This window comes from Methylobacterium brachythecii (genome assembly GCF_014196345.1).
Taxonomy (GTDB): domain Bacteria; phylum Pseudomonadota; class Alphaproteobacteria; order Rhizobiales; family Beijerinckiaceae; genus Methylobacterium; species Methylobacterium brachythecii.
Genome location: NZ_JACIDN010000002.1, coordinates 1 through 110,116 on the forward strand (window position 1 = coordinate 1; position 110,116 = coordinate 110,116).

A 110,116-nucleotide genomic window follows, 5' to 3' on the forward strand; every position below is an offset into this window, starting at 1 on the left:
CACCCTCAGTTCAGAACCAGATCAACCGGCCCCGTCCCGAAGTGGAGGCGCCGTTTAAAGCGCCACCGAAACCATGTCAACTGGGAAAATTCGAAAGTTTCGAACCTGCCTAGCTGACGTCTGCATCCAAAAAGAAAACAACAGAAGGCCGACCGGCGTGAACCGGATCGAACTATCCGCGAACTCTCAGAAGATGCGTCAGCGCCCGTTCCGCTCTCGCGGCCGGCGCCGATGAAGAGCCGTATAAGGACCGCCCCAATCGAGGTCAACAGGAAAAACGCGGCCAGGGCAAAGTTTGGGGTTTCTGGGTGGCCGGAGGCTCTTCCAGCGCCCCTTCAGGATGAGGGGCATGGTCCCGAGATCGGCCTCCATCGAGAGGTGGCCGGCATCGCCTCGGCGCCCTCCCTCCGCTGTCAAAGAGGGTGACATCGCCACTCTCGTAGCCGCGCCTGAACGAGCAGGATCAGGGCGACGTCAACGAAAGCCCGCGTCCAGGCATCAACCACCCTCGCGCGGCGATACATCCGATGGCGTGCCGGCCGACCGGGATCGGGCAGCCGCGGAATGTGCAGGAAGAGCGCCGGCCGGTCCTCGGTAAGAGCACGGTAGTAGGTGGCGTTGCAGAGATAGGCCCCGGCATCGCGCGACGGACCGGCATCGAGCCCGTGCCGACGCAAGGCGATCAGCGCGGCCCGCGCCTGCCGGCTGGTTCGCTGCGCAGGGCCGATCCAGTCGAGGGTGAGCTGCGGCGGCAGCCATCCGTCAGCATCGGGAAAGAACAGGTTGGCCCGGTTGCGGGCCCTGGTCTCGACGCGGATCCGCCGGGCCCGCATGGCGACACCGATCATCAGCACCGCATCCGGCGCCTCGGCGAGCGCCGGTTCGAGCTCCGTGCCGATGGCCGCGTAGGCGGTGCGCAGCACGCGGCAATCCGGCCGGGCGCCAAGCAGCAGCTTCAGGCGTGGCGAGTCCGCGATGCGCCGGGCGAGCAGCCCACTCGGATTGATCGGAACCCGAGGAAAGGCGCCGAAGCCGACGACCAGGAGCCGCTCCGCGCTCAAAGACCGATCAGCTCGGAGATCGCCTGAGCGCCGGCCGCTGGTGAATGCTCGCCGCTGGCTACCGATTTCTCTGCTTCGGTCGTCGCCTTGCGCACCTCGGCACTGCCCGTGAGCTTCTGGTGCAGGCGCTCATGAACCAGCGCCCACATCCACTTCACGTCCTGCCGCCTGCGCCGCTCGGCGATCTCGCCGGTCGCGGTCAGCTTGCGACGGTGATCCTCGATCTTCGCCCAGAGGCCGTCGAGCCCTTTGCCGTGCAGTCCCGAGATCGTGACGACGGGCGGCGCCCAGGTCGCGGAGGCCGGCGTCAGGATGTGGAGGGCGGCGCGATAATCCGATGCGGCGGCGCGCGCGCGTCTCTCGCCATCCCCGTCATCGGCCTTGTTGACCGCGATCATGTCGGCGAGTTCGAGAATGCCCTTCTTGATGCCCTGCAACTCGTCGCCCGCGCCCGGCAGCATCAGCACGAGGAAGAAATCGGTGAGGTCGGCCACCGCGGTCTCGGACTGGCCGACGCCCACCGTCTCCACCAGGATGACGTCGAACCCTGCCGCCTCGCAGAGCAGCATGGTCTCGCGGGTCTTCGCCGCAACGCCGCCCAGCGTCCCGGATGAGGGAGAGGGCCGGATGAAGGCGTTCCGATCCTGCGCGAGCTGCGCCATCCGCGTCTTGTCGCCGAGGATCGAGCCGCCCGTTCGGGTCGAGGACGGGTCGACCGCGAGCACCGCGACCTTGTGGCCGGCCTTGGTGAGTTGGCTGCCCAGGGTATCGATCGTGGTCGACTTGCCGACCCCTGGCACGCCGGTGATGCCCACCCGGATCGCCTTTCCGGTCTCCGGCAGAACCGCGTCGATCAGGTCGCGGACCGCCGCGCGGTGATCGGCACGCCGTGACTCCGCCAGCGTGATCGCTCGAGCCAAGGATGCACGGTCTCCGGCGAGGAGCCGCTCGCGGATCGCGTTCATGTCGGGAAGAGAAGGCGCCATCAGGGCTTCATGCCGGGCGAGACGCGGTTCGTCGAGGGGGCATGCGGTTGCGATGTGGCAGGCCGATCACGATGCCGGGCGCCGACCGGGGAAAGCGGCGGATTGCCTCGCCATGGCCAAGATCCTGCGTCAGACGCTGCCAGAGAAGCTGGGCGCAGTCGCGTCTGCCCGGCAGAAGGGGCGTCGTACGATGAGGTGGCAGGGCTCGCGGCCTAAAAACGCGGAGGCGGCCGCGCCGACTCGGCGCTCCATCGTCCAGATCGCCGCGCTGTTCGGTGCCACGGCCGCCGCGCCCGGATTGTCCGGCTGCGTCGCCGATGGCCTCGCCACCGGCACGGTCGGTGGGGGCGCCCGCGAACAATCCGCCCTCGATGTCAGCCCGGTTCTGCTCGTCGCCACGACCCGAAAGGCCGTGGGCGGCGGCCTGAAGTCACCGTATTTCGGCTCCGAGCGCGGCCGCGGCCTCAGCTTCGCGGAAGTCAGGATGTCCGCGCCGGACCGCTCGCTGATCGGCAAGGTCTCGTCGGTGGTCAACGGCGACTGGGGCATCAAGTCGATCCAGCAGGTCGAGACGGGCGCCAACGCCGCATCGGCCTTCTCGCAATCGGCCTTCGGCCGCGACGTGCTGATCTACGTGCACGGCTACCGCGAAAGCTTCGAATCGGCGGCGGTGAGCGCCGCTATGCTATCCGACGGCATCCGCTTCCGCGGCGCTTCGGCCTTGTTCACCTGGCCCTCGGCCGCAGCGACCTTCGATTACGGCTACGACCGCGAGAGCGCGATGTGGTCGCGCGACGGTTTCGAGGATCTGCTCAAGGCGCTGGCGTCATCGCCGTCCGGCGGGCGCATCAACATCGTTGCGCACTCGATGGGCACCCTGCTGACACTCGAGACCCTGCGCATGCTGCGGGCCGAGGCGGGCGAGGCGGCCATGTCACGGATCAATGCCGTCGTGCTCGCCGCGCCCGATATCGACATCGACCTGTTCACGAACGGCGTCGAGCGGATGGGGCCGGACGTGCACAAGATCACCGTGATCTCCTCGACAAACGACCGCGCGCTCGAGCTCTCGGGCGTCCTCGCGGGCGGGACGCGGGCCGGCGCCGCCGACCGTGACCGCCTCGAAGCGCTCGGCGTGCGCGTCGCGGACGCCTCCGATTACGGAGGCGGCCTGATCAATCACGACCTGTTCCTCTCGAACCCCGATGTGCAGGGCGTGGTGAAGCGGGCGATCTCGCGCGGAGGCGCCTGATCCGCCTCGACGCGGGCCGGGCTAGCCTCTACAGGAGCGCTGCATTCCCTCGACAGGATCGGCGCGCGATGTTCACTCTTGAAATCGACGGCAAAGCCATTGCGGTCATCAATGCCGATGAGGAGACCGCACGCGATCTCTTCACCTGCGATGGCTTCAAGGAAGACATCGGGACGATGACGAGCGAGGGCAAGCCGCTCTGGAACGGCACCTCCGAGTTGAAGATCCGGGCTTCGACCGAGGACGAGACCGACGAGTTCGAGCAGGCGCTCTCCGAGGACGATGGCGAGGGCGACTTCGAGGCCGATCCGCACCACGACAACGACAAGACGGAGGCCAAGGCAGCCGGCGAAGCGGATCACGACGACGAAGAGGACGAGGCGGACATCGTCTTCCTCGTCGATCTCGACGACGAGCAGGAACACCTCGACGCCTGAAACGACAACGGCCCCCGATCGGGGCCGTTTTCATATGGACGTCGGCGCCGGGGCTCGTTGAGATCAGAGCACGACGACGCGGGTGCCGACCTGGACACGGCTGAACAGGTCGATCGCATCCTGATTGATCATGCGGATGCAGCCCGACGACACGCTCTTGCCGATCGAATGCGGCTCGGTCGTCCCGTGGATGCGGAACAGCGTGTCCTTGTTGTTCTGCCAGAGATACATGGCGCGCGCGCCGAGCGGGTTGCGCGAGCCGCCCGGAACGCCGACGCCGCTCTGCAGCTTCGAGACCTCGGCCTTCAGGTCCGGCCGGCGCTCGATCATCTCCTTGGGCGGATACCAATCGGGCCAGGCCTGCTTCGAGTTGATCGTCGCGGTGCCGTTCCAGGAGAAGCCCTGCTTGCCGACGCCGACGCCGTAGCGGCGGGCCCGGCCGTTCGGCAACACGAGGTAGAGGTAGTGGGCGCGCGGATCGACGACGATCGTGCCCACCGGCTCGTTCGTGCGGTAATCCACCTCGGCGCGAAGGAAGGCCTTGTTGAAGGTCTTGGTGTTGATCGGCGGCACGTTGAAGGGCTCGCCCTCGACCGGCGCGTAGGCGCGGGCGATGTCGATGGGGCCGTTATCGATCTCGCGCTGCGGAACCGGATAGCCGGCCTGCTTCGGCGCGGGCCGGGCACCGGGCTGGCCTTCGGGCGGCAGATCGCCCGCATTTGCCGGAGACTGCGGGCCAGGCGCTGCTGCCGGCGGCGGTTCGCCGTAGCGCTCGGCGCGGCGGCGGGCATATTCGTCGGCGTCGAGAGCAGCGCTCGGATCATCGACCGGCCGGCCGTTCACGACGGGTCCGCCATACGGAACGTACTCTCCGCCGCGCTTGCGGTAGAGCTTTCCGTATTGATCCTTGTACAGCCGGGCGTCGTCGTAGCCGCCAGCGCCCTGTGCCGAGACCGGACCCGCGAGCCCCATCAGCATGAGGCTCGAGGCGGCGCCGGCCAGGAGCCGGCGTCTATTGGATGATGAGATCGCTTTGAACATCGGATCGCTCGAAACTCAGGACTGCGGTGCCGATGGAGTCGCTGCGATTCCAGCGATGCCCGTCGGCGGGTCGGCCACCACCTCGGCAAGCCGATAGCAAGAATTCATGTTTCCTGCCTGCAACATCATGGCTTTATCGACGCTCGGCCGGCCATCCGCTGGATTGCGACGACATCGATCGAACCCGGGGCCGTGACGACGTGGCGGCAGCTCTCCCGTCGGTCTACGGCAAAAGTGTGGATCGACACCATGAATCGTCATGGGACGTGATTGAAAAACGAACCACTTTCACGACATGAAGCTGGGCCGTTTGCCGACCGGAGTCTCGCTGCCGTGGCCCATCGTGTCCGCCGTCTCCGTGCAACCGGCTTGGCGCTCGCCGCCGGTCTCTGCCTCGCCGTCGCACCGGCAGATGCGGCTGGCCGTGTGACGCAGTCCCATCACGGACGCCCCGCCAAGGCCAAGCCCGTCAAGGCGGTGAAAGCCGAACCCGCGACCGAGGAGAAAGCAACGGAACGGGTGACACCCGCCGGCGTCTGGACGTCCGGCGAGGGAGAACGCGCCTGTTACAAGGGCCGGCGCAAGCTCTGGCAGGACGGGCAAGGCTGGGTGGTCAAGCGAGTCGCCGTCTGCCCCTGACGCCGAAGCCCTCTCTGGTGCGGCCGCATAGGTTGAAGGCAGAGCTGCCCTGAGATCGGGCCGCGCTTCGATCTCGCGCAATCAATAAGCGGCTGCCCGCAAGCCAGCCTGAGGCTCGCAATCGGCAGTCCGTGAGCATGGCCTGCAGCTCATCTGCTCCACAGTCTTCCTGGCACGGGAGCTGCATCACAACATGCAGCCGCCTCGCTTGGCGTGACGGCTTGCTGGGCAACGGCGCCCCGCGGCGGACAACGACACGTCCGGAACTTCGCGCATGAGCGGCGCCCGACACGGCGACCGCGTCCTGATGACGAGCCGAGTGAGCAGCCATGGCCAGCTTCAAGACCGTGATGAAATCCGGTCATCCTCCGACTTTGTTCGCAGCGTTCCTCTATTTCGATTTCTGCTTCGCGATCTGGGTCTTGAACGGCGCGATGGGCCCGTTCATTACTGAGACCTACAAGCTCACTCCGGCCCAGACCGGCTTCATGATCTCCCTGCCGATTTTGGCCGGCGCGGTCATGCGCTTTCCCCTCGGCGTGCTCGCCCAGTACATCGGCCGCAAGAACGCGGCGATCACCGAGATGAGCGTTATCATCCTGGCGATGGCCTTCGGGTTTTTCTTCGTGAACACTTACGACGAAGTGCTCGCCATGGGCGTTCTGCTTGGCATCGCGGGCGCCTCCTTCGGTGTCGCCCTCTCGCTCGGCTCGGGTTGGTTCCCGCCGGAGCACAAGGGACTGGCCATGGGCATCGCCGGCGCCGGCAATTCCGGGACGGTCCTCGCCGTGCTGTTCGCGCCGCCTCTCGCCCAGGCCTATGGCTGGCAGGCTGTCTACGGCTTTGCAGGAGCCGTGATGTTCATCCCGCTCGCGGTCATGATCCTGCTCGCCAAAGAGCCGCCGGATTGTGAGCACCAATCCTTCAAGGAACACGTCTCCTGCCTGTTTACGCGGGACGGCTGGGCCTTCTCGCTGATCTATATCATCACCTTCGGCGGCTTCATCGGGCTTTCGAACTTCCTGCCGACCTTCTTCTACGAGCAGTTCGCCGTCACAAAGGTCGAGGCCGGGCGTCTCACCATGCTCGCCGCCTTCATGGGCTCGGGCATCCGCATCGTCGGCGGCTACTTCGCGGACAGGATCGGAGGTGTCGCAGTGCTGTCGATCGTGCTGCTCGCCGCCGTCGGAGCCTTCCTGGCACTGACCGCGACGCCGTCACTCGCATTGACTACGATCCTGTTCATGTTCTGCTTCGCTGCGCTCGGGGCAGGCAACGGAGCGCTGTTCCAGCTCGTGCCGCTGCGCTGGCCGACCAACACGGCTGTAGCCGGCTCGATGATCGGCGAGATCGGGGCGCTCGGTGGCGCGATCCTGCCGAATGTGATGGGCTTTTCGAAGCAGTATACCGGCGCCTTCGCCAGCGGCTTCGTGGCCTACGCCGTGTTCGCGGCGGTGGTGCTCAGTTGTCTCTTTCTCTGGCAGAAGAAATGGGTCGGCACCTGGGTCGGACCGCGCGGCAAGGTCATCGCTCCCACCCGGGAACAGCTTCAGGCCGCTGGCCGCCTCGAGCCGATGGCGGCCTGACAAGCATGCTCAGGTCGTCTCGGCGGACACCGTCGCGAAGGTCAGGAGATCCACCTGCCTTGCGCCCCCGCGCATCAGGGCGCGAGAGGCCGCGTTACCGGTAGAGCCTGTCGTGGCGACGTCATCGACCAGCAGGACACGGCGTCCCGCGATCCGGGGCTTGGCAGCCTCGGGTACCCGAAACGCGCCCTGCAGATTCTCCGCACGCTGGGCGCGCGTCAGGCCGACCTGAGGGCGCGTGCGCTTCACCCGTGCGAGCGCTCGCACGTCGCAGGGGAGGCTCGACGCCTTGGCCACGCCGCGGGCGAGCAGCGCCGCCTGGTTGAAGCGCCGTCGCCAGAGGCGAAGGGCATGCAACGGCACCGGCACGATGAGATCGGCGTCTGCGATCAACTCGGCGCCGGCCGACGCCATCATCCGCGCCATGGGCCGGCCGAGATCGAGCCGGTCGCCGTATTTCAGGCGATGGACGAGATCCTGGGCCGTGCCGTCGTACAGGGCAACGGCGCGTGCACGCTGGAACACCGGCGGCTCGGCGATGGCACGGGGGCTGAGCAGCGTGCCGACCCCGAGATCGAGGGCGAATGGCGTTCCCAGCCGCTCGCAGAACGGGCGCTCGATCAGCCGGAGACCCGACCAGCAAGGGGGACAGAGCGCATGCGGCTGCGCCGTCGCCTGCCCGCAGGCGATACAGGTCGGCGGATAGACCAACCCGAGCGCAGCGCCGAACGCGGCGCGCAGGCTTGCCTGCAGAGCGCTCAGCGCTGCTCTCGATCAGTGAGAGGTTTGCTGCGGCTGTTGCTGCTGCTCCTTGGCCTTCTTGTTCGCGTAGTGACGCCCGGCGATGCAGCCGCCGGCCGCTCCGAGGACGCCGTGCCCCACGGCATGCCCGGCGAGCCCCCCGACGAGCGCCCCCTTGATGCATCCCTTGGCTTCCGCCGCGGTGCCGGCGCCCGCAATCGCCAGGGCCAGCGCGAAGACGGTGAACATGCGTGACATGGACATCTCCCAATTCGAAAGCGCAGCAGTAACGGCGGTGCGGGCATCCCGTTCCGTGGTCTCGCGATCTTGATGACGCTTATGGATGAACGGTCGCCCTGGCATCGCCGCCGGTTCTGCCCCATCTCCGGCGGCGATGAGTGAGCCCCGTCCCCTGTTCGATACCGCGCTGCTGAGGCAACGCCTCGCTCGCGCACGCCGCGCGGGCTATGCCGACTTTCTGCTCACGCGTGCCGTCGAGGATCTCGACGAACGGCTCGGAGCGGTCCTGCGCCGGTTTCCCCTCGCGCTCGATCTCGCCACGCCGCTGCCGGCGGCTGCCGCGTGGCTGCGCACGAGCGGGCGCGTCGACACCCTCGTCCGCGTCAGCCCGGTTCGAGAGGCCGCCGAGGCGTTCGGTGTCATCGGGGATCCAGAGGCTCTGCCTTTCGGCGGCCAGGCGCAGTTCGACCTCGCAGTGTCGCTGCTGGCGCTTCACACAGTCAACGATCTGCCCGGCTCGCTGGTACAGCTGCGCCGGGCGCTGAAGCCCGACGGGATGTTCGTCGGATGCCTGCTCGGTGGCGCGACGCTGACCGAGCTGCGCCAGGCCTTCCAACACGCCGAGAGCGAGGTCGAGGGCGGGATCAGCCCGCGCGTGGCGCCTTTCGCCGAGGTGCGTGATCTCGGCGGCCTGCTGCAGCGGGCCGGGTTCAGCCTGCCGGTGGCCGATTCCGAGCGCATCACCGTGCGCTACGCCGATCCGTTCGCGCTGATGCGCGACCTGCGCGCCATGGGCCTGACCAACGCCCTGACGGAGCGCCGTCGCACGCCCCTGCGGCGGGCCACCCTGCTGCGGGCAGCCGCGATCTATGCCGAGCGCTTCGCCGATCCGGATGGACGGCTCCGTGCGACCTTCGAGCTGATCTGGCTGTCTGGCTGGGTGCCGCACGAGAGCCAGCAGAGGCCCCTGAAGCCCGGCAGCGCCAAGACGCGCCTCGCCGATGCGCTGGGCACACCCGAACACATCGTCGGCGTGAGAGGAGACCCGTCACCATGAAGCAGCCCGGCCCCGACCATCCGATCACCATCTCCCCTCACGGCAGACGCGTCCGCGTCATCGTCGATGGAGCCGTCATCGCGGACACCACGCGCGCGCTGGCGTTGAAGGAGGCCTCCTATCCGGTGGTCCTCTACATCCCGCGGGAGGACGCGCAGTGGGAGCGTTTCACGCCCAACACCCGCTCGACCCACTGCCCCTACAAGGGCGACGCAAGCTATTTCGACCTCGACGTCGACGGCTCGCCGAGACCGGCCGCCGTCTGGAGCTACGAGAATCCTTTCCCGGCGGTGGCCGAGATCAAGGACCACCTCGCCTTCTATTCCGACAAGGTCGACGCGATCGAAGAAGGCTGACGGTCACCGTTGCGAGAGGTTCGTCTCGACCAGGACCGTCTCCTCGTCGAACTCGGCCGCGTGTTCTACGCCGGGCGGGAAGTGGAACACGGCCCCCGGACCGAACGCTGCCCGGCCCTGGTCGTCTCCAGCGTGCCGGAGCCGGAGATCACCTGGACGAACTGTTCGAAGCTGTGGCTGTGCGGGGGCGCCCTGGTGCCCGCCGGGACGACGAGCCGGGCCAGCCCGAAGCCTTCGCCTTGGATCACGCGCCGCTCGACCCCGGCTGGTGAAAAGGCAGCTTTGGCATGGAGTGGGCCCCTGACGGTGGACGAGTCGCGGAGGTTTGATTGACCGGTCTGCCGGGTCTTCGGAGGATGAAGACCATGGCACGGCACCGTTCCCACAGCGTCGCGTTCAAGCGTCAGGTCGCGCAGGAATACCTGTCCGGCGAGACGCTGCACGGTCTGGCCAAGCGCCACGACCTCTCGCGCAATCTCGTGCGGGTCTGGGTTCAGAAGTACGAGGCCGGCGCGCTCGATGACGATGCCGCAGCGGCCGATACGATCCAGGCTTACGAGGCACGGATTGCCGCGCTCGAACGGCTCGTCGGCCGGCAAGCTCTCGAACTCGATTTTCTAAAGGGGGCGCTGCGAAGCGGACCGCTGCCGAGAAGCGGACCTACATCCGTGATCGTCGGCCCGGCGGTCTCTCCGTCGCCGCGGGGTGCCGGCTGATGGGCCAGTCGCGCTCCACCTACTACGACGTTCCGACCCGGGTCACGGACGACACGGCGCTCGTCGAGGCCATGGCAGCGATCGGCGACACGTTCGAAGCCTATGGCTGGCGCCGCATGCAAGCGGCATTGCGTCACCAGGGCTTCGCGGTGAACCACAAGAAGGTCCGCCGCCTCATGCGCGAGCACGACCTGCAACCGCGCATCCGGCGCCGCTACGTCGCAACGACCGACAGCGATCACGGCGGCCCGATTTTCCCGAACTTGGCAAAGGACCTCGTGCTGGATGGTCCGAACCAGCTTTGGGTCGCCGATCTGACCTATGTCGCGGTGACGGGCGGCTTCGTCTACGTCGCGATCATCCTGGATGCCTGGTCGCGCTGCGTCGTTGGCTATGCGCTCAGCCGCTCCATCGATGCCCGCCTGACCATCGCGGCCCTGCGCGCAGCCATCGAGCAGCGCCGACCGCCGCCCGGGCTGATCCACCACTCGGATCGCGGCAGCCAGTACGCGGCCGAGGGCTATCGTGCGGTACTGGCCGAGCACGGTCTCGTCGGCTCCATGAGCCGGCGCGGCAATCCCTACGACAACGCCAAGGTCGAGAGCTTCATGAAGACGCTCAAGGTCGAGGCTGTGTACCCGATGGCGTTCGAAACCTTCGCCGAGGCCGCGGCCGCGTTGCCGCGCTTCATTGAGGAGACCTACAATACGCGCCGGTTGCATTCGGCACTCAATTATCTCAGCCCCGCTCAGTTCGAGGAGCAACACGCCCGGCAGACGGTCAAAACCGCCGCCTGATCATGCCCACCGTCAGGGGCCCACTCCAGCATCGGACCAACTCTGGCTGTGCTTGGACATGGATGAGCCCCGAGTGAGCCATGATGTGAGCCCGGATAGCTTAGGGGATGACCCGGCCGCCACCAGGCCCAGCTCTCCTCGATCAGGGTCAGAGCAGGTCGACCAGGAAAGGGATCAAGGGCGCATCCGCCGGCGGCATCGGCATGTCGCGCAGGGCGCCAGGGCGGACCCATTTCAGCGCCTGCCCCTCCATCGACCGGGGCATCCCCTCCCAGCGCCGGCAGATGTAGAGCGGCATGAGCAGGTGGAAGTCGGGATAGGGGTGGCTCGCGAAGGTCAGCGGCGCCAAGCAGGGCTCCTCGACGACGATGCCGAGTTCTTCGGCAAGCTCGCGGATCAGCGTGGCCTCGGGCCGCTCGCCTGGCTCGACCTTGCCACCCGGGAATTCCCACAGGCCGGCCAATTGCTTACCCGGTGGCCGCTGCGCAAGGAGGACGCGCCCGTCCGTGTCGACGAGCGCCACCGCGACGACGAGGAGCAGCCGGACGTGCGCCGCCTCGCTCACGGCCTGATCGCGAAGACGGCTTCGACCTCGGCGCTGGTCTCGATCGTTCCGGCCTCGACGGGCACCGCCGCGCGATCCTTGGCGACGGATCGCGCCATCGCCGCATAAGGCGCCGGCCGCGTGTTCTCGGCGCGCGGCGGGGAGGCGATGGAGAGCGCCGGTCCAAGTTTCACACCCGCAGCGTCTGCCAGCCGCTCGGCCTGGGCGCGGGCATCCTTCATCGCCGCGACCTGAACATCGGCCTGCACCTTGCCCGGATCGCGCAAGCCGAAGCTCACGCCGTCGATGCGGTTCGAGCCGGCATCGAGCGCGCGGCGCATCAACTCGCCGAGCCGCGGCATGTCGCCGAGCCGCACGACGACGCGGTTCGAGGCCGCATAGCCGTCGGCCTGCTCGTGGAACGATCCATCGGGCTGGCGGATCTGACGATTCACGGGTTGGAGCGTGACGGAAGAGGTGCCGATGTCGGAATCCGGCACACCGAGTTCCTTTGCGGTGGCGATGATGCCCTTGGCAGCGCTGCTGGCTGCGTCGAGTGCGGCAGCAGGCGTGCCACCCTTCGTCTGCACGCCGATCTCGACGGAGGCGAAGTCCGGTTGCGTCTCGACCTGCGCCCGGCCGATCACACCGATGCGGCCGGCCCTGTCGTCATCACCCGCGAAGGCCGGTCCGCAGAGCACGAGGACGACGGCAAGCAGAGCGGCCGCAGAGGTCCTCACGAACGGTAATCCCCGTTGATGGCGACGTATTCCTTGGTCAGGTCGCAGGTCCAGACCCGCGCCCTCCCCTGCCCGAGCCCGATCTCGGCTTTCACCGTGATCTCCGGCTCGCGCATCACGGCGCTCGCTGCCTCCTCGCTGTAATCCGGATCGCGGGCGCCCTTGTGGGCGACGCGCACGCCGCCGAAGGAGATCGTCAGCAGGTCGCGATCCGCCGGCTCGCCGGCCTTGCCGACGGCCATGACGACGCGGCCCCAATTCGCGTCCTCGCCGGCGACCGCCGTCTTCACCAGCGGCGAATTGGCGATCGACATGGCGATGCGGTGGGCCGAGTCGTCGCTCTCCGCTCCCTCCACCTCGACGGTGACGAGCTTGCGGGCGCCCTCCCCATCGCGCGCTACGAGCTGGGCCAACTCGACGAGCAGGTCGTCGAGGGCAGCCCGAAACCCGGCGAGTCGCGGATCGTCGGCGCTCTCGATCGCCGCGTTGCCGGCCTTGCCCGTCGCAAACAGCAAGAGCGTGTCGGAGGTCGAGGTGTCGCCGTCGATGGTGACGCAGTTGAAGCTCTTGCGCGTCCCGGCCGTCAGCAACTCACCGAGGACTGCCTGCGGCAGAGCAGCATCGGTGAACGCGAAGGACAGCATCGTCGCCATGTCCGGCGCGATCATGCCGGCACCCTTCGCCATACCGTTGATCGTCACCGTCGTGCCGCTGATCTCGGCCGTCCGCGTGGCGAGCTTCGGGAAGGTGTCGGTGGTCATGATGGCACGGGCCGCCGCCTCCCAGGCATCTGAACCGGGTTCGGCGCGGCCGGCGCAGTCGGCGAGCACGCCATCGAACTTGGTCGCGTCAAGCGGCTCGCCGATAACGCCGGTCGACGCGATGAAGACCTCCTCGCGTTCGCACGGTGCGGCCCTCGCGGCGATGTCGGCCGTCAGTCCTACGGCGTCGCGGCCCTTGAGACCGGTAAAGGCATTTGCATTGCCCGAATTGACGACGAGAGCGCGGGCCGTGCCGCTGCCTGCGGCAAGGGCTTCGCGGCACCAGTCGACGGCCGCCGAGGGGCAGCGCGAGCGGGTGAACACGCCGGCGACCGTGGTGCCCTCGTCGAGGGAGACCCACAGCACGTCAGTGCGGCCCTTGTATCGGATACCGGCCTGAGCCGTGGCGAGCCGGACGCCGGCGATTTCCGGAAGCTCCGGCGTGGACCCCGGTGCCAGCGGCGAGACGGGCGTTGCCGTTTGGGAAGCCATCGATTCGCGCCTCGTCGTTGAGAGCCGCGGAAGGGGTCGCGGCGGCGCCCTGTTGCCTCGGCTTCGAGGCGGGCGTCAACCGCGACGTCCGAGATCCGGCTTCGCGCCGGAAACATCATCCGATGCAGTGCAAAATGAGCCGTCTACCGAGCTGGAACTTGAACAATCCAATCTCCCCGTCTAGCCTATTGCAATGCAACCTAATCCGGCGACTGGACGACAGGACGGACTGAGGGACGCCTCGGCTCCGGCGGAGTGCGAGTTTCAAGCCGGCTGCTACGGCGTGCAAGTTCTCGTTGCCGGCCGGCGCAAGCTTTGGCGCGATGAAGTGAGCGCCGAGATCAGACGCGCCGGCTACAATGCGACCTCCGTCGATTCCGGAGTCGATGCGCTCACGGTCCTCGCACTCGGCCTGCCGATGGACGTTCTCGTCACGGATGCCGAGTTGCTCGGCGAGCTGCGCTGCTCGCGGCTCGCGATCGAGGCGCGGGCCCTTCGGCCGAACCTCGCCATCGTGTTCGCGAGCGACCGCGAGGACGTCGTGGATTGCGTGCCCCATGCGCTGATCGTGTCGCCCGATGCCGCCGATGGCGCACTCGCCGGCACCGTTCGCGAGGCTCTTCAGACCAGGGCCTGAGGCCGTCTCGGCGTCGACGGGTCCGGTTCCCAACGCTAAACTGACGGCGTTCGAGAGAGACGGCCATGACCTTGTTGCGTCGCGATTGCCTGGTTCTGCTCGGTGCTTTCGCCGCGACGGGCGCACGAGCGGCCGATGGCATCGGCACGAATGCGCGGGACTTCTCGTTCGCCAAGCCTGGAGGCGGTCTGCTTCCACTCGCTGAATACACCGGCAAGCCGCTGCTCGTCGTGAACACGGCCACGGCCTGCGGCTTCGCGGGCCAACTCACCGGACTGCAGGGCCTGTGGACGCGCTTCGGCGATCGCGGATTTACCGTGATCGCGGTTCCCTCGCCTGACTTCGGCAATCAGGAGCCCCTCGACGGCACGGCCATCGCCGATGCCATCCGCAAGAGCCACGGCGTCACCTTCCCCGTCGTCGACAAGACCCATGTGCGGGGGCCGTCGGCGCATCCGTTCTATCGCTGGGCCGCTGCCGAAAAGCCGGGCCAGACGCCTCAGTGGAACTTCCACAAATACCTCGTCGGCCGCGACGGCAGCCTGCGTGCCGCCTTCGCGACGTCCGTCGAGCCGAGCGATCCGCGGATCATCAGCGCCGTCGTCGCCGAACTCGGCTCCGTCTGAGCGGCAGCCTTCAGCGCGTCACCACGATCAAGCCGAGGATGAGGCCGGCCACGAGCAGGATGGCGTGTAGGCCGAAGCCGCCGATCCAGTCAGCCGTGCTCATCGCGCCGAACCCGCCTGTGGGATGTCGGCCGGTGGGCGCAGCGGTGCGGTTCTCGCTCGCCGGGCATATCGGCCCCGGCCGTGTATTCCCGAACCGTAGACGCGCTCACGCCTGATCCGTGCCGGAGGCGGCTCGGATGGATAGTTGGACGCGAACGGATTCGCGGGCACTCCTGGCGCGTTACGACCGAAGGTACTGCCCGGGAAGCCCTGCGCGAGCGCCGGCGCCGTCGCCGAAATTCCGAGCAGGAACAGGCCGAAGTGAAGCGCGCGCATCAGATCCTTTCCAGTGCCCTCGGGGCCTCCCGGAATGGTAGGGCGGCACACCATATGGCGACAGTCCGGTGCAGAGCCGGACGGGGGCTACTGGATTGGGAGACCGGGAATGGAGCCGCATCGGTTCGAGCATGACGGCAGCAGCTACGAGGTGCTGTTCGAGCGGACGGCGGAAGGATGGGTCGCCCGCATCCGGTGCGAGGGCACCCAGAGCGTTCAGGTCATGGCCTTCCCCGACGGTTTCGGCTTGGATCCGGAGGATCCGCGGGGGTCTCTGATCGCAGGTTGCGAGGCAGCCGTGTCTCGTCGGCCCGGGCCCGCCCCGACACGCCACTGAAGCGGCTTACCGGAACTGCCGAGAGCGGCGAACCGTTCGGTGCTGAGCAGGGCATGGAGTGCAGGATGAGCAACGTCACCTACCACGTCATCGAGCACGACGGCGGCTACGCCTACAAGGTCGGGGACACGATCTCGGAGACCTTCGCGAGCCATGACGAGGCCCTCCGTGCCGCGAGGATCGCGGCGGCGGAGCAACGGGTCCCCGACGAGGACGGGAACATCGAGTACCAGGATGCGCGCGGCGCCCGTCACGTGGAATCCGCGCGTGGCGACGATAGGCCGGATACCGAGGTCGACGGCTGAACTGAGATCCGATTCCCTGCGCTTAGACCGAACTCGGCGTCGTCGACACAGTCGCGCGATGTTGCCACGGCGCATCGACCGGCGACTTCCAACTCGCCGACGCTTGGTGTATGGCGACGCCAAGGCGAATTCACCACGCCGAATCGCTTGCCGTCAGGACGTTCCGCTCGGGAAGATCCCCGGGGTTTGGAACGCTTGGCGGTTTTGCCCGTCGAGCATGGCGATCCGGCAAGGTCCGCAGATCGAACAGACAGAACCCGAAGGATTACGACAGTTGCAGGTACTCGTTCGCGACAACAACGTTGATCAGGCGCTGCGCGTCCTCAAGAAGAAGATGCAGCGCGAGGGCATCTTCCGCGAGATGAAGCAGCGCAAGGCCTACGAGAAGCCCTCCGTCCGCAAGGCTCGTGAGAAGGCCGAGGCCGTCCGCCGGGCTCGCAAGCAGGCTCGCAAGACCGCCATCCGCGAGGGTCTGATCGCCGCTCCGAAGCCGAAGCCCCGTACCGGCGGCCCGCGTCGTCCCGGCGGTTTCCCGTCCGCCGCTCCGTCGGCGAGTGCCGCTCCGGCGACCAACGTCGCTTCGTAAGCCGATCGCGGCCGGATCAGTCCGGCCGGTCAATCTGGATGATGATTACAGGCCCCGTCGCTTGGCGACGCGGGTCTGTTTTCGTTCGTCGGTGCAGCCGGCGAAAACGTTCTCCGGGCTCACGCCGTCTTCGTGTCGATCGAAACGCGATGTGATTCAGGCGACGCGGTTGGCGATCGTCGCCCGGTCCGCCTGAACCAGAACGTCGAGGGCGCGCCAGGGCTTCTGCATGAACACGGCGCGACGCGGCAGCGACACGTTGCGATCGCTGACGCTGCCCGACGTGACCACCATCCGCACCTTCGGCCAGCGCTTTTCGACCGTCCGCGCCAGGGCGAGGCCGTCCATCTTCCCTTCGAGTCCGACATCGGCGAACAGCAGCGCCACGTTCACGTCCGGACGCTCGAGCACCGAGATCGCCGCTTCCGCGCTCGAGCAGGCGATCACGTCGAGATCGGTCTCCTCGAGGACGGCGGAGGCGAGATTGCGGATCGCCGCGTCGTCTTCGACGACGAGTGCGATCGGACAATCGGCGGAGTCGTGCTGAGCCATAGGATCTCCTCGATGATCGGGGCCGATAGGCCGTTCGGGCTAGGGTGTCACAGCGTTGGGGCCTGACGAGGCGGCATCCAATACGCTCGGATACTGGCTCTCGCGGCGATGCCGTCTGGCGAATCGATTGAAACCGCATCGTCGGACGCCCTGTGGCGGGTCGTCAACAGGCAAGCGAAAATTTGAATGCAACGCAGCCCCGACCGTCCGGACCGGCGGCCCACCATCCCAAGCCACCGACGATCATGGTTAACGGTTCGTTCACTGCCAAGATTGGATGATGAAGCTTAGTCGGCAAGAGCGCGGCCATTCGGCCCGCGTCTTGCAGGCCAAGCAGTCAGGATTTCCGCTGGCGGATCGTCGTGCCGCGCAGCAAGGGGCTTCGCGTCAACCATGTGCCGCTTCCTCGCCTATCTCGGTGAGCCGGTCTTCCTCGACGAGCTCGTCTGCGCTCCGACGCATTCGCTCGTGCACCAGTCGCTGCACGCGACGGAAGCGAAGACCGAGACCAACGGCGACGGATTCGGCATCGGTTGGTACGGCGAGCGCCGGGAGCCGGGCGTCTACCGCGACGTCTGCCCGGCGTGGTCCGACGAGAATCTGGTGAACCTCTGCTCGCAGGTGCGCGCCAGCGCGTTCTTCGGTCATGTCCGTGCCTCGACGGGAACGGCAACGACCCGGGCGAACTGCCACCCCTTCGCGCATGGTCGCCACCTGTTCATGCATAACGGCCAGATCGGCGACTATCACCGCATCAAGCGCCGGCTCGAGGCTTTGATCCCGGACGACCTCTACGATCACCGCCGGGGAACGACCGATTCCGAGGCGATCTTCCTATTGGCATTGGCGAACGGTCTCGCCGAGGACCCGATCGGAGCGATGGAAACGACCTTCGCCACCGTCCGCGACCTGATGCAGGCGGCCAAGATCACGGAACCCCTGCGCTTCACCGCGCTGCTTACGGACGGCGTCACGCTCACGGCCTATCGCTGGGCCTGCGACGGCCGGCCGCCCAGCCTATATTTCCGTGAAACCGAGGGCAGCATCGTCGTCGTGTCCGAGCCGATCGACGGCTGCCGCGAGGGTTGGCAGGTCGTGCCGAAGGGCGCAACGCTCCAGGCGCGGCGCGGTCTTCCCGCAATCGTGAAGAAAGGCAGCGAGGCTCGGCGCATCGCCGCCTGATCCGGACTGGAGCCGGCGCCCACGATCCCTATCTGGAGGGCATCGCATCACGATGCTCGAAGGCCCTCCCGCATGAACCACTCCGTTCAGCTCCACATCGCCGGCTCCTGGCGCGATGGCGGCGAGCGCGCGACGCTGCCCAACCTGAACCCCGCCACGGGCGAGACCCTCGGCCAGATCGCCGTCGCGACGCGGACCGATCTCGACGAGGCGCTCGAGGCCGCAGAGCGCGGCTTCGCGGCTTGGCGCAAGGTCTCGGCCTTCGAGCGCGCCAAGGTACTTCGCAAGGCCGCTGCGCTGATGCGCGAGCGTGCCGAGGACATCGCCCGCCTGCTCACCACCGAGCAGGGCAAACCCCTGGCAGAAGCACGCATCGAAACCGTCGTTGCCTCCGACGTGATGGAATGGTTCGCCGAAGAAGGGAGGCGCGCCTATGGCCGTGTGATCCCGGCGCGCGCCGATGGCGTGCTGCAGATCGTGGTGCGCGAGCCGGTCGGCCCGGTCGCTGCCTTCACGCCCTGGAATTTTCCGCTGAACCAGGCGGTTCGCAAGATCTCGGCCGCGCTCTGCACGGGCTGCTCGGTGATCCTCAAGGCTCCGGAAGACACGCCCGCGAGTTGCCGTGAACTCGTCCGCGTCTTCCTCGATGCCGGCGTGCCTGGGGATGCCCTCGGACTGGTCTTCGGAAATCCCGCCGAGATTTCCGAGTACCTGATCCCGCATCCCGTCATCCGGAAGATCTCGTTCACGGGCTCGGTCCCGGTCGGCAAGCAACTCGCCGCCCTGGCCGGTCAGCACATGAAGCGGGCGACGATGGAACTCGGCGGCCACGCCCCCGCGATCGTCTTCGACGACGCCGACGTCGAGAAGGCGGTGACGCTGCTGAGCGCCAACAAATTTCGAAACGCCGGCCAGGTCTGCGTCTCGCCGACCCGCTTCTTCGTGCAAGAGCGCGTCTACGACCGCTTCGTCGACGGCTTCACCGAGGCCGCGCGGAATATTCGCGTCGGCAATGGCTTGGAGGATGGCACCACCATGGGCCCGCTCATCCACGGCCGCCGCCTGGAGGCTGTCGAGGCTCTCGTCGCCGATGCTGAAGCGAAGGGCGCAAAGGTGCGCACCGGCGGCAAGCGCATCGGCAACCGCGGGAACTTCTTCGAGCCGACCGTGCTCACCGAGGTTCCGCTCGACGCCCGCGCCATGAACGAGGAGCCCTTCGGCCCGATCGCGCTGATCAATCGCTTTCGCGACGACGACGAGGCGTTGCGCGAGGCCAACCGTCTGCCCTTCGGACTCGCCTCCTACGCCTATACGCGCTCGTCCGAGCGGGCGACGCGGGTCTCGTCCGGCATCGAAGCGGGGATGGTCTCGATCAACCACCACGGCATTGCGCTGCCTGAGACACCCTTCGGCGGAATACGGGATTCCGGTTATGGCAGCGAAGGAGGCTCCGAGGCCATCGAGGCCTATCTGACGACGAAATTCGTCACCCAGGCGAACTACTAGACCGGGAACGCGGCCAATCCGAAGCCGTCGGTCTGGGATCGTCGACGTCGAAGCCTCCCGACGCTTTCGGGATCCGCGGCCGCCTTGCAATGACGAGGCGACCGAGCCGCCGAGTGCCAACCAAGTCTCTCGAAGACAAACTCGGCCATTCCAAAGCTCGAGCATGAATCAGCCGTAAATTCTGTTTGGTCACCGCATGAACTTTCATTCACGCAACCTTCTGCCGATGCCTCGCGTTGCCGTCCGCAATTTCTAGACGCGAAGGACAGCTTGGTTCGCGAGCTGCTCCAAGGAGTGCTCGCAATGCTTTACCTCATGCATGAGGCGCGTAATCTCATGCTCGCTCCGATGCGGATGGCAGCGGAGGCGACGAAGCTGGCTTGCGAGAACGCCTTCCATCCACTGTCCTACGCGCCGAACCGCAACGTCATCTCGGCTGGCTGCGAGATGTTCGAGCGCACGACCCGATCCTATCCGAAGCCGGCCTTCGACCTGCCTGCGCCGGAGCGCATCGTTTGGGAGAAGCCGTTCTGCCGGGTGCTCGCTTTCGGCGACGACGCGAGCAAGCCGAAGATGCTGCTCGTCGCGCCGATGTCGGGCCACTACGCCACGCTCTTGCGCGGTACTGTCGCCGCCTTCGTCGACACCCATCAGGTCTTCATCACCGATTGGACGAATGCCCGCGAGGTTCCCCTCGCCGAGGGCGCTTTCGGCCTGTCGGATTACATCGATTATTGCATCGAGATCTTCGAGGCGCTCGGCCCGGACCTGAACGTCACCGCGGTGTGCCAGCCCTCTGTCCCGGTCGTGGCGGCCATTGCGCGCATGGAAGAAGACGGCAACCCGCTCGCTCCACGCTCTGCTGTATTGATCGGCGGCCCGATCGACACGCGTTGTTCGCCGACGTCCGTGAACGCGATGGCGCAGGAGAAGGGTATCCGCTGGTTCGAGCAGAACTGTATCCAGAGCGTACCGCACGGCTATCGCGGCGCGAGCCGGTCCGTCTATCCGGGCTTCATGCAGCTCGTCGGCTTCATGAGCATGAACCCCGAGCGCCATTCCGGCTCGCACTGGGACATGTTCGACCACCTCGTCGCGGGCGACGGTGAATCCGCCGAAAAGCATCGCCGGTTCTACGACGAGTATCTCGCGGTGATGGACCTCACCGCCGAGTTCTACCTCGAAACCGTCGAGAAGGTTTTCATCGAGCATGCCCTGCCGAAGGGCGAGCTCATGCATCACGACCGGGTGGTCGACCTCGGCGCCATCCGTGAGTGCCGTCTGATGGCCATCGAAGGCGAGAAAGACGACATCACCGGCATCGGCCAGACTCGCGCGGTGCTCGACCTCGCCGCGAACGTGCCGGCCGATCGTAAAGCCTATCATCTGCAGCCGGACGCCGGGCATTACGGCATCTTCAACGGCTCGCGCTTCCGCGCCGAGATCGTCCCGCAGATCCTTGCCTTCACCGAAACCGATGCCAGCCGCCCGATCGTGGTCGCCGCCCGAGGCGCACACCAGATCATTCCTCAGGAGACCCGGAGCAGCCGATTCCGCGATGCGCAGTCGCATGCGGTGCGAAACGAGCATCGCCCGAGCGAACACCACTGGCATCGCGGCGTCACGGCCAATCGCAGTGCGCGACGCATGAAGGACGGCGGTAGCGGAAAGCGTTCGACGATGGGGAAGGCTGTGCGAGCGAGCTAAGCCGATCAGTCGCCGGCCAAGCTATCTAAGTCGAGCAGGTCTCGCCGGCCTTCCAGCCGCAGCAGGAACTCCTTCGTCTGCAGGCCGCCGGCAAAGCCGGTCAGCTTGCCCGACGCACCGATTACGCGGTGGCATGGGGCTATGATCGAGATCGGATTCTTCCCATTGGCAGCGCCGACGGCTCGCACCGCAGCCGGGCTGCCGATCTGCCGTGCGATCTGGCCGTAGGACCGAGTCTCACCATAGGGGATCGTCAGCAGAGCCTGCCAGACCTGCTGCTGGAACGGGGTGCCTCGGAAGTCGAGCTCGAGAGAGAAAGCGCGACGCCGGCCAGCGAAGTATTCGGTCAGTTGCCGCTTGGCATCGGCCAGCACGGGATGTCCTGGGCTCTCATTGCCACTGCCGAGCCTGACCCGCAGCGGGTCGTCATTTTCCCAAAGCACCGCAGACAGCCCGCGCTCACACGCGACGAGCGTGAGTGCTCCGACGGGAGACGGCATCACCGCATGGACATAGGTCGCCACCGGCGCTTCGAAGGGCTGTGAGGGACTGGTTGCCATCAGCATCGCGCGATCTCCCGAACGCGTCATGTACTCCATCCGCGGGGTCGTTGCGCGATCCGGACCGAGCCATCGCCCGAATCCTCGGTTCTCTCAACACTGCTCTCTCTGACGAGATGATCGACTGCGGCTCTGGTGCTTCAGGCCGCCCGGTTCGCCTGGCGGGCTTTTATGTTGCGCGATCAGCGCCACGGTAGGGCAACCGCGCTGCGAATGACCTGCGGCATGTACCAATGCAAACTCGGCATCTCACGGAAAAGCGCGTTGTTGAGCACGAACACGTCAAGGGCGATAATGACGGTCAGCCCAGATGCAAACCCGAGAGCCATCCCGCTCAATCGATTGGGGTGATCGCGTTTGCGGACCGGCTCTTTATCGCGATCGTACATGTGAAGACTGAACATGATCGCGCTTCTCTCATAACAGCGTCGAGTACGATTGTTTTCGTGGATTTATGTATTTTCTGTTAATTGCTATTATTAATCGACAATTGTATTTGGCAAAAGCGACTACCGCCGCTCGATCGGCGCCCGTCCGATTGCCGACTGCACTGGAAGCCAGTTCGCCGGGCCAAATGCCGCGAGTTCCTAACCGCACCAATCATGCCGGGCGTGGCTCCTGCGAGTAGATGTTTTTCTTTGTACTGAAATGCCATCCATCCCAATCGCTAGGCAGATAGAGATGGATGGATTCGCCGAGACGACAGCAAGCCGCATTTTCGCGCCGAGTCGGAGGACGACCCAAGTAGCGAAGAAACAACGTTCACCCACGACGTCTGCGAAGCGCTCCGCGTAGAGTTTCCAGATGGCAACGTGATCCGGCGCGCCAGAGTGCTCGCATCATGCGAAACAGCTCAGAGTGGGGTGGCCCGAAACAACGAACGGGGGCCAAAAGCTGAAACTGGAACCGCCAATTTCAACTCGCATCTGAAAAAATGATGCCGGTTGCGGGACTTGAGCTCGCGATTCACCGCTGAGTAGGCGAGAGCGCCCACAGGTTCGTATGACCCTGAGCGCATTCCACAAACCCGGTGCTAAGTACTTGAAGTTTCTGGTGCCGCTTGAGGGATTCGAACCCCCGACCCCCTCATTACGAAAAATGGCGTACATACACCCAGGCGTAGCCATAGACGCCATGATCTATTGATATCGCTTGTCTTTTCTACAATACCCTCTCATTATTTTGCCAGAAATGATCGTGGATACACATTCAGTTGCACCCCCACTGCAGCCCCGGCAATCGAGAGAATAACTATGGCGAGGCGCGCTTCCCCAGAGAACGTCATTCGGCTGAACAAGACCGCGGTCGCGAACCTCGGGCTGCATCCCGGGCAATCAGAACGTGTCGTCTGGGACGCAGACCTGCCAGGCTTCGGCATCCGACTTCGTGCCAGTGGGAACCGGAGTTGGGTAATCCGGCCACCGCGCGGGCACGGAAATTCAAAGCTTCACACGATTGGATCGGTCGATCTGATCGATGCCACTACCGCTAGAGAAACCGCGAAGATCAGGCTTGCCGAGGCTGCACTCGGCGGCGACCCCACAACAGCACGCAAGGAGGCGAGAGCAAAGGCAGCGGTCACGATGGGCGGCTTGCTTGATAGGTACGTCGCAGCGAAGATCGACGCGGGACGGAGGCCGAGCACCATCGGGAATATGCGGCACCATCTCAAGGTTCACTGGGCGACACTTCACGACCGTCCGCTCGGTAGCATCACCAGGGCTGAAATCGCCGAGCGTCACAAGGTCGTTGCCGAGAAGTACGGTCGCCAAGCTGCAGATCGCGCCCTTTCCATCTTGGGCACCTTCTTCGGTTGGAGCATGCGCGAGGGCCTTCTTGAGGCCAATCCGGCGGCGAATGTGAACAAGGCGACGGTTGCGACGAAGCGGGAGCGAGTTCTGTCGGAAGCGGAGGTGGCCGCAATCTGGCACGCCTGCCGCGAAGACGATTTTGGACGAATCGTTCGGCTACTGATGCTCACTGGCCAGCGCCGCGAGGAAGTCGCGGCCATGCTCTGGAGCGAACTCAATTTTCAGACAGCGACCTGGTCGATCCCGATCGGCAGGATGAAAAATCGCCGCGCCCATGAAGTCCCTCTTTCTCGGCCAGCGATGGAGATCCTCGCCAACGCTCCGGCGCGGGAAGGCCGCGATTTCGTGTTCGGAGACGGCAAGGGCCCCTTCTCAGGTTACAGCAAAGCGAAAGCTTCGCTGGACAAACGAGCAGGGATTGCGGTCAGCGCGTGGCGGCTTCATGACCTTCGACGTACCGCAACAACTGGCATGAATGAGATCGGCATCCAGCCTCACATCGCTGACGCTGTGTTGAGCCATGTCTCGACGTTCAAGGCCGGCGTGGCAGGTATCTATAATAGAGCCACATACGCAGAGCAGAAGCGCGCCGCCCTCGACAGCTGGGCGGATCATATTCTTGGGGTCACAACTCGGAGTCGAAATCCACAAACCGAGGTCGAGACCTCCTAACTCAGGGTTATAGACCATAACCATGGTTACGTATTACTGTTGCAAAAATGAATTATTCTTTGTCTTGCTTGCTAAGTTCTGCGAATGGACCTCGACCTGCGGCACCAGATGCGCCATTCCGGTGGCAGCATCGCAGTTAGAGGATACGCATGACGCCACTTGCAGACTTGCCGCCGGACGTTGCCCGGAGGCGCATCATCGGCACTCGGGACGCTGCTGCGTTCTGCGGTCTATCGATTCCGACTTTCCGGCGCCTACACGATCGAAAGGCCATCCCCGCAGGAATACGGCTCTCCGAGCGTCGGCTGGGATGGCGCATCGGCGACTTGAGCGACTGGACGGACTGCCGGGCCGCTGGTCGTGAATGGCACGAGTACCGCGCTTCGCTCGCCGGCAACGACAATCTCATCAACAGCCGCTGATCCGCTCAAGGTTCGTTCGCGAGCTCCGTTTCCGGGGGTTGCGCACGGCGGTCTTTGACATCGTGAATCGGAACGGGCGTCGATCTGTCGAGCCAAGCCATTCCGTTGGTCTGAGACCGCCCCACGCGCAATGCACCGCGTACAAGATACGGTCTTGCGGCCAGCAGCAGGAAGATACAGTCGAACGGGGCGCAAGCTCGCGAGTGGCCAACTGGCTGACGCGATGGCAACGCTATCGTCTGTGGAGGCCATTGCTCGCTAGCGCTCCGACTGCTGAGGTGGGAGAGCTGATGTCGTCACAGATGGGGCTCCCTGCATCAATCCTGCATTCGACCTCCTGCGTCGTCTGATAGCCTTCTCCTCCAGCAGCGCTCACCGCGCTCCCAGACAACGTTGTCGTTGGTTAGTTTCCGGAATTCTTTCAGGACTTCCTTCGATATCGCGTGATTCCCTGCTTCGTTTTCATAGTAATGCGGCCTACCAAATAGCCTGACTATTTCGTCTACGACTTCCTCCTGATACAGATATTTTTTTCGGTCAAGCTGATTGACCATGTAGATTGCAACATCGGCAGCGTCAGTAGTCATTTCTTTTCTTCTTCCTTAAAGTACTGCAGGCTATCAGGCTGAAAATTCGCCTTGTTCGCTTTTGATCCAGTAAACCAAGCGCATTCGACGTAGTTGTTGTACAAAGCATTGACAGTCATCTTAGGACCACCAGACTTAAGCTGCACCAGTTCACCGACCTTGAAGTTGTTTGCCACTATAGTCCTCCATTTTTGATAGCGTCTACATATCACAGTAACGCAGGCAAAGATATAAGTGCGACGTGCGCCGAATCAAGCAAGCACGCGTGTGACTATATCCTTCGACTTATCCTTGTCGTTGCCGCCAACCTTTGCTAAAAAGGTGATGGTCCGTGGCCGTCATACGGGGACGAGTCCCGTCAATCATGGTGCAGATGCTGGTTCGGCTGGCATTCGTGCGGGCTCACAGGCGAGAGGCGGCACCGGTTCATCGGTTGCCCCTCTCGGCCGCCGCCGCAGATCTTCGATCCCTTGCGCGGAAACGTTCCCAAGGCGATTGTTATAGTTTGGCCGGAAATCCAACATACGTTGGAGAAAACCTGACTATCTGCGCATATGCCGAGACATCATCGGCTATTCCTTGGCGTCGATGACTGAGAGCGACGCGTGCTCCCGCCGGATGGCCGGAGCTGCAGCGTGGATTATTTCTTTTTCGACATCCACGACGGTATCCACGTCACGGACAGTGTGGGTCAGAGGCTGCCTGATCTTGAGGCAGCGAAGATGGAAGCCGTGCGGATCGCCGGGGCTTTTGCAATGAGGCCCAGCATGATGGGCAGTAGCGGTGGAGCTGTCGTCGTCGTTATCCGCAATACCGCCAATTCGATCGTGATGACGGTTCGAATGGCATTCAACATCGATGCGCCGGAAAATCTCCGCAAGCCGTGAAGCTCTAGGCTGCCCTCTTAGCAATCTTGGCGACCGTCGCCCGGCTGCAGCCCGTGGCACTCTGGATCTGAGACCACGACATGCCGCGAGCGAGCATGTCCGCGATGCCGGCGTTGCGCTTGGCATCCTCCGGCCGGCCCTTGTAACGCCCTTCGGCCTTCGCCTTGGCCTGTCCCTCGGCCTGCCGGCGTCGCCGATCGTCGTAGTCTTTGCGCGCCACGGCCGCGAGCATATCCAGCATCATGGCGTTGATCGCTTCGAACATCCTGGCGGTGAAATCGTCCGGCTTGTCCGTCGCCATCATCCACGACGTTGGGAGATCGAGTGCCACGACGCGCAACCGCCGCGCGGAGATCTCGGCCTTGAGCTTCTCCCAGTCGGCGGCTGACAGGCGAGAGAGGCGGTCCACTTGCTCGACAAGCAGGACGTCGCCAGGACGGGCATCCTTGAGCAACCGGAACAGCTCCGGCCGTGCCAGCGTCGAGCCGGACTCGTTCTCCACGTACCAGGCCGCGACATGCAGGCCCCGCTCGGCCGCGAAAGCCTCCAGTGCATCCCGAGCGCGGGTTGCGTCTTGCTCGGTCGTGGAAGCGCGAAGATAGGCCCGGACGAACATGTGAACCGCCATCGGTCTGGTTTGGATGGTTCATTGATATGTGGTCTGTTTTACATCGTCAAGCGGTATTTATTGAACCGGTCTCGAGCCGGTGCCGGCAAGGCATACCCAAATTGAACTAGCTATCGCGCCCTCTCGCCGGCTCGACGTCGAGATAGCAAGCCAGCGAGCAACCTCGACGTCATGAAACCAAGCAACCTTGATACATCACGACAGGTCGGGCCGTGGGTGCCCGGCCTCGATCCGGCAGAGCTACGGGCGCGCCTTCGATCCCTGAGGGCAATCGCCCGCCTGATCGCCGGGCCGCGCGGAGAGGCACTCGTTGAGCTGCTGCGCCAGGCCGAGTTCGATCCGGCTGTGTTGGTGCCCGCGGCCGATGCACTCGACGCACTTGGCTCGATCGATCGCCGGAAGATCCTGGCGAGCTACGCGGCGCTTGTGCGGCCGGTTTCTCCGGTATGGGGAACTCGCCGATCAGCTCGCCCCTTGATCTGGGCTACCGCGCTACCCGGAGTCCTGCTTGTCCCGCGCCCTCGCCGTCTCGATCGCCCTGGTACTCGCCGGATCTTCCGTCGCGATGGCGCAGGACAGCTCGCTGCGTGACATCGCCAGATCACAGGACCGGCAGGCCGAGAGTCTTCGCCGGCTGGAGACGATCGAACGGGACCGAGCACGTCGAGAGGACAGCGCCCGGCACAACGCGGAGCGTGACAGCCGTTCGATGCGGCGCTTCGACTAGATCTCGCGCACGGGGATCGTCGGCACCGGGCGCATCACCAGCGTGTCCAACAAGACGTAGACCGAGTCGGCAGCGTCCACCGCCACCAGGGCGACGTCATCGAGGCCGGCTTCCCGCGCTCGGCGCGAGAGGCGTTCCATCGCCATGGCGAACTGGCTGATGCGCTCGACCTCGTTGTCATCAGTGAAACCGAGCATGTGTTCAGCCCCTGCACTTCGCAGGACAGCACAGAGCACACTCTGTTGCATGCTGCAACAGCATAAGATGACAGTAAATCGGGTACACGTTTCGACTGTGCTTGAAATCATGCAAGTCTATTTGGGTTTTTTTATAGGAGACTCCCCCACCCCCTTGGGTAGCCCCGACATTTCCGCAATTTGCAAAAGGAATTAATTCGGAACGTCAGCAACATGAATGCGCCGTTCAGCTTCGGCGTGGTACAATCGATCCAACAACAAGAATTCTCGAAAAGAGAACGAGATGTCAGAAACAACGACAGAAGTTAAAGCACTCCTCACGGCCGAAGATAAAGCCTCGGCCGTCGTCAAGAACTACAACAACGAACTCACCAAGCTCGCGAAAATGATCAAGGCGCTCTCGAACGTCAAAATCCCCGACATCACGCCCGCGGCAATCGCCGGCGCCGCCCGTGAGAGCGTGAACGCGATCAAGGCACAGACCACCGCGATCCGCGAGCGCACCAGCGTCGAGAGCCGGGCCGCGAAACAGCGCACGACAGCCGCCTTTCAGGAAGCCCGGGAGAGCCGGGCCGTCTCGATCGCCACCATGCGCGATTTCCGGCAGCGCTTCGCCTTCACCAGGGCGATGGACCGGCAGCGCACGGCCGAGACCTTGGCCGCGGAACGCCAGAGGCGGACCGTCGAGGCCGCGACCATGCGGGACATGCGCCAGCGACTGGCCTTCGCCACCCGTCTGAGCCGGCAGCAGCTCGCCATGGATCGCGAACGCCAGCGTGCTGATGCGCAGGCCGAGCGCGAGACCGCTGCCAGCCTTCGGCGTCGCCAGGCCGGCGATCGGTGGCGCTTTCAGCTTCGTGATCGGATGGACCGGCAGGATCAACGGGACCGGAACCGGGATCGCCGCGAGCTGTCAGGCGGCGCTCGGGACACCTGGCGTCATGGTCGAGACACCTACCGGGACGCAACCCGCACCACGGCCACCGCCGCCCTCGCCGGCACCGCCGCGGCTGGCGTCTCGGCTCGCCGCATCCTCGGGGCGGAATCCTCGATCGACTCCGCCGAGATCAGTGCCCGCATCTACGGCGGTCTGTCACAGGACGCGGCCAGGAAGCTCCGGGACGAATGGGCCTCCCCGCTCGCCGAGGCGCTGGGCACCGGCACCGACAAGCTGCTCACCAGCTACGTCGACGCGCTCAAGCTCGGCATCCCCAACGCCGGGGCGCAGGCATTCTCCGAGTTGGCCACCAAGACCTCGGAAGCCTGGTCCGTGCCTTTCGAGAGCGTCACGGACATCCTCGGCACGGTCAACTCGATCCTCACCAGCCAAGGCGATCCCTTCAACTTCGACAAGCTGAAGAGCGTCGCCAAGACCGTCCAGCACCTGGCCGCGAAGCAGTCGACCACGCCTGAAAAGCTCATCAGCTACCTGCAGCGCGGTGCTGGTGCTGCTCAGGTGCTCGGCATGAGCCAGGAAGCCGGCCTCGCGTTCGGCTCAGCCTCCACGTCGCTCGGCAACCAGGCCGGCCAGTCGGGCCGCATGTTCGATTACGTCGCCTCGCGGCTCATCGAGATGCCCCGCCTCACGCGCAAGCATGGCGAGGAGGGCAAACAGGCCCGCGATCTCGTCCGCGCCCTCGGCTACGGCTCGGCCGGCGAGATGGATCGGCAGCGCCGTGAGAACCCTGACGCCTTCCTCCCTTCCTTCATGGACCGGTTCAACCGCATCCGCGATCCGAAGGCGCAGGACAACGCCATCCGGTTCTTCACCGGCCGGGAATGGTTGGGCGAATTCGGCCGGATGGTGAAGGGCATCGATACCTACCGCGAGGCCGCCAAGCTCGCGAAGGAAGCGAAGGGCCTCGATGCCATCAGCCAGGTCTGGGATCTCCACCGCCTGAAGCTCGGCTTCGTTTTCAAACAATTCCGGGCCGGCTGGCTCAACGTCCTCGGCGAGTTCGGCAAGGTGCTCTCGCCAATGGCGCGCCAGGCGGGGGACTACTTCCTGGCGTGGACCGCGAAGCTTCGCCAGGGCGGCATCGGCGAGCGTTTCAAGGCGGCTCTGCAGGGTCTGATCGAAGGCCTTGGCTTCGCGAACCTGCCGGCCCTACTCGAGGGAATGCTCGGCAAGCCAGGCGAAGGCAACGCCGGCTCGGTGAAAGCATGGGGCGATGCCGCCCGTGGCTTTGGCCAGGGTCTACGCGACGTCGGGACCGCGATCAGCTCCCTGTTCACCGTCTTCACGGGGAACGATGCCACGCCCGAAACCATCGGCCGGTGGACGGCGCGCCTCGGTGCCTTCGCGGTGGCCAGCGTCGCCCTGTCGCCCGCGATCGGCGTGCTGGCCGGCATCGGCATGACGTTGATGTCGTTCGCTGCGGTGGCGGGTACGGCTTGGCGTGCGCTGAAGGCCCTCGGCCTCGGCAAAGGGGCCGGCGGCGCGGCTAGTGGCGTCCTCGGCCGCCTCGGCTTCACCGGGGCCGGCCTCGTTCTGTCCCGCATCTTCTCGCTCGGCCTCGTCGCCGAGATCGGAGCGAACCGCGGTGCAATCGCCACCTGGCTGCTCGACGGGATGAAGGTGATCTTCTCGGCAATCAAGGAAGCTCTCACCACGGGCTGGGATGAGCTCAAAGACTATCTGAGCAAGAATTTCGACCTGAAAAAGATCTTCGCCGCCATTCTGGACGAAATGATCCCGGCACCGCTGAAGCGATTACTTAAACGAGGCACCGACTGGAGCACAGAACCTCTGCCTGAGATTCAGCAGCAGAGCGCCACAGGCGACTGGCATGGGCTGATCCAGCCCGCCAATCTGTCGACCGCTGATCTTCGAAACGATCGTGCCAGAGCGCGCCTTGCCCAGCGCCGGATGGCAAGCCTGCGCATCCTCGATTTCCAGCGCCTGAACGGTGCCGAGGGCGGTTTCATTGGCGGTTCGAATTCGTCGAGCGCCACCGTCCCCGGATCGCCTGGTGATCCCGCTCGACAGTACGGCCAGAGCTTCTTCACGCCGAAGGGGATGGATGCGCCGGGCTGGTACGGGAAGGGCGGCGGTGGTGGTGGCGGCTCGATCGGAGCCGGCAAGACCACGGTCGCCAAGGGCGCGCTCGCAGCCAACCAGATGGAGGCGTTTAAGGCCGCTAAGGCCGAGGGCATGTCCGACACGGCAGCTCGTGCCCTCGTCGCAAACATGACCGGCGAGAGCCTGAGGAACCCACGCGATCATCACTGGGATCGCTCGCATATGTCCCAAGGCATCGTGCAGTGGGATCCGCAGCGGGCCGAGCGGATCAAGAACGAGTTCGGCAAGTATCCGAAGGACATGACCGTCACAGAGCAGACCAAGGCTGCTCTGTGGGAGATGAAGAAATTCTATCCCCGGACCTGGCAGTCGCTTCAGGGCTCGAACGGCGCCCAGATGATCGACACGCTCGTGCGCGATTTCGAGCGGCCGCAAGACAAGGCTGGCGCGATCCGCGATCGGCTGGGACACTTCAACGGCTTCAACCCGGACGCCAACGGCAACAACCAGGTTGCATCGAACGGCAGCGGTGCCGGTATCCCCGGTCTCGGCGGGAAGGGCCAATACGATGGCCTCCGGATCAAGGGCGCTCAGGCGATCGCCGGGGGCGGTTCCGAACTCGGCACCACCGACCTGGCTCGCCAGGCTCAGGAGAACCTTCCCGGCGGCGTGAAGCACTTCGCGGGGTTCAACGATCAGTTCCACCAGGCCTTCCGGCCGAACAGCCTGCACACGAAGGGGCTGGCCTTCGACACCTCGCTTCTCGATCCGAGCAAGCACAGCGAGGCGGCCATTGCCATGAAACAAAAACTCGAGGCCGCAGGGCTTCAGGCGAAAGAATTCATGGTGCTGGACGAATACGCTAAACTATCGAAGGGCGGGACGGGTGGTCACATCCATACGCAGTTCAATAGCCGCGAGGCGGCCGACAAGTACCACAAGTACATCGAGTCGCTGTCGAAGAATGATGCCCTTGCATCGTCTGGCTTCCAGCCTGGTGCCGGGAACAATGCTTCGGCCCTCGCCGGCAGCGTGCCTGCCAAGATGCCCTCGGCGTCGGAGGCCGCGGGATCGGTGCCGTCTCGTCCGGCTCAGTCGGAGTCGTCCGGTAGTGCTGGCGGTGGTGGCGGTGGTGGCGGCCGGCCTGGTGGCAACGTCCAGATCATCCAGAACATCCACGGCGCGCCGCACGACCCCCAGGGGCTCGCGACGCAGGTCCAGCGGCATGTGACCGAAGCCTGGAACTACAGGGCACACGACGTCGAGCCCGAGCTGACGTGATGATGAGGGCTGCCGTCTTTCCGATGTGCAGTCCTTAAAAGGGATCCGGAAAATAGGGAAATAGGGGCTGTAGGGCGAATAACCCAGTGGTCTCAACGCTTTAATTTTCCAGAAAAGCGGGCGCGAAAAGCGGTCGTCTATACAAACGAAAACCCCGTCGCGATACCCGGGAAGGATGCGACGGGGTTGATATCAGAACGGAAACAACAGAAATCATGTCTACCACAGGAACACCGAAAACGCAAGTCAGACATCCTGATTTGCTTGAGAAATTAGATTGGTATTCGTTGGTACTAGCGGACAAGAAACTTGATGGCTCGGCAAAGGCTGTGGCCGCTCGTCTCGCCCTTTACCACCACAACAGCAAGACCGGCCGGTGTGATCCCTCAGCGGCAGCTCTGGCCGAAGGAGTCGGCCGGTGGGTCAGCGCGATCGATCCGGCCTTGAGCGCCCTTCGAAATGCCGGATGGATCAGTTGGACATCGATCCCCGGTCGCACCAACCGCTACCGGCTGGAAAAGATGCCACTTCGGAGACCTGGCACGAATTCGGACGACGGACCTGCCCTGTCGGCCGGAGAGGTCGAGATTGACCTACCTCCCCTGCCCGCCGGAGAGGGGGGTCTCCGCTCGGCCGGAGAGGGGGGTCTCTGGTCCACCGGAGACGAACCAGTAAGTGAACCACGAACAGAACCAGTAATTGTTTCCCCCCAACCCCCCACGGCATTCGCCGCGAGGGGCTCCGGACCAAGGAAGGATTCCGGTAGGAAGAGAGAGCCACGGGCCACGGCACGCCAGAGCAACAGCGGCACGCCCCTACCGGCCAACTTCGAATTGGATGCCCATCGCCAGAAGATCGCCGAGATCGCCGCAGTGCCCACCCCGGAGATCGGCAACGTCTTCGCCGGTTTCATCTCGCACGCCAGAGACAAGGGCCGGTTGTCGAACGACTGGGATGCCGCTTGGGATAGCTGGTGCCGGACGAACACCGAGCACCGGAAGAAAAGCCAGCCACAGCGGCCAGCCGTCAATCCGCGGTATCGCGTCTAGCCGGACTCGATCATCCGGACCCCATCTGTCTTGTGACAGTTGACTGTGGTGTGATTTCCGATGTCAAGACGGTTATATTGACATTCTGCTACGCACATGGTAGGGTACTTTAAGGTTGGAAGACCTAACAAAGATTACGAAGGCAGATCAAACTGCCCTAGACGATCTATATCTTGCCGGATGTGTTGCTTCCTGGCCTGTGATCGTCGTCGAAATCTCCTGTGCTGTTTGAACATGTTGGCTTCTGCCGAGGGGTTGCCTCGGCCCGGTCCGTCGCGCCGGTCAAGCGACGTACGCAGCGACACGTGCGTCTCGAGCCGGGGCTGTCGCATCCTGCCCCGGCCGTCACCATAGAAAGATCAAATGACCACCACCGACCACCCAGCTACGGGCGGCGGGACGATTGCTTTCGTCGCGAGCGAGACCCTGATCGAGGCGATCGACACAGCGGCCGGCGCCATAGGCCAGACCAGGTCTCACTACGTCCGCAGCCGCATCGCCGACTACCTGAAGTCTGAAGGTTGGCTGCCTATAGAGGCACCGTCAATCCAGCGCGAAGTAAATCGCCGCACCGTCAAATCAACAAAGACCAGATAGCTCTGGCAGACGATATCAGATGAAGAACAACGGAAGACGAATTGGCCTCGCAATCAGCCATGAGCTGTACGAGTGCCTCGAATTTGAAGCGCACTGCGCTTGCGATACCATCTCAGCAACGATCCGGAAGATTATCACCGGCCACTTCCGTGAGAGCGGACAGATGAGCCCCTACGATCCTCCGGCCTACCAGCTTGGCAAGATCAATCGACATTTCCAGCCGAGGGCAAACTAGTGGCTCTCGAAAGCACAACCTTCGCCGGGGCAATCCACGAAATCGGCTCGACCCTCGGCCGTGAGCCCACGCCAGAGCAGATCAGCAGGATCGAGCTCGTCCTACAGAGCCTCGCCACGATCGCCGATGATGGCCAGGTCGTCGCGGATCTCGGCGCCGGTCCTGTCCCGATCGCCGCGGCCATCACCACCGAGATCGAGCGGCTACCAGCGAAGGCGCCGAAGTCACAGAGCAACGCCGGCTACGTGAAGGTCCAGCTCGGAAGCTCGACCGGATACCGTAAGGCCGGCGATCTCGTAGTGATGCTGTCGGCGGCCCTCAAAGCCTCCGATGATGCCGCGCTCGACAGGGCAATAGCTGGCTGGCCAAATCCTTGGCACCGCAATTCAATCAACAGAACGCAGCAGGTCGTGATCGAGAAACGGAATCCGGCTCTGGCAAAACAGTACAAGGAGACAGTTGGCAAATGAGCACGGATCTAGAAGCAAAGCAGAAGGCGCTCAAGGAAATCGAACGGCACCGTGACAAAAAGCGTACAGTCGCGGCACTGCAAAGATCTGAGATCTTAGCAGATGAAGAGATCGAGCGCGAAATACTAAGGCAGCGAGACGAGAGGGCAAGAAAAGCATTAATCAGTGCTGAACGCGATCGTATTTACGCGGAGCGAGCTGCTGCTCTTGCAGCCTTGGCCGAGACCGAGGCAAGAGTGGGTGCCGCCGACCTCCAGCGCTTCAACACTGCGGACAGTGCCGAGCGCTCCTTGGCAAAGCGGCTATACGGGTTGATCGGACCGGAAATCCTCGACCTTACCGACGCTATCCGGAATGCGGACCCGAAGTTGCTCGCCAAGGAAATCGGGCGCGTGCCGCAGGACATTCGCGACGAAGCACAGGCTCGGGCCAGTGCCCAGCGATATGCGCAGATCGAAGCTGCGGCGCTCGTTATTCCCGAAACCGAAGACGATACTGAAGAGGAAATCCTCGCCCGGTATGGCATCTCTGGCATCGCGCGGAGGCGAGCGGAACTCGACGCCGGAGCGCTTTAGCTCAGAATTGATCCCCAGCGGCAGTGATGGCCTGGCTGGCCTTCGGTGCCCACCAGGCCGTTCAGTGCCGCCCTGAACCTTGCAGATTGATCAGCAATCATCGGCGATGCCGCATGCTGCGTCTGCTTCTTCCCTTTCCTTATTACGGCTGCGATTTGTGCGTGCCGCTGCTTCAACTGATGATGAGCACGCCGAGCGCTTCGACGCTGAGCGTGCCGCACAGGCTGCAGTTCGCGCCGCGGAAGTATCGCTCTGCCGGAACCCCGAGATGCTGCCGAGATCGAGATCTTGAGATCGAACGGTGTCATCGATGCCGCGACAGCTGCCGCGAAGATGCGTCGGCAGGTACCGTCAGCCCAGGCAGGGTGGGTGACCGTTTGTTGCCGAACGTAGGCATGCGCCTAAGTCGATGGTACACAATCCAACTCGATCAATGCCACGCGGGCCAAGCCGGCCGGAGGACCCCTGAAGCCGGATCACCGCAGCGACGCAGGGCAGAGGCTCGACCTCACCGCCTGCGACCGCGAGCCCATCCACATCGTCGGAAGCGTGCAACCGCACGGGTTCCTACTCACGCTCGATGCGGCCGCTTTGGTGATCGCGCAGGCGAGCGCGAACGCCCCGGCTGGGGCACGCGCCGGTGTCGGCCTCGATGCGGTCTTTCCTGCCTTGGTCGCCGTCGTCCGGCGGTATCTCGACCACCCTTCGACCGAGGACGGCGCCCACTACCTGCGCACCGTCACCCTCGACGTGGATGACGTGCCTCAGACCTACGAGGTGGCAGCGCATCGGGCCGACGGTCTCGTCGTGCTGGAGCTTGAGGAGATCACGGGGCTCGACGTCGAGGCCGGGCTCGATGCGCATACCCCGCGATTGCGTGCTTTCGTACAGCGTCTGCGCCAGGCTCATTCGGTCGAGGAGCTCTGCAACATTGTTGCGGAAGACATCCGGCATATCACGGGCTTCGACCGGGTTCTGGTCTACCGCTTCGACCGCGACTGGCACGGCACCGTGCTCGCCGAGGACGGCAACGGCGTCCTGCCTTCCTATCTCGACCTGCGGTTTCCCGCCTCCGACATCCCGGTTCAGGCGCGCGAGCTCTACCGCCGCAATCGCCTGCGCATCATTCCGGACGCGACCTACGAGCCGGTGCCGATCCGACCGACGCTGACGCCGGCGGGCAAGCCGCTCGACCTGGGTCAGTCGGTGCTGCGCTCGGTCTCACCCGTGCATGTCGAGTACATGCGCAACATGGGCACCGGGGCCTCGATGTCGGTCTCGATCCTGGTGGGCGATGCCCTCTGGGGTCTCGTCTCCTGCCACAACCGCGATCCACACCGCGTGCCGCTCCAGGCTCGTAATGCCTGCGACTTCCTCACTCAGATCTTCGCCCTGCAGCTCTTCGCGCAGGAACGAGGAGCCCAGGCCGAGCAGCGCCTGGCGCTGAGTTCCGTGCAATCGCGGCTCCTCGGCTTCATGGCCGAGGAAGACAGCTTTATCGACGGTCTACTGAAGCACCCGCACGACGTCCTGGCGCTGGCCAACGCGGCCGGCGCGGCCATCGTCACCGAAGAGCGCTGCCGCCTGATCGGAGAGACGCCCTCCGAGGAGCAGGTCCGCCTTCTGCACGACTGGCTCTCGGCCCAGACCGACGAGGCCGAGGTGTTTTCGACCGAGGCTCTCTCAGAGAACCTGCCTGAGGCCGGGGCGTTCGCCGACAAGGCCAGCGGGCTGCTCGCGATCTCGGTCTCGAAAAAGTACGCGAGCTACATCTTCTGGTTCAGGCCCGAGGTCGTCCGGACCGTCAAATGGGGTGGCAATCCGATCAAGCCGGTCGCCGAGCCGGACCGCTTGCACCCTCGAAAGTCGTTCGAGATCTGGAAGGAAGAGGTAAAGGGCCGCGCCCTGCCGTGGACCGTTCCCGAGGTCGAGGCGGCACGTGACCTGCGCACTTCCGTGATCGGTATCGTCCTGCGCCGGGCCGAGGAACTGGCCGCGATGAGCGAAGAACTCCAGCGCTCGAACAAGGAATTGGAAGCGTTCTCCTACTCGGTGAGCCACGATCTGCGCGCGCCGTTCCGGCACATCGTCGGCTACTCGAATCTGCTGAAGACGCGGGAAGGCCAGCACCTGTCCGAGAAGGGCCGGCACTACGTCGACACCATCATCGAGGCGGCCTTCTCCGCCGGGACGCTCGTCGACAACCTCCTCGCATTCTCGCAGATGGGCCGGCACACCCTCAATCGCGTCGCTGGCGACATGAACGCGCTGGTCGAGGAGGAACGTCGCAAGGCAATGCGCGACATTCCCGCCGAGCGCACGGTTCGCTGGGAGATCGGCCCGCTCGGTCGGGCCCATGCCGATCCGTTCATGCTGCGCCTGGTCATTGAGAACCTGTTCTCGAATGCCCTCAAATACAGCCGCGACCGCACCGAATCCGTGATCGAGTTCGGGCGGCTTCCGCCGAAGGATGGCGAGGCCGTCTTCTTCGTTCGCGACAACGGTGTCGGCTTCGACATGGCCTATGTCGACAAGCTGTTCGGGGTGTTTCAGCGCCTTCACCGCGTCGAGGATTTCGAGGGCACCGGCATCGGGCTCGCGAACGTTCGCAGGATCGTCGAGCGCCACGGTGGTCACACCTGGGCCGAAGGCAAGCTCGGCGAGGGCGCGACATTCTTCTTCACATTGCCCCTGCGTGGGGAGGACATCTGACGATGGCGAACCTGAAGCCGATCCTGCTCGTCGAAGACAACCCGAACGACATCGAGCTCACACTCGCGGCGCTGGAAGCCGGCCAACTCGCCAACGACATCGTCATCTGCCGGGACGGGGCTGAAGCGCTCGACTTCGTCTACCGCCGAGGTCCGCACGAGAAGCGTGAAGCTCAGGATCCGGCCGTGGTCCTGCTCGACCTGAAGCTGCCCAAGGTCGACGGGCTTGAGGTGCTGGCCGCACTCAAGAAAGACCCGCAAACGCGGGCCATTCCGATCGTGATGCTGACATCCTCGCGAGAGGAGACCGACGTCGTCCGTTCCTATGATTTGGGCGTGAACGCTTTCGTGGTGAAGCCCGTTGGGTTCGATGAATTCTTCGCCGCGATCAAGGAGCTCGGCGTGTTCTGGGCCGTGCTGAACGAGCCGCCACCGCACAGAGGAGGCTGGCCATCGAACGTCTGATGGAAGGCGACGGTAGCCCAGTCCGCATCCTCCATCTGGAGGATAGCGACCTCGACGCCGAGCTGATCGAGGCCGTCCTGGAAGGGGTCGGCCACCCCTGCGTGATCGAGCGTGTGATGGACCGGCCGGCCTTCGCGGCAGCTGCCCAGCCGGACGCCCACGACCTCATCCTTGCCGATTACGTGCTGCCGACCTTCGACGGCATCAACGCGCTGGCCATCGCCCGCGAGCAGTGCCCCGAGACGCCCTTCGTGTTCGTTTCCGGCACCCTTGGCGAGGACCGGGCGGTCGAGGCGCTCAAGAACGGCGCCGTCGACTACGTGACGAAGCAGCGTCTCGATCGCCTGCCGCGCACCGTCCTGAGAGCGCTCTCGGAAGCTCGGCTCAAAGCTGACAAGCGCGCAGCCGAAGCTGCTCTTCAGGCGCTCAACGAGACGCTGGAGATTCGCATCGTCGAGCGCACCCGCGAACTCGCCAATGCCAATGCCGAATTGCATCTTCAGATCGCCGAGCGCGAACGCATCGAACAAGCCCTGCGACTCGCCCAGCGCTTAGAGGCGGTGGGACAACTGACCAGCGGTGTCGCGCACGACTTCAACAACCTGCTGACCGTGATCGCGGGAAACATTGAGTTCCTGGTCAACGACGTCACGACCGACCGGTCGAAGCGCCGCCTAACGATGATGAAGCAGGCGGCCGAGCGCGGGGCGAGCCTCACGGCCCAACTCCTCGCCTTCTCTCGGCGGCAACAATTGGAGCCGACCCCGGTCAGCCTGAACCAGACCGTCGCCTCGATGCGCGATTTGCTTCAGAGTTCCATCGGGGGTGCCGTAAGGATCGAGACGACCCTGCAGGAGGGGCTTTGGCCGGCCTTGGTCGACGCGACCCAGATCGAGCTCGTCATCCTCAACCTCGCCATCAACGCCCGCGACGCGATGGCGGTCGGCGGATGCCTGACCATCGAGACTGCCAACGTCACGGTGACCGGTACCCAAACCCGGCCTGAGCAACCGATGCCCGGCGAGTACGTGATGGTGGCGGTCAGCGACACGGGAACCGGTATGCCGCCCGAGGTGGTCGAGCGCGTCTTCGAGCCGTTCTTTACCACCAAGGAAGTCGGCAAGGGTTCTGGCCTCGGCCTGGCGCAGGCCTACGGCTTCGTGAAGCAATCGGGTGGCGGCATCCGGATCGATACCGTCGTCGGCGAAGGCACCTCGATCAAAGTCTATCTGCCGCGGGTTGAGGGCGTGGCCGAAGCCCCTCCCAAAGGCCCGTGTGCGAACGATTTTGCGGCCCTGCCGGATTCGGATGGCAAGCCTGCGGTGCTCGTCGTCGACGACGACAGTGCAGTCCGCGAGGTCACCACCACCCGCTTGTCCGAGGCCGGCTACGACGTGCGCGAGGCGGGATCCGGCCTGGCGGCCTTGGCCTCGCTGGAGGCGGATGTGCACGTTGCCGCCGTCGTCCTGGACTTCGCCATGCCCGGCATGAACGGAGCCGAGGCGGCGGTCGAGATCCGCAAGCGTTGGCCTGGTCTGCCGATCCTGTTCGTGACCGGCTACGCCGATACCAAGGCCCTGATGAAGGCCGGCGCCATCGGTGCTGACGGCATCGTGCAGAAGCCGTTCCGGGACGGTGATCTCGAACGCAAGGTCGCCGAGGTCATCGCCAAACGGCCGACGGCGGGCCTTCGACTTGTGTCGGGTGGAACATCGGCGTTCTGACCCGCGAGGCTGCCGAACCACAACAGACCGGATCAGACGCAGACTTAGACTTATGCTGCAGCAGATTTTGACCGCTGGGATGCCGTAGCGGGTTTTCCGGCCCTTAGCGCATCAGGTTGGTCGTTGCCGTCCTGAGCCTTCCCGTCGAATCTAACGGCACTGTTCGAACGGCACGCCGCTCACGATCCGTACAGCTTGGGACCAGGGTCGCAGGGGCGAACGCGGTCAGCCGTACTCATACACTGCACACCCATTGCACCCCCGATCACATATCAGGGGTGCAACACGGGCGACGACAAAGCGTAAGCTGTTGAAATTGCTGGTGCCGCTTGAGGGATTCGAACCCCCGACCCCCTCATTACGAATGAGGTGCTCTACCAGCTGAGCTAAAGCGGCTCAGACGGCTCAGGCAGATCGCCGAGTCGTCCTGGTGGGCACAGGCTCTTAGAGACCGTGCGCCACCTTGGCAAGGCTTCCGCAGACACAGTCGAGAGGGGCGACACGCCCCCTGTCACCACATCCGGCGCGCGGAAAAGCCGGCTCGCTTCGAGGCGGCGACGGCGCTGCAGATCGAGCGGTCGATCTCGAGCAGGATGTTCGAGCCGGCGACGACCCGGCCGGACGCGTCGCGCAACGGCGTCGGGTAGGGCATGAAGCAAACCTCGCGGCCATCCGGCCGCTCGAGGATGTGCTGGATGCCGCGTACGGCCCGCCCTTCCCTCAGCGCCACGGCCATGGAGCACTCGTCATGAGCCAGCTCCGAGCCGTCGGCCTCGAAAAGCCGCCAGGAGCCGCACCAACGGGCTTTCCCCAGGACGGGACGGAAGCCCCACAGCTTGGCCGCTGCATCGTTGTAATAGGTGAGCCAGCCTTCGGCGTCGGTCGTGTAGAGGGCCGCCGGAATCTCGCGAAACAGCTCCGCCCGCGAGGGCTCGTAATTCCAATCGGAATCAGGTGCGTCGAAGTCGTAGTCGATGCCTTCGAGGTCCATTGTCCCTCCCGCGACAGACGAGCCGAGGCCCATGGCGGAAGCCGGAACCGGCTCCCGTTTGCCCCCATCTGTCGCGTGTACCTGTGAACCCTCCGGTCGCTTTTCGCGGGCCGCTGAAGGCTCATCGGTGAGCGCCGGCGGGCGCGCACTCCAGATCGTCCAACCCATCAGGATTGTGCCTGAACAGCTTCCGGGGGCGGTTGCTGTCCCGACGCCATGACCGGGATGACCGGTCTGGGCTCTCATGCTGGGCCGTGTACGGACACACTGGTAAAAACATGAAAAAAACTTCGACGCAAGAGGCGGAAGCCGTTGGTGCGATGCGATATTTTGCCTTTTGCAGAGCAACGTGGTCTGGTCCCTCCGATGCATTTTAATCCCGACTACAGCTCGGAAATTCGAGGCTTCGGTCGTTGATGTGGGACTCGTGGCTGCCCTAGAGTCGCCGGCATGGACGCGATCGCGATCGACTTCGAAACGGCGAATGAGCGACGCGACAGCGCCTGCGCCGTCGGCGTGGCCTGGATCGAGGATGGCCGCGTCGTACGGCGCGAGACACGGCTGATTAGGCCGCCGGAACTGCGCTTCTCGCCGGGCAACATCCGTATCCACGGTATCCTGCCCGCCGACGTCCGCGACCAACCAAACCTGCCCGAGGCGATGGAGGCATTTCTGCCCGACCTGTCGAACCGGCTGGTGCTCGCCCACAATGCCGGCTTCGACATGGGCGTACTCGCAGCCTCGCTGGCCGCATGGGGCAAGCCCATGCCGGCGGTCGCGTATCTCTGCACACTGCGGGTCGCGCGACAGGTGTTTCCCGATCCCGCCGGATGTGGGCTGGCCAAAGTCGCTGCGCGCCTTGGCATCCGGTTCGAGCACCACGATGCAGGCGAGGACGCCTATGCCTGCGCCGAGATCGCCCTGGCGGCGATGCGCGAGATCGGGGCGACGAGAGTCGCGGCGCTGCCGCGCCTCCTGAACATGCCGGCGGCGCTACTGCCAGGCGGTTACCGTCCCGATACAGAGAGCAGGCGTTCGACCGCCTCACGCGCGCTGCTATCCGGACAGCAGCAGCCGAAGCCGGCACCCGACTTGCGCTTCTCGGTCCGCGGCAGCACGGGAAATCACTACGGGATCGCGCTGGAGGAGCGCAGCTTCGGCCTCTACCTGCGCTGCGACTGTATCGCCGGCCGGCACCGCAGGCGCTGCCGCCATGTCGACGCGATGATCGACGGGGACGTCACCGATCTGATCTCCGGAAATTTCGCCGACATCGAACGGCTGCGTCTTCGCATTCTGGCTGCAGACGGCCTCGTGGAACCGAGCCGGGCCCGAGCCCAGGTCGAGCTGCGCCGGCAGTTCGGCTTCGCGTGAAACGCTTCAGCGACGTGAGGCAGGCGTGCGCAGCGGCTCGATGCTCACGGCGCGGCGCCAGAGCTGCAGCATGATCCAGGTGGCGCCGAGGCTGAAGACCGCCATCAGGATGTGGCCGATCGTGTCGCCGAGTTCGAGGAGCCCAGCGAGTGCCCAGCCGGCGGCTACGGCCGCCGCGAACACTTCGGTCCCGACCAGCACCATCAGGCTGACGATCGTGATCAGGTTACGGGTGTTCACGGGCTACGACCCTGTCTTCCATCTCGGCTTGCACGCGCAGTAGCGCGAGAGCACCCGCACGTGCAACCGATGCCCTTCGGCAGGTCAGCGCGGTGCGCGCTTGGCGAGGATCCGCTGCAGCGTGCGCCGATGCATGTTCAGCCGACGCGCCGTCTCCGACACGTTGCGCTGGCACAGCTCGTAGACGCGCTGGATATGCTCCCAGCGCACACGGTCCGCCGACATCGGGTTCTCCGGCGGATCGGCCCGTTCGCCCGGCTGGGCCATGAGCGTTCCGTGAATTTCGTCGGCGTCGGCCGGCTTCGCGAGATAGTCGAAGGCACCGAGCTTCACGGCCGTCACGGCCGTCGCGATGTTACCGTAGCCGGTGAGTACGACGCCGCGTGCCTCCGGACGACGCTCCTTGAGGCGAGCGATCACATCGAGCCCGTTGCCGTCGCCGAGCCGCATGTCGATGACGGCGAAGGCCGGCGGTTCGCGGTCGACGGCCGCGACGCCCTCGGCGACGCTCTCCGCGACCTGCACCTGATAGCCGCGCGCCTCCATGGCGCGGGCGAGCCTCGTCGAGAACGGCCGGTCGTCGTCGAGGATCAGCAGGCTGCGGTCGCTGAACGCGGCGAGCGGATCGGAATCGGACAGCACCACCGGATCGGTAACATGGGTCGGCGCCCCGCTTTGGGTGAGCATGCCACTATCCTCTCAGTCGGGCGTACAATCTAAGCGTTATATGGGTGCGGCAAGCCGTTCCGGCAGGGGCCGAAGCGAATTGTGCGCGATAAATTCGTTGGCGACCGACCCGCGCTCGAAGGCCTGGCGCGTCCACGAGATCCGCGCCACGGCGCCGCGCATGCCGGGGCCCGGCGCATTCGACAGGGTCAACTGTGCGCCGGATCGTTCGATCAGGGTCTTGGCGATGAACAGGCCGAGCCCGAGGCCCGAGCCGACCGTGTCGGGGGCTTTAGAAGGTGCCGGGCTGCGCGTGGTGACGTACGGCTCACCGGCGCGCAGCAGAACCTCGCTCGGAAATCCCGGGCCATCGTCGCGGACTTCGAGGGTTACACGGTCGAGCGTCCAGCGCGCCTGGATCAGCACGCGCGACTCGGCGAAGTCGACCGCATTGTCGAGAATGTTGGCGAGGCCGAACATGACGCCGGGATTGCGCCGGCAGGACGGTTCCGGCCCCTCCCCACTTTTCGTGACCTCGACGACGATGCCCAGGGCGCGCTGCGGTGCGACCAGTTCCTCGATCAGGTGGCCGAAGGTCAGCGTCTGCAGGAAGCCCTCGTCCTCGTCGAGGGACGTGAGCTTGGAGAGGATGCCCCGGCAGCGGTCGACCTGATCGCGCAGCAACTTGAGGTCGTCGGCGATGGCGGGCGTCGCGGTGGGACCGAGCTGCCGGTCGAGTTCTTTGGCGACCACCATGATCGTGCCGAGCGGCGTGCCGAGTTCATGCGCCGCCGCCGCCGCCAGGCCGTCGAGCTGGGAGAGATGCTGCTCGCGCGCGAGCACCAGCTCGGTCGCGGCGAGCGCCTGGGCGAGCTGCCGCGCCTCCTCGGCGACGCGCCAAGCATAGACGCCGGTGAAGGCGGTGCCGAGGAGGATCGCCGTCCAGACGCCAGAGACGTAGAGGAAGGGCAGCTCGATCCGCCCGTCGGCGAACCAGGGTAGCGGCTGGTGCACCAACGCTAGCAGCGTCGCCAGCCCGATCGCCAGCATGCCGAGAGCCAGCGTCCGCTCGGGCGGGAGCGCGGTGGCCGAGATTAGCACGGGCGCGAGGAACAGCAGCGAGAACGGGTTCTGCAATCCCCCTGTGAGGAATAGCAGCGCCGCCAGTTGAACGATGTCGAAGGCGAGGAGCAGCGCGGCGGAATCGTCGCTGAGCCGGTAGCTCGCCGGGAAGCGGATGCGCAGCGCCAGGTTGAGCCAGGACGAGACCGCGATCACCAGGAAGCACCAGCCGAAGGGCAAGCGCAGGCCGAGGCCGAACTGCGCCCCGAGCACCGCCGCACTCTGTCCGGTCAGGGCGAGCCAGCGCAGCCGCACGAAGGTGTCGAGCCGGAGATGCCGTGCGTCTTTCACGCCGGCTCCGCTGCCCATCTCGTTCACGAGTCCTCGATCTCCGTCGCGCACCGACCAACGCGTCATCGCCGGTTCAAGTCAGTCCCGGAAGAGATAGTGCGCGGATATGGTCCCAGAGCAGACATTACCGAAAAGATACATTTTGCAGCGCGAACACAGTTGTTAAGACGCACCGCCGAGCGGCCGCAGACAGGGAGTCGACATGGATCTCGCCTACGCCTGGTACGAAGCGATGAGGGCGATGCTGGCCCCGGCCCGCGTCGCCGCCGACATGACCCGGCACGGCCTGCAGAACCCGGCCAACCCCCTGGCCTACTCGCAATATTTCCGTCCGGTCGCAGCCGCTTGCGAGATGTTCGAGCGCGTGACGCGACGCTACGGCAAGCCGGCTTTCGGCCTCGACAGCACGCTGATCGACGGCAAGGCCGTGCCGGTGTCCGAGCGCGTGGTCTGGTCCCGACCTTTCTGCCAGGTCATCACCTTCGACCGCGGCTTCGTGCGCGGGCCGGCCGAGCCGGATCCGAAGCTGCTGATCGTCGCGCCGATGTCCGGTCACTACGCGACGCTGCTGCGCGGCACGGTCGAGGCCATGCTGCCGAACCATCAGGTGTTCATCACCGATTGGACCGACGCCCGGATGGTATCGCTGCTCGACGGGCAGTTCGATCTCGACACCTATGTCGATTACCTGCGCGACATCTTTCGCGATCTCGGACCGGACCTGCACGTCATGGCGGTCTGCCAGCCGGCCGTGCCGGTGATTGCCGCGATCGCCCTGATGGAGGCGCAGGATGCGCCGAACATCCCGGTCTCGATGACGCTCATGGGCGGTCCGATCGACACACGCCGCTCGCCCACCGCCGTCAACTGCCTGGCGCAGGAGCGCGGGATGGAGTGGTTCGAGCAGAACTGCATCACATTGGTGCCCGCGATTTATCCGGGCGCGTTTCGGCGCGTCTATCCCGGCTTCCTGCAGCTATCCGGCTTCATGGCGATGAACCTCGACCGCCACGTCACGGCGCATAGCGACATGTTTCACCACCTCGTCACGGGCGACGGCGAGTCGGCAGAGAAGCATCGCGACTTCTACGACGAGTATCTCGCCGTGATGGACCTGACCGCCGAATTCTACTTGCAGACCGTCGAGACCGTTTTCGTGAACCACGCCCTGCCGAAAGGCGAGATGATGCACGGCGACAGGCTGGTCGATCTCGGAGCGATCCACCGCTGCGCGATCCTCGCCGTCGAAGGCGAGAACGACGACATCTCCGGCGTCGGCCAGACAAAGGCGGCCCTCGACCTGACGCCCAACCTGCCTGCGGAGCGCAAGGCGTACCACCTGCAGGAACAGGTCGGGCATTACGGCGTGTTCAACGGATCGCGCTTTCGATCGGTGATCGCGCCGCGCATCGCGCGCTTCATCCGCGACATGGAGGGGCGCCAGACCGCGAGCCGCCATCTCCGCGAGGTCGGGTGATCGAGAGGCCCACCTCGAGTCCCGCCCGGATGGAGGATGGCAAGAGCGCGACGGCGCGGCTATGACCATCGAGACATGAGCCGAGCCCGACCGCCGTCATCGCCGGAGCGTGACGGCTGGCGCGGCTCGTAGACCGGAACGCGGCGATCGGAGGCCGCAAGACGACGCCATGGCCATCGCGCTGAGATCCTTGCTGCTGCGCACGCCGGATCCGGATTTCCTCGAGATCCGGCACGGGAACGTCGACCTGCAGGTCGCCCTGCGCCGGCGCCCGACGGCGCGGCGGCTCACGCTGCGGGTGTCGAACGCCACCGGCGAAGTCATCATGACGGTGCCAAGCCGAACCTCCCTCGCGACGGCGCAGAAGTTCGCGGTGAGCCACAGCGGCTGGATCGTTGCCCGCTTGGCCAAGGTTCCGGCGCGCATGCCCTTCGAAGTCGGTGCCGGCATTCCACTGCGCGGAGAGGCGCACCGGATCGCTCACCGCGCTGGGCGTGGCGCCTGCGCCGTTGAGCGGATCGATGGAGAGCCCGTGATCGTCGTGACGGGGGACAGCGCCCACGTGTCTCGCCGGGTGCGCGACTTTCTCCAACGCGAGGTTCGGCGCGACCTCACGGCCGCCTCCGAGGTCTATGCGGCACGTCTCGGCGAACGCCCCAGGCGCATCACCGTGCGGGACACGCGCAGCCGCTGGGGCTCCTGCACCGCGAGCGGCGAGCTGAACTTCTCTTGGCGGCTGATCCTGGCACCGCCGGTGGTGCTCGACTACCTCGTCGCGCACGAAATGGCGCACCTACGCGAGATGAACCATTCGGCCCGGTTCTGGAGCCTCGTCGGCTCGGTCTGCCCGCATGTCGACGAGGCCGAACGCTGGCTGAAGCGGCACGGCGCGGAGCTGCACCGCTACGGCTGAGCGCCCCTCAACCGCGCGTGCGCAGCGCGGCTCTGTCGATGACGCGCGGCGCAGGCCAAGCCGGCCGCGGGTCCGTATGACCGGGCCAGAGGTTCCGCGGCGCGACACTGTCGCAAACCTCGCGCTGCCGGATGACCGGCTGACCGAGTTGGTCGCGGCGCACGATGGTGCCGCCTTCATGACAGAACCCCGCGATTGCCGCCGAGCGTCGGCCCCGGCGGCCGCTCGGCGCGACCGGCGGGTGCTCGACCGTAAGCGGAGCCTGATGGTTCAGCGAGCGCTCGACATAGGTCGTCGTTTGCTCGGGCGGCAAGTAGTCGGATTCTTCGAAAGGCAGGGACAGCGCCAATGCGCCGCCCGTGCCCGCGAGAAGCAACGGGGCGAAGAGGGCGAGGCCACGGAGCGCTTTGCGGTTCATATCGAATTCCGAACGGAGCTTTCGGCCAAGCTTAATTGCTGGAACAGCATAGCGATAGCCCGGTTCGGCCACACTCGCTGCTATTGCAGGCCACTCGAGTGGGTCTGCTCGAATGGAACCTTCGGGGTTCGATACCGTTCCGCTTGCCGAGACAGCAGCGTCGTCCCGACGCAGCGCGACAGGAGGTTTTCCATGAGCAGCACCACCGACAAGATCAAGGGCACTGCCAACCAGGCCGCCGGCTCTGTGAAGCAGAGCGTCGGCAAGGTGACCGGCAACACCAAGCTCCAGGCCGAAGGCGCGGCCCAGGAGACCAAGGGCACGGCGCAGAAAGCCGTCGGCGACGTGAAGTCGGGCGCGAAGAACCTCGTCGACAAGGTGAAGAAGGGTCTCTGATCCGGCCTTACGGTCCCGATCGCGGCGCGCCGTGGCGCACCCCATTGGGATCAGTTGCGAGCCGGGCAGCCAGCCTCGCGGCGCGGCTGCCCGAACGTCATGCATCACGCCCGCGCGGCCTCGAAGCATTGCCGGGTGGATGCTCGGGAAAGAGCATTTCATGAACCGAGACCAAATCGAAGGCGGCATTCGTAACATCCGGGGCCGCGGGCGCAGCGCCATCGGAGCCCTCACCGGCCGCCCCCGTCCGCAGCTCGAGGGCGCCTACGAGCAGGTCGCTGGTGTCGCGCAGTCGACCTACGGCCGTGTCCAGGAGCGCGCCGAGCGCCTTCACCGCGACGGCCGCGACTTTGCCGGAGATGCCGCCGAGCGCGGGCGCCGGTTTCGCGACGACGCCTCGGAGCGCGGCCGCGCCCTGCGCGATGACGTGGTCCAGCGGGGACGCCGCTATGGCCGCGAGGTGAACGACCGCGGTCACGCCGTCTACGCTCGGGCCGAGGAGAACAAGGGCGCGACCCTTGCGCTGATCGCAGCCGCTGCCTTCGGTCTCGGCTGGGCCTTGAGCCGGCGGCGCTGATCGAGCGCGGACCCAGTCGCCTCAGTCGTTCCAGGTCCGTCTTCGCCGCCTCGGAACGACCCTTCTCATCCGGGAAAGCCGGGTGAGGCGCGACCAGTGGCGTCGGGCGTATCCGTCCATTCCCGGTGCGCCTTGACGCTCGTCTCCGCATCCCGCTTCCATGATCCGGCCGCCGACCAGGGCGCCGCTCGACGAGGAAGCCATGCCCGCACGCCTCTGGCGCGATCTGACCACCGTGGATGTCGTGTCGCGGGATATGACGCAGGCCGTCGCAGTGCTGCCGGTCGCCGCCATCGAACAGCATGGCCCGCACCTGCCGCTTGGTACCGACGCGATCATCGCAGAGGGATATCTGACGCGCGCGTCCGAGCTGGTTCCCAGCGCCCTCGACGTGCTGACGTTGCCGGTGCAGTCGATCGGTAAGTCCGATGAGCATGACAGCTTCGCCGGCACTCTGACGCTCACCGCTACAACGGCGCTCGCCGCCTGGGTCGAAGTGGGTGCCAGCGTGCATCGGTCGGGCTGCCGCAAGCTGGTGATCGTCTCCTCACATGGCGGCAACAACGCGCTGATCGATCTCGTCGCCGGGGAGCTTCGCGCTCGCCTGGGGATGGTCGTCGTGACGACATCCTGGGGCCGGCTCGGGTTCCCGGACGGGCTGCTTCCCGAACAAGAGATCCGGCACGGTATCCATGCCGGAGCCGTCGAGACGGCACTGATGCTGGCCCTCAGGCCGGATCTCGTCCGCGGCGAGCACGCCCGTCACTTCGAGCCTCGCACCGTCGCGATGGAGCGCGAATACCGGCTGCTCCGTGCCGGGCGCCCGGCCGCCTTCGCCTGGAAGGCCGAGGATCTGCACGCGTCAGGGGCGATCGGCCACGCGGCTCTCGGAACCGCCGAGATCGGCGAGGCGCTTCTCGACCATGGCGCGCAGCGTTTCGTGGAGTTGCTGAGCGAAGTCGCTCGCTTCGAGCTTTGAGCCGCTCCGTCAGCCCGCGAACACGGCGTCGATCTCGCTCGACCCCATGATCCGGTAGCCGCCGGGATCGAGATCGCGGGGCAGTTCAAGGCCTCCAACCTTGTCCCGGTGCAAGGCCGCGACGTGGTTGCCGATAGCGGCGAACATCCGCCGGACCTGATGGTAGCGCCCCTCGGTCAGAGTGAGCGCCGCATGCGTCGCATCCTGCACCTCGAGCCGGGCCGGAAGCAGAGGACGCTCTTCGCCTTCCAACATCAGGGTGCCGGAAGCGAAGATCGTCCCCTCGTCGCCTTTAAGGGGACGTTCGAGCGTGACCTGGTAGCGTTTCGGCACATGCGCCTTCGGCGAGATGATCCGATGCAGCAGGGCGCCGTCATCGGTGAGTAGCAGCAGGCCCGACGTCTCCTTGTCGAGACGGCCGACCGTGGAGAGCGCGGGATCGCGCCTGCGCCAGCGCTCCGGCAGGAGGCTGTAGACGAGTGGACCGGCCTCCTTGTGCGAGCAGGTCACGCCGACCGGCTTGTGCAGGACGAGCGCGAGGCCCGGCAGCGGGTCCAGCGGCTCGCCATCGATCGACATCCGCGCCGGCAGGTCGGGCTCCAATGCGATGCGCCCGGCCGCATCCCCGATCGGTTTCCCGTCGAGAACGACGGCACCCGCGCGGGCGAGTCCCTGGATCTCGCGGCGAGAGCCGTATCCGAGGTTGGCAAGCAGCTTGTCGAGGCGGGCGGATTTCCCGCCGCTCACTTGCGCGCCTCGTAGACCTTGTAACCCCCTTCCGACGCGACCAGGGTCACGCTGCGGAAGGCCGCGCGCAGGGGCGCCTCGTAGGGAAGATGCGTGTTGGCCGTGATCCACAGGGAGCCGCCGGGCCGTAAAGCCTCGGCGGCGCTGGCGATGAACGCCTTGCCGAGCGCCTGATCCTCGGCGCCGCCGTCATGGAACGGCGGGTTCATCACGACGAAATCGAGCCGTGTGAGGGCAGCCTCGGGTTGGCGCAGGTCGGCCCAGAGAATGGTGGCGCGAGGATCGTCGACGTTGCGGCGTGCCATCTCGACCGCACGCCGGTCGATGTCGAACATGGTGAGGCTCGACACGGCCTCCGAATGCAGGACGGCGAGCGCCAGCACGCCGAGGCCGCAGCCGAAATCTGCTCCCCGCCCAGACAGCTTCGGGAGGTGCCGGAGCAGCAGGTCGCTGCCGGGGTCGATCCGGTTCCAGGAGAAGATGCCCGGCTGCGTGCAGAGCGCGATGTTGTCGATGTGCCGCGAACGGCCTTCCTCGATCGCGTCGTGAAGACCGTCGAGCGCATTCGGTCGCGAGACCGTGCAGATGCGGTGGTGGCGTCTGGCCTCTTCCGCCACCGTGCAACCGAAGCCCGCGAGCTCCTTCGCCAGCCGGCTGCCGCCTCTGTCTTTCGGCGCGAGCGCGACCAGCATCTCGCCGGGCGCGAGCGCGCGCAAGACGAGGGCGAGCGTATAGCGCCGCTCCGAGGTGCCCGGCGGCGCGAGCACGACGGCCGGTCCCGGAGCCGCTGCAGGCGAATGATCTTCCAGACGCGCCGAGCCGGGGATCAGCGGCGAGACCTGTGCCGCATGTTCGGGAACCGCGACCAGTTCGGCGGAGGGGAGACCGTAGACGACGGGTCGTGCGGCGATGACACCAGTTGCCGGGCTTGCCGTGGAAGTTTGTGGGCTCATTCGGGACAAGTTGAGTAAGAACGGCGGGGGACACGGCGGCAGGACATCAACACATGCCCGAAACGACTCAACTCATCGCGTTCGCTCTGATCTCGCTGGGAATGGTCCTGACCCCGGGACCGAACATGATTTACCTCGTCTCGCGCTCGATCTCTCAGGGACCGGCGGCAGGACTCGTTTCGCTTGGGGGAATCGGTCTCGGCTTCATCTTCTATATGCTTTGCGCGGTCTTCGGCATCACCGCATTGTTGATCGCGGTGCCATTTGCCTACGACACGCTGCGATGGGCCGGTGCGGCCTACCTGCTCTACCTTGCATGGCAGGCCGTAAAGCCCGGTGCACGCTCGCCTTTTCAGACAACGTTGCTGCCGAGTGACAGCCCACGACGTCTCTTCGCGATGGGCTTCGTGACGAACGTCTTGAACCCCAAGATCGCTGTCATGTACCTCTCGCTGCTCCCCCAGTTCGTCAGTCCGGAGCACGGCAGCGTGCTCGTACAGGCGATCACTCTGGGCACCGTGCAAATCCTGGTCAGCCTCAGCGTAAACGCCATCATCGCGGTCACCGCTGGTTCGATCGCCAGAACGGTGAACCAGCGTCCGGGATGGCTCGTGGTCCAGCGCTGGCTGATGGGAACGGTGCTCGCAGGTCTCGCCGTCCGGATGGCGACCGAGGCGCGGCGCTAGATCATGTTGCGTTTTGATTGGACCAATCAAAACGCAGAAAACATGATCGATTCAAAGAGTTAGAGTATGCTTTGAGCGAAAAACCGTCACCACTTTTTCGCAGCATTCTTTAAGTCAGCCCCGCGGGAATTCCAGCCCCATCTCGCGATAGCGAGCGGGGTCGTCGGCCCAGTTCTCACGCACCTTCACGTGCAGGAACAGATGGACCTTGGCCTCCGCCACCTCGGCGATCTCGCGTCGCGCGGCCTGACCGATTGCCTTGATGGTCTGGCCGTCCTTGCCGAGCACGATCGAGCGCTGGCTCTCGCGCTCCACGAAGATCGTCTGCTCGATGCGCACCGACCCGTCGGTCTTGATCTGCCACTGGTCGGTCTCGACCGTGGAGCGATAGGGTAGCTCCTCGTGGAGCCGGTCGTAGATTTTCTCCCGCGTGATCTCGGCCGCGAGCATGCGGATCGGCGCGTCGGAGACCTGATCCTCTGGGTAAAGCCACGGGCTCGACGGCATGCGGGCGGCGAGCGCCTTGCGCAGGTCAGCGACGCCGTCGCCCTTGAGCGCCGAGATCATGAACGTGTCCTCGAAAGGCACCTTGGCGTTCACGCCCTGGGCCAGCTCGAGCAGCTTTTCTCGCGCGATCAGGTCGATCTTGTTGAGGACCAGAAGCTTCGGCCGTTTCACTTCGGGCAGGCGCGCCAGGATCGCCTCGACCTCCTCGTCGATGCCCTTGCGGGCATCGATCAGCAGGCAGAGTGCGTCGGCATCGGCCGCGCCGCTCCAGGCCGAATGGACCATGGCGCGGTCGAGCCGGCGCTTCGGCGCGAAGATACCGGGCGTGTCGACCAGGATGAGCTGGGCGCTGCCCTCCATGGCGATGCCGCGCACCAATGTCCGGGTCGTCTGCACCTTGCGCGAGACGATCGTCACCTTGGCACCGACAATGGCGTTCACCAGGGTCGACTTGCCGGCATTCGGCACGCCGATCAGCGCGACGAAGCCCGCACGGGTTTCCATCGGGGTGAGCGCCGAAGCGTCGGGCTCGTGGTCGTCGTTCGGCGTCATTCCCGTCCATCCTGCGCGGCGTCCGAGCTGCCGATGCCCTCGCGATCGAGGATGCTTTGTGCCGCTTCCTGCTCCGCGAGACGTTTCGAGCCACCCCGTCCGAGGCCCGGCTCGATGCCGGAGACCCGCGCGGCGATGGCGAAGACGGGAGCGTGGTCCGGACCGGACCGCTCCACGACCTCGTAGACCGGGATCGGCAGGCCGCGCGCCATGGCCCATTCCTGCAAGGCCGACTTCGCGTCGCGCCCGCGCGGCGCGGCGGTGTCCTGCTCGGGGCGGAAGGCGGCGCGCACGATCGCCTTGGCCGCCTCGTAATCGGCATCGAGGAAGACGGCGCCAAGGATCGCCTCGCAGACGTCAGCCAGGATGGTCTGGTTGCGGCGACCGCCCCCTTGGACCTCTCCAGGGCCGAGATTGAGGTGCGGGCCGACCTCCCAGGCTTCCGCGACGGAAGCGCAAGTCTCCCGCCGCACCAGGCCGGCGAGCCGACGCGAGAGGTCGCCCTCGTCCGCCTGCGGAAAGGCCTCGTACAGAAGCTCGGCCACGGCAAGACCGAGAACCCGATCGCCGAGGAATTCGAGACGCTGATAGCTCCCTACGCGGTCGCCTCCCGCCTTGCTGACATGGGTCAGCGCCAGCGGGAGCAGGTCGCGGTCGGCGAAGCCGTGGCCGATCGCGGCTTCGAGCACGTCGATGGCGGGTTTCGGGCGGTGTGCGCGCCGTGAGCGGCTCGACAAGCGCCCGGCCCCCTCGCCGTTCGCCGCGGCTTTCGTCTCGGCGCTCACATCAATGGATCGCAGAAAAGATGCGGTTCCAGCGAACGTCGGCAGGCCAGCGCCAGATCTGCCAGGCCGGGGTGCCCTCGTCGATCGAGAAGAAGATCATCTCGGCCCGGCCGACGAAATTCTCGAAGGGCACGTAGCCGACGCTCGACAGGTCGCGAGAGTCGGTGGAGTTGTCGCGGTTGTCGCCCATCATGAAGAAATGGCCGGCGGGCACCGTGTAAAGCTCGGTGTTGTCCCAGAAGCCGTGGTCGCCGTCGCGCTCGACCACGCGGTGCTCCACACCGCCGGGCAGCGTCTCCATATATTGCGGCACCTTGGTTGGCTGGCCGAAGGGGTCGGTCGTCTCGTAGTCGGCGATCTGTTCGCGCTTGACCGGCTTGCCGTTGATGTTGAGCACACCCGCGATCACCTGGATCTTGTCGCCCGGCAGGCCGATGACGCGCTTGATGTAGTCGGTGGTGTTGTCCTTCGGCAGCTTGAACACGGCGATGTCGCCACGCTTCGGCTCGGCGCCCCAGATGCGGGCATGGTACTCGACCGGCAGGTACTCGGAGAGCGGCAAAGAGTATTTCGAGTAGCCGTAGGAGTACTTCGACACGAACAGGTAGTCGCCGATCAGCAGCGTCGGCACAAGCGAGCCCGAGGGGATGTTGAAGGGCTGGAACAGCAGCGTCCGCACGACGAGGGCGATGAGCAGCGCCTGGAGGCCGACCTTCAGGGTCTCCCGGATGCTCGCCCAGGTTCCGGAATCGGGCTCGGCCGTCCGCGCCTGCTGCTTCGTGTCTTGATCCACGCGCGCCTGTTCCATGTCGTTGGTTCTGAGGCTCCCGGCCGTCTCTAGCAACGGCCGCGCCTGCGCCCGACGCCGCGCCGACGGTGTGGCGCGGTCTAGACCAAGCCGAGCCCCCCGGCAACGCAGGGTCGTGCCGGCTACGGATGCGGCGTGCCGGAGAGCACCGCCTCGATGATCACGAAGGCTTGTGCCAGGGGCGGGTCGTCCGTCAGCGAGATGTGGATCCGCGGCTCGTATCCCTCGGGCACCATTTCGCTCAGCCGCTCTCTTGCACCACCGGTCAACCGAAGGGTCGGCTTACCGCCGGGAAGGTTCACGACCTCCATGTCGCGCCAGAAGACGCCTTGGCTCATGCCGGTGCCGAGCGCCTTGGAGCAGGCCTCCTTTGCGGCGAAACGGCGCGCATAGGATGGAGCCCGCGCGGCCCGCGCGTCGCATTTGGCGCGCTCGCCATCGGTGAAGATGCGCTGGGTGAAGCGCTCTCCGAATCGATCGAGAGAAGACGCGATGCGCCTGATGTCGCAGAGATCCGAGCCGATGCCGAGGATCATGGAAGGATCGCAACTCCGCCGGGGCGGCGGCGAGCCACGCTCGCGATCGCCGCAGGAACCGTATCGTCCATGAGCCAAGGACCGTCCGACGTCGAGTTCGACGAGTCCGGGGGATGCAGAATGCCGCGGCGACCCGTCGACGTGAAGCTGATCGGCTGAGCCGGAACCGCAACAGTCTCGGGTGAGGCGTATGCTAGAAGGCGGCGTCGGCGGAGAGCTTTCCCGATCACTCCGAGCCGACATCGAAGTCCCCGCAGCCTCGCGCTCGCGGGGATTTTTTTGGCCCGAACTACCACGCTCGCCGATCGCCACTGGGGAATGATCGGAACCGGCGAGCGCGGCAGGCCAGCGTTCATTCGAGACCGGCGGGCGTATCCTATCGTACAGATCGACTGCGTCCAGCGCACAGCCGTCGCCGTGACGTCGAAGGCCGCATTTTTCCCGTCTGGCAGCGGCGGCGGCGATCAGGACGCTCGGGCGCGATCCATCGCTGCGCGCATGTCGCGAACCGCCTGCTGCAGACCGACGAAGATCGCCTCGGCGATCAGGGCGTGGCCGATGTTCAATTCCATGAGTTCGGGCAGCGCAGCAACGAGGCCGACACTGTCGAGCGTCAAGCCGTGGCCGGCATGGACCTCGAGGCCGAGCGCAGTGCCGTGGGACGCGGCCCGTGCGATCCGCTCCAGCTCGGCGCGAGTCCGTTCTCCGTCACCCTCGACATGGGCCTCGCAATAGCTGCCGGTATGCAGCTCGACGACCGGTGCGCCGAGAGCGAAGGCTGCCTCCATCACCGCTTCGTCCGGCTCGACGAAGAGGGAGACGCGGATGCCCGCTTCGCGAAGCGCAGCGATACGCGGCGCCAAGTGAGCGCGTCCGCCGATGATGTCGAGGCCGCCTTCCGTGGTGCGCTCCTCGCGCTTCTCGGGGACGAGGCACGCGGCGTGCGGTTGTGTGGAGAGCGCGATCACGACCATCTCGTCGGTTGCCGCCATTTCCAGGTTCAGCGGCACCGGAAGGGCTTTCAGCGCGGCGATGTCCGCATCCCGGATATGGCGACGATCCTCGCGCAGATGGGCGGTAATCCCGTCGGCTCCGGCTGCCACGGCCTCGCGGGCCGCGCGGACCGGATCGGGATAGACGCCGCCGCGGGCATTCCGCACGGTCGCGACGTGGTCGATGTTGACGCCGAGCCTTAGCGCATTCGGCGAAGAGGACGGAGACGCGGACACGGGAGACCTCTGCGAAGCACGGTCGACAGCCCAATCGGCCACCGAGGCCGAGATGGACCGTCCATCGCGCGCTGGCAACGGACGGCTGGTGAGATCCGGCCTGCGCGTCCTGCAAGCGTCCGCGACACGTGCCGCGGAGCTGCGATCGGGCGAGCAGCCGATGCTCAGAGATGCTTCAATCCGTAGCTCGCCAGCAGCGGCAGCAGCTCGTCTCTCGCGCGGATACGATGCTGCCGCGCAGCGTTCAGGGCAGCAGCCGGGTCACCTGCCCGCATCGCACGCGCAATCTCGCGATGCTCGTCGATGGAGGCATCGAGCCCCTGGCGCAGGTTGAGCGTCAGCATGCGTGCGCGATGCGACTGATCGGTGATGGTCTGGGCGATCCGGCTCATCCGGCGGTTGCCGGCATGCTCGATGAGCGCCGTATGGAAAGCTCCGTCTGCTCGGCCCCAGGCCGGCCGATCGCCTCGCTCGTGGGCGGCCGCCATCTCGGCCGTATGCCCATCGAGCTCCGTTGCTGCCCGCACCCGCTCGGCCTCCGGCATCTCGGCGATGAGTTCGGCCGCGCGCCCTTCGATGGCGATGACGACGTCGTAGATCTCGCGCATGTCGTCGGGGGCGAGCGCCAGGATCAGGATCCCTCGGCGGGGCAGCACCCGCACGAGCCCATCCTCCTGGAGGCGGATCGCCGCTTCGTGGACCGGGGTGCGACTCATCCCGAGACGCAGAGCGATCTCCTGCTCCGAGGCCTGATAGCCCGGCGCGAAGCTCGACTCGCGAATCGCCGCGCGCATCGCCGCGTAGGCGTCGTCGACGAGGGAGCCTTTGCGCTCCTCCTCCGCCCGCATCACCGCCCGAACCATCAAACACCCCTCACCCTTCGGCTCGGCCTACCAACTTCCATGCAAGTTGCAACGCATGGGTTGACGTCGGCCATGCACTATCTTACCTGAAACCCCATCTTGCATGGAAGATGGCACACAAGATGCCGCGCCGTGCAGATGTTTGAGGAGGAAACCATGGGCAGCTCTCTCGAGCAGGCCACGATGCGCCGCGTGACGTGGCGATTGGTGCCGTTTTTGTGCGTGCTCTACACGATCGCTTTCATCGACCGGATCAATGTCGGCTTCGCCGCGCTGACCATGAGCAAGGATCTCGGTCTCACCCCGACGATGTTCGGGTTCGGCGCGGGCCTGTTCTTCATCGCCTACTTCCTGTTCGAGGTGCCCTCGAACCTGATGCTCGACAAGGTCGGAGCGCGGCGCTGGATCGCTCGGGTGATGATCACCTGGGGCATCATCTCGATGGGCTTCGCCTTCATCGATAGCGCGAACCAGTTCTACGTCCTGCGCTTCCTGCTCGGCATCGCCGAGGCCGGCTTCTTCCCCGGCGTGATCCTGTACCTGACCTACTGGTTCCCGAAGCGTTGGCGCGGACGCGTCACCGCAGGCTTCGTCGTCGCCATCCCCATCGCATCGGCGATCGCCGCTCCGATCTCCGGCTACCTGCTCGCGATGGAGGGCGTGCTCGGCTTCCATGGCTGGCAGTGGATGTTCATCCTGGAGGCGGCGCCTGCCGTGGCGCTCGGCTTCGTCTGCCTGTTCTTCCTCACCGACAAGCCCGAGCAGGCGACCTGGCTCGCCCCCGAGCAGCGTGACTGGCTCGTCGCCGAGATGGCCAAGGAGCAGGGCATACCGGAGCGCCATTCGCTGCGCGAGATCGGGGCGACGCTGATCTCCTGGCCGGTCTTGCGCCTCTCGCTTGTCTATTTCGGCCTCACCACCGGTCTCTACGGCATCGAGCTGTGGCTACCGCAGATCGTGAAGGGCTTTGGCCTCTCCAATATCGAGGTCGGCTTCGTCAGCGCGATCCCCTACCTCCTCGCCATCGCGACGATGGGGCTGTGGGCCCGCCATTCGGACCGCACCGGCGAGCGCTTCGGCCACGTCGCCATCGCCTGCCTCGTCGGCTGCGGTGGGTTGATGATCGCGGGCCTCGTCCACACCCTCGCCATCCCGACTGTGATCTTCCTCTCCCTCGCCATCGCCGGCGTGATGGCGGCACGGCCACCGTTCTGGCAGCTCCCGCCGGAATTTCTGTCGGGCGCCAAGCTGGCCGGCGGCATCGCGGCCATCAACTCGATTGGCAATCTCGGCGGCTTCGTCGGCCCCTCGCTGATCGGCTGGGCACGCGAGGCAACCGGCAGCTTCACGGCCGGCCTGATGATCTCGGCCATGACTCTCGGTGTCTCGGCGCTGTTCGTCCTGTCGCTCAAGCGCTCCGCCCGCATCGAAGCGAAAACGGATGCGTCCGTACCGGTCGGCGCCGCATCGCCGGCCTCGCACTGACACCACCCTTCACCTTCCGGCGGACCGGAGTCGGCCCGCTTCCCACCTCAGCAAACCAAAGGAAAACCGCCGTGTCTCAGTACAACATCGCCGCCATTCCCGGTGACGGAATCGGCAAGGAAGTCATCGCGGCCGGCATTGAAGTCCTCGACGTTCTGGCCGAGCGTGATGGTGGTTTCCGTTTCAGCTTCGAGCATTTCGACTGGGGGTCGGACTATTACAAAAAGAACGGCGTGATGATGCCCGAGGACGGGCTCGGAAAGATCAAGGACAAGGACGCGATCTTCTTCGGCGCCGTCGGCGCGCCCGACGTTCCGGATCACATCACCCTCTGGGGCCTGCGCCTCGCGATCTGCCAGCCCTTCGATCAATACGCCAACGTGCGCCCGACCCGCGTGCTGCCCGGCATCACCAGCCCGCTCCGCAACGTCTCCGGTCCCGAGCTCGACTGGGTGATCGTGCGTGAGAATTCCGAGGGCGAGTACGCCGGCGTCGGCGGCCGGGTGCATCGGGGCCTGCCGGAGGAGGTCGCCACCGACGTCTCGATCATGACCCGGGCCGGCGTCGCCCGCGTCATCCGCTTCGCGTTCAAACTGGCGCAGTCCCGTCCGCGCAAGCTGCTCACCGTGGTGACGAAGTCGAACGCCCAGCGCCATGCCATGGTGATGTGGGACGAGATCGCTGCCGAGGTCGCGCAGGAATTCCCGGACGTGACCTGGGACAAGATGCTGGTCGACGCCATGACCATGCGCATGACGATGAAGCCGCAGACCCTCGACACCATCGTCGCCACGAACCTGCACGCCGACATCCTCTCGGATCTCGCCGCGGCCTTGGCCGGCTCGCTCGGCATCGCGCCGACCGCGAACATCAATCCGGAGCGCACCTTCCCGTCGATGTTCGAACCGATCCACGGCTCGGCCTTCGACATCACCGGCAAGGGCATCGCCAACCCGGTCGGCACCTTCTGGACCGCCTGCCAAATGCTCGAGCATCTCGGTGAGCCGCGTGCAGCTGCCCGGCTGATGCGGGCGGTCGAGCGCGTCACCGCCGATCCGAGCCTTCACACGCCGGATCTCGGCGGCAAGGCCACGACCCGCCAGGTTACGGACGCGGTGATCGCGGCGATCCAGGGCGACAACGAGTGACGGCAGGGGCCCGGGCGCAGCAGCACCCGGGCCTTTTCATTCGGGGGTCAACGAAAATTCCATCGGTGGAGGGTGCCGCATGAGCGAGCGATACGAAGGGGGCCGCCCGGGCCTCGGACGCCGTGAGGTTCTGACGATCGCGGCCGCGTCGGCGGCCGCCTGGGCCGTCTTGCCGACTTCCTCGGCCCAAGGCGCATCAGAGTCGAAGACGATGGTCGATCCCGCCTCCATCAAGGGCATCCTGTTCGACGTGCAGGGCACCACCGTCGACTTCTACGCCACCATCCTTCGCAAGGGCGATGTCTTCACCAGGGCGCATGGTATCGAGGCCGATTGGACCCGCATCGCCGACCAGTGGCGCACCGAATACCGCCGCCTCCTCGACCAGATCATCGCCGGCACGATTCCCTGGCGCTCGACCGACCAGATCTACCGCGAAGGCCTCGACACCCTGCTCGCGACCTACGATTGGGGGCCGAAGCTCAGTGCCGCCGATCGTGACCAGCTCAACGCGGTCTGGTCGCAGCTCGAGCCTTGGCCCGACACTCGCCCTGGCCTCGATCGGCTCGCCAAGAAGTTCACCATCTCGACGCTGTCGAACGGCAGCATGGCCTCGGTGGTGAGCATCGCCAAGCTCGGCCAGCTCCCCTTCGACTGCATCCTGACGGCCGAGCTCGTGAAGTCGTCGAAGCCCGATCCGAAGGTCTACGCTCTTGGGCAGAACGCCCTGGCGCTGAAACCTGAGCAACTGCTGATGGTCGCCTGCCACAAATACGATCTCGCGGGCGCCAAGAAATTCGGCTTCAACACCGCCTTCATCCCGCGCCCGCTCGAATTCGGCCCGAAGGGCAAGGTCGACCTCACGCCGGAGCCGTATTTCGACCTGATGGCCAACGACTTCGTCGATCTCGCCGGCAAGCTCGGCGCCTGAGCCATCAAATCCGCGCGAAACGAGCCGTACGGCATCGCCGCCATACCGGTCCGTGCTACTGAGCGGCCGCCCTGCTGCTTCGCCGATGGAGACCACCATGCGTCGTCACCGCCACGCCAAGATCGTCGCCACCGTCGGGCCCGCGACCAACTCTCCAGAGATGCTGCGGAACCTGTTTCTCGCCGGCGTCGACACCTTCCGGCTGAACTTCAGCCACGGCGTTCAGGAGGACCACGCCAGGGTCCATGCCGCGATCCGCACCCTCGAAAAGGAAGTCGGCCGCCCGATCGGCATCCTCCAGGATCTCCAGGGACCGAAGATCCGCGTCGGCACCGTGGCCGGCGGCCGGCTCGATCTGGTGGCCGGAGAGACGATCCGCTTCGTCCTCGACGGAGCGGATGGCGACAAGAATGCGATCCCGCTGCGCCATCCCGAGATCTTCGCCGCAGTGGTGCCGGGCCAGGATTTGCTGATCGACGACGGCCGGGTGCGGGTGCGGGTCACCGGCCTGGAGGCTGCGACGATCACGGCCGAGGTGGTGACCGGCGGCGCGATCTCGAACCGCAAGGGCGTCAACCTGCCGGGAACGCTGCTCGACCTCTCCCCGCTCACCGAGAAAGACAGAGCCGACCTCGCCTTCGGCCTGGAACTCGGCGTCGACTGGGTGGCGCTCTCCTTCGTGCAGCGTCCCTCCGATCTGATCGAGGCGCGCGGCATCATCGGCGACCGCGCCGGCATCATGTCGAAGATCGAGAAGCCGCAGGCGCTGGAGCGGATCGAAGACATCATCCGCCTGTCCGACGCGGTGATGGTGGCGCGCGGCGATCTCGGCGTGGAGATCCCTCACGAGGACGTTCCGGGACGCCAGAAAGAGCTGATCCGCGCCTGCCGCCTCGCCGTGAAGCCGGTGATCGTGGCTACCCAGATGCTCGACTCGATGGTCGGCTCGCCGGCACCGACCCGCGCCGAGGCCTCGGACGTCGCCACCGCGATCTATGACGGGGCCGACGCGGTAATGCTCTCGGCCGAATCCGCCACCGGCCGCTATCCCGTCGAGGCCGTGGGGATGATGGACCGCATCATCCGCAGCGTCGAAGGGCACAAGCTCTACCACTCGCTGATCGCCGCCTCCGAGCCCGGCGAGGAGGAGACCCCGCCGCACGCGGTCGCCACGGCGACGGCGGATCTCGCGGAGGCCGTGAAGGCGGCGGCCATCGTCGCCTATACGGCAAGCGGCACGACGGCGGCCCGCGTCGCCCGCAAGCGGCCGAAGGCGCCGATCCTGGCGCTCACCCCGAACCTCGCGACCTCGCGCCGGCTCTCGCTGCTCTGGGGCGCGCACAGCGTGCTGACGCGCGACGTCGAATCCTACGAGGAAATGACCGCCAACGCGGCCCACCACGCCCGCACCGAGGGTTTTGCCGAGCCGAACGACATCATCGTCACGACGGCCGGCATCCCGTTCCACACCACGGGCAACACCAACAACATCCGGCTGATCCAGGTGTAACCCGACCTGCGAAGCCGACTGACAGACGGGCCTCGCATCGGTATGCCAACGCTGGGTTGGCGTTCATCGCGTAGGATCGAGACAGCATGCCGGGTCACGACCACGATCTCGACCATTCGCATGGCAGCGAACTGTCGCCGATCGAAGCCCGCGTCCGCGCCCTGGAATCGCTGCTGATCGAGAAGGGCTACGTCGACCCCGCCGCGCTCGACGCGCTGATCGAGCGCTACGAGCACCAGGTCGGCCCGCATAATGGAGCCCGGGTCGTGGCCCGCGCCTGGGTCGACCCGGCCTTCCGTGAGCGCCTTCTCGCGGATGGAACGCCGGCCATCACCGAGCTCGGCATCGGCGGCCGCGGCGGCGAGCACATGGTGGTCGTCGAAAACACGCCGGAGACTCACAACCTCGTCGTCTGCACGCTGTGCTCCTGCTACCCCTGGCCCGTGCTCGGCCTGCCGCCGGTCTGGTACAAGGCGCCGCCCTATCGCGCCCGCGCCGTGATCGACCCGCGCGGCGTGCTCGCCGATTTCGGCGTGACTCTCCCCGAGGGGACGCGGATCACCATCTGGGATTCCACCGCCGAGACCCGCTTCATGGTGCTCCCCATGCGGCCAGAGGGCACCGAGACGCTCGACGAGGCGACGCTCGCCACGCTGGTCACGCGCGACTCGATGATCGGCACCGGCCTGCCGCAGGCTCCCCGGTGAACGGCGCGCAGGATCTCGGCGGCGCCCACGGCTTCGGGCCGGTGGAGGCTGAGGCCGGCGAGCCGGTCTTCCGTGCAGAGTGGGAACGGCGCGTCTTCGCCCTCGCCATGGCGATGGGTTTTACGAAGACCTGGACGCTCGATGCCAGCCGCGCCGCGCGCGAATCCCTGCCACCCGTCGAATACCTGTCGTCGAGCTATTACGAGATCTGGCTGCGGGGGCTCGAAACCCAGCTCGCCGAGCACGGCCTCGCCAGCCCGGAGGAGATGCGCTCGGGCCTCGCTGCGGGGGTGCCGAAGCCGGTGGCGCGCGTGCTCGCGGCCGATCAGGTCGCCCCGCTTTTCGATGGCGGCTTCCCAAGCGACCGAGCGCCCGCCGCCCCTCCCCGTTTCCAGATCGGCGACCGGATCGTGGCCCGCAACGACCATCCCGCCGGCCACACGCGGCTGCCGCGCTACATCCGCGGCCGGCCGGGCGTGATCGAGCGGATCCACGGCGCCTTCGTGTTTCCGGAGACGGCGGCGCGTGGCGAGCAGGGCCCGCCGCAATGGCTCTACACAGCCGGCTTCGCGGCTGAGGATCTGTGGGGCGCGAGCGCCGAGCCGGGCAGTCGCGTCACCTTCGCCGCCTTCGAGAGCTACCTGGGGCCGCGGGCGTGAGTGGCCTCGAAGCCCCCCGCCCCTTCGCGGAGCCCTGGGAGGCGCAGATCTTCGCCCTCGTGGTCGCCCTGCAGGATGCCGGCCTGTTCAGCCCCGGCGAATGGGCCGATGCGCTCGGCGCCGCGATCCGCCCGGCCGACGCGCCCGAACGGCCGGCCGATTACGCGCAGTGGCTCGCCGCCCTGGAGACGATCCTCGGCACCCGGCGCATCGCCGACGGCGCTCTCATCGACGGTCGCCGCGACGCCTTCCTGCGCGCGGCCCATGCGACGCCGCACGGCCAGCCGATCCTGCTGGAGAACGATCCGGGGTCCGGCGGCGAGCGGTAGAGTGGCCGGCGCATCATGAGCCTTGGTCGCCGCGGGCGCTCGATATCTATGACGATCTCGTCCTGAGAAATGCCTGGACGGTCGCGCTCCTCAAGGAGTGCTTCAGCCAAATCAGGCCGATCGATCGGACCGGACGGCCCTTCTGCAGCTTGACCTTGGCGACGTCGAGGCCAGCTGGCCATGGGTTAGACCAGTCCGGGACAAGGGAAACGCCGAGCCCGCGATCCACCAGAACGGCGATCGCTTCGAGTGAGTCGAGTTCCAGACGATCTGTCGTCTTGATCTTGCGCTCGAGTAGATAGGAGTCTGCGAGACGGCCGCCCCAATGTCCCCGGTCGTAGCGAATGAGCGGCTCGTTCGTCAGCAGGTCCTCCGCCGTCCGATGAGCGAGGTCAGGCTTGCAGATGACAATGAACGGCTCGTCCGCGATCGGCTCGAACATCAGCGATTTATCGAGGGGGAATTCAGGCTTCACGATCATCGCCACATCGAGCCGGTCGTCGCGTACCTGATCAAACAATTCGCGCGACGTGCCGGGCTCGATGAACACGCCGACATCCGGGTAGCTGCTCATGAACCGCGACAGCATCTGCGGAACGTACCCGGTCAGCGCCGTGGTGACGGCGCCGAGGCGGAACTCGCCGACGACGGTCTGGCCGACCGCGATGGATTTCAGGTTGCGCAGGTCATTCAGGAAGGTGCGCGCCTTGTCCAGCACGGCACCGCCGGCAACCGTCGGACGCACGACGCGCCCCGACCGGGCGAGCAATCCCACCCCGATCTCCTTCTCGAGCGCATCGATGCGCTGGGCGATGGCGGCGGGCGTGAGCTGGAGATGACGCGCTGCGGCCGCGAGCGATCCGCGCTCCACCACCTCCAAAAAGCTCTCCAGGTATCGCGTGTCCAAACGATAGAATTTCTGATGTTTGAAGCTGTGACGACGTAGCTTCTACAATGGTCCAGCGAGTTGTACCACACGCGCTCCGGGGGCTAGGTGACGGGGCTGAACCAGATGAGCGCGGATGTGACCGAGACCGGCCCCGGTGAAGCCGAGACGGCCAAGAAGGTGACGCCCACCTCACGTCGCTCTTTCCTGCTCGGCGCCACGGCAGCCGGTGGATTGCTGCCCCTGCAGACGGCTGCGGCCAAGGCCGCGACGACCGCTCCGGCCGACCACGCCATCACCGTCCCGGCCGAATTCGCCACCGCGGCCAACACGGCGCTCCCGAAGATCACCTTCCCGATGACCGGCGCCGACGTCTTCGCGGCGGCCTGCAAGAACGAGGAGGTCGCCGCCCTCCTCTGCTGCCCGGGCAACTACAAGGTCATCCACGCCATCGCTGAGCAGGGCATCCCGGTCTATTCGGGCCGCAATGAGCTGGCCATGTGCGCCGCTGCCGACGCCTTCATCCGCATCACCGGCGAGATGGCGGTGACCTCGGGCACCGAGGGGCCAGGCTTCACCACGATGATCATGGGCATCGCCAACGCCAACGCGGCGCGCACTCCCCTGCTGGTGCTGGCGAGCAATACCAGCGTGAAGGACGACGACACCGAGGCCGGCATCCAGGTCGGCGAGCAGCAATCGGTCACTACAAACCTGCGCAAATACGGAAAGCGCCTGATCACGCCGCAGCGCGTGCACGAATATGCCGGCTATGCCTTCCGCCAGTTGCGCACCGGCATCCCGCGCCCGGTTCATATCGACTTCACCAACGAGGTGACGGATGCTCGCTTCAAGAGCGCGGGGGACCTGAGCTTCTTCTTCGACAAGACGAAGTACCGCTCAGAATCGAAGCCCTATCCGAACCCGGCCGACATCAAGACGGCGATCCAGATGCTCGGCGCCGCCAAGCGCCCGATCATCGTGTCGAGCACCGGCGTGTTCTATTCCAAGGCCTGGGACGCGCTGCGCAAGTTCGCCGAGAAGGCTTCGATCCCGGTTTGTGAATCCGGCGCCATGCGCGGCCAGTTCCCGGACGACCATCCGCTCTCGGCCGACCGATCGCCCACGGCGCTGAGCAGTGCCGATCTCGTCTTCTTCGTCGGCCAGTACTGCATGCCGACGATCGGCGAATATGCCTTCGGGCCGGAGGCGAAATACATCCGCATCCAGCCGACGGCCGAGGATGTCGGCCGCAACATCCCGATCGATCTCGGCATCGTCGCCGACGAGCGCGCTACCATGGAGGCGCTGGCCGAGGCGGCCTCCGCGGCCAGCCGCCCCGATTGGCTCAATGAGATCCACGCCGCCCGCGCCAAGTTCGAGGACGAGAATGAGGCAATCTACAAGCTCGGCGCGGCCTTCGGGGACGCCGTCCACCCGGCCGTGATCGGCAAAGAACTCGCCGCTTTCCTTCAGGGGGGCAACATCCCGAAGGAGCAGACCACGATCGCGCAGGGCGGCTTCGGCATCGCGCGCTACACGCGGCGCTGGCTGCGCGCCTTCCGGCCCGGCCAGATCATGAACGGAAACTATCAATACGGCCCGGTCGGCCTCGACATCGGCTACACCGTCGGCGTCGCCGCCGCGGTGCGTCAGGGCGCGGGCGTCCAGGCGCCCTACAAGGGCAAGCCGATCGTCTGCATCACGGGCGATGCCGGCTTCGGCTATACCGGCCTCGAGGTCGAGACGATGGCCAAGTACCGCATGCCGGTGGTCATCATCATCTACAACAACAATGCTTGGGGCACCTGGTACCCGCAGGCCGACGAGGTGCACCGCGCACCAATCCACCTGTTCCAGGAGAATCTACGCTACGACAAGGTCGCCGAGGCGCTCGGCGGCCGCGGCGAGTACGTTACCCGTCCGGAAGATTTCCGACCGGCGCTGGAGCGGGCCTGGAAGGTCGCGAGCGAGGAGAGCCTGCCGGTCGTGATCAACTGCCAGGGCCGCAAGGAATTCTGGCTGCGCTCGAAGACCTCGCCGGGCTTCCTCGGTAAGGTCGAGCCGGGCTGCATGTCCTACTATCACTGAGGAGCGCAGCATGAGCCTGGCCCAGACGCAGGACGTGCGCGAAGTCCTCGCCGGCTACGCGGATCGCGGCGTGTTTCGCGGTGTCAACGATGCCGCGCTGGCAGGTGAGACGGCGGAGTTCAAATTCACCTGGTTCGGCATACGGCCGATGCGCTGCCTGCTGGCGCCGCCGAGCATCACCCTACGCGATTTCCTGCATGCAATGCCGACGCGCTCCGACATGCATCGGGACATCAAGGCCTTCGTCGCCGCTTTCAACGAACCCGGTCTGCTCGAGCATCGCGGCCTCGATTCCAATCGGGCCAGCGTGAAGACGGCGAACCGGAATCAGCGGGTCTCGCTCAGCGTGACGAGCCTCGATGGCGATTACGCCTACGCCACGCGCAAACTGATCTTCGTCGCGCACGAAACCTGGCAGCACATCCATTGCAATTGGGTGCACTACGCCTGGGACGAGTGCGGCGCATCGATGGAATGAGGTCGGCCCTTGAGCCGTCATAGAGGTTTCAGTGATGTTGTTGCGGTTCTCTCTTTTCGCTGTGCTGTCGGTCGGCTGCTCAACCGCCGCGCTTGCTGAGGACACTTCGCCGTTTCCGGCCGGCGAGAACGCGGCACTCGTCAAGAAGACCTGCACCGAGTGCCACGGCGCCAGCGTCGTCGTCTCTGCGCAGTTCGACGAAAAGCTCGCCCGCAAACAGTACAAGCTCTTCGTCGGCGATCCTGATTCGGAAGAAGGCCAGAAGGTCGTGAAGTATCTCACGACCTATCTCGGGCCTCGCTGAAACGAGTCCAGGGCTGCGCGACCGATCGAGGGGGGGTGTCCGCGCCACGGCAAGTTGCCTTCGGCGCGCTCCCGCCATTCCTCGGATCTTCTGCCTTCCCAGCCATCCTTGCCATCCCCCCCAAACCCGTCTACACGCCCCGCTTCGCGTTCGCTCCGGCTGGGGGCTGAACGGACGGTGCCGCTTGCGGCATAGGGCGACCCGAGAGGGGAACCCGTCGTCCCGTGTCTCCGCCTTCGATCATCCGCTCGGGCCATCAAACGGCTCGAAGGGCTTGGCGCCGAGAGAACAGCGATCGAACCGGCCCGAGACACCCGCTTCGCCGCGGACGGGCTCCTTTTTGTGATGAAAGGCCCGAGAATGCCTCTCTACGAACACGTCTTCCTGGCGCGCCAGGACGTGACGGCCCAGCAGGTCGAGACCATGGTCGAGACCTACAAGGGCGTCATCGAAGCCAATGGCGGCACGATCGAGAAGATCGAGCCCTGGGGCATCAAGTCCCTCGCCTACCGGATCAAGAAGAACCGCAAGGCGCATTTCACGCTCCTCAACATCTCCGCCCCCCCGGCCGCCCTGGCCGAGATGGAGCGCCAGATGCAGATCTCCGAGGACGTGCTGCGTTTCATGACCATCCGCGTCGAGGAGCTCGAGGCCGAGCCGTCGGCCATGATGCAGAAGCGCGACCGCGACGACCGCAAGGATCGCGACCGTGGCGACCGTCCGCGTCGTCGTGACGACGATTTCGGCGGCTTCGGCGGAGATCGTGGTGACCGCGGCGATCGCGGTGACCGTCCCGAGCGTTCCTTCGGCGGGGAGAACTGATCATGGCATTCGGTGCAAGTGCCGGCGCTGCAGCCGGTGGTGGCGGCGGTGGCCGTCGTCCGTTCTTCCGTCGTCGCAAGACCTGCCCCTTCTCCGGCCCCAACGCGCCGAAGATCGACTACAAGGACGTGAAGCTGCTCTCCCGCTACGTCTCGGAGCGCGGCAAGATCGTGCCCTCGCGCATCACCGCGGTCTCGGCCAAGAAGCAGCGTGAGCTCGCCCAGGCGATCAAGCGCTCGCGCTTCCTCGGCCTGCTCCCCTACGTCATCAAGTAGGTTTTTCGTGTTGGGCCGGCCCGGCTTCGCTGGGCCGGCTCCTCGTTCCGGGTGGCATCGGCCGTCCGATCGTTGGGGCGTCACGAGACGCCTCTAACCCTGCCCTTTTCGGGACAGCGGGACAGCGCAAGGTCAATGGCTCAAAATCTCGGCATCGGCGTCCTCGCCGGCCTCGTCTCGGCGCTCCTGTTCGGGATGCTGCTCAAGGCGACGCCCCTCGCCATCATCCTCTACCTGCTCGCCCCCCTGCCGATCCTGATCGTCGGGCTGGGCTGGAGCCACAAGGCCGGGCTCGCCGCCGTCGCGGCCGGGAGCCTCGCCCTCGCCCTCGCCTTCTCCCCTTTCCTCGGCCTCGGCTTCGCCGCCTATCTCGCGGTGCCCGCCTGGTGGCTCGCCTATCTCGCGCTGCTCGGCCGGCCGAACGCCGACGGCAGCCTCGAATGGTACCCCGTCGGCCGGCTGCTCGCCTGGGTGGCCGGCACCGCGGCGCTCGCCTTCGTGGCGATCGCGGTGATCGCCGCGCCGAACTACGAGACCTTCCGCAGCCAGATCGGCTCCATGGCCAAGCGGGTCGTCCAGACGCAGATGCAGGGCCGCGGCCTGCCGACGCCCCCGGCCAAGCCGACCCCGCAACAATCCGGCGAGACCCCGGCCCCGGCCCAGGAGCCCTCCCCGGAGGCCAAGCCGCAGGACCTGCAGGACGAGGTCTCCGACGCGCTCGCCACCATCGCCCCCGGCCTCGCCGCGCAGGGCCTGACCATCCTGCTCACCCTCTATCTCTGGCTCGCCGCGCGCATCGTCAAAATCTCGGGCCGCCTGATCCGGCCCTGGCCGGACATCCCCTCGACCCAGATGCCGCGCAACGCCCTGATCGTGCTGGCCGCGGCCTTCGCCCTCGCCCTGGTGCCTGGCTATGCCGGCGTGCTCGGCGTCGCGCTGATCGGCGCGCTGAGCGCGGCCTTCGCCCTGCAGGGCCTCGCCGCCTTCCACGACCGCAGCCGCGGCCGGCCGGCCCGCGCCGCGCTGCTCTTCGGCCTCTACATGGTCCTCTTCATCACCCAGGGCCTCGCCTTCGTCGCCCTGACCCTGTTCGGCATCGCCGATACCGCGCTCGCCCGGCGCGTGCCCCGAAAGGGGCAGCCCGGCGGACCCCGCTCCCTCTGACAAGAAACCAACCGAAAGAAGGACTTTTTCCATGGACGTCATCCTCCTCGAACGCGTCGCCAAGCTCGGCCAGATGGGCGAGACCGTGAGCGTGCGCCCCGGCTACGCCCGCAACTTCCTCCTCGCCCGCGGCAAGGCCCTGCGCGCCACCGAGGGCAACAAGAAGCACTTCGAGACCCAGCGCGCCCAGCTCGAGGCCCGCAACCTCGATCGCCGCAAGGAGGCCGAGGCCGTCGCCGAGACCCTGAACGGTAAGAGCTTCGTGCTGATCCGCCAGTCGGGCGAATCCGGCGTGCTCTACGGCTCGGTCTCGACCCGCGACCTCGCCGAGGTGGTGACCAAGGACGGCTTCAGCGTCGGCCGCGACCAGTTCGTGCTGCACCAGCCGATCAAGACGCTGGGCCTGCACAACGTGCCGGTGACCCTGCACCCCGAGGTCGAGGTGACGGTGACCGTCAACGTCGCCCGTTCGCCGGAAGAGGCCGAGCGTCAGGCCCGCGGTGAGTCGGTCACCGAGCGCGAGGCGTTCAACCTCGACGACCTCGGCCTCGAAGTCGGCCAGGCCCTCGCCGAAGCCGGCGAAGGCGCCGACGACCGCGGCTGATCGCAACCCTCTCGCGGGTTTCAGCAGGGATCAGGCCGAGCCCACGGGCTCGGCCTTTTTTGTTTGTGGGAGCGATCGGCCTCCCGTGGGTATCGCCGACCCGTGACAGCCCGGCCGAGCTCGGCCATGGATGCTGTCGGGATCGCGTTACAGCCGGGGGGCTTCGTGTTTCGTATCGTTGGGATCGCCGGCGTCGCGCGCGACAAGAGCCTCGCCTGCCCCGATCTGCCTCGCAACGTCAGGGTCGAAAAATGACGCGACCGGATGGCCCGCGGGATCCTCAGCGAGACCCCATGCATCTGGCGATCCTCGCCCTGGTGCGGGCCGGCCACCAGGTCGTACCGGCTTCGCCGATCTTCGGCGGCCTCTGGCATATCGACAGAGGCCCCCACCTGACGGCCGCGCAGTTGATCGCGCGGGCGCGGGAGACCGGGTTTTTGGAGGACGACGACTGGGCGACCGAAAGCCGGTCTCCGGACTCCTGATCCCCTCTATCAAGTCATCCAGCCTACCCGCTCGGCTCCCTTCTGCAGACTTTCAGGACGAGGCAGTCCTCGACGCCACATCGCTGAGCTGAGGCGTCGCTGCGCTCGCTCACGCCGGGAAGGGCCCTCACCCGTCATTGCGAGCCGCAGGCGAAGCAATCCAGGGCAAACGGGCCGACGTCGCGGGTGTGGCCCTGGATGGCTTCGCCTGCGGCTCGCAATGACGGCCCAGCAAACCGGGCACAACGGGGAGCACCCGGCGGGCGTGCTTGACTCTGCTCCCCCATCACCCAGCATGCCGGTATCAGTCGGCTGATGCGTCCCGGCGATAGTGGGCGCGGGCGATGCCGGCTAAGAGGATGGTCACCCCTCTCAGGCCATCATCGAAAAGAGGCTCGGCCGCGCGGGCGGCCTGGCCCTGACGATTCGGAGCTGACGCACATGGCCCTGCCGAACGCCCTCGTGGCGAAGCTCGAAACGGTGCAGGCCGAGTATCGCGTCGCGCCCCACAACATCGACGCGGAGCAGGCGCTGATCGGCGCGGTGCTCGTGAACAACGACGCCTATTACCGCGTCTCGGACTTCCTGCTCCCCGAGCACTTCATGGAGGAAGTCCACCGGCGCATCTTCGAGACCGCCGCCTCGCTGATCAAGGCCGGCAAGCTCGCCACGCCGATCACGCTGAAGACCTATCTCGGCGACGCCGATCTCGGCGGCATCACGGTGATGGCTTATCTCGCCCGGCTCGCGGCCGAGGCGACCACCGTGTTCAACGCCGCCGATTACGGCCGCACCATCTACGATCTCGCCATCCGCCGCCGGCTGATCACCATCGGCGAGGACCTCGTCAACGGCGCCTACGAGGCCCCGGTCGAGTCGGCCCCGCGCGACCAGATCGAGGAGACTGAGCGTCGGCTCTACGAGCTGGCCGAGGCCGGCAAGTACGATGGCGGCTTCCAGAAGTTTTCGGACGCGCTCACCGCCGCGGTCGACATGGCGGCCAAGGCCTATCAGCGCGAGGGCAAGCTCTCGGGCATCGCCACCGGGCTGTCCGATCTCGACGCCAAGATGGGCGGCCTGCAGCCCTCGGACTTGATCATCCTCGCGGGACGCCCGGCCATGGGCAAGACCTCGCTCGTCACCAATATCGGCTTCAACATCGCCAAGGCGTACCAGGGCGAGAAGCAGACGGACGGCACGATCAAGACCAAGAACGGCGGCATCGTCGGGTTCTTCTCGCTCGAAATGTCGGCCGAGCAATTGGCGACCCGTATCATCGCCGAGCAATCCGGCGTGCCCTCCTACAAGATCCGCCGCGGCGACATCCGTCCGGAAGACTTTTACAAGATCACCGATGCCGCCCGGGACATGCAGACGATCCCGTTCTACATCGACCAATCAGGTGGCATCTCCATCGCCCAACTCGCCGCCCGCGCCCGCCGCCTGAAGCGCCAGAAGGGCCTCGACGTGCTGATCGTCGACTACCTGCAGCTGCTGGCCGGGTCGGGCAAGCGCAGCGACAACCGCGTGCAGGAGATGACCGAGATCACCACCGGCATGAAGGCGCTTGCCAAGGAACTCTCGGTGCCCATCATCGCGCTCTCGCAGCTCTCCCGTCAGGTCGAGAACCGCGACGACAAGCGTCCGCAGCTCTCGGACCTGCGCGAATCCGGCTCGATCGAGCAGGACGCCGACGTGGTGATGTTCGTGTTCCGCGAAGAGTACTACGTGAACAACAAGAAGCCCCGCGAGGGCACCGAAGAGTTCTTCGCCTGGGAGGCGGAGATGAACCGCGTCCACGGCAAGGCCGAGGTCATCCTGGGCAAGCAGCGCCACGGCCCGACGGGCACGGTGGAGCTGGCCTTCGACGCGAACATCACGCGTTTTACGAATCTGGCGAGCGACGAGCGGATGCCGGAGCGGATGTGATCGGCCCCCGGCATCTCATGCTCTCGAGAGTGCCTTGCGCCAGAACTGCCTCTCAGGGCTCGCCCTTCACACGGCTGAGATAGTCGACGATCGTCTTCGCGTCGTCCTTCGAAATGGGCGCCTTGTAGGCGGTGATCATCTTGTCGACGACCTTGTGCCACTCCTCACGGGAGAGCGCTGGCTGGTTCAGCGTGTGGTCGACGGAGTGGCAGGTCACGCAGTTCGCGGCGACCACGTCGGAGCCCGGCCCTTCCGGGAAGCTGAGATCGTCGCCGAACGGGAGATCGACCTCCGGCTTCGGGTGCAGTTCCAGCGGCTTGGCGGCGTAGGCAACGGCCGACCACGCCGCGAATCCTGCGAACGAGGTCACGAGGAGAGCGATGCGGGTGCGGCGAAGCATGGTGGGATGCTCTCTCATGCTGCGACGACCTCGACGGTTTCGACCTGGTTCTGCAGATAGCCGCCCGGGTTCCAGACCCGCTGCATCGGCTGCATCACCTTGTCCGTGTTCGTGCATCGGACCGTCAGGGCGTGCGTTCCCCGCGTCGGCAGGGCGACGGTGGTCTGCCATTGGCGGAAGCTGTAGGTGCCTTCGTCGCGCCCGAGCACCGTCGGCTGCCAGGTACGGCCGCCATCGAGCGAGAGGTCCACGGCCGCCACGCCCTTGTCGCCTCCGAAGGCGATCCCGCGAACGAGCTGAGGGGCACCGGCTTTGACCGTGTCGCCGGGCTTGAGGTTCGTCACGAACGAGCGCGGGACGTTCCGCGTGATCGGAATGAGCTTGAAGTCGGCCTTCTCGGGCTCGACCGTGTAGTTGGCCGTGTCCGGGACGCGGTAGCTTCGTGTCGTCCAGACGCTGGGGTCAGGCCGGTCCGTAATCTCGATGTCGTTGAGCATCTTGATCCAGTAGACCGCGCTCCAGCCTGGGACGATCAACTTCAACGGGAAGCCGTTCAGCATGGGGAGCTGTTCGCCGTTCATGGCGAAAGCCAGCATCACCTCACCGTCTCGGGCGTGGTCCACGGCCAAGGATTTCACGAATCTCGGCGCTTCCGGGAGCACCGGATCATCCAGGCCGGCGAACAGGACATGGCCAGCGCCCGCTTTGACACCGGCCTTGTCGAGCACGTCCTTCAGGCGGACGCCGGTGTAGAGAGCATTGCTCATCGAGCCGTTTGCCCATTGAGCCCCGGCGATGCGCGGATTCGCATAGAGACGGGAATTGCCCGCGCATTGGCTGACGGCGGCGATCTCGAACCGGGGCAGGTCGCGCATCAACTCCTGGAGGGAAAGCGAGAGCGGACGTTCGACCTGACCGTGCACTTTCAGCGCAAAGCTATTGAGATCTACGCTCGTGGGGAACGTCGCCCAGTGCCAGCTGACGAAATGCTGGTTGTTCGGTGTGAAGACACCTTTGTCAAAGACATCGAAGGGCGTCTCCAGCCACGGCGGCCGGTTGCGTTGCAGGACCATCCGACCCTTCTCGGGGAAGGTCGTCGTGTACGGGCGGGTGCTCGGACCGCCGGCGACGTGGAAATCGATCGTCTCGCCGAGGGCCTTCTGCGCGATGAGGCCGAACCCGCTCGCTGCGGCCGCTGACAGTAGCCCTCGACGACTCATCGCCGTCGACGATGCAGATCTCTTCATGAGCACTGGAATCCCGATCAGCCAGCAGGTCAGAGCCGGCCCAGGCATCCTGGCCGCCCAGCTTAAGCCAAGCTTAAGTCGGACAGGGAGCTGCAGTGGTGGCTCCCCGAAAATGATGTCCGGCTACCCCACGGCTTCCGGCCCCATCCGTACGTCAGCGCGTCGCCCGCAGGGTGATCCGCGCCATCTCCGACGGGCGCCCGAACCGCAGCGCGAAGCCCGGCCACAGCGCAGTGCCGTTGCTGACGTAGAGCGTCATCCCGCCGACCGCGTAACGCCCCGACACGAACCCGCCATTGCCGTTCGCGACGAGCCGGTCGAGTCCCACGCTCATGCCGCCATGGGTGTGGCCGGAGAGCTGGAGCGCGATGCCGCGCGCGGCGGCCGTTTTCGCTCCCCCCGGTTGATGGTCGAGCGGGAGGATGGGTGCGCCGTCCGGCGCGCCGGCCAATGCCGCATCGAGGTCCGGGCCGGCCTGCCCGTGCCCGCCCGCGGATCGGTCGGTGACGCCGGCCAGCACGATCCGGGCGTCTTCGCGCCAGAGCACTGCATGCGCATTCTCCAGCATGCGGATGCGCATGCCCGTGAGGTGGCGCATCCAGGCGGCGTAATCGAAAAAGTATTCGTGGTTGCCGGGGATGGCGTAGACGCCGTCGGGCGCGTGGAGATCGCGCAGGGGCTCGACATCGGCGTGGCGCATCTCAAGCGAACCGTCGATGAAGTCGCCCGTCACTACGATCAGATCGACGCCCGATGCGTTCGCCCGCGCGACCATGGCCTTCGCCCATCGCGCCGGAAACAGCCGGCTGATGTGCAGGTCCGTGAGATGCAGCAGCCGGTAGCCCTCGAACTCTGCCGGCAGATCGCGGATCGCAACCTCGATGTCCTTGAGCGGAGGCACGCGCAACGCGCCCGCGACACCGTAGGCCGCGAGCAGTGCCGCTAGACCGGCGGCGGCGTAACGCAGGCCGTCCGGGATGGCGACCGGACCCTGCCGCAGCAGCATGACCGGCAGGGAGCCGAGGTCGAGCAGGATCTGCAGCAGCGCCAGCAGCACGATCGCGCCGAAGGCCCAGTTGAACAGAATGACGACGGGACGCGGAAATTCCGGCGCGAAAACCGAGCCTGACGAGAGCCGGCTCCAGACATGGTACTGCGACGCGAAGAGCAGCAACAGTGCGATGGCTGCCGTGCCCCAGAGCGGCAGCGACAGCGGCCAGAGCCAGCGCAGGATGACGACGAGGCTCGGGGCCGCGAGGATGAGGTGAAAGATGGTCGGTCTCCGACGCGACGTTGGGCTGCCCGCCTCGATCGCTTAGCTAAGCGTGGCCTCACCCCGCCGCTAGACGCCCTGCACGCAACGCGCCATCGCCCCGCAGCCGCCGCACGATCCCTCGTCGCGCCCATCTGGCGACGCGGTGACCAACTCTGTAATGGCCCAGGACGACCGAAGGCTGCCTCCGCGCCGGCATCGAACGGGTGACACATGTCCGGAACGCGCCCACGAAGCCGAGGTGCTGTCGTGCCGATGCCGGCCGCTGCGCGCTTCGCCGCCGCAGCGTCTTTCGGTTCGCTGGTCTGGGCCGGCCCGGCCTCCGCGCTCGATGATGGGTTCTGGGTGGTTGCCGGATCGTTCCGGAACCCGGACTACGCGGACACCCAATACGCGGCGATCAAGCAGGCGAGCGCGGCCGTGAAACGCTGCGGGCTCGAACCGTTCGGCGACTTCAGCGGGAAGTTCGCGGGCTTCGCCGAAGGGTTCGACGTCGTGGTGGTCGGCGCTTATCAAACCGACGCCGAAGCACAAATCGCTCTCGCGAAACTGAAGCCTTGCGTGCCGCAGGCCTTCATCAAGCGCGGATGCTATCTCGGCGAGTAGAACGGCCGCCTGCGGTCGCCCGCGCAAGTTCGATCCAGCATCGCGGCGTTCGCAATTCTCCGAACTGTTTCCGAAGATCTTCTCGCGTAATCGTCAAGACGATCCGCTTTTGTGCGGCGCGGCGCTATGCCTGTATGGCCGAGATGAGCGCGCAGCGACCTGCTGTTACTAGCGGCTTCCACTTGTAGGGCGGTCTCGTCTCCAGGTGCAGGCCCGCACCGAACCATCCGTCGCGAGCGGTAGAACTGTCGTGCTTCGCTCCTAAGGGATCTGGCGAGCGGGCATCAGCCAACGAACCAAGGCAGGACCAGCATGATCTCACGACGCACCCTACTCGGCGCCGCCGCCGTCCTCGCGACGATCTCGGCGGCCTCGGCCGAGGGCGGGCTCGCCGAACGGCGGGCGATCACGGCCTACCAGCAGGAGAAGTATCCCGCGCTCCTGAAGGCGATCCAGGATGCGGCGGGCTTCGCCGTGCCGGTCGAGGTGAACTGGGACCAGCTCGCCGTGTCTGGCGATGCGAAATACTACGCCGATGACGGCTATTTCGGCAAAACCATCTTCGAGCCGCTCGCGGCCGGCCTGAAGGAGGTCGGCAAGGACGACATGGGCCGCCAGGCGCTCAAGGCCAAGCTCAAGTCGATCCGCGTGCGCTACGACGAGAAGACGTCGAGCTCGAATTACCTCGGCAGCCTGAAGTTCGATGGCGGCGTGCTGGACGTGAACTGGCGCCCCTTCGCGAACACGCAGGACTTCAAGCCGCGCGTCGATGCCGTCGTGCAGATGCTCGAAAAGAACCTCTGATCCGGCCCTCTTCCCGGACGCTGGGAGCGCAGCGGAAGGTCATCCGGGACCCAGCGAGGCAAGGGCCGCGTCGGCGGCTCGCTATGGATGGCGTCGTCGTGTCGACGCTTCGCAACGTCTTTCGCTGGGCCCCGGATCGGGCTCCGCACGTCCCTCGCAACTCATCTCTAACAGGCCTTCATCATGACCGCATCCACCGAACGTGCTCCGTTTCCGTCCGAAGGCGGAGGCTGGAAGCAGATCCTCTGGTCGATCGTCGGGCTCGTGGCGTTGGTCGGCATCCTGGTCGCCAGCGCGGTCTACACCCTGCCTGCGCTGATGACGGACTGGCAGATCCACGGGACCGCACGCGTCGCCGAGGACGGCCGCGTCAGCGATGCCAAATGCACGAGCAAGATCATCTTCCATATCTGCAACGCCACGATCGGCCTGCAGACGCCGAAGGGACCGATCGAGCACCGGGTGAACTACGTGTTCACGGACTTCCACGTCGGCAATTACAACGTCTCGGTCATGGCCGATCCGGCCCATCCCGAATTGGCGACGACCGACCTTGGCCTGAACCAGCTCTGGAACCGCACCATCACGCTCCTGGTCGGTGCCGGCGCCATCGTCGCGATCATCCTCGGCGCGATCGTTGGAGCAGTACGGCGGCGGCGCCGCACGGCCGAGGCTGCCGCCTGATCCCCGAGACGATCCTCGCATCGAGCCATGGTGCGGTTGCGCACCTCATGGTGAGATCGAGCGCACTTATGCGCCGAAAGCGAGCCTCCACCGCTTGAAGAACCGCCCGGAACGGTCATCTTAGCCGAGACGGGATCGCGATGGCGTCGCGGTTCCTGCGGCCCCTCCAGGCTGCGTTTCCTCCCAAGGACTTCGGGCCGCCCCTTTCAACAGGGCGGCCTTTTTTCTGCGCGCAGACGCAGATCGTCTCCCGCAGCCATATCGATGCTCCCGCGTCGTTTGATCGAAGCGTACCGGATCATCGAGATCGCCGGGCCGGGCAACGCGCTGTCGGGGCGCGTCTCAGGCGCCTGGCCGGTGGTGGTGCGGGCGCAGGAACGGGCTCAGCACCAGCATTGCGGCGCCGACGGCAACCAGGAGCCACATCGCCGGGCGGAAGTCGCCGCTGAGATCGCGGACCGAACCGACCAGCAGCGGGCCGGCGGAGGCGATGAGGTATCCGACGGTCAGGACGAAGGCGTTCCAGACATTCGCCTCCTCGACGCTGTGGGTGTTGTCGAGCGGCAGCGTCATGCCGAGGGTGAAGCCGCCGCCGAGGCCGAAGGCACAGAGCGCGATGACCGCGAACGGCGCGGCCATCGGCGCGACGGCGAGCAGGACGAGGCCGGCCACCGTCAGGCCGCCGCAGATCGCCAGCCAGCCGCGACGGTCCTCCGACTTGCTCAGCCAGCCGAAGACCGGGGTCGCGCACATGAAGGCTGCCGGGAAACTCGCGAGGACGAGACCGGCCGTCGTCGGCGACAGTCCGTATTCCCGGTACATCGGCGCCGTCCACGACAGCAGGGCGTAGAACAGGAAGTTGTCGCAGGCGAAGAACAGGGCCACGAGCCAGGCCGTGCGGTTGCCGAGGGGGAGCCGGTGCATCACCGCGGCGGTGCCGACCGCAGCCGGACGATCCCGGCGTTCCCGGAGCGCGACCGCCAGCCAGCCGAGGATGGCGAAGATGCCGAGCAGGCTCCACAGGCCCGAGGCGAGCCGCCATCCGCCCGGGAGGTTCGCGGCCACGGGGCCGGTCACGCCGGCCGATACGGTGCTGCCGAACGAGAGCGCCGTCGCATAGATGCCCATCATCATGGCGGCCTTGGTCGGGAAGCGCGCCTTGATGAAACCGGCGATGAGCGCGCCGGCGATCGCGATGCCGGCGCCCACGCCCGCGGTCGCGAGCAGCAGGGAGGCCACGTTCGGCGAGAGGGCGCGCACAAGGGTCGAGAGGCAGAGCAGGAGCAACGCGCTCAGCAGGACCGGATCGCGGCCGTAGCGCCGCACGAGCCAGGGCGTCGGCAGCGCCAGCAGCCCCATCAGCAGATCGGGGATGGTGATCAGCAGCGACGCGGCGGCGTAGGAGAGGCCGAACTCGTCGATGATCGAGGGCAGGATCGGCCCGACCGAGACGATGCCGGGGCGCAGGTCGATGGCGACCAGGAGGATGGCGGCGATGGCGAGGCCGCGGCCGAGTCCTGATACCGTCCTGTCGCCGCCCCCCGAAACCGTCTCGATGAACGCGGCTTCAGTCGACGCAGCGTTGGCGGAACCACTCATGCCGTGAACCCTGACATTGTCCATGTATAGGCACGCGTCTCACCTGATGAACGGTTCGGACATTCGCTCGCGAGACGGCACGTTTCTACAGCCGGTCGGACGATCGACCTGGGCCTGGTTCATGGCATGCGGGACAAGAGCCGGACATACGTCAAATTGCGGTGCTACGGGCGCCGCTTACGGCACTCGTAGCGACCGGTGGCGGATTCCGTGGCCTCGCGCGGGCTTCATGTCCGGTGCGCGCGAACGCCATCGCCTCGCTGCAACCGCACGATCGTCTCCCGCAGCCATTTCTGCGCCGGGACCTCGTCGTTCGAGGCGTGCCAGATCATCGAGATCGCCATGTCCGGCAGCGCGATCGGCGCCGGGCTCACGGTGAGCCCCATCGAGTCGCCGAAGAAGCGGGCGAGCTGGGAGAGCATGGTGGCGATGACGGGCGCCTGCTGCAGCACGAAGGGCATCACGGTGAAGCGCGGCGAGGTCATCGCGATGACCCGCGTGCGACCGATCTTGGCGAGCGCGTCGTCCACCACGCCATGCGGCGTCTCGACGAGGCTGGTGAGCAGGTGCGGCAGCCGCACGTAATCCTCGAGCGAGATCGGCGGCGTCACCCCGACGAGATCGGCGTTGAACACGCAGAGATAGTTTTCCCGATAGAGCACGCGCCGCTTGTGGTGGGTCTGGCCCTGCTCGAACACGCCGATGCCGAGATCGACCCGGCCGGTATCGAGATCCTCCAGGATGCGCAGCCGGTCGACGGTGTGCAGCACCAGTTTCACCCCCGGCGCCACCGCCTGCAGATGCGCCACGAGCTGCGGCATCAGCAGCACCTCGGTCGAATCCGGAATGCCGAGCGAGAAGGTGACGTCCGCCGTCGCCGGATCGAAGGCCCGGGGCGGCGCGACGATGGCCTCGATCTGCGCGAGCGCCTCCCGCACCGGCGCGACGAGTGCGAGCGAGCGCGGCGTCGGCCGCATGCCCTCCGGCGCCCGCGTCAGGATCTCGTCGTGGAAGACGACGCGCAGGCGGCCGAGGGCGTGGCTCATGGCCGACTGGCCGATCCCGACCCGCGCCGCCGCCCGCGTCACGCTGCGCTCGGTGAGCAACGCGTCGAGCGCGACGAGCAGGTTCAGGTCGAGCCTGGCGAGATGAATGTGATCGATACTCATTATGCACGCAATCTGTTTGATTAATTGATGCAGCGCAAACAGATTGTGCTCACGAAACGCGGCGAGCACGCCGCCACCGTGAGGATCAGACCATGTCGAACCGTATCACCCGCACCACCGCCGCCCTCGCCCTGGGCCTCGTTGCCCTCGCGACCCCCGCCTTCGCCGACGAGATCGTCGGCGCCAAGACGGTCGGCGCAATGACCTTCGAGACCCGCGGCGTCGCCACCAACGCCATGCAGGTCGGCCGCCAGGGCGGCTTCGCCACCGCCGGCACCGTCCGCTGGACGGCGACGCCCGCCGAGCAGACGGCGGCCGTCATCCACAATGCCGGTAGCGTCGGCGCCCTGACGCTCGAAACCCTCGGCCTCGCCACGAATGCCGGTGACGTGCGCAACCAGGGCGGCGCCCGGACCGCAGCCGCCGTCCGCTGGACCTCGGCACCGGCCGAATAACGACGAGGCGGGCGGAGGCACTCCTCCGTCCGCTTCGCAACGACTTCCTACCAACAAACCTCATCCTGAGGCGCTGCGAAGCTTCGCGTCCGCACCTCAGGATGAGGGGGGATGGGGTGGGATCGCCTGTCGGAAGCGGCCCCGCTCGCGGATGACATCGCACCGCAACGGCGATACCTCCGGGCGACGTCCATGCCGCGGGGAGACCAGCGATCCCGTCCCAAAGCCCCGCCATCGCGCATGGTGCGCGTCTCACGATCGATCTCGACGCAATCGTCGCCAATTGGCGCCGGCTCGGGGCCGTGGCGCCGAGCGTCGAATGCTCCGCCGTGGTGAAGGCCGACGCCTATGGCTGCGGCCTCGCCGCCGTCGCCCCGGCCCTGGCGCAGGCGGGCTGCCGCAGCTTCTTCGTCGCGCATCTCGAAGAAGGCATCGCCGCTCGGGCCTGCCTCCCGGATGCCGACATCTATGTCCTCAACGGCCTCGCGCCGGGAAGCGGGGCCATGTTCGCCGAGCATCGGCTGGTGCCGGTTCTCGGCTCGCACGAGGAACTGGCCGAATGGGCCGCCCTCTCCGAGAGCGCGCGTCCGGCGGCGCTCCACGTCGATACCGGCATGAACCGGCTAGGGCTCCGGGTGCCGGAGGCCGTCGCGCTCGCCGACGATCCACTCCTCACGCGGGCTGGAATCCGCTTGCTGATGAGCCACCTCGTCAGCGCCGAGAAGCCGGACGAGCCGGTCAATGGCCGCCAGATCGAGGCCTTCGCCGCTCTCCGCGAGGCGCTTCCGGGCATCCCAGCTTCGCTCGCCAATTCCTCCGGCATTTTCCTGGGTGCCGCGGCCCACCACGACATGCTCCGCCCCGGATACGCGCTCTTCGGCGGCAACCCGACGCCGTATAGCGCAGCCAATCCGATGCGCCCGGTGGTGCGGCTCGATTCGCCGATCCTGCAGATCCGTGAGGTCGAGGGCGGCGCCACCGCCGGCTATAACGGCCGCTGGCAGGCCCCCTCCCCCCGCCGCCTCGCGACGCTGTCCATCGGCTATGCCGACGGCTATCCGCGCTCGGCGAGCCAAACCGGCCACGCGCTGGTCGATGGCGTGGCCTGTCCCATCCTCGGCCTGATCTCGATGGACCTGATCATTCTCGACGTCACGGACGTGCCCGGCGCCCGCCGCGGCGCCATGGCGACGCTGATCGGCGACAGGCTCGACGTCGACACGGTCGGCCGCGCAGCTGGGACCATCGGCTACGAGATCCTGACGGGACTAGGTTCCCGTTATGTTCGCAGCTATACTGGCGGCTGACGTTTTTCGTTCGAGCGCGATCGTTTCGCAGCCCTGAGCTCATGGCAAAAATCCACCAGACCTTCGTCTGCCAGTCCTGCGGGGCGGTCTACAATCGCTGGCGTGGGCGCTGCGAGGCCTGCAACGGCTGGAACACGATCGTTGAGGAGACCGGTACGGCCGGCCCGGCCTCCGGCCCCGTCGCAACCCGTCCTTCGCGGGCACGGGGCCGCGTCTTCCCCCTCGAAGGCCTGACCGGTGAGGCCAAGGAGGCGCCGCGCACGCCCTCCGGCATCGCCGAGCTCGACCGAGTCACCGGCGGCGGCTTCGTGCGCGGCTCGGTGATCCTGATCGGCGGCGATCCCGGCATCGGCAAGTCGACCCTGCTCATGCAGGCGGGCGCCGCCATGGCCTTCCGCAAGGAGCGCGTCGTCTATATTTCGGGCGAGGAGGCGGTGGGCCAGGTACGCCTGCGTGCCGAGCGCCTCGGCCTCGCCGACCGCGAGGTCGAGCTCGCCGCCGAGACGAATGTCGAGGACATCGTCGAGACGCTCTCGCAGGGTCGCCCGCCGGCGCTTGCGATCATCGACTCGATCCAGACCATGTGGACCGAGACGGTGGAATCGGCACCCGGCACGGTGACTCAGGTGCGCTCCTCGGCGCAGGCCCTGATCCGCTTCGCCAAGACCACCGGCACGGCGGTCATCCTCGTCGGCCACGTCACCAAGGACGGTCAGATTGCCGGCCCGCGCGTCGTCGAGCACATGGTCGATGCGGTCGCCTCCTTCGAGGGCGACCAGGGCCATCACTTCCGCATCCTCCGCGCGGTCAAGAATCGCTTCGGACCCACCGACGAGATCGGCGTCTTCGAGATGACCGACGGCGGCCTCTCGGAAGTGCCGAACCCCTCCGCGCTGTTCCTCGCAGGACGCGACCACGCCGCGCCCGGCACAGCGGTCTTCGCCGGGATGGAGGGCACGCGCCCGCTCCTGGTCGAGATCCAGGCGCTTGTGGCGCCGTCTTCGCTCGGCATGCCGCGGCGCGCGGTGGTGGGTTGGGATCCGAACCGGCTCTCGATGGTGCTCGCAGTGCTCGAAGCCCATGGCGGCATCCGGCTCGGCGCGCACGATGTCTATCTCAACGTCGCCGGAGGCCTGCGCATCACGGAACCCGCCGCCGATCTCGCGGTGGCAGCGGCGCTCGTCTCCTCGATGTCGGGCGCGGCGCTGCCGGCCGAGACGGTCTATTTCGGCGAACTCGGCCTGTCAGGCGCAGTGCGGCCGGTCTCGCAGGCCGTGGCGAGGCTCAAGGAGGCGGAAAAGCTCGGCTTCTCGAAGGCGGTCATGCCTCAGGCCCGTAGCGATGTCGGCGAGCGTGGGATGCAGACGGAGGCGCTCCGCCACATCGCCGATCTCGTCGCGGGCATCACATCCGGCGCGCCGCGTGGCGGGCGGCGCAAGCCAGCGCGGGAATGGCCGAGTGATGATGACGTTTGAGAGAGGTCTCGGCTGATCAGGCTGGACGGCATTCCCCTGTCCCCGCGTGTTGGGAGAGGCGGAAGATCCGCACTGCCGGCAGTGATCTACAGGCTCACTGCCCGGCCGGCTTCTCCGGCTCGGCCTTCTTCGGCTGCGGCTCGGTGGTTGGCGCAGCGGCGAGGTCGGGTTGCAGCAGTGACAGGGTGATCGCCCGCGTCACGTGCTCGGCCATGCAGCGCAGGCCGAGATCGTTCAGGCGGAAGTGGCGGCCGAGCATGTGCGTCTCGGTGCCCTTGTCGGCGCTGGCGGAGAGGAAGCGCATCGCCTCGTAACGGCGCACCAGCGGGACACCCTGCGCCACCGCAACGTCCTGCACCTTGTGCACGAGGCCGTTATACGATTCGTCGTCGGCCACGCTCTGGGTGAAGAGCGGGTCGATCAGCACCACGTCGATATGGTGCGACTTGATCCACTCGACCGTGTCCTTGAGCGCGTCGGCGAACGCGTCGGCATCGACTCGCGCCAGCGCATCGTTGGTGCCGACCTGCCAGACCACGAGATCGGGCTCGACGTCGGCGACGATGGTGCGAAGCCGGTCGCCCGCGCCGCTGGCCACCTCGCCGGAAAGGCCGCGTGAGTCGATCTGGACGTCGACATTCGGCAGCGAGCGCTCGAGGGCGTTCTCGAGCCGCACAGGATAGGACGCCGAGGCACCGAGCCCCGAGGAGGACGACCCCACGGAGAGCACGCGCACCGGGCGCTTTTCCTTCAGGGCGTGCTTCACGGCGGCAAGACGGGCGAGCGTGTAGAGCTTGGAACCCGGTACACGGCATTCCGGCGAGAGGCTGAGATCAACGCCTTCGAGAGGCGCGGCGCCGGTCGCCGATGCAGGCGGATGTGGCGGGGAGACGACCGTCGCGGCCCCTTCCGCGAGAGCGGAGGCGGCGGAGACCGTGAGGCAGAGGCCGAGCGCGGCCGCACCTACGACACGGCAGGTGCGACGGCCGCCTTCTTTGGCTTGCGGGAACGCCATTCGACGAACCATGCAGTGAAACCCAGAGCGAACAGGCCGAAGCCTACGACCGAAACGTCGACGAATATACCACCACCGTACTGAAACCTCACGAACTGGGCGCCGAGGCTGATGAGCGACCCCATTGAGAACACCGCGAGGGAGTTCCGCCCGAGCCCCGCGAGGAAGCGTGCGATCGGCCCGATCCAGGGCGTGACCCAACGGTAGACCGCCTGGAACGCCAGGAGGACACCACAGAAATGGATCAGCCGCGCCGGCGACAGGTAGGTTTTGTCGAAGGTGAAAATAAGGCGTGGCTCCGGCACCATCAGCGGATCGGGCCGGATCTCGTAGACCGACAACACGATCCCGACGACGACGATGACGATGCCGAGCGGCATCGCCCGGAAGCACCAGACGCGGAAGCGCGGCCGCTCGCGGCTCCAGCCCTGCAGGCAATAGCCGAGCATGAGCAGGAGCTGCCAACAGAACGGATTGAAGAACCAGTCACCGTCACCGGGCCAGGACGGGAAATTCCACTCGAAGATCAGGCTCGCCGCGTAGAGGCAGAACGACAGGAACAGCGCGCCGGCGCGGCTGACCCGCGACATCAGCACGAAGACCGGAGCCACCGCGATCAGCACGACGTAGAGCGGCAGAATGTTGAAGTAGCCGAGCTGGTAGGTCAGCAGCACCAACCCGACCATCGACTGGATCGGGTCGGCGAAGAAGCCGCCGGCATTGTGCCATTCGAGGATCAGCGGGTTGTCGAGCAGCAGGGCCGTGCCTGCGATCATCGCGAGCGCCAGCACCATGATGATCACCTGCGCGCGGTAGACCTCGACCGTTCGCGACATCAACCGGAGAATCGAGGTTAGGGCAGACTCGGGCCGTCCTTCGCGATCGGTCGTGGCAATGCCGATCGACCAGCCGGCGAGGAACACGAACAGCTCGGCCGCATCGGAGATGCCGTATTGGGAATAGGTCCAGCGCTCGAAGGTGTTGCCGGGGATGTGGTTGACGAAGATCGTGATGAGGGCGAAGCCGCGCCAGAAATCGATCGCGTTCGGTCCACGCATCGGGCTCCCGACTCCGGCGAAGGTTGCATGAGGACGCTCACGGAAGAGCGCGGACGGACGTCACGAGACGAAGGCGCGTCGTGATACGGCCCTCGTCGCGTTCTGAAAAGCGGAACCGCCGAAACAGATCCGGTGCATCGAGGCGGCTTTTGTCACATGTTAAAATGTACCGTTGCCCAAAAGTGACTGTATTTTGCATACAAGCCCGCTAAACAGGCAGCGTCCGTTCCAGAGACCACGGACTACCTCAGCCAGCGCGTCCAACTCGGGCGCGCTGTTTGTTTTTTGGGCGGTCGTCATGCCGTCGCGCCCACTCGATGGGCAGCGTGCCAGGACTGGAGCGCGGCGAGCGTGACGATGCCGTCCGGCCAGGCTGCGCCGGCCAGATGCTGATGCGGCTGCCCCGGCTCACCGAGATCGGACACCGCCGAGAACGCGCCGTCGAGGCGATGGCTCTCCGTATACCGGCTGCGGGTAGCGAGCACCGCGAGGCCGGCATCGAGCGCCGAGCGGATGCCGGCCGCGGAATCCTCGAAGGCGATGCCCTCTGACGGAGCGATGCCGAGCCGCTCCACGGCGATGTCGAAGATGTCGGGCGCCGGCTTCTTGTGGGCCGCCTCGTCTCCCGCCGCGATCACGTCGAACGGGATGTCTCCCTCAGGAAAATTGATCGCGATCAGCCGGTCGAGATTCAGTCGCGTCGTCGTCGTCGCCACGGCGAGCCGGACGCCGGCGGCACGTGCCTCGGCAATCAGGCGACCGATACCGGGCCGAAGCGCGAGATGGCCGGTCTCGATCAGTTCGCCATAGATGCGGGTCTTGAGATGATGGATCTCGGGCATCCGCGCGGCGAGCGCACCGTTATCTTCGGGATGCGCTTGCGCAATATAATGCAGCAACCGCTCCTTGCCGCCCATGACCTTGAGCAGCTCGGCATAGACCTCCGGGCTCCACTGCCAGTCGAGGCCGAGCTGCGTGAAGGCGCGGTTGAACGCCTGCCGGTGCAGGTCCTCGGTCTCGGCCAGGGTGCCGTCGACGTCGAAGATCAGCCCCTTCAGCATCGCAGGCCGTCTCGACCCGTCTCGCCATTCGCGCCCTCGCGGATCGCCGCGATGTTGCGGGCGTAGGCCTCCGGTCCGCCGCCGAACACGCCCGACCCGGCAACGAACACGTTGGCACCGGCCCGGGCCGCCTCGGCGACGGTTGCCGGCGTGATGCCGCCGTCCACCTCGATGTCGATGGGGCGCCCGGCGATCATGGTGCGCACACGCGAGACCGTCTCCAGCGCCGAGGGCAGAAAGCTCTGGCCGCCGAAGCCGGGATTGACCGTCATGCAGACGACGAGGTCGACCATATCGAGCAGGGGCTCGACCATCGCGGCCGGCGTGCCGGGGTTCAGCGCGATGCCGGCGCGCTTGCCGAGCGCCCGGATCGTCTGCAGCGAGCGGTGGATGTGCGGACCGGCCTCGACATGCACGGAGATCGTGTCGGCACCGGCATCGGCGAAGGCGGCGAGATACGGATCGGCCGGAGAGATCATCAAGTGGACGTCGAAATGCTTCTTCGTGTGCGGGCGCAGGGCCTTCACCAGGGCGGGGCCGAAGGTGATGTTGGGGACGAAGTGCCCGTCCATCACGTCGAGATGGATCCAATCTCCGCCGGCCTCGTCGACGGCGCGAACCTCTTCACCGAGCCGGGAGAAGTCGGCCGACAGGATAGAGGGGGCGATGATGGTCATGGGGTCCTCGACGGCAACGCAGATGGCGCGCGGCCCGGCCCGCGGAAACGGGCCATGCAAAACTAAGGCGCGGGTTGCCGCCGATGTAGTAGTCTTTCGTCCGAGCGTGAATGCCGCGAGGCCGGCAATGTCATCCCAGCCGACGCTTGCGCTCGACGAGTTGCATGATCATCGGCGTCAGGATGAGCTGCATGGCGATGTCGAGCTTCGAGCCCGGGATCACGATGGAATTGGCCCGGCTCATGAACGAGTCGTGGATCATCGAGACGAGATACGAGAAGTCGATCCCGTGCGGGTCGCGGAAGCGGATCACCACCATCGATTCATCGGCGGTCGGAATCCAGCGGGCGATGAAGGGGTTCGAGGTGTCGACCATCGGTACCCGCTGGAAGTTGATGTCGGTCCAGGAGAATTGCGGGCAGATGGTCTGCACGTAGTCGGGCATCCGCCGCAGGATCACGTCGGTCACCGCTTCGGTGGAATAGCCGCGGATCGAGCGATCCCGGTGCAGCTTCTGGATCCATTCGAGATTGATGACCGGCACGACGCCGATCTTCAGGTCCGGATAGCGAGCAAGATCGATGGTATTGTCGACGACGCAGCCGTGCAGCCCCTCGTAGAACAGGAGGTCCGAGCCCGGCGAGAAGTCCTGCCACTCGGTGAACTTGCCCATCGGCACGCCGAGCCGGGCGGCATCGACCTCATCGTGCGCGTAGGAACGCGTGCGGCCCTCGCCGGACTCGCTGTATCGGCGGAACGTCTCCTCCAGCGCGGGCAGCAGGTTGGCGCGCGGCGCGAAGTGGCTGAGGTTCGGCTCCTCCGCCATCTTGGCGCGCATGGTGTCGCGGTCGAAGGCATGGAAGCCGTCGCCCTCGATATAAACCGCGCTCACATCCTCGCGTCGAAAGATCTGCTCGAAGGTGTTGCGCACGGAGGTCGTGCCGGCACCCGAGGAGCCCGTGACCGAGATGATGGGATGACGCGCCGACATCGTGACTGAGGCTTCCGGGAGGCCGTAGGGGCGCTCAGCTGCGCATCAGGCCGCGCTGGCCGAACAGAGGCGAGCGGCCGGCGGCGGGCTGACGGCCGTCGTAATATGCCTCAACGCTGGCGACTTCCTCTTTCGAGCCGAAGACTAGCGGCGAGCGCTCGTGTATCTTCTTGGCGACGACGTCGAGGATGCGGCCACGCCCGTCGGTCGCCGCGGCGCCGGCCTGCTCCATGACGAAGGCGATTGGCGCGGTCTCGTAGAGCAGGCGCAGGCGCCCCTGCTCGTAGCCCTTGCGGCTGTCGCCCGGGTACAGGAACACGCCGCCACGGATCAGCACGCGCTGGGCATCCGCCACCAGGGCCGCGGTCCAGCGCATGTTGAAGTTGCGATCGTGCGGGCCCTCTTCGCCGCGCATGCAATCCTCGATGAAGGAGCGCACCGGCGTATCCCAGTGACGGCCGTTCGAGGAGTTGATCGCGTATTCGTTGGCGCTGTCGACGACCTTGAGCCGGTCGTGGGTCAGCTTGAACACCTTGGCCGCCCGATCGAGGGTGAAGATGCGCGTGCCGTCGCCGAGCGTGACAACGAAGGTCGTGGCCGGCCCGTAGACCGTGAAGCCGGCAGCCGTCTGCGTCGTGCCGGGGGTCTTGAACGAGGCGTTCGGATCGTTCGGGTCCGACACCACGGGGCGGATGCCGAAGATCGTGCCGACCACCATGCCGACGGCGATGTTGGAGGAGCCGTCGAGCGGGTCGATCGCCACGGCGAGCGGCGCGCCGGGGTTGAGGACCATGACATCGTCGGCTTCTTCCGAGCAGACCTCGGCGACGGGCGCCGATTGCAGCGCCTCGGTGAAGCGCTTGTGGGCGATGACGTCGAGCGCCTTCTGCACGTCGCCGTCGCTGTTCGTCTCGCCCTGGGCGCCGAGATCGCCGGCGAGCGCGCCGCGCCCGCAGACTTCGCTGACGTCGATCGAGGCTGCGGCGAGCGCCAGCAGAGTCTTGGCGGTGTCGGCGAGGCTGGAATCACGCGCCACTTCTGCGTCGAGGTACTCGGAGAGCGTGGAGCCGATGGTGATCGCCATGTGCTGAACCCAAATTCCCATACGCGCGCCGAGCGCAGTCCCGCCGCCGGGCCGATTGGCCGGATGATATCCCGCCGCGGCTCGCCAGTACCAGATCCGGTGCACGAGGCCGCGAAATAATCTGACCAAACTTGTGGTGCCGCGCAAAAAAACTAAAAGCGGCCCATGCGCAACCTCTCGCTCAAGCAGTTGCAGGCCGTCGCGGCCGTCGCCCGGCTCGGGACGATGACGCGTGCGGCGCAGGAGCTCAACGTGACCTCCGCCGCGCTTTACGCGCGCATCCGCCAGTTGGAGGACGAGGCGGGCCTGCTGCTGTTCGATCGCACGCCGACCGGCCTCAAGCCGACCGATGCCGGCCGCGAGATGCTCTGGGCGATCAACAGCATCAACACGGTCCTGGAGACCTGCACGGAGCGGCTGCGCACGCTCAAGGGTGCCGGGGGCGGACGCGTGGCGCTCGGCGTCGTCTCCACCGCGAAGTATTTCGCGCCCGCCGTGATCGCGGGCTTCATGGAGTCGCATCCGCAGGTCGAGATCAACCTGACCGTGGGCAACCGCACCGGCACGGTCGACGCGCTGCGCAATTACGAGATCGATTTCGCGATCATGGGCCGGCCGCCGCGCGACTTCGCGATCGAAGCGGAAAAGTTCGGGCCGCACCCCCTCGTGCTGATCGCCGCCCCGGGCCATCCGCTCGCTGGCAAGACGGGCCTGACGCGCGAGGACATCGCCGACCAGTCTTTCCTCGTACGCGAGGAGGGCTCGGGCACGCGTGCCGTCTTCGAGGAATTCATGAACGGCGTGATGATCCGCCGCGCCCGCCTCGGGATCGATGCGGGGTCGAACGAGACCCTGAAACAGGCGGTGATGGCCGGGCTCGGCATCGCCCTGCTGTCCTCCCACACGGTATCCGCCGAGCTCGCCAGCAAGCGCCTCATCCTGCTCGACGTGCAGGGGCTGCCGATCCGGCGCGACTGGTACGTCGTGCGCCGCGCCGACAAGGTGCTCGGGCCGGCCTCGGACTCGTTCTGGCACTACCTCGTCCAGGAGGGCGAGGGCTTCCTGCCCGGGGTCGACGAAGCCCTCGCACCGACCGCGCCCGAGCGGGTCGAGCCGTGAGCGCGGCGGGCGTCGTCATCGTCGGCGCCGGCCAGGCCGGCCTGCAGACGGCCGCGAGCCTGCGCGAGGCCGGCTTCGCCGATCCGATCACCGTGGTCGGCGACGAAGAGGCGCTGCCCTACCAGCGCCCTCCCCTTTCGAAAGCCTATCTCGCGGGCAAGACCGACGCCGAGGGCCTGCTGCTGCGGCCGGCCTCGTATTTCGCCGAGCATCGCATCGCGCATCGCCGGGCACGTGCCACGCGCATCGATCGGGACGCCCGGACGCTCGGGCTCGATGACGGCGCGGTGCTCGCCTACGACCACCTCGCGCTCGCCACGGGCTCGCGCAACCGTGCCCTCCCAGTGCCTGGAGCCGATCTGCCCGGCGTCTACCAGCTCCGCTCGCTCGCCGATGCCGACCGGCTGCGCGAGGCGATCGCGGCAGCGGGCCGGGCCGTGGTGGTGGGTGCGGGTTTCATCGGGCTCGAATTCGCCGCCGTCTGCGCCGGACGCGGCCTCGCCGTCACGGTGATCGAGGCGGCCGAGCGCGTCATGGCGCGCGCGGTTTCGGAGGAGACCTCCGAGGCGTTCCGGGTCGCGCACGAGGCGATGGGCGTGACGTTCCGTCTGCAGGCCGGCGTCGTCGCGATCGAAGGCCATGGGGGCCGCGCCGCCGCGGTCGTCCTGGCAGACGGCGAGAGCATCCCGGCCGACCTCGTCCTCGTCGGCGTCGGCGTGGTGCCGAACCAAGAACTCGCCGAGCGCGCCGGGCTGGCGGTTCGGGACGGCATCGAGATCGACGCCTTCCTCGCGACCTCCGACCCGGCCATCTCGGCGATCGGCGATTGCGCCCGCTTCCCGACCCGGTTCGCGGCCGGGATGTCGCGCGGCGATCGGGTGCGGATCGAATCCGTGCAGAACGCGATCGATCAGGGCCGATGCCTCGCCGCCCGGCTAACCGGGCGCCCGAGCGCCTATGACGCGGTCCCGTGGTTCTGGAGCGATCAGGGCCGGCACAAGCTGCAGATCGCCGGCCTCGCCGAGACCGGAGACGGCAGCGTCGTCCGGGGTAGCGGAGACGCTTTCTCGGTGTTCCGCTTCCGTGACGGTCGACTCTGCGCCGTCGAGTCGATCAATCGGCCGGCCGAGCACATGGCAGCCCGCCGAATCCTCGCACTGGGCCGTGCGCTGACCCCGGCGCAGGCGGCCGAACTGGCCTTCGACCTGAAGGCTCTGGCGACCGCCGGCTGAATTCCATCAGCGGTCGTTTTCGGTGGTCAGGCTGTCGAGCCGCGTGCCCTCGTCGCCGCCGCGGCGCCCGAGCCGCACTCCGGCCGATCCGTCATCGGTGAAGATCACGCCGGCCGTCGAGAGCGCGCTGCGCAATGCCTCGACCTGCCCGGAGGAAGGATCGCTCCGCCGGCCTTCGAAATCGCGTACCATCGCCTCGCCGAGCCCGACCTTGGCCGCGAGATCGCCGGCCGACCAGTCGATCAGCGCGCGGCCTGCCCGGCATTGCTCCGGCGTCATCGTGTTGGGCGAGCGGCCGCTCGCCTCTCCCTCATCCGATCCGGACACTGGCGCACTCCCTGCCGACCCTCGAAACGCACCCGGAGCCGGCGACCGGCCCCGAGAGCCTCGACAACACGACGAGGCCCGGGATCGTTGCAACGGAGGGTGCATCGACGGGTGAACGGCCGCCCTCGACCATATTTGCGCTCGATTCCTATCGGATGCGCGGTGCGCTACGTGCCTCGGAAAGGTACGAGACGACTTTCCATCGACGCCGCAGCGCTGCGAACCAAGGGGGCTTCACCATGAAAAAGATTCTCGCCGTCGCGCTGACGGGCACGATCCTGGCGGTGACGCCGTCCTACGCCCAGATGGGCGGCGGCGGTGGTGTGCGGAACCTCGGTCAGGGCCAGCAACCGGAGAAGAAGCCGCAATACGTTCCCAGCGCCAAGGCGCAGGAGAAGGTCTTTCCGCTCGGCACCACTTGGACCGCCGTGAGCCTGAACGGCAAGGCCTTCGGCGGCAACGACCGGCCGAGCTTCATCATCGACACCCAGTACCGCGCCCGCGGCTACGGCGGCTGCAACACTTTCGCGGCGACAGCCTTCCCGCTCAAGGAGCAGCATCTGGCCGTCGGCCCGCTCGCGATCACCAAGAAGTCCTGCGACAAGGCGCTGGCGGCCAGCGAAACCGCCTTCCTGACGGCCCTGCGCACTTCGGGCGTCTGGGACATCGTCGGCTCCCAACTCGTGATCAAGAGCCAGGCCGGCGAGTTGCGCTTCGACCGCTCGCTGTGACGTCGCCGCCCTTCCGGGCGTTTTAAGTCTTCATTGACGACGATCCGCGGTCGCGGCCGCGGATTCAGGACTCCCTCAGATTGATCTCGTCATCCTGGCCCCATCGAGCCTGCCCGTCCTGGGCGGCTCAATGGAGCTCGGGACCGATGAGGATCGTGCAGGCAGGTCGGCAGTCGGTCGTCCGGGCTTCCGCGCGCGCGGCCACGGCCCGCTACGCCACGACCCGGGGCTTCGACGAGAACGCCGCCTTCCTCGCCCTCGGCGTGACTATCTTCGCCTCCTTCCTGCTCGTGTGCTGCGCCATCGTCCTGCGCGGCTGATCCTCGCCTGGCAGCAATCAATCGGCCGACAGGCGCCGAGGAAGTAAATTCTTCGTTTCCCAACATCAACGATATCGTTCTTCTCCCTTTGACCGCAATGCGGAGGAGATCAAGAAAAGATTTGCTTTAGAGGGGCTTAGGTCGATTGCCCCTGTCGCGGTGACGCGATATCCGGTCGCTCCGAGAAGCCCGGTGGAACATCGGCGTCGCCGGCCCATATTCGGCGGACGAGCATCCGAGGCTTCCAACCTTCTCGCCTTGGACGATCAGGAGACCCGTTGATGGCCGACGACACCACTGCAGCGCGCAAGCCGGGCCACGGCCGCATCTACGGCTCGATCACCGAGACCATCGGCAACACGCCCCTCGTGCGCCTCAACCGGCTGCCGAAGGAGCACGGCGTCGATGCCGAGATCCTGCTGAAGCTCGAATTCTTCAACCCGATCGCCAGCGTGAAGGATCGTATCGGCGTCAACATGATCGACGCGCTCGAAGCCTCGGGCCGCCTGAAGCCCGGCGGCACGCTGATCGAGCCGACCTCCGGCAATACCGGCATCGCGCTCGCCTTCGTCGCCGCCGCCCGCGGCTACCGCCTGATCCTGGTGATGCCCGAGACCATGTCGCTCGAGCGCCGCAAGATGCTCGCCTTCCTCGGCGCGCAGCTCGAACTGACCCCCGGCCCGCAGGGCATGAAGGGCGCCATCGCCCGGGCCGAGGAGTTGCACAAGGAGATCGACGGCTCGGTCATCCCGCAGCAATTCTCGAACCCGGCCAACCCGGAGATCCACCGCAAGACCACGGCAGAGGAGATCTGGAACGACACCAACGGCCAGCTCGATGCCTTCGTCGCGGGTGTCGGCACCGGCGGCACCGTGACCGGCGTCGGCCAGGTGCTCAAGCCGCGCCTGCCGAACCTCAAGGTCTTCGCCGTCGAGCCGACGGATTCCCCCGTGATCGCCGGCGGCCAGCCCGGCCCGCACAAGATCCAGGGCATCGGCGCCGGTTTCGTCCCGGACAACCTCGACCGCTCGATCCTCGACGGCGTGCTCGCCGTCACGAACCAGCAGGCGATCGATACCTCCCGTCAGCTCGCCAAGCTCGAAGGCATCCCCGGCGGCATCTCGACCGGCGGCAACGTCGCGGCGGCCCTAGAGCTGGCGAAGCGGCCGGAATTCAAGGGCAAGCGCATCGTCACCGTCGCCTGCTCCTTCGCCGAGCGCTACATCTCCTCGGTGCTGTTCGAAGGCATCGGCTAGCCCTCACGCGACGCGCCGGGAATCGATGTCCTCGGCGCGCGCGGCCTGACGGCATCATCGAAAAGCTGTGACCCCCGAGGGTCACGTCTGAGAGACCGGCGCCCGACTCGCGGCGATCCCGGCTGGATCGACCGGGGTTCGTGCGTCGTGTTCTCGAACGGCTATTTCCATCTGAAGGTCCTGAGCCGCCGGCCGTGGATCAGGGTCGCGCTGTTCTGCTTCGCTGCCGTCGTCGCGGCTCTGGCGGCTTCGGGGCTCGGACCATTCATCCCGTCGAGCATCGCCTCCTCCATCGGCTCGGAAGCCGTCGACCAGATCCTATCGATCCTGGCAACGAGCATGCTGCCGGTGGCGACGTTTTCGCTGTCGACCATGGTCCAGGCCTATGGCTCCGCGACCAGCAACGTCACGCCGCGCGCCGTGCCGCTCCTGCTGCAGGACACCCGCGCCCAGACGGCGCTGGCGAGCTTCATCGGCGCCTTCCTCTACAGCGTGGTCGGCCTGATCGCCCTGAAGACCGATTATTACGGCCAGCAGGGCCGCGTCGTCATGTTCGCCGTGACGCTCGTCGTGATGGTGCTCGTGGTGGCGACGCTGATCCGCTGGATCGATACGCTGTCCGAACTCGGACGGGTCGGCACGACGATCGATCTGATCGAAGCGGCGGCCGGCGACGCCCTCAAGCGCCGCGCCGAGATGCCCCATCTCGGCGGCCGTCCCTGGCAAGCCGCACCGGCCGGCTCCGAAAGCGTCACGTCCCGCGAGACCGGATACGTCCAGCACGTGGATACGCGCAGCCTCGATGCATGGGCCGAGAAGAAGGGCGTCGAGATACATCTCGCCGTCGTTCCCGGCAGCTTCGTCCATGGGGGCTGCTCGATCGCCGAAGTCACCGGCTCGCTCGACGAGGACGATCATGCGATCGTGCGCCGGGCCTTCGTCGTCGGCGATCGGCGCGTCTACGAGAACGATCCCCGCTTCGGCATCATCGCGCTGTCCGAAGTCGCCTCCCGTGCCCTGTCGCCGGCGGTGAACGATCCCGGCACGGCGATCGACGTGATCGGCACGCTGGTGCGCGTTCTGGAGATCTGGGCGACCCGCGACCGTTCGATTGCGGAAGAACCCGACTTTCCGCGCCTCTACGTCCAGGGATTGACGGTGGAAGACCTGTTCGAGGACGGCTTCACGCCGATCGCACGGGATGGCGCCGGCCTCGTCGAGGTCGGCATCCGCTTGCAGAAGGCCCTGGCAGCCCTCGGACGGATCGGAAGTCCGGACTTCGCGCCGACGGCCGAGCGGCATGCATCACTCGCCATCAAGCGCGCTCAGGCCAGCGGCATGATCTCGGAAGACGTCGAGGCGATAACGGCGGCCGCCGGGCGCTCGTAACCGTCGGCCGAAAGAAACCTCTCCGGCCGCGATCCGTTGAGAGGGAAGGCCTGGAGACGCCTCTCGGCGTCGCCGGGCATGGCATCCGCGGGGTCAGCGTGAGCAACACCACAACAAGCCACGATCGCAAGCATGGCGATCCGCATGACGGATCGCGATCCGGCGACGAGAAGCAGAAGAACGTGGCGCCGGACGCCGTCAAAGATCCCAATCAGAAGACCGAGGGCAAGCCGGGGCTTCCCTCGGATTCCGGCCAAGGCAGAGATGCCGACCCGGGCGGCGGTTAAGCCGCTTCCGCGACCACGCGGTTCCGGCCGTCGGCCTTGGCCCGGTAGAGGGCGTCGTCCGAGCGCTTGAGCATGTCCGACGCGCTGGTGTCGCTCGTATGCCGGGTCGCGACGCCGACGGAGACCGTGACGTTGATCAGGTTCGTCCCGCGCTGGATCGGGAACGGCAGGCACTGGACGCGATCGCGGATGCGCTCGCCGGCAGCCTGGGCATCGGCCAGCGTAGCGCCCGGCATCACGATCACCACCTCCTCGCCGCCGAAGCGAGCGACGACGTCGATGCCGCGGGTATGCTGGCGGACGCGATCGGCGAAGGCCTTCAGCACCTCGTCGCCGGCCTCGTGGCCGTAGGTGTCGTTGATCGACTTGAACCGGTCGATGTCGAGGATCAGGCAGGCGAGGCCGAGTGCCTGGGCGGTCGCCGCCCCGAAGAGCGGGCCGAGCTGGCGATCGAGGTAGCGGCGGTTGTGCAGGCCGGTCAGCTCGTCGGTCACGGCGAGTTCGATCGAGGCCTGCACGGCATCGCGCAGGGTCGCCGAGAAGCGCCGGCGGCGAACCTGGGTGCGGACCCGCGCGATCAGCTCGTTCCGGTCCACCGGACGCAGCAAGTAGTCGTGGACGCCGAAATCGAGCCCGCGGGTGAGGCGTGCCATGCCATGCGTCTCGCCGATCATGATCAACGCCATGTCGCGCGTGCGATCGAGGGAGCGGAGCTGGCTGCACAGCCGGAGCCCGTCGACGCCGTTGAGGTCGACGCTGATCAGCGCCAGATCGAAATCGCCCTCGGTCGCGCTGATCAGCGCACGCTGGGGATCGCTCTCGATGGTCACCGTATGGTGCTGGCGCAGGGCGGTGGCCATGCGGTCGGCGGCGCTCGGCCGATCCTCGACGAGCAGGATGCGCGCACCCTGGCCGGTCTCGGCGGCCGCGAGCGCGAAGGGATCACCGATGCCGAGTTCGCGCGAGGCCATCGCGCGGGTGCGCAGTTCGTCCTGCACCGCCTTGAGCCGCAGCAGGCTGCGCACCCGCGTGAACAGGGCGGTATCGTCGATGGGCTTGGTCAGGAAGTCGTCGGCTCCCGCATCGAGGCCGCGCAGCCGGTCGGACGGCTCGTCCAGCGCCGTGACGATCACCACGGGAAGATGCGCCGTCGCCGGGTCGGTCTTGAGCCGCCGGCAGACCTCGAACCCGTCCATGCCCGGCATCATCACGTCGAGCAGCACGATGTCGCACAAGCCCTTCGCGCAGATCGCGAGGGCTTCGGGGCCATTCATGGCGGTCACGACGTCGAAATACTCCATCGAGAGCTTCGTCTCGAGGAGCCTCAGGTTCGGCAACAGGTCGTCGACGATCAGGACACGGGCGGACATGTGGTCTCCTAGAGCCCCGTTTCCGACAGGCCCCGGCGGGGTCAGTCGTCTTCGCCGAGATATTTGCGCACGGTCGCGACGAACTTCGCCACCGAGATGGGCTTCGAGAGGTAGGCCTCGCAGCCGCCCTCGCGGATGCGCTCCTCGTCACCCTTCATGGCGAAGGCGGTGATGGCGATGACGGGGATGTGGCGAAGCTCCTCGTCATCCTTCAGCCATTTGGTCACTTCGAGCCCCGACACCTCCGGAAGCTGGATGTCCATCAGGATCAGGTCGGGCACGTGCTTGCGGGCGAGTTCGATCGCCTCGATGCCGTTGGCGGTCTTAAGGGTTGCGTAACCATGAGCTTCGAGAAGATCGTTGAAGAGCTTCATGTTCAGCTCGTTGTCTTCAACGATGAGAACGGTTTTCGTCATGGCCCCCAATTCTCCGGGCTCCCGCGACCTCGCCTTCGTCGCCCTATGCTCGTATTCCCCTTAAGTGATACTCGTTGATGAAACGCAAATTTGATCATGGAGATCAGGTTACCGAGTCTCTATCGCTCGACGTCCTGGTCTGGCTGGCCGGAGACGAGGAGCGTCTGTTCCCGTTCCTGCAGTTGAGCGGCCTGAACCCGGAAACGGTTCGGGAGAGCGCGCGCGATCCGGCCTTTCTCGGCGCCGTCCTCGACCATGTCATGGGCGATGAGACGCTCCTGCTCGCCTGTGCCGACGCTCTCGACGTGAAGCCCGAAAAAATCGCGACGGCCTGGCGGCGGATGCAGCCGCCGGATTTCGACCACGATCTCTGACAGACCGGCCTACTTGGCGAGTTCGCGCAGGCCGAGGCGGATCAGCGTCTTGGCCTCCGCACCCTCGGGAGCGCTCTTCAACACGGTGGCGATGGCGGCCGAGGCCTGGATCTGCGGATAGCCGAGATTGACTAGGGCCGAGATCGCATCCGCCACGGGCTGCGGCGCCGTGCGCTCCTCGACCGCGCCGGTCAGCGCGATCAACGCTGGATCGGCCGGCGAGAAGGCCGGAGCCTTGTCCTTCAGCTCTGCCGCGAGCCGCGCCGCGAGCCGCGGGCCGACTCCCGGCGCACGGGCGATCGCACCCTTGTCGCCGGTCGCGAGCGCGGTGGCGAGCGCGCCCGGTTCCAGGATCGACAGTACGGCGAGCGCGACCTTTGATCCGACGCCCTGCACGGTCTGCAGCAGTCGGAACCACTCGCGCTCGGCATCCGAGCGGAAGCCGTACAGCCGGATCATGTCCTCGCGCACATGCGTCTCGATGGCGAGGTCGGCCGGCTCTCCGGGCTTCGGCAGCCGCTGCAGGGTGCGTGCCGAGCAATGCACCACGTAGCCGACGCCCTGCACGTCGAGGATCACGAAATCCTCGCCGTAGGAATCCACGATACCCTTGAGCTTGCCGATCATGATGATTCCGTGCGGACCCGGTTCGGGCGCTGATGCGGGACTTGGTTCCCAGGTCCGCCTGCCATATCCGATACGCCGACGAAGCCCACAAGGTGAGCCCGACCTGTGCCCATGAAGCCGACCTTCGCCCTCGCCATCGTGGCGCTGCTCTCAGCCGCTCCCGCGCCAAGCCGGGCGGACGACGTGCCTGCCGGGACGAGCAAGGACCCGATGCAGGTGAAGCCCGGCAAGTATCGGCTCGATCCGGCGCACGGAAAAATCACCTGGTCGCTCAGCCATCTCGGTTATTCGACCTATTACGGCCAGATCACCGACATCGCGGCGGAAGCCACCCTCGATCCGCGGGAGCCGGCGAAGAGCACGTTGTCGGTCACGATCAACACCGCGAGCGTCAACGGGCTCAACGACAAGCTGAACGAGCACCTGAAGGCGCCGGACTTCTTCGACGTCCAGAAATTCCCGCAGGCCACGTACGTCAGCACCTCCGTCGAGCCGACCAGCCCAACCACGGCCCACGTCAACGGAGAGCTGACCATCAAGGGTGTCACGCGGATCGTCTCGTTCGATGCCACATTCAACCAGGCCGGCGTGAACCCGGTGGACAAGGTCTACTCGGTCGGCTTCGACGGCCGGGCGGTGATCCGCCGCTCCGATTTCGGCATCAGCGCTTTCCTGCCACTCCTCGGCGACGAGGTGCAGCTGCGGCTCGAGGGGGAATTCAAGGCGCAGCCGTAATCCGTTTGCGATCAGGAAACGTTCACGATATGTGCTGATGGTGGATGCGTCGCGGGTCTCCCGCCGCGCCGGAGGCACCATGACGTCGGACGTCCGCATCCTCGGCATCGATCCCGGCCTGCGCCGAACCGGCTGGGGCCTGATCGTCACAAAGGGGACCAAGCTCGCCTATCTCGCCTGCGGCGTCGTCACTTCCGACGGCGACCTGCCGCTGGCGCTGCGCCTGCGCGAGCTGCACGAGGGCATCACCCGTGTCGTCGGCGACCACACGCCCGACGAGGTCGCAGTGGAAGAGACCTTCGTGAACAAGGACGCACAGGCGACGCTCAAGCTCGGCCATGCCCGCGCCGTGGCGCTGCTCGTGCCGGCATTGGCCGGGCTTCCCGTCTCCGAATACGCCGCCAACCTCGTGAAGAAGACGGTCTGCGGATCGGGCCATGCCGAGAAGGTCCAGATCCAGGCGATGGTGCGGTTTCTGCTGCCGAAGGCGGAGTTCAAGGTCGCCGACGCCGCCGATGCGCTCGCCATCGCCATCACGCATGCGAACCACCGCGGCGCTCATTCGCTCAAGAGACTGCACGCGGTCGACGCCGCCCAGGGGCCGGGAGCGGCACGCATCGCCGCGGCGCTGGCCCGCCAAGCTTAGCGCTCGTTTCGCGGCCGGTTCCACCGATGTCGGACGCGCTTCCAAGCAGGCGCGCGAGCATCGGCGGAATCGCTGGCAAACTTTCGAAATAAATTTTGGGACCATTCTGGATCTCAGCCGTTAGCAGACCAGAACGAAGCCGGCGCGAGCCGGTCTTCTGCTCAATATGAGACCAGGAGTTCATTGAATGAAGCGCATTTTACTCGTTGCCGCTCTCGTCGCGAGCCCGCTTGCTTTCGCCGGCGCGGCCAATGCTCAAGGAACGATCCGCGGTGCAGAGCGCGGCGTCGAAGACGGTAATCGTGCTGCGGGACCGGTCGGCGGTGTCGTGGGAGGCGCGGTTGGTGCAGCGACGGGCACCGTCGGCGGCGTTCTCGGCGTCGATCCGGATCGCCGCGAAGAGCGCGTGGAGCGTCGTGACCGCCGCATGATGCGCGGCGAGCGTCCGGTGCGTCGTGAGCGCGATCTCGACGATTGATGATGTGATGTGACCCGCGCCAGCCCGGCAGCGTGTCACTCATTCGGCCCCGTCACCCTTGGTGGCGGGGCATTTTGCTGGTCTCTGCCATCAGACCGCGCTGATGCGCAGCAACACTTTGCCCCTCGCCTCGCGTCTCTTGAGAATGCCGAGAGCCTCTTCGTAATCGACGAGGGGCAAAACACCGTGGATCGTAGCCCGCAGCTGCCCCTCGGCCGCCCAGGCGAGCAACTGCTCCTGGTTGGCGCGGTGCGCATCGGGCTCGCGCTCCACAAAGGCGCCCCAGTGGACGCCCTGCACATCGACGCCCTTGAGCATGATGACGTTGAGCGGGAATTTCGGGATCTCGCCGGCCGCAAAACCGATGACGAGATAGCGTCCCTTCCAGCCGAGCGAGCGCAGGGCCGGCTCCGCCTGGTCGCCACCGACCGCGTCATAGATGACGTCGACGCCGCGATCCCCCGTCAGCCGGCGCAGTGCCTCGCGGATGTTGTCGGCGGCGTAGTCGACGAGTTCGTCGGCCCCGTGTTCGCGCGCCGTCTCCCGCTTCTCCGGTGACGAAGCGCAGGCGATCACCCGCGCGCCGAGAAGCTTTCCGAGTTCCACCGCCGCGAGCCCAACGCCGCCGGAGGCGCCGAGTACGACCAGCGTTTCGCCCGGCTGGATCCGCGCCCGGTCTCGAAGCGCATGCAGCGTCGTGCCGTAGGTGATCGTCAGCCCGGCCGCGGTCTCGTCGGCGAGGCCGTCCGGCACCCGCGTCAGGCGGCGTGTCGCGACGGCGACGCGCTCGCGGCAGGTACCGTGCGTAGCATGGACGATGACGCGATCGCCGACCGAAAACCCCTCGGCTCCCTCGCCGAGCGCTTCGATGATCCCGCTGGCTTCCCCGCCCGGCGAGAAGGGCAGCTCAGGCTTCACCTGGTAGCGGCCGGCGATGATCAGCGTGTCGGCGAAGTTGAGGGCGGCGATCGTGATCCGCACCAAGGCCTCGCCGGGGCCGGGCACCGAATCCGGCAGCTCTTCGATCGACAGATCCTCCGGCCCACCGAGCCGGGTGCACAACAGGGCTTTCATCGTCCGTCCGTTCGTGGGTTGGGGCGGTGCTCAAACCGTCATTGCGAGGCGAAGCCGAAGCAATCCAGGGCCAATGGGCTGACGTCAGTGCGTCGGCCCTGGATTGCTTCGCTGCGCTCGCAATGACGGGGAGGGTCTCCGTTCACGATCGCTCAGTCGCGCCGGGCGGCGACCATGTAGTTCACGGCGGTGTCGCGGCTGCGGCGCCAACCTCCCGTCAGCGGATCGAACATCACGCCGGCCGTGTCGAAGACCTGCAGGCCGCCGGCCTCGAGGTCGGCGGTCAGCTCGTCGGGCTTCACGAACTTGTCCCAGTCATGCGTGCCCTTGGGCAGCCAGTTCAGCACGTATTCCGCGCCGACGATGGCGAGCGCGAAAGAGCGCATCGTCCGGTTGAGGGTGGCGGCGAAGAGCAGGCCGCCCGGCTTCACGGCGGCGCAGCAGGTGGCGAGGAAGGCCGTGCGGTCGACCACGTGCTCCACCACCTCCATCGCGAGTACGATGTCGAAACGCTCGTCCCGTTCGACGAGGCTCTCGATGGTCGCGGGCCGATAATCCACCGTTACCCCCTCGGCCTCGGCATGGGCGCGGGCCACTGCGACGTTCTGCGCGGCCGGGTCGAGACCGGTCACGCGCGCGCCGAGCCGTGCCAGCGGCTCCGACAGCACCCCGCCACCGCAGCCGACATCGACGAGGCTCAGTCCATCGAGGGCGAAGGGCCGGTTCGGATCGCGCCCGAAATGCCGGCAGGCCTCGTCGCGGATATAGGCGAGGCGCACCGTGTTGAATCGATGCAGCACGCGCATCGGTCCGTCCGAATCCCACCACGTCGCGGCCTGCGCGTTGAACCGCGCCACCTCTTCCTGATCGACCGACGCAGCCATCACCCCGACACCTCACGCATGCTCAGCCGGCGAACGGGCTTCGCGGCCATCGCATTGACACCTTCGAGAGGCCCTTGTACCCGCCGGGCGCCTCCCCGGTACAGTCGCGATGGCTTTCCGCGCGACGGCGATGCTGCGGCGGGCCGCTCCCGACCGACGGTAGGAAACGGACAGAAGACGCGGACGCGATATGCCCCGTTTGGTGATGAAGTTCGGCGGCACCTCAGTCGCCAATGTGGACCGGATCCGCAACGTGGCCGCCCACGTGGCCCGCGAGGTCGCGGCCGGTTACGAGGTCGCGGTTGTCGTCTCGGCAATGTCCGGCAAGACCAACGAGCTGGTCGCCTGGGTCAAGGACGCCAACGACCTCTACGACGAGACCGAGTACGACGCCGTCGTCGCCTCGGGTGAGCTCATCACAGCGGGACTGCTCGCCATCGCGCTCCAAAAGACCGGCATCAAGGCCCGCTCCTGGCAGGGCTGGCAGATCCCGATCGAGACCTCGAACGCGCACGGCTCGGCCCGCATCGAAGCGATCGACCCCAAGAATCTCGATGCCGGCTTCGCGCGCGGCGAGGTCGCGGTGATCGCGGGCTTCCAGGGCGTTCACACCGAGACCGGCCGCGTCGCGACGCTCGGCCGCGGTGGCTCGGATACCAGTGCCGTCGCCATCGCCGCCGCAATCGGCGCCGAGCGCTGCGACATCTATACGGACGTCGACGGCGTCTACACCACCGACCCCCGTGTCGTGCCGAAGGCCCAGCGCATGGAGCGCGTGACCTTCGAGGAAATGCTGGAGATGGCATCCCTCGGCGCCAAGGTGCTGCAGGTCCGCTCCGTGGAGCTCGCCATGGTGCATCGCGTGCCGACGACGGTGCGCTCCTCCTTCGATCCTCCCGACGCGGCGCGTCCGGGCACCCTCATCTGCGACGAGGACGCTATCGTGGAACAGCAGATCATCACCGGGATCGCCTTCTCGAAGGACGAAGCCCAGGTCACGCTCCGCTCGGTCAAGGACAGCCCCGGCATCGCCGCGGCGATCTTCGGTCCGCTAGCGGACGCAAACATCAACGTCGACATGATCATCCAAACCGTGTCGGGCGATCAGTCCACGACGGACATGACCTTCACGGTCCCGGCAGCGGACTACCAGCGCTCCCGCGCCATCCTCGATGCGCAGCGCGAGCGCATCCAGTTCGGCCAGATCGAGGGCGCTACCGACGTGGTGAAGGTGTCGGCCATCGGCGTCGGCATGCGCTCGCATGCGGGCGTCGCGGCCAAGGCGTTCCGGGCCCTCGCGGAGAAGGGAATCAATATCCGCGCGATCACCACGTCGGAAATCAAGTTCTCCGTGTTGATCGACGCCGCCTACACGGAGCTTGCCGTTCGCACGCTCCACTCGCTATACGGCCTCGATCAGGCCTGACCGTACTCGCCGCATCGTGATGTGCCACTGTTTCGACAGTTGGCACGTTTGGTGGTTGCACCGGCTGAACACGGATTGACGACTCGATGCCCGCTGCGCCCGGAGGCCCGCGCCTGCTGCTGCGCCGGCTCCGCGAAGCGATGGCGGAACCGGTCAGCGCTCAAGCACGCCTCGACCGCATCGTCGTTCTGATCGCCGCGAACGTCATCGCCGAGGTCTGCTCGGTCTACGTCCTGCGCGACGACAACACGCTCGAACTGTTCGCCACCGAAGGCCTTAATCGCGATGCCGTCCACATCACGCGGCTTCGCGCCGATGAGGGCCTCGTCGGCCTGATCGCGAACCAAGCCGAGCCGCTCTCGCTCTCGGACGCCCAATCGCATCCGAACTTCTCGTATCGGCCAGAGACGGGCGAAGAGATCTACCACGCCTTCCTCGGCGTGCCGCTGCTCCGCGCCGGCAACACGCTCGGGGTGCTCGTCGTCCAGAACAAGACCTACCGCGTCTATTCCGACGAGGAGATCGAGGCGCTCCAGACCACCGCCATGGTGCTCTCGGAGATGATCGCCTCGGGCGAGTTGCAGGCGCTCGCCCCCGGAGCCGGAAGCGCCGCCCGCCGGCCGGTCAGCCAGCGCGGCGTGCCGCTCGCGGACGGGATCGGGCTCGGCCACGTGGTGCTGCACGAGCCGCGCATCATCGTGAAGCGCCTCATCGCCGAGAGCGTCGAACTCGAGGTCGAGCGCCTCGAGGCGGCGATCGAGGATGTCCGCTCGGCCATTGACGAGCTGGTCGAGCGCGGCGACGGCATCGGCTCGGGCGAATCCCGCGAGGTGCTGGAGACCGTGCGCATGTTCGCGCACGACAAGGGCTGGCTGCGCCGGATGCGCGAGGCCGTGCAATCCGGGCTCACGGCCGAGGCCGCGGTGGAGCGCGTCCAGTCGGATAACCGCGCGCGGATGCTGCGCCAGTCCGACCCCTATCTGCGCGACCGCCTGCACGACCTCGACGACCTCGCCAACCGCCTGCTGCGCCGCCTCGTCGGCCAGGAGGCGGGGAACGGCATCGCAGCGATGCCCGACAACGCGATCCTGGTCGCGCGATCCATGGGGCCAGCGGCGCTGCTCGACTACGAGCGGGCGAACCTGCGCGGCGTGGTGCTAGAGGAAGGCGGCCCGACGAGCCACATCGCCATCGTCGCCCGCGCGCTCGGCATCCCCGCGGTCGGCGAGATCGCCAACGCCACGGCCCTTTGCGACTCGGGCGACGCGATCATCGTCGACGGCGCCGCCGGCGAGATCCAGGTGCGGCCGACTCCCGAGATCGAGTCGGCCTATGCCGAGCAGGCGCGCCTGCGCGCCCGCCGGCAGGAACAGTACCGAGCGCTCCGCGACGTGCCGGCCTTGACCCGCGACAAGGTCAAGATCGGGCTCAACCTGAATGCCGGGCTGCTGATCGACCTCAGCCATCTCGGCGAGACCGGCGCGGAGGGCATCGGCCTGTTCCGCACCGAGCTGCAATTCATGGTCGCCCAGCGCATGCCGTCCGCCGCGGAGCAGCAACAGCTCTACGAAGCCGTCTTCGCGGCGACCGGCGACCTGCCGGTCACGATCCGCACCCTCGATATCGGCGGCGACAAGATCCTTCCCTACATGCCGGCCCTCGAAGAAGAGAACCCGGCGTTGGGCTGGCGCGCCATCCGCATCGGCCTCGACCGCCCTGCCCTGCTGCGTGTCCAGCTCCGCGCCCTCCTGAAGGCCGCGGCCGGCCGGCCGCTGAAGATCATGTTCCCGATGGTGGCGACGGTGGAGGAGTTCACCCGCGCCCGCGGCATCGTCGAGCGCGAGAAGGCGCATCTGCGCCGTCACGGCTACGTGCTGCCGAGCGACTGCAAGCTCGGTGTCATGGTCGAGGTGCCCTCGCTGCTGTTCCAGATCGACGAGATAGCCCGCGAAGCCGATTTCCTCTCGGTCGGCTCCAACGACCTGATGCAGTTCCTGTTCGCGGTCGATCGCGATAACCGCCGCGTCGCCGATCGTTTCGACCCGCTCTGCGGTGCCGCCCTGCGCGCCTTCCGGGTGATCGCGGACCGCGCCGAGGTGGTCGGCTGCCCCGTCACGGTCTGCGGCGAGATCGGCGGACGCCCGCTGGAGACCATGGCGCTGATCGGCCTCGGTTTCCGCAACTTCTCGATGTCGCCGGCCGCCATCGGTCCAGTGAAGGCCATGGTGCTGTCGATCGAAGCGGACGAAGTCCGTGCGTTGATCGATACCGAGCTCGCCAAGGCGACCGATGGCGCCTCGCTCCGCCCCGCTCTTGCCTCCTTCGCCAAGGCGCGAGGCATTCCGGTCTAAACCTGGGTTGGAATGACGTGCTGGCGCTCGCGCTCCGGGCAGCACTGGGCTAGGAAGCCCGCTTTCCGAGTGAGCCTCAACAAAACGTGACCCCGATCCCAGCCGAGCGCCTCGACGCCATTCTCGTGCGTCACGACATCATCACCGCACAGCTATCGGCCGAGAACACGCCTGCCGACAGTGTCGTGCAGCTCTCGCGCGAGCTGTCGGATCTCGACGGCGTCGTGGCGGCAATTCACGTCTACCGCGCTGCCCGCGAAAACCTCGCGGGGATCGAGGCGTTGATCGACGAGGGCGATGCCGAGATGCGCGCGCTCGCCGCGGAAGAGAAGCCGGATGCCGAGGAGGCACTCGAGGGGGCGCATCGCGCGCTGCAGCTCATCCTCCTGCCCAAGGATGCGGCCGACGAGAAGAGCGCCATCCTCGAAATTCGGGCCGGCACCGGCGGCGACGAAGCCGCGCTCTTCGCCGGCGACCTCTTCCGCATGTACGCGAAATACGCCGAGGCGAAGGGCTGGCGCGTCGAGGTGATTTCGCAGAGCGAGGGCACCATGGGCGGCTACCGCGAAATCTTCGCGGAGGTGAACGGTCGCGGCGTGTTCTCGCGGCTCAAGTTCGAGAGCGGCGCGCACCGCGTGCAGCGCGTGCCCGACACTGAGACGCAGGGGCGCATCCACACCTCCGCCGCCACCGTGGCCGTGCTCCCGGAGGCGGAGGAAGTCGATATCGTCATCAACGATGCCGACCTGAAGATCGATACGATGCGCTCGCAGGGTGCCGGCGGTCAGCACGTCAACAAAACGGAATCGGCGATCCGCGTGACGCACATGCCCTCGGGGATCGTGGTGTTCGTCCAGGAGGAGCGCTCGCAGCACAAGAACCGCGCTCGGGCGATGTCCCTGCTGCGGGCCAAGCTGTTCGATGCGGAGCGCACGGCGAAGGATTCGGCGCGCGCCGCCGACCGGAAGGCGCAGGTCGGGTCGGGCGACCGCTCGGAGCGCATCCGTACCTACAACTTCCCGCAGGCCCGGGTGACCGACCACCGCATCAACCTCACGCTCTACAAGCTCGAAGAGGTCATGGCCGGCACGGCCCTCGACGAGGTGATCGACGCCCTCGTGACCGAGCACCAGGCCGAGCTACTCGCCGCCGAGGGCATGGCGTGAGGGGCGCCCAAAGCCGTCATTGCGAGCGCAGCGAAGAAATCCAGGGCCAACGCGCCGACGTCGCGGGTGTGGCTCTGGATTGCTTCGTTGCGCTCGCAATGATGGGGTGAGCGGCGAACTCGCGGGCCATGGCAGTCGCCTTGGAGCCGAGCCTGTCCCGGGCCGAGGCCCGACTGCGGATCGCGGCGGCGTTGGAGCGAGCCGGGATCGCCGAGGCGCGCGGCGATGCCCGCTTCCTTCTGCTCCAGCTCCTCGGTCTGACACAGACCGATCTAGCGCTGCGCGGCAACGAGCCGATCGGCCCGGCCGGAGCCGAAGCCCTGGCCGATGCGCTTCGGCAGCGCCTCACGGGCGTGCCCGTGGCGCGCATTCTCGGCGAATGGGAGTTTCGCGGCCTAACCTTCGCGCTCTCACCCGAGACACTGGTGCCCCGGCCCGACACCGAGACCCTGGTCGAGACCGCGCTCCACCTCGTTCGGAACCCCGCGCCGAGAATCCTCGATCTCGGCACCGGCTCGGGCTGCATCCTGGTTGCGCTGCTCGACGTCTTACCCGGCGCCCGCGGCATCGGACTGGACCGATCGGCGGACGCGCTCTCGACGGCTCGCGGCAATGCCATCCGCAACGGCGTCGGCAACCGCAGCGCATTCGTGCAGGGCGATTGGTGCGCAGCTGTTGGCGGCCCCTTCGATCTGATCGTCTCCAACCCTCCTTACATCGCGAGCGGCGTCATCCCGACGCTGGTCGAGGAGGTGCGCGAGCACGACCCCATAGCGGCGCTCGATGGCGGGCAAGATGGGCTCGACGCCTATCGGGCGATCATCCGTGCCGTCACCGAACGGCCGGCCCTCCTCGCGGCAGGCGGCGCCTTGGCCTTCGAGATCGGCTACGACCAAGCCGAGCCCGTCTCGGATCTGGGGCGGCAGGTGGGCCTGACTGTCGAGGCCATCACGCGCGATCTCGCGGGCCATCCGAGGGTCGTCACGCTTCGGCCATCCTTCGGTGTGACACCTACCGACAACAAAGTCGTTCAATAATTGCAACGACATGAAAAAGTGCTTGTTGCGGAGGCCGTCAGCCACTACGTTCGGGCTGTAGATCGTGGACGGCCCAGAAGATGGGTCACGGTAGGATCGAGATCGATCAGCACCGTCTCCGGTTCGGACGATCGCCCCACCATCGCGCGAACGCACACCCGGCATCACTGCCAAGGCTGCCGCCAAGCGTGATGGACTTGAACCTGACAGTCGAAGGTCATTCCGAGGGCACGCCCGAAGGCGAGCGCGGGGACCGGACGAGACGACGGCACGCACGACGTGAAAGATCACGGATCGACCGGCGACACATCCCGCGGCGAGCATTGGGCTCGGTGGCGGAGCGTCCGGGCAAGCCGCTGATCGACCCTGTCAGAGATCATTTCTGTTACGAGCGAAAGGTCAATCGAGGCCGATGAGACCAAACCAGAACAGACGGATGCGCGGTCGCAACCGGCCGAAGGGTCCCAATCCTTTGACCCGGTCGTACGAGTCCAACGGCCCCGACGTCAAAATCCGCGGCACCGCGCAGCACATTGCCGACAAGTACGCCCAGCTCGCGCGTGACGCGCTAGCGAGCGGCGACCCCGTCGCTGCGGAAAACTACTTCCAGCACGGCGAGCATTATTTCCGCATCATCACCGGTGCCCAGGAGCCGAACCGGCCTCAGGCGAGCCAGGGCTACGCCCGCAACGGCTTCGACGACGAGGACGAGGGCGACGAGGACGTGCAGGGCCAGAACGGCGCCGACCAGGGCCGTCAGGGCTATGGCGCCGACGAGTACGGCGATCCCGGCCAGCAGCCCCAGCCCTACGAGCGCCAGGATTACGAGCCGCGTCAGCAGCACCGCGGCAGCGATCGCCAGGATCGCGGCCAGGATCGCAACGATCGCCCGCAGCGCTTCCAGAACCGCAACGATCGGAATGATCGTCCGCAGCGCTTCGACAACAATCGCCAGGACTACAATCGCGGCGACTACCGCCAGGAACAGCCCCGGCAGGAGCAGCCGCGCCAGGATTACGGCCGGAACGACCAGGGCCGTCCCGAGCAGGGTCGCCAGGATTACGGTCGTCAGGAGTATACCCGGCAGGACGCGCCGCGGAACGACCAGTTCAACCAGGATCAACCGCGCTACGAGAACGGCCGCGGCAACTACAACCGCCAGGACGG

120 protein-coding genes, 1 tRNA gene and 1 pseudogene (1 of these 122 cut by a window edge) are annotated in these 110,116 nt (G+C 66.3%); 74 read left to right on the top strand and 48 right to left on the bottom strand.

All coding sequences use genetic code 11. The annotated features are described in order from the left end of the window. Positions 1-413: 413 nt before the first annotated feature. Both GGR33_RS03985 and meaB read right to left on the bottom strand, forming a co-directional pair. Positions 414-1,061 (bottom strand): pyroglutamyl-peptidase I, encoded by a 648-nt coding sequence (locus GGR33_RS03985; protein WP_183502218.1) that lies wholly within the window; start codon positions 1,059-1,061, stop codon positions 414-416. Further along, complete coding sequence (gene meaB, locus GGR33_RS03990; RefSeq protein ID WP_183502220.1) at positions 1,058-2,047, bottom strand: methylmalonyl Co-A mutase-associated GTPase MeaB; 990 nt, start codon at positions 2,045-2,047, stop codon at positions 1,058-1,060. The genes GGR33_RS03985 and meaB overlap by 4 nt, the downstream gene beginning before the upstream one ends. A gap of 190 nt (positions 2,048-2,237) precedes the next feature. Between meaB and GGR33_RS03995 the strand changes: the two genes are divergently transcribed. Beyond that, positions 2,238-3,299, top strand: coding sequence for an alpha/beta hydrolase (locus GGR33_RS03995; protein ID WP_183503468.1), 1,062 nt, complete (start codon positions 2,238-2,240; stop codon positions 3,297-3,299). 68 nt (positions 3,300-3,367) lie between these two features. Continuing rightward, on the top strand, positions 3,368-3,736 hold the full coding sequence (locus GGR33_RS04000) for a hypothetical protein (RefSeq protein ID WP_183502222.1): 369 nt from the start codon (positions 3,368-3,370) through the stop codon (positions 3,734-3,736). A gap of 63 nt (positions 3,737-3,799) precedes the next feature. Here the strand turns inward: GGR33_RS04000 and GGR33_RS04005 are convergent, their stop codons facing one another. Next, positions 3,800-4,777, bottom strand: a complete 978-nt coding sequence (locus GGR33_RS04005) for a L,D-transpeptidase (protein WP_183502224.1) — start codon at positions 4,775-4,777, stop codon at positions 3,800-3,802. 333 nt (positions 4,778-5,110) lie between these two features. On the opposite strand from GGR33_RS04005, the gene GGR33_RS04010 reads away from it, so the two are divergent. Continuing rightward, positions 5,111-5,416 (top strand): hypothetical protein, encoded by a 306-nt coding sequence (locus tag GGR33_RS04010; RefSeq protein ID WP_183502226.1) that lies wholly within the window; start codon positions 5,111-5,113, stop codon positions 5,414-5,416. Between the two features lie 329 nt (positions 5,417-5,745). After that, complete coding sequence (locus GGR33_RS04015) at positions 5,746-7,002, top strand: MFS transporter (RefSeq protein ID WP_183502228.1); 1,257 nt, start codon at positions 5,746-5,748, stop codon at positions 7,000-7,002. 9 nt (positions 7,003-7,011) lie between these two features. Here GGR33_RS04015 and GGR33_RS04020 read toward each other — a convergent pair whose 3' ends face one another. Continuing rightward, on the bottom strand, positions 7,012-7,764 hold the full coding sequence (locus GGR33_RS04020; RefSeq protein ID WP_183503470.1) for a ComF family protein: 753 nt from the start codon (positions 7,762-7,764) through the stop codon (positions 7,012-7,014). Positions 7,765-7,776: 12 nt separating this feature from the next. Beyond that, complete coding sequence (locus GGR33_RS04025; RefSeq protein WP_183502230.1) at positions 7,777-8,001, bottom strand: hypothetical protein; 225 nt, start codon at positions 7,999-8,001, stop codon at positions 7,777-7,779. Between the two features lie 136 nt (positions 8,002-8,137). On the opposite strand from GGR33_RS04025, the gene GGR33_RS04030 reads away from it, so the two are divergent. Genes GGR33_RS04030 through GGR33_RS04050 form a run of 5 tightly spaced genes read left to right on the top strand, consistent with a single transcriptional unit; the run spans position 8,138 to position 10,909 of the window. Next, positions 8,138-9,040: a methyltransferase domain-containing protein gene (locus GGR33_RS04030; protein WP_183502232.1), complete on the top strand. Its 903-nt coding sequence runs from the start codon at positions 8,138-8,140 to the stop codon at positions 9,038-9,040. Continuing rightward, positions 9,037-9,396, top strand: coding sequence for a DUF427 domain-containing protein (locus tag GGR33_RS04035; RefSeq protein WP_183502234.1), 360 nt, complete (start codon positions 9,037-9,039; stop codon positions 9,394-9,396). The genes GGR33_RS04030 and GGR33_RS04035 overlap by 4 nt, the downstream gene beginning before the upstream one ends. Before the next feature lie 9 nt (positions 9,397-9,405). Then, on the top strand, positions 9,406-9,729 hold the full coding sequence (locus GGR33_RS04040) for a hypothetical protein (protein WP_183502235.1): 324 nt from the start codon (positions 9,406-9,408) through the stop codon (positions 9,727-9,729). Between the two features lie 32 nt (positions 9,730-9,761). Continuing rightward, complete coding sequence (locus tag GGR33_RS04045; RefSeq protein WP_183502238.1) at positions 9,762-10,112, top strand: transposase; 351 nt, start codon at positions 9,762-9,764, stop codon at positions 10,110-10,112. Further along, entirely contained in the window at positions 10,061-10,909 is an 849-nt protein-coding gene (locus GGR33_RS04050) for an IS3 family transposase (protein ID WP_183503473.1), read from the top strand. The genes GGR33_RS04045 and GGR33_RS04050 overlap by 52 nt, the downstream gene beginning before the upstream one ends. 148 nt (positions 10,910-11,057) lie before the next feature. Here GGR33_RS04050 and GGR33_RS04055 read toward each other — a convergent pair whose 3' ends face one another. From GGR33_RS04055 to argJ, 3 genes are read right to left on the bottom strand one after another with little or no spacing between them, the layout of a single operon-like run. Next, positions 11,058-11,474 (bottom strand): (deoxy)nucleoside triphosphate pyrophosphohydrolase, encoded by a 417-nt coding sequence (locus GGR33_RS04055; protein ID WP_183502240.1) that lies wholly within the window; start codon positions 11,472-11,474, stop codon positions 11,058-11,060. Then, the gene (locus GGR33_RS04060; protein ID WP_183502242.1) at positions 11,471-12,193 is read right to left on the bottom strand and encodes an SIMPL domain-containing protein; all 723 of its coding nucleotides are present in this window, start codon (positions 12,191-12,193) and stop codon (positions 11,471-11,473) included. Before GGR33_RS04060 ends, GGR33_RS04055 begins: the two co-directional genes overlap by 4 nt. Continuing rightward, the gene (argJ, locus tag GGR33_RS04065) at positions 12,190-13,446 is read right to left on the bottom strand and encodes a bifunctional glutamate N-acetyltransferase/amino-acid acetyltransferase ArgJ (RefSeq protein WP_183502244.1); all 1,257 of its coding nucleotides are present in this window, start codon (positions 13,444-13,446) and stop codon (positions 12,190-12,192) included. The genes GGR33_RS04060 and argJ overlap by 4 nt, the downstream gene beginning before the upstream one ends. A gap of 193 nt (positions 13,447-13,639) precedes the next feature. Between argJ and GGR33_RS04070 the strand changes: the two genes are divergently transcribed. The 5 genes from GGR33_RS04070 to rpsU all read left to right on the top strand — a co-directional run bounded on the left by GGR33_RS04070 (position 13,640) and on the right by rpsU (position 16,315). Next, complete coding sequence (locus GGR33_RS04070; protein ID WP_425488742.1) at positions 13,640-14,083, top strand: response regulator; 444 nt, start codon at positions 13,640-13,642, stop codon at positions 14,081-14,083. 65 nt (positions 14,084-14,148) lie between these two features. After that, positions 14,149-14,709 (top strand): glutathione peroxidase, encoded by a 561-nt coding sequence (locus GGR33_RS04075; RefSeq protein WP_183502246.1) that lies wholly within the window; start codon positions 14,149-14,151, stop codon positions 14,707-14,709. A 487-nt stretch (positions 14,710-15,196) separates the two neighbouring features. Next, a complete protein-coding gene (locus tag GGR33_RS04080; protein WP_183502248.1) occupies positions 15,197-15,424 on the top strand; it encodes a hypothetical protein in 228 nt (75 codons plus the stop codon). 65 nt (positions 15,425-15,489) lie between these two features. Then, positions 15,490-15,729, top strand: a complete 240-nt coding sequence (locus GGR33_RS04085) for a DUF2188 domain-containing protein (protein ID WP_183502250.1) — start codon at positions 15,490-15,492, stop codon at positions 15,727-15,729. 274 nt (positions 15,730-16,003) lie between these two features. Beyond that, positions 16,004-16,315 (top strand): 30S ribosomal protein S21, encoded by a 312-nt coding sequence (rpsU, locus tag GGR33_RS04090; RefSeq protein WP_147047328.1) that lies wholly within the window; start codon positions 16,004-16,006, stop codon positions 16,313-16,315. Between the two features lie 156 nt (positions 16,316-16,471). Here rpsU and GGR33_RS04095 read toward each other — a convergent pair whose 3' ends face one another. After that, entirely contained in the window at positions 16,472-16,867 is a 396-nt protein-coding gene (locus GGR33_RS04095) for a response regulator (RefSeq protein ID WP_183502252.1), read from the bottom strand. Positions 16,868-17,260: 393 nt separating this feature from the next. Between GGR33_RS04095 and GGR33_RS04100 the strand changes: the two genes are divergently transcribed. The 3 genes from GGR33_RS04100 to GGR33_RS04110 all read left to right on the top strand — a co-directional run bounded on the left by GGR33_RS04100 (position 17,261) and on the right by GGR33_RS04110 (position 21,262). Beyond that, positions 17,261-18,049 (top strand): class II glutamine amidotransferase, encoded by a 789-nt coding sequence (locus GGR33_RS04100; protein WP_183502254.1) that lies wholly within the window; start codon positions 17,261-17,263, stop codon positions 18,047-18,049. 72 nt (positions 18,050-18,121) lie between these two features. Then, positions 18,122-19,555 (top strand): NAD-dependent succinate-semialdehyde dehydrogenase, encoded by a 1,434-nt coding sequence (locus tag GGR33_RS04105; RefSeq protein ID WP_183502256.1) that lies wholly within the window; start codon positions 18,122-18,124, stop codon positions 19,553-19,555. A gap of 303 nt (positions 19,556-19,858) precedes the next feature. Next, complete coding sequence (locus GGR33_RS04110; RefSeq protein WP_183502258.1) at positions 19,859-21,262, top strand: polyhydroxyalkanoate depolymerase; 1,404 nt, start codon at positions 19,859-19,861, stop codon at positions 21,260-21,262. 5 nt (positions 21,263-21,267) lie between these two features. Here GGR33_RS04110 and GGR33_RS04115 read toward each other — a convergent pair whose 3' ends face one another. Continuing rightward, complete coding sequence (locus GGR33_RS04115; protein ID WP_210301868.1) at positions 21,268-21,822, bottom strand: methylated-DNA--[protein]-cysteine S-methyltransferase; 555 nt, start codon at positions 21,820-21,822, stop codon at positions 21,268-21,270. Between the two features lie 182 nt (positions 21,823-22,004). Next, positions 22,005-22,226, bottom strand: a complete 222-nt coding sequence (locus tag GGR33_RS04120; protein WP_183502260.1) for a hypothetical protein — start codon at positions 22,224-22,226, stop codon at positions 22,005-22,007. A gap of 849 nt (positions 22,227-23,075) precedes the next feature. Between GGR33_RS04120 and GGR33_RS04125 the strand changes: the two genes are divergently transcribed. Next, the gene (locus GGR33_RS04125) at positions 23,076-24,305 is read left to right on the top strand and encodes a tyrosine-type recombinase/integrase (protein ID WP_183502262.1); all 1,230 of its coding nucleotides are present in this window, start codon (positions 23,076-23,078) and stop codon (positions 24,303-24,305) included. 739 nt (positions 24,306-25,044) lie between these two features. Here GGR33_RS04125 and GGR33_RS25710 read toward each other — a convergent pair. After that, on the bottom strand, positions 25,045-25,314 hold the full coding sequence (locus tag GGR33_RS25710) for a DUF6953 family protein (protein WP_210301848.1): 270 nt from the start codon (positions 25,312-25,314) through the stop codon (positions 25,045-25,047). Then, positions 25,311-25,490: a YodC family protein gene (locus GGR33_RS04130; protein WP_210301849.1), complete on the bottom strand. Its 180-nt coding sequence runs from the start codon at positions 25,488-25,490 to the stop codon at positions 25,311-25,313. Before GGR33_RS04130 ends, GGR33_RS25710 begins: the two co-directional genes overlap by 4 nt. Before the next feature lie 459 nt (positions 25,491-25,949). Between GGR33_RS04130 and GGR33_RS04135 the strand changes: the two genes are divergently transcribed. Beyond that, positions 25,950-26,201: a DUF6894 family protein gene (locus GGR33_RS04135; protein ID WP_183502264.1), complete on the top strand. Its 252-nt coding sequence runs from the start codon at positions 25,950-25,952 to the stop codon at positions 26,199-26,201. Positions 26,202-26,205: 4 nt separating this feature from the next. On the opposite strand, the gene GGR33_RS04140 is transcribed toward GGR33_RS04135, so the two are convergent. Next, on the bottom strand, positions 26,206-26,817 hold the full coding sequence (locus GGR33_RS04140) for a recombinase family protein (protein WP_183503481.1): 612 nt from the start codon (positions 26,815-26,817) through the stop codon (positions 26,206-26,208). Positions 26,818-27,337: 520 nt separating this feature from the next. Between GGR33_RS04140 and GGR33_RS04145 the strand changes: the two genes are divergently transcribed. Further along, positions 27,338-27,556, top strand: a complete 219-nt coding sequence (locus GGR33_RS04145; RefSeq protein WP_183502266.1) for a hypothetical protein — start codon at positions 27,338-27,340, stop codon at positions 27,554-27,556. Here GGR33_RS04145 and GGR33_RS04150 read toward each other — a convergent pair. Further along, on the bottom strand, positions 27,553-27,753 hold the full coding sequence (locus tag GGR33_RS04150) for a hypothetical protein (protein WP_183502268.1): 201 nt from the start codon (positions 27,751-27,753) through the stop codon (positions 27,553-27,555). The two genes, GGR33_RS04145 and GGR33_RS04150, sit on opposite strands and share 4 nt — an antisense overlap. Before the next feature lie 283 nt (positions 27,754-28,036). Between GGR33_RS04150 and GGR33_RS04155 the strand changes: the two genes are divergently transcribed. From GGR33_RS04155 to GGR33_RS04195, 9 genes are all read left to right on the top strand, one after another. Next, complete coding sequence (locus GGR33_RS04155; protein ID WP_183502270.1) at positions 28,037-32,056, top strand: phage tail tape measure protein; 4,020 nt, start codon at positions 28,037-28,039, stop codon at positions 32,054-32,056. Positions 32,057-32,889: 833 nt separating this feature from the next. After that, entirely contained in the window at positions 32,890-33,105 is a 216-nt protein-coding gene (locus tag GGR33_RS04160) for a hypothetical protein (protein WP_183502272.1), read from the top strand. Between the two features lie 363 nt (positions 33,106-33,468). Continuing rightward, complete coding sequence (locus GGR33_RS04165; protein ID WP_183502274.1) at positions 33,469-33,702, top strand: hypothetical protein; 234 nt, start codon at positions 33,469-33,471, stop codon at positions 33,700-33,702. A gap of 19 nt (positions 33,703-33,721) precedes the next feature. Next, entirely contained in the window at positions 33,722-33,937 is a 216-nt protein-coding gene (locus GGR33_RS04170; protein WP_183502276.1) for a hypothetical protein, read from the top strand. Then, positions 33,937-34,407: a hypothetical protein gene (locus GGR33_RS04175; RefSeq protein ID WP_183502278.1), complete on the top strand. Its 471-nt coding sequence runs from the start codon at positions 33,937-33,939 to the stop codon at positions 34,405-34,407. The genes GGR33_RS04170 and GGR33_RS04175 overlap by 1 nt, the downstream gene beginning before the upstream one ends. Beyond that, positions 34,404-34,982, top strand: a complete 579-nt coding sequence (locus GGR33_RS04180; protein WP_183502280.1) for a hypothetical protein — start codon at positions 34,404-34,406, stop codon at positions 34,980-34,982. Before GGR33_RS04175 ends, GGR33_RS04180 begins: the two co-directional genes overlap by 4 nt. Before the next feature lie 465 nt (positions 34,983-35,447). Next, positions 35,448-37,694: an ATP-binding protein gene (locus tag GGR33_RS04185; protein WP_183503483.1), complete on the top strand. Its 2,247-nt coding sequence runs from the start codon at positions 35,448-35,450 to the stop codon at positions 37,692-37,694. A gap of 2 nt (positions 37,695-37,696) precedes the next feature. Beyond that, positions 37,697-38,158, top strand: a complete 462-nt coding sequence (locus tag GGR33_RS04190; protein ID WP_183502282.1) for a response regulator — start codon at positions 37,697-37,699, stop codon at positions 38,156-38,158. Further along, positions 38,158-39,882 carry a response regulator gene (locus GGR33_RS04195; RefSeq protein WP_183502284.1) on the top strand — a complete coding sequence of 575 codons (1,725 nt, stop codon included), beginning with the start codon at positions 38,158-38,160 and terminating at the stop codon, positions 39,880-39,882. Before GGR33_RS04190 ends, GGR33_RS04195 begins: the two co-directional genes overlap by 1 nt. 320 nt (positions 39,883-40,202) lie before the next feature. Here GGR33_RS04195 and GGR33_RS04200 read toward each other — a convergent pair. Beyond that, positions 40,203-40,278: transfer RNA gene (locus tag GGR33_RS04200), tRNA-Thr, on the bottom strand. 115 nt (positions 40,279-40,393) lie between these two features. Next, positions 40,394-40,873, bottom strand: coding sequence for a PAS domain-containing protein (locus GGR33_RS04205; protein ID WP_183502287.1), 480 nt, complete (start codon positions 40,871-40,873; stop codon positions 40,394-40,396). Between the two features lie 450 nt (positions 40,874-41,323). Here GGR33_RS04205 and GGR33_RS04210 point away from each other — a divergent pair, with 450 nt between their 5' ends. Then, a complete protein-coding gene (locus tag GGR33_RS04210; protein ID WP_183502289.1) occupies positions 41,324-42,247 on the top strand; it encodes a 3'-5' exonuclease in 924 nt (307 codons plus the stop codon). Between the two features lie 6 nt (positions 42,248-42,253). Here GGR33_RS04210 and GGR33_RS04215 read toward each other — a convergent pair whose 3' ends face one another. From GGR33_RS04215 to GGR33_RS04225, 3 genes are all read right to left on the bottom strand, one after another. Continuing rightward, positions 42,254-42,487 (bottom strand): hypothetical protein, encoded by a 234-nt coding sequence (locus GGR33_RS04215; protein WP_183502291.1) that lies wholly within the window; start codon positions 42,485-42,487, stop codon positions 42,254-42,256. Between the two features lie 84 nt (positions 42,488-42,571). After that, positions 42,572-43,174 (bottom strand): ActR/PrrA/RegA family redox response regulator transcription factor, encoded by a 603-nt coding sequence (locus GGR33_RS04220; RefSeq protein ID WP_246412843.1) that lies wholly within the window; start codon positions 43,172-43,174, stop codon positions 42,572-42,574. 36 nt (positions 43,175-43,210) lie between these two features. Next, on the bottom strand, positions 43,211-44,584 hold the full coding sequence (locus GGR33_RS04225; protein WP_183503486.1) for an ActS/PrrB/RegB family redox-sensitive histidine kinase: 1,374 nt from the start codon (positions 44,582-44,584) through the stop codon (positions 43,211-43,213). A gap of 184 nt (positions 44,585-44,768) precedes the next feature. Here GGR33_RS04225 and GGR33_RS04230 point away from each other — a divergent pair, with 184 nt between their 5' ends. Beyond that, on the top strand, positions 44,769-46,043 hold the full coding sequence (locus tag GGR33_RS04230; protein WP_183502293.1) for a polyhydroxyalkanoate depolymerase: 1,275 nt from the start codon (positions 44,769-44,771) through the stop codon (positions 46,041-46,043). Positions 46,044-46,224: 181 nt separating this feature from the next. Then, positions 46,225-46,956: a M48 family metallopeptidase gene (locus GGR33_RS04235; RefSeq protein ID WP_183503488.1), complete on the top strand. Its 732-nt coding sequence runs from the start codon at positions 46,225-46,227 to the stop codon at positions 46,954-46,956. 7 nt (positions 46,957-46,963) lie between these two features. On the opposite strand, the gene GGR33_RS04240 is transcribed toward GGR33_RS04235, so the two are convergent. Next, positions 46,964-47,374 carry a hypothetical protein gene (locus GGR33_RS04240; protein WP_183502295.1) on the bottom strand — a complete coding sequence of 137 codons (411 nt, stop codon included), beginning with the start codon at positions 47,372-47,374 and terminating at the stop codon, positions 46,964-46,966. Positions 47,375-47,566: 192 nt separating this feature from the next. Here GGR33_RS04240 and GGR33_RS04245 point away from each other — a divergent pair, with 192 nt between their 5' ends. The 3 genes from GGR33_RS04245 (at position 47,567) to GGR33_RS04255 (ending at position 49,326) form a co-directional block, all read left to right on the top strand. After that, positions 47,567-47,770, top strand: a complete 204-nt coding sequence (locus tag GGR33_RS04245; protein ID WP_183502297.1) for a CsbD family protein — start codon at positions 47,567-47,569, stop codon at positions 47,768-47,770. Between the two features lie 160 nt (positions 47,771-47,930). Beyond that, the gene (locus GGR33_RS04250) at positions 47,931-48,347 is read left to right on the top strand and encodes a CsbD family protein (RefSeq protein ID WP_183502299.1); all 417 of its coding nucleotides are present in this window, start codon (positions 47,931-47,933) and stop codon (positions 48,345-48,347) included. 202 nt (positions 48,348-48,549) lie between these two features. Beyond that, positions 48,550-49,326: a creatininase family protein gene (locus GGR33_RS04255; RefSeq protein WP_183502302.1), complete on the top strand. Its 777-nt coding sequence runs from the start codon at positions 48,550-48,552 to the stop codon at positions 49,324-49,326. 9 nt (positions 49,327-49,335) lie between these two features. Here the strand turns inward: GGR33_RS04255 and GGR33_RS04260 are convergent, their stop codons facing one another. Together GGR33_RS04260 and GGR33_RS04265 are read right to left on the bottom strand one after the other, a co-directional pair. Next, positions 49,336-50,073, bottom strand: a complete 738-nt coding sequence (locus GGR33_RS04260) for a pseudouridine synthase (protein WP_183502304.1) — start codon at positions 50,071-50,073, stop codon at positions 49,336-49,338. Then, positions 50,070-51,026 (bottom strand): class I SAM-dependent methyltransferase, encoded by a 957-nt coding sequence (locus GGR33_RS04265; RefSeq protein ID WP_183502306.1) that lies wholly within the window; start codon positions 51,024-51,026, stop codon positions 50,070-50,072. The genes GGR33_RS04260 and GGR33_RS04265 overlap by 4 nt, the downstream gene beginning before the upstream one ends. 53 nt (positions 51,027-51,079) lie before the next feature. Between GGR33_RS04265 and GGR33_RS04270 the strand changes: the two genes are divergently transcribed. Further along, a complete protein-coding gene (locus tag GGR33_RS04270) occupies positions 51,080-51,712 on the top strand; it encodes a LysE family translocator (RefSeq protein WP_183502307.1) in 633 nt (210 codons plus the stop codon). Between the two features lie 114 nt (positions 51,713-51,826). On the opposite strand, the gene era is transcribed toward GGR33_RS04270, so the two are convergent. The 6 genes from era to GGR33_RS04300 all read right to left on the bottom strand — a co-directional run bounded on the left by era (position 51,827) and on the right by GGR33_RS04300 (position 56,992). Continuing rightward, positions 51,827-52,771 carry a GTPase Era gene (era, locus tag GGR33_RS04275; protein ID WP_183502310.1) on the bottom strand — a complete coding sequence of 315 codons (945 nt, stop codon included), beginning with the start codon at positions 52,769-52,771 and terminating at the stop codon, positions 51,827-51,829. Then, on the bottom strand, positions 52,768-53,556 hold the full coding sequence (gene rnc, locus GGR33_RS04280; RefSeq protein WP_183502312.1) for a ribonuclease III: 789 nt from the start codon (positions 53,554-53,556) through the stop codon (positions 52,768-52,770). Before rnc ends, era begins: the two co-directional genes overlap by 4 nt. A 1-nt stretch (position 53,557) precedes the next feature. Next, positions 53,558-54,364 carry a signal peptidase I gene (gene lepB / locus GGR33_RS04285; protein ID WP_183502313.1) on the bottom strand — a complete coding sequence of 269 codons (807 nt, stop codon included), beginning with the start codon at positions 54,362-54,364 and terminating at the stop codon, positions 53,558-53,560. A gap of 122 nt (positions 54,365-54,486) precedes the next feature. Next, positions 54,487-54,900, bottom strand: a complete 414-nt coding sequence (gene acpS, locus GGR33_RS04290; protein WP_183502315.1) for a holo-ACP synthase — start codon at positions 54,898-54,900, stop codon at positions 54,487-54,489. Positions 54,901-55,364: 464 nt separating this feature from the next. Next, positions 55,365-56,129 (bottom strand): pyridoxine 5'-phosphate synthase, encoded by a 765-nt coding sequence (locus GGR33_RS04295; RefSeq protein ID WP_183502317.1) that lies wholly within the window; start codon positions 56,127-56,129, stop codon positions 55,365-55,367. 164 nt (positions 56,130-56,293) lie between these two features. Then, positions 56,294-56,992 (bottom strand): GntR family transcriptional regulator, encoded by a 699-nt coding sequence (locus GGR33_RS04300; protein ID WP_183502319.1) that lies wholly within the window; start codon positions 56,990-56,992, stop codon positions 56,294-56,296. Between the two features lie 156 nt (positions 56,993-57,148). Between GGR33_RS04300 and GGR33_RS04305 the strand changes: the two genes are divergently transcribed. The 7 genes from GGR33_RS04305 to GGR33_RS04335 all read left to right on the top strand — a co-directional run bounded on the left by GGR33_RS04305 (position 57,149) and on the right by GGR33_RS04335 (position 63,761). Further along, positions 57,149-58,477: an MFS transporter gene (locus tag GGR33_RS04305; protein WP_183502321.1), complete on the top strand. Its 1,329-nt coding sequence runs from the start codon at positions 57,149-57,151 to the stop codon at positions 58,475-58,477. Between the two features lie 71 nt (positions 58,478-58,548). Then, positions 58,549-59,625 carry a tartrate dehydrogenase gene (locus tag GGR33_RS04310; RefSeq protein WP_183502323.1) on the top strand — a complete coding sequence of 359 codons (1,077 nt, stop codon included), beginning with the start codon at positions 58,549-58,551 and terminating at the stop codon, positions 59,623-59,625. Positions 59,626-59,704: 79 nt separating this feature from the next. After that, positions 59,705-60,556: a haloacid dehalogenase type II gene (locus GGR33_RS04315; RefSeq protein ID WP_183502325.1), complete on the top strand. Its 852-nt coding sequence runs from the start codon at positions 59,705-59,707 to the stop codon at positions 60,554-60,556. Between the two features lie 97 nt (positions 60,557-60,653). After that, on the top strand, positions 60,654-62,066 hold the full coding sequence (gene pyk, locus GGR33_RS04320) for a pyruvate kinase (RefSeq protein WP_183502327.1): 1,413 nt from the start codon (positions 60,654-60,656) through the stop codon (positions 62,064-62,066). A gap of 86 nt (positions 62,067-62,152) precedes the next feature. Then, entirely contained in the window at positions 62,153-62,773 is a 621-nt protein-coding gene (gene nthA, locus GGR33_RS04325; RefSeq protein ID WP_183502329.1) for a nitrile hydratase subunit alpha, read from the top strand. Further along, positions 62,770-63,432, top strand: coding sequence for a nitrile hydratase subunit beta (gene nthB, locus GGR33_RS04330; protein WP_183502331.1), 663 nt, complete (start codon positions 62,770-62,772; stop codon positions 63,430-63,432). Before nthA ends, nthB begins: the two co-directional genes overlap by 4 nt. After that, complete coding sequence (locus GGR33_RS04335; RefSeq protein WP_183502333.1) at positions 63,429-63,761, top strand: nitrile hydratase accessory protein; 333 nt, start codon at positions 63,429-63,431, stop codon at positions 63,759-63,761. Before nthB ends, GGR33_RS04335 begins: the two co-directional genes overlap by 4 nt. A gap of 46 nt (positions 63,762-63,807) precedes the next feature. Here the strand turns inward: GGR33_RS04335 and GGR33_RS04340 are convergent, their stop codons facing one another. Next, complete coding sequence (locus GGR33_RS04340) at positions 63,808-64,479, bottom strand: LysR substrate-binding domain-containing protein (protein WP_343068430.1); 672 nt, start codon at positions 64,477-64,479, stop codon at positions 63,808-63,810. Between the two features lie 18 nt (positions 64,480-64,497). Next, a pseudogene (locus GGR33_RS26195) lies at positions 64,498-64,668 on the bottom strand (helix-turn-helix domain-containing protein); the annotation flags it as partial. Between the two features lie 105 nt (positions 64,669-64,773). Between GGR33_RS26195 and GGR33_RS04345 the strand changes: the two are divergent. The 9 genes from GGR33_RS04345 to GGR33_RS04385 all read left to right on the top strand — a co-directional run bounded on the left by GGR33_RS04345 (position 64,774) and on the right by GGR33_RS04385 (position 72,799). Next, positions 64,774-66,738, top strand: coding sequence for a thiamine pyrophosphate-binding protein (locus GGR33_RS04345; RefSeq protein ID WP_183502336.1), 1,965 nt, complete (start codon positions 64,774-64,776; stop codon positions 66,736-66,738). Between the two features lie 10 nt (positions 66,739-66,748). Beyond that, positions 66,749-67,216: a hypothetical protein gene (locus GGR33_RS04350; protein WP_183502338.1), complete on the top strand. Its 468-nt coding sequence runs from the start codon at positions 66,749-66,751 to the stop codon at positions 67,214-67,216. A 40-nt stretch (positions 67,217-67,256) separates the two neighbouring features. Next, a complete protein-coding gene (locus GGR33_RS04355) occupies positions 67,257-67,520 on the top strand; it encodes a hypothetical protein (protein WP_183502340.1) in 264 nt (87 codons plus the stop codon). Between the two features lie 360 nt (positions 67,521-67,880). Then, the gene (gene rpsF / locus GGR33_RS04360) at positions 67,881-68,342 is read left to right on the top strand and encodes a 30S ribosomal protein S6 (protein WP_183502342.1); all 462 of its coding nucleotides are present in this window, start codon (positions 67,881-67,883) and stop codon (positions 68,340-68,342) included. Positions 68,343-68,344: 2 nt separating this feature from the next. Beyond that, positions 68,345-68,617, top strand: coding sequence for a 30S ribosomal protein S18 (rpsR, locus tag GGR33_RS04365; protein ID WP_183502344.1), 273 nt, complete (start codon positions 68,345-68,347; stop codon positions 68,615-68,617). A gap of 135 nt (positions 68,618-68,752) precedes the next feature. After that, the gene (locus GGR33_RS04370) at positions 68,753-69,781 is read left to right on the top strand and encodes a DUF2232 domain-containing protein (protein WP_183502346.1); all 1,029 of its coding nucleotides are present in this window, start codon (positions 68,753-68,755) and stop codon (positions 69,779-69,781) included. Positions 69,782-69,812: 31 nt separating this feature from the next. Beyond that, positions 69,813-70,385, top strand: coding sequence for a 50S ribosomal protein L9 (gene rplI, locus GGR33_RS04375; RefSeq protein ID WP_183502348.1), 573 nt, complete (start codon positions 69,813-69,815; stop codon positions 70,383-70,385). A gap of 293 nt (positions 70,386-70,678) precedes the next feature. Next, the gene (locus GGR33_RS04380; RefSeq protein ID WP_183502350.1) at positions 70,679-70,870 is read left to right on the top strand and encodes a hypothetical protein; all 192 of its coding nucleotides are present in this window, start codon (positions 70,679-70,681) and stop codon (positions 70,868-70,870) included. A 441-nt stretch (positions 70,871-71,311) separates the two neighbouring features. Continuing rightward, on the top strand, positions 71,312-72,799 hold the full coding sequence (locus GGR33_RS04385; protein WP_183502352.1) for a replicative DNA helicase: 1,488 nt from the start codon (positions 71,312-71,314) through the stop codon (positions 72,797-72,799). Positions 72,800-72,851: 52 nt separating this feature from the next. Here the strand turns inward: GGR33_RS04385 and GGR33_RS04390 are convergent, their stop codons facing one another. The 3 genes from GGR33_RS04390 to GGR33_RS04400 form a co-directional block, all read right to left on the bottom strand. Then, positions 72,852-73,199, bottom strand: coding sequence for a c-type cytochrome (locus GGR33_RS04390; RefSeq protein WP_183502354.1), 348 nt, complete (start codon positions 73,197-73,199; stop codon positions 72,852-72,854). Between the two features lie 14 nt (positions 73,200-73,213). Further along, positions 73,214-74,446, bottom strand: coding sequence for a molybdopterin-dependent oxidoreductase (locus GGR33_RS04395; protein ID WP_246412844.1), 1,233 nt, complete (start codon positions 74,444-74,446; stop codon positions 73,214-73,216). Between the two features lie 154 nt (positions 74,447-74,600). Further along, positions 74,601-75,719, bottom strand: coding sequence for a metallophosphoesterase (locus GGR33_RS04400; RefSeq protein WP_183503492.1), 1,119 nt, complete (start codon positions 75,717-75,719; stop codon positions 74,601-74,603). Positions 75,720-75,932: 213 nt separating this feature from the next. On the opposite strand from GGR33_RS04400, the gene GGR33_RS04405 reads away from it, so the two are divergent. The 3 genes from GGR33_RS04405 (at position 75,933) to GGR33_RS04415 (ending at position 77,813) form a co-directional block, all read left to right on the top strand. Continuing rightward, the gene (locus GGR33_RS04405) at positions 75,933-76,325 is read left to right on the top strand and encodes an SPOR domain-containing protein (RefSeq protein ID WP_246412846.1); all 393 of its coding nucleotides are present in this window, start codon (positions 75,933-75,935) and stop codon (positions 76,323-76,325) included. A gap of 312 nt (positions 76,326-76,637) precedes the next feature. Further along, entirely contained in the window at positions 76,638-77,129 is a 492-nt protein-coding gene (locus tag GGR33_RS04410) for a hypothetical protein (protein ID WP_183502356.1), read from the top strand. A gap of 183 nt (positions 77,130-77,312) precedes the next feature. Then, complete coding sequence (locus GGR33_RS04415) at positions 77,313-77,813, top strand: hypothetical protein (RefSeq protein ID WP_183502357.1); 501 nt, start codon at positions 77,313-77,315, stop codon at positions 77,811-77,813. Between the two features lie 342 nt (positions 77,814-78,155). Here GGR33_RS04415 and GGR33_RS04420 read toward each other — a convergent pair whose 3' ends face one another. Continuing rightward, complete coding sequence (locus GGR33_RS04420; protein WP_183502359.1) at positions 78,156-79,412, bottom strand: MFS transporter; 1,257 nt, start codon at positions 79,410-79,412, stop codon at positions 78,156-78,158. Between the two features lie 227 nt (positions 79,413-79,639). Further along, positions 79,640-80,581 carry a LysR family transcriptional regulator gene (locus GGR33_RS04425; protein WP_183502361.1) on the bottom strand — a complete coding sequence of 314 codons (942 nt, stop codon included), beginning with the start codon at positions 80,579-80,581 and terminating at the stop codon, positions 79,640-79,642. A 92-nt stretch (positions 80,582-80,673) separates the two neighbouring features. Here GGR33_RS04425 and GGR33_RS25830 point away from each other — a divergent pair, with 92 nt between their 5' ends. From GGR33_RS25830 to radA, 3 genes are all read left to right on the top strand, one after another. After that, positions 80,674-81,036 (top strand): hypothetical protein, encoded by a 363-nt coding sequence (locus GGR33_RS25830; protein WP_246412848.1) that lies wholly within the window; start codon positions 80,674-80,676, stop codon positions 81,034-81,036. Positions 81,037-81,248: 212 nt separating this feature from the next. Beyond that, complete coding sequence (alr, locus tag GGR33_RS04435) at positions 81,249-82,343, top strand: alanine racemase (protein ID WP_183503496.1); 1,095 nt, start codon at positions 81,249-81,251, stop codon at positions 82,341-82,343. A 41-nt stretch (positions 82,344-82,384) separates the two neighbouring features. Further along, complete coding sequence (gene radA / locus GGR33_RS04440) at positions 82,385-83,818, top strand: DNA repair protein RadA (RefSeq protein WP_183502363.1); 1,434 nt, start codon at positions 82,385-82,387, stop codon at positions 83,816-83,818. 94 nt (positions 83,819-83,912) lie between these two features. Here radA and GGR33_RS04445 read toward each other — a convergent pair whose 3' ends face one another. The 6 genes from GGR33_RS04445 to GGR33_RS04470 all read right to left on the bottom strand — a co-directional run bounded on the left by GGR33_RS04445 (position 83,913) and on the right by GGR33_RS04470 (position 89,704). Then, positions 83,913-84,833: an SGNH/GDSL hydrolase family protein gene (locus GGR33_RS04445; protein ID WP_183502365.1), complete on the bottom strand. Its 921-nt coding sequence runs from the start codon at positions 84,831-84,833 to the stop codon at positions 83,913-83,915. Then, entirely contained in the window at positions 84,782-85,891 is a 1,110-nt protein-coding gene (locus GGR33_RS04450) for an OpgC family protein (protein ID WP_183502367.1), read from the bottom strand. The genes GGR33_RS04445 and GGR33_RS04450 overlap by 52 nt, the downstream gene beginning before the upstream one ends. 296 nt (positions 85,892-86,187) lie before the next feature. Then, the gene (locus GGR33_RS04455; RefSeq protein WP_183502369.1) at positions 86,188-86,952 is read right to left on the bottom strand and encodes an HAD-IA family hydrolase; all 765 of its coding nucleotides are present in this window, start codon (positions 86,950-86,952) and stop codon (positions 86,188-86,190) included. Continuing rightward, a complete protein-coding gene (gene rpe / locus GGR33_RS04460; RefSeq protein WP_183502371.1) occupies positions 86,946-87,629 on the bottom strand; it encodes a ribulose-phosphate 3-epimerase in 684 nt (227 codons plus the stop codon). Before rpe ends, GGR33_RS04455 begins: the two co-directional genes overlap by 7 nt. A 130-nt stretch (positions 87,630-87,759) precedes the next feature. Further along, positions 87,760-88,620 carry a phosphoribulokinase gene (locus GGR33_RS04465; protein WP_183502373.1) on the bottom strand — a complete coding sequence of 287 codons (861 nt, stop codon included), beginning with the start codon at positions 88,618-88,620 and terminating at the stop codon, positions 87,760-87,762. Between the two features lie 34 nt (positions 88,621-88,654). After that, the gene (locus tag GGR33_RS04470) at positions 88,655-89,704 is read right to left on the bottom strand and encodes a class 1 fructose-bisphosphatase (protein ID WP_183502374.1); all 1,050 of its coding nucleotides are present in this window, start codon (positions 89,702-89,704) and stop codon (positions 88,655-88,657) included. A 165-nt stretch (positions 89,705-89,869) separates the two neighbouring features. Here GGR33_RS04470 and GGR33_RS04475 point away from each other — a divergent pair, with 165 nt between their 5' ends. Both GGR33_RS04475 and GGR33_RS04480 read left to right on the top strand, forming a co-directional pair. Next, a complete protein-coding gene (locus tag GGR33_RS04475; RefSeq protein WP_183502377.1) occupies positions 89,870-90,823 on the top strand; it encodes a LysR family transcriptional regulator in 954 nt (317 codons plus the stop codon). After that, on the top strand, positions 90,820-92,055 hold the full coding sequence (locus GGR33_RS04480) for an NAD(P)/FAD-dependent oxidoreductase (protein WP_183502379.1): 1,236 nt from the start codon (positions 90,820-90,822) through the stop codon (positions 92,053-92,055). Before GGR33_RS04475 ends, GGR33_RS04480 begins: the two co-directional genes overlap by 4 nt. 6 nt (positions 92,056-92,061) lie before the next feature. On the opposite strand, the gene GGR33_RS04485 is transcribed toward GGR33_RS04480, so the two are convergent. Next, positions 92,062-92,382 (bottom strand): helix-turn-helix domain-containing protein, encoded by a 321-nt coding sequence (locus tag GGR33_RS04485; protein WP_284210979.1) that lies wholly within the window; start codon positions 92,380-92,382, stop codon positions 92,062-92,064. A gap of 239 nt (positions 92,383-92,621) precedes the next feature. On the opposite strand from GGR33_RS04485, the gene GGR33_RS04490 reads away from it, so the two are divergent. From GGR33_RS04490 to GGR33_RS04510, 5 genes are all read left to right on the top strand, one after another. After that, the gene (locus GGR33_RS04490; protein WP_183502381.1) at positions 92,622-93,113 is read left to right on the top strand and encodes an META domain-containing protein; all 492 of its coding nucleotides are present in this window, start codon (positions 92,622-92,624) and stop codon (positions 93,111-93,113) included. Between the two features lie 146 nt (positions 93,114-93,259). Continuing rightward, positions 93,260-93,433, top strand: coding sequence for a hypothetical protein (locus GGR33_RS04495; protein WP_183502383.1), 174 nt, complete (start codon positions 93,260-93,262; stop codon positions 93,431-93,433). 281 nt (positions 93,434-93,714) lie between these two features. Then, positions 93,715-94,689, top strand: coding sequence for a cysteine synthase A (gene cysK / locus GGR33_RS04500; protein WP_183502385.1), 975 nt, complete (start codon positions 93,715-93,717; stop codon positions 94,687-94,689). A 147-nt stretch (positions 94,690-94,836) separates the two neighbouring features. After that, positions 94,837-96,078 (top strand): DUF2254 domain-containing protein, encoded by a 1,242-nt coding sequence (locus GGR33_RS04505; RefSeq protein WP_183502387.1) that lies wholly within the window; start codon positions 94,837-94,839, stop codon positions 96,076-96,078. 98 nt (positions 96,079-96,176) lie between these two features. Next, positions 96,177-96,365, top strand: coding sequence for a hypothetical protein (locus GGR33_RS04510; protein WP_183503628.1), 189 nt, complete (start codon positions 96,177-96,179; stop codon positions 96,363-96,365). Here GGR33_RS04510 and GGR33_RS04515 read toward each other — a convergent pair. Beyond that, complete coding sequence (locus tag GGR33_RS04515; RefSeq protein ID WP_183502389.1) at positions 96,362-97,735, bottom strand: PleD family two-component system response regulator; 1,374 nt, start codon at positions 97,733-97,735, stop codon at positions 96,362-96,364. The genes GGR33_RS04510 and GGR33_RS04515 overlap by 4 nt on opposite strands. Before the next feature lie 41 nt (positions 97,736-97,776). Then, positions 97,777-98,151 (bottom strand): response regulator, encoded by a 375-nt coding sequence (locus tag GGR33_RS04520; protein WP_183502390.1) that lies wholly within the window; start codon positions 98,149-98,151, stop codon positions 97,777-97,779. Between the two features lie 77 nt (positions 98,152-98,228). On the opposite strand from GGR33_RS04520, the gene GGR33_RS04525 reads away from it, so the two are divergent. Beyond that, complete coding sequence (locus tag GGR33_RS04525) at positions 98,229-98,525, top strand: DUF3572 domain-containing protein (protein WP_183502392.1); 297 nt, start codon at positions 98,229-98,231, stop codon at positions 98,523-98,525. Positions 98,526-98,534: 9 nt separating this feature from the next. Here GGR33_RS04525 and ruvA read toward each other — a convergent pair whose 3' ends face one another. Then, complete coding sequence (gene ruvA / locus GGR33_RS04530) at positions 98,535-99,152, bottom strand: Holliday junction branch migration protein RuvA (RefSeq protein ID WP_183502394.1); 618 nt, start codon at positions 99,150-99,152, stop codon at positions 98,535-98,537. 111 nt (positions 99,153-99,263) lie between these two features. Here ruvA and GGR33_RS04535 point away from each other — a divergent pair, with 111 nt between their 5' ends. From GGR33_RS04535 to GGR33_RS04545, 3 genes are all read left to right on the top strand, one after another. Then, positions 99,264-99,887, top strand: coding sequence for a YceI family protein (locus tag GGR33_RS04535; protein ID WP_183502396.1), 624 nt, complete (start codon positions 99,264-99,266; stop codon positions 99,885-99,887). A 79-nt stretch (positions 99,888-99,966) separates the two neighbouring features. Further along, on the top strand, positions 99,967-100,533 hold the full coding sequence (gene ruvC / locus GGR33_RS04540) for a crossover junction endodeoxyribonuclease RuvC (protein WP_183502398.1): 567 nt from the start codon (positions 99,967-99,969) through the stop codon (positions 100,531-100,533). A 187-nt stretch (positions 100,534-100,720) separates the two neighbouring features. Continuing rightward, the gene (locus tag GGR33_RS04545) at positions 100,721-101,011 is read left to right on the top strand and encodes a hypothetical protein (RefSeq protein WP_183502400.1); all 291 of its coding nucleotides are present in this window, start codon (positions 100,721-100,723) and stop codon (positions 101,009-101,011) included. A 90-nt stretch (positions 101,012-101,101) separates the two neighbouring features. Here GGR33_RS04545 and GGR33_RS04550 read toward each other — a convergent pair whose 3' ends face one another. Beyond that, positions 101,102-102,085 carry an NADPH:quinone oxidoreductase family protein gene (locus GGR33_RS04550; RefSeq protein WP_183502402.1) on the bottom strand — a complete coding sequence of 328 codons (984 nt, stop codon included), beginning with the start codon at positions 102,083-102,085 and terminating at the stop codon, positions 101,102-101,104. A gap of 152 nt (positions 102,086-102,237) precedes the next feature. Beyond that, on the bottom strand, positions 102,238-102,969 hold the full coding sequence (gene ubiG / locus GGR33_RS04555; RefSeq protein WP_183502404.1) for a bifunctional 2-polyprenyl-6-hydroxyphenol methylase/3-demethylubiquinol 3-O-methyltransferase UbiG: 732 nt from the start codon (positions 102,967-102,969) through the stop codon (positions 102,238-102,240). Between the two features lie 190 nt (positions 102,970-103,159). Between ubiG and GGR33_RS04560 the strand changes: the two genes are divergently transcribed. From GGR33_RS04560 to GGR33_RS04580, 5 genes are all read left to right on the top strand, one after another. Then, positions 103,160-104,395: an aspartate kinase gene (locus GGR33_RS04560; RefSeq protein ID WP_183502406.1), complete on the top strand. Its 1,236-nt coding sequence runs from the start codon at positions 103,160-103,162 to the stop codon at positions 104,393-104,395. 86 nt (positions 104,396-104,481) lie between these two features. Next, complete coding sequence (gene ptsP, locus GGR33_RS04565; protein WP_183502408.1) at positions 104,482-106,746, top strand: phosphoenolpyruvate--protein phosphotransferase; 2,265 nt, start codon at positions 104,482-104,484, stop codon at positions 106,744-106,746. An 86-nt stretch (positions 106,747-106,832) separates the two neighbouring features. Further along, the gene (gene prfA / locus GGR33_RS04570; RefSeq protein ID WP_183502410.1) at positions 106,833-107,912 is read left to right on the top strand and encodes a peptide chain release factor 1; all 1,080 of its coding nucleotides are present in this window, start codon (positions 106,833-106,835) and stop codon (positions 107,910-107,912) included. A gap of 128 nt (positions 107,913-108,040) precedes the next feature. Then, positions 108,041-108,949 (top strand): peptide chain release factor N(5)-glutamine methyltransferase, encoded by a 909-nt coding sequence (gene prmC, locus GGR33_RS04575; protein WP_183502412.1) that lies wholly within the window; start codon positions 108,041-108,043, stop codon positions 108,947-108,949. 436 nt (positions 108,950-109,385) lie between these two features. After that, positions 109,386-110,116, top strand: the 5' portion of a protein-coding gene (locus GGR33_RS04580; protein ID WP_183502414.1) for a DUF4167 domain-containing protein. The gene runs 409 nt beyond the window's last position; only the first 731 of its 1,140 coding nucleotides appear in the window; its start codon is at positions 109,386-109,388; its stop codon lies off the right edge, out of view.

Excerpts from the sequence above, each read along its gene's own strand:
- GGR33_RS04405 (WP_246412846.1), top strand. The coding sequence starts at position 75,933 with ATGTCCGGAACGCGCCCACGAAGCCGAGGTGCTGTCGTGCCGATGCCG.
- GGR33_RS04560 (WP_183502406.1), top strand. The coding sequence starts at position 103,160 with ATGCCCCGTTTGGTGATGAAGTTCGGCGGCACCTCAGTCGCCAATGTG.
- GGR33_RS04170 (WP_183502276.1), top strand. The coding sequence starts at position 33,722 with ATGAAGAACAACGGAAGACGAATTGGCCTCGCAATCAGCCATGAGCTG.
- ruvA (WP_183502394.1), bottom strand. The coding sequence starts at position 99,152 with ATGATCGGCAAGCTCAAGGGTATCGTGGATTCCTACGGCGAGGATTTC.
- GGR33_RS25830 (WP_246412848.1), top strand. The coding sequence starts at position 80,674 with ATGTCGAACCGTATCACCCGCACCACCGCCGCCCTCGCCCTGGGCCTC.
- GGR33_RS04395 (WP_246412844.1), bottom strand. The coding sequence starts at position 74,446 with ATGAAGAGATCTGCATCGTCGACGGCGATGAGTCGTCGAGGGCTACTG.
- GGR33_RS04005 (WP_183502224.1), bottom strand. The coding sequence starts at position 4,777 with ATGTTCAAAGCGATCTCATCATCCAATAGACGCCGGCTCCTGGCCGGC.
- GGR33_RS04220 (WP_246412843.1), bottom strand. The coding sequence starts at position 43,174 with ATGCTCACCCAAAGCGGGGCGCCGACCCATGTTACCGATCCGGTGGTG.
- lepB (WP_183502313.1), bottom strand. The coding sequence starts at position 54,364 with ATGGAACAGGCGCGCGTGGATCAAGACACGAAGCAGCAGGCGCGGACG.
- GGR33_RS04155 (WP_183502270.1), top strand. The coding sequence starts at position 28,037 with ATGTCAGAAACAACGACAGAAGTTAAAGCACTCCTCACGGCCGAAGAT.
- GGR33_RS04000 (WP_183502222.1), top strand. The coding sequence starts at position 3,368 with ATGTTCACTCTTGAAATCGACGGCAAAGCCATTGCGGTCATCAATGCC.
- era (WP_183502310.1), bottom strand. The coding sequence starts at position 52,771 with ATGACGCCGAACGACGACCACGAGCCCGACGCTTCGGCGCTCACCCCG.
- GGR33_RS04250 (WP_183502299.1), top strand. The coding sequence starts at position 47,931 with ATGAACCGAGACCAAATCGAAGGCGGCATTCGTAACATCCGGGGCCGC.
- GGR33_RS04315 (WP_183502325.1), top strand. The coding sequence starts at position 59,705 with ATGAGCGAGCGATACGAAGGGGGCCGCCCGGGCCTCGGACGCCGTGAG.
- GGR33_RS04265 (WP_183502306.1), bottom strand. The coding sequence starts at position 51,026 with ATGAGCCCACAAACTTCCACGGCAAGCCCGGCAACTGGTGTCATCGCC.
- cysK (WP_183502385.1), top strand. The coding sequence starts at position 93,715 with ATGGCCGACGACACCACTGCAGCGCGCAAGCCGGGCCACGGCCGCATC.
- GGR33_RS04415 (WP_183502357.1), top strand. The coding sequence starts at position 77,313 with ATGACCGCATCCACCGAACGTGCTCCGTTTCCGTCCGAAGGCGGAGGC.
- rpsR (WP_183502344.1), top strand. The coding sequence starts at position 68,345 with ATGGCATTCGGTGCAAGTGCCGGCGCTGCAGCCGGTGGTGGCGGCGGT.
- GGR33_RS04085 (WP_183502250.1), top strand. The coding sequence starts at position 15,490 with ATGAGCAACGTCACCTACCACGTCATCGAGCACGACGGCGGCTACGCC.
- GGR33_RS04115 (WP_210301868.1), bottom strand. The coding sequence starts at position 21,822 with ATGGCAACCAGTCCCTCACAGCCCTTCGAAGCGCCGGTGGCGACCTAT.
- GGR33_RS04245 (WP_183502297.1), top strand. The coding sequence starts at position 47,567 with ATGAGCAGCACCACCGACAAGATCAAGGGCACTGCCAACCAGGCCGCC.
- GGR33_RS04240 (WP_183502295.1), bottom strand. The coding sequence starts at position 47,374 with ATGAACCGCAAAGCGCTCCGTGGCCTCGCCCTCTTCGCCCCGTTGCTT.
- GGR33_RS04195 (WP_183502284.1), top strand. The coding sequence starts at position 38,158 with ATGGAAGGCGACGGTAGCCCAGTCCGCATCCTCCATCTGGAGGATAGC.
- argJ (WP_183502244.1), bottom strand. The coding sequence starts at position 13,446 with ATGGCTTCCCAAACGGCAACGCCCGTCTCGCCGCTGGCACCGGGGTCC.
- meaB (WP_183502220.1), bottom strand. The coding sequence starts at position 2,047 with ATGGCGCCTTCTCTTCCCGACATGAACGCGATCCGCGAGCGGCTCCTC.
- ruvC (WP_183502398.1), top strand. The coding sequence starts at position 99,967 with ATGACGTCGGACGTCCGCATCCTCGGCATCGATCCCGGCCTGCGCCGA.
- GGR33_RS04495 (WP_183502383.1), top strand. The coding sequence starts at position 93,260 with ATGAGGATCGTGCAGGCAGGTCGGCAGTCGGTCGTCCGGGCTTCCGCG.
- GGR33_RS04390 (WP_183502354.1), bottom strand. The coding sequence starts at position 73,199 with ATGCTTCGCCGCACCCGCATCGCTCTCCTCGTGACCTCGTTCGCAGGA.
- GGR33_RS25710 (WP_210301848.1), bottom strand. The coding sequence starts at position 25,314 with ATGACTACTGACGCTGCCGATGTTGCAATCTACATGGTCAATCAGCTT.
- rplI (WP_183502348.1), top strand. The coding sequence starts at position 69,813 with ATGGACGTCATCCTCCTCGAACGCGTCGCCAAGCTCGGCCAGATGGGC.
- GGR33_RS04015 (WP_183502228.1), top strand. The coding sequence starts at position 5,746 with ATGGCCAGCTTCAAGACCGTGATGAAATCCGGTCATCCTCCGACTTTG.
- GGR33_RS04450 (WP_183502367.1), bottom strand. The coding sequence starts at position 85,891 with ATGCGTGGACCGAACGCGATCGATTTCTGGCGCGGCTTCGCCCTCATC.
- GGR33_RS04305 (WP_183502321.1), top strand. The coding sequence starts at position 57,149 with ATGGGCAGCTCTCTCGAGCAGGCCACGATGCGCCGCGTGACGTGGCGA.
- GGR33_RS04380 (WP_183502350.1), top strand. The coding sequence starts at position 70,679 with ATGCATCTGGCGATCCTCGCCCTGGTGCGGGCCGGCCACCAGGTCGTA.
- GGR33_RS04165 (WP_183502274.1), top strand. The coding sequence starts at position 33,469 with ATGACCACCACCGACCACCCAGCTACGGGCGGCGGGACGATTGCTTTC.
- GGR33_RS04520 (WP_183502390.1), bottom strand. The coding sequence starts at position 98,151 with ATGACGAAAACCGTTCTCATCGTTGAAGACAACGAGCTGAACATGAAG.
- GGR33_RS04045 (WP_183502238.1), top strand. The coding sequence starts at position 9,762 with ATGGCACGGCACCGTTCCCACAGCGTCGCGTTCAAGCGTCAGGTCGCG.
- GGR33_RS04465 (WP_183502373.1), bottom strand. The coding sequence starts at position 88,620 with ATGTCGGCGCGTCATCCCATCATCTCGGTCACGGGCTCCTCGGGTGCC.
- GGR33_RS04345 (WP_183502336.1), top strand. The coding sequence starts at position 64,774 with ATGAGCGCGGATGTGACCGAGACCGGCCCCGGTGAAGCCGAGACGGCC.
- GGR33_RS04150 (WP_183502268.1), bottom strand. The coding sequence starts at position 27,753 with ATGCTCGGTTTCACTGATGACAACGAGGTCGAGCGCATCAGCCAGTTC.
- GGR33_RS04370 (WP_183502346.1), top strand. The coding sequence starts at position 68,753 with ATGGCTCAAAATCTCGGCATCGGCGTCCTCGCCGGCCTCGTCTCGGCG.
- ubiG (WP_183502404.1), bottom strand. The coding sequence starts at position 102,969 with ATGGCTGCGTCGGTCGATCAGGAAGAGGTGGCGCGGTTCAACGCGCAG.
- GGR33_RS04475 (WP_183502377.1), top strand. The coding sequence starts at position 89,870 with ATGCGCAACCTCTCGCTCAAGCAGTTGCAGGCCGTCGCGGCCGTCGCC.
- rpe (WP_183502371.1), bottom strand. The coding sequence starts at position 87,629 with ATGACCATCATCGCCCCCTCTATCCTGTCGGCCGACTTCTCCCGGCTC.
- pyk (WP_183502327.1), top strand. The coding sequence starts at position 60,654 with ATGCGTCGTCACCGCCACGCCAAGATCGTCGCCACCGTCGGGCCCGCG.
- GGR33_RS04180 (WP_183502280.1), top strand. The coding sequence starts at position 34,404 with ATGAGCACGGATCTAGAAGCAAAGCAGAAGGCGCTCAAGGAAATCGAA.
- rpsF (WP_183502342.1), top strand. The coding sequence starts at position 67,881 with ATGCCTCTCTACGAACACGTCTTCCTGGCGCGCCAGGACGTGACGGCC.
- prmC (WP_183502412.1), top strand. The coding sequence starts at position 108,041 with ATGGCAGTCGCCTTGGAGCCGAGCCTGTCCCGGGCCGAGGCCCGACTG.
- GGR33_RS04420 (WP_183502359.1), bottom strand. The coding sequence starts at position 79,412 with ATGAGTGGTTCCGCCAACGCTGCGTCGACTGAAGCCGCGTTCATCGAG.
- GGR33_RS04030 (WP_183502232.1), top strand. The coding sequence starts at position 8,138 with ATGAGTGAGCCCCGTCCCCTGTTCGATACCGCGCTGCTGAGGCAACGC.
- GGR33_RS04110 (WP_183502258.1), top strand. The coding sequence starts at position 19,859 with ATGCTTTACCTCATGCATGAGGCGCGTAATCTCATGCTCGCTCCGATG.
- GGR33_RS04230 (WP_183502293.1), top strand. The coding sequence starts at position 44,769 with ATGGATCTCGCCTACGCCTGGTACGAAGCGATGAGGGCGATGCTGGCC.
- GGR33_RS04125 (WP_183502262.1), top strand. The coding sequence starts at position 23,076 with ATGGCGAGGCGCGCTTCCCCAGAGAACGTCATTCGGCTGAACAAGACC.
- GGR33_RS04205 (WP_183502287.1), bottom strand. The coding sequence starts at position 40,873 with ATGGACCTCGAAGGCATCGACTACGACTTCGACGCACCTGATTCCGAT.
- GGR33_RS04550 (WP_183502402.1), bottom strand. The coding sequence starts at position 102,085 with ATGAAAGCCCTGTTGTGCACCCGGCTCGGTGGGCCGGAGGATCTGTCG.
- GGR33_RS04445 (WP_183502365.1), bottom strand. The coding sequence starts at position 84,833 with ATGGCGTTCCCGCAAGCCAAAGAAGGCGGCCGTCGCACCTGCCGTGTC.
- GGR33_RS04190 (WP_183502282.1), top strand. The coding sequence starts at position 37,697 with ATGGCGAACCTGAAGCCGATCCTGCTCGTCGAAGACAACCCGAACGAC.
- GGR33_RS04105 (WP_183502256.1), top strand. The coding sequence starts at position 18,122 with ATGAACCACTCCGTTCAGCTCCACATCGCCGGCTCCTGGCGCGATGGC.
- nthA (WP_183502329.1), top strand. The coding sequence starts at position 62,153 with ATGCCGGGTCACGACCACGATCTCGACCATTCGCATGGCAGCGAACTG.
- GGR33_RS04385 (WP_183502352.1), top strand. The coding sequence starts at position 71,312 with ATGGCCCTGCCGAACGCCCTCGTGGCGAAGCTCGAAACGGTGCAGGCC.
- GGR33_RS04545 (WP_183502400.1), top strand. The coding sequence starts at position 100,721 with ATGAAGCGCATTTTACTCGTTGCCGCTCTCGTCGCGAGCCCGCTTGCT.
- GGR33_RS04350 (WP_183502338.1), top strand. The coding sequence starts at position 66,749 with ATGAGCCTGGCCCAGACGCAGGACGTGCGCGAAGTCCTCGCCGGCTAC.
- GGR33_RS04100 (WP_183502254.1), top strand. The coding sequence starts at position 17,261 with ATGTGCCGCTTCCTCGCCTATCTCGGTGAGCCGGTCTTCCTCGACGAG.
- GGR33_RS04425 (WP_183502361.1), bottom strand. The coding sequence starts at position 80,581 with ATGAGTATCGATCACATTCATCTCGCCAGGCTCGACCTGAACCTGCTC.
- GGR33_RS04515 (WP_183502389.1), bottom strand. The coding sequence starts at position 97,735 with ATGTCCGCCCGTGTCCTGATCGTCGACGACCTGTTGCCGAACCTGAGG.
- GGR33_RS04210 (WP_183502289.1), top strand. The coding sequence starts at position 41,324 with ATGGACGCGATCGCGATCGACTTCGAAACGGCGAATGAGCGACGCGAC.
- GGR33_RS04095 (WP_183502252.1), bottom strand. The coding sequence starts at position 16,867 with ATGGCTCAGCACGACTCCGCCGATTGTCCGATCGCACTCGTCGTCGAA.
- GGR33_RS04075 (WP_183502246.1), top strand. The coding sequence starts at position 14,149 with ATGACCTTGTTGCGTCGCGATTGCCTGGTTCTGCTCGGTGCTTTCGCC.
- GGR33_RS04490 (WP_183502381.1), top strand. The coding sequence starts at position 92,622 with ATGAAAAAGATTCTCGCCGTCGCGCTGACGGGCACGATCCTGGCGGTG.
- GGR33_RS04080 (WP_183502248.1), top strand. The coding sequence starts at position 15,197 with ATGGAGCCGCATCGGTTCGAGCATGACGGCAGCAGCTACGAGGTGCTG.
- GGR33_RS04470 (WP_183502374.1), bottom strand. The coding sequence starts at position 89,704 with ATGGCGATCACCATCGGCTCCACGCTCTCCGAGTACCTCGACGCAGAA.
- GGR33_RS04255 (WP_183502302.1), top strand. The coding sequence starts at position 48,550 with ATGCCCGCACGCCTCTGGCGCGATCTGACCACCGTGGATGTCGTGTCG.
- GGR33_RS04025 (WP_183502230.1), bottom strand. The coding sequence starts at position 8,001 with ATGTCACGCATGTTCACCGTCTTCGCGCTGGCCCTGGCGATTGCGGGC.
- GGR33_RS04270 (WP_183502307.1), top strand. The coding sequence starts at position 51,080 with ATGCCCGAAACGACTCAACTCATCGCGTTCGCTCTGATCTCGCTGGGA.
- GGR33_RS04140 (WP_183503481.1), bottom strand. The coding sequence starts at position 26,817 with ATGTTCGTCCGGGCCTATCTTCGCGCTTCCACGACCGAGCAAGACGCA.
- acpS (WP_183502315.1), bottom strand. The coding sequence starts at position 54,900 with ATGATCCTCGGCATCGGCTCGGATCTCTGCGACATCAGGCGCATCGCG.
- GGR33_RS04535 (WP_183502396.1), top strand. The coding sequence starts at position 99,264 with ATGAAGCCGACCTTCGCCCTCGCCATCGTGGCGCTGCTCTCAGCCGCT.
- GGR33_RS04300 (WP_183502319.1), bottom strand. The coding sequence starts at position 56,992 with ATGGTTCGGGCGGTGATGCGGGCGGAGGAGGAGCGCAAAGGCTCCCTC.
- GGR33_RS04035 (WP_183502234.1), top strand. The coding sequence starts at position 9,037 with ATGAAGCAGCCCGGCCCCGACCATCCGATCACCATCTCCCCTCACGGC.
- GGR33_RS04410 (WP_183502356.1), top strand. The coding sequence starts at position 76,638 with ATGATCTCACGACGCACCCTACTCGGCGCCGCCGCCGTCCTCGCGACG.
- GGR33_RS04070 (WP_425488742.1), top strand. The coding sequence starts at position 13,640 with ATGCAACCTAATCCGGCGACTGGACGACAGGACGGACTGAGGGACGCC.
- GGR33_RS03995 (WP_183503468.1), top strand. The coding sequence starts at position 2,238 with ATGAGGTGGCAGGGCTCGCGGCCTAAAAACGCGGAGGCGGCCGCGCCG.
- radA (WP_183502363.1), top strand. The coding sequence starts at position 82,385 with ATGGCAAAAATCCACCAGACCTTCGTCTGCCAGTCCTGCGGGGCGGTC.
- GGR33_RS04525 (WP_183502392.1), top strand. The coding sequence starts at position 98,229 with ATGAAACGCAAATTTGATCATGGAGATCAGGTTACCGAGTCTCTATCG.
- ptsP (WP_183502408.1), top strand. The coding sequence starts at position 104,482 with ATGCCCGCTGCGCCCGGAGGCCCGCGCCTGCTGCTGCGCCGGCTCCGC.
- GGR33_RS04225 (WP_183503486.1), bottom strand. The coding sequence starts at position 44,584 with ATGGGCAGCGGAGCCGGCGTGAAAGACGCACGGCATCTCCGGCTCGAC.
- GGR33_RS04120 (WP_183502260.1), bottom strand. The coding sequence starts at position 22,226 with ATGTTCAGTCTTCACATGTACGATCGCGATAAAGAGCCGGTCCGCAAA.
- GGR33_RS04455 (WP_183502369.1), bottom strand. The coding sequence starts at position 86,952 with ATGCTGAAGGGGCTGATCTTCGACGTCGACGGCACCCTGGCCGAGACC.